At 53.2% G+C, this 88,849-nt stretch carries 89 protein-coding genes, 1 tRNA gene and 1 riboswitch; of the genes, 27 read left to right on the top strand and 63 right to left on the bottom strand.

Features of this window, described 5'->3' with window-relative positions; genetic code table 11:
• Positions 1–56 precede the first annotated feature (56 nt).
• The gene (mnmA, locus tag ABF287_RS01745; protein WP_347183302.1) at positions 57–1,211 is read left to right on the top strand and encodes a tRNA 2-thiouridine(34) synthase MnmA; all 1,155 of its coding nucleotides are present in this window, start codon (positions 57–59) and stop codon (positions 1,209–1,211) included.
• Here mnmA and lpxB read toward each other — a convergent pair.
• From lpxB to pyrH, 12 genes are all read right to left on the bottom strand, one after another.
• Positions 1,208–2,356: a lipid-A-disaccharide synthase gene (gene lpxB, locus ABF287_RS01740; protein WP_347183301.1), complete on the bottom strand. Its 1,149-nt coding sequence runs from the start codon at positions 2,354–2,356 to the stop codon at positions 1,208–1,210. The genes mnmA and lpxB overlap by 4 nt on opposite strands.
• On the bottom strand, positions 2,353–3,135 hold the full coding sequence (gene lpxI, locus ABF287_RS01735) for a UDP-2,3-diacylglucosamine diphosphatase LpxI (RefSeq protein WP_347183300.1): 783 nt from the start codon (positions 3,133–3,135) through the stop codon (positions 2,353–2,355). Before lpxI ends, lpxB begins: the two co-directional genes overlap by 4 nt.
• 12 nt (positions 3,136–3,147) lie before the next feature.
• The gene (lpxA, locus tag ABF287_RS01730; RefSeq protein ID WP_347183299.1) at positions 3,148–3,945 is read right to left on the bottom strand and encodes an acyl-ACP--UDP-N-acetylglucosamine O-acyltransferase; all 798 of its coding nucleotides are present in this window, start codon (positions 3,943–3,945) and stop codon (positions 3,148–3,150) included.
• A gap of 42 nt (positions 3,946–3,987) precedes the next feature.
• Entirely contained in the window at positions 3,988–4,446 is a 459-nt protein-coding gene (gene fabZ / locus ABF287_RS01725; RefSeq protein ID WP_347183298.1) for a 3-hydroxyacyl-ACP dehydratase FabZ, read from the bottom strand.
• A gap of 225 nt (positions 4,447–4,671) precedes the next feature.
• Positions 4,672–5,322 (bottom strand): OmpH family outer membrane protein, encoded by a 651-nt coding sequence (locus tag ABF287_RS01720; protein ID WP_347183297.1) that lies wholly within the window; start codon positions 5,320–5,322, stop codon positions 4,672–4,674.
• On the bottom strand, positions 5,322–7,658 hold the full coding sequence (bamA, locus tag ABF287_RS01715) for an outer membrane protein assembly factor BamA (RefSeq protein WP_347183296.1): 2,337 nt from the start codon (positions 7,656–7,658) through the stop codon (positions 5,322–5,324). Before bamA ends, ABF287_RS01720 begins: the two co-directional genes overlap by 1 nt.
• Positions 7,659–7,862: 204 nt before the next feature.
• Positions 7,863–9,185 (bottom strand): RIP metalloprotease RseP, encoded by a 1,323-nt coding sequence (gene rseP / locus ABF287_RS01710; protein WP_347183295.1) that lies wholly within the window; start codon positions 9,183–9,185, stop codon positions 7,863–7,865.
• Positions 9,186–9,249: 64 nt separating this feature from the next.
• Positions 9,250–10,413: a 1-deoxy-D-xylulose-5-phosphate reductoisomerase gene (gene dxr, locus ABF287_RS01705; protein WP_347183294.1), complete on the bottom strand. Its 1,164-nt coding sequence runs from the start codon at positions 10,411–10,413 to the stop codon at positions 9,250–9,252.
• Positions 10,410–11,126 (bottom strand): phosphatidate cytidylyltransferase, encoded by a 717-nt coding sequence (locus ABF287_RS01700; RefSeq protein ID WP_347183293.1) that lies wholly within the window; start codon positions 11,124–11,126, stop codon positions 10,410–10,412. The genes dxr and ABF287_RS01700 overlap by 4 nt, the downstream gene beginning before the upstream one ends.
• Complete coding sequence (locus tag ABF287_RS01695) at positions 11,123–11,839, bottom strand: isoprenyl transferase (protein ID WP_347183292.1); 717 nt, start codon at positions 11,837–11,839, stop codon at positions 11,123–11,125. The genes ABF287_RS01700 and ABF287_RS01695 overlap by 4 nt, the downstream gene beginning before the upstream one ends.
• A gap of 122 nt (positions 11,840–11,961) precedes the next feature.
• Positions 11,962–12,525, bottom strand: a complete 564-nt coding sequence (gene frr / locus ABF287_RS01690) for a ribosome recycling factor (protein ID WP_347183291.1) — start codon at positions 12,523–12,525, stop codon at positions 11,962–11,964.
• Between the two features lie 150 nt (positions 12,526–12,675).
• Positions 12,676–13,410: a UMP kinase gene (pyrH, locus tag ABF287_RS01685; RefSeq protein WP_347183290.1), complete on the bottom strand. Its 735-nt coding sequence runs from the start codon at positions 13,408–13,410 to the stop codon at positions 12,676–12,678.
• A gap of 152 nt (positions 13,411–13,562) precedes the next feature.
• Between pyrH and miaA the strand changes: the two genes are divergently transcribed.
• A complete protein-coding gene (gene miaA / locus ABF287_RS01680) occupies positions 13,563–14,471 on the top strand; it encodes a tRNA (adenosine(37)-N6)-dimethylallyltransferase MiaA (RefSeq protein ID WP_347183289.1) in 909 nt (302 codons plus the stop codon).
• Between the two features lie 120 nt (positions 14,472–14,591).
• Positions 14,592–15,485, top strand: a complete 894-nt coding sequence (locus ABF287_RS01675) for an AraC family transcriptional regulator (RefSeq protein WP_347183288.1) — start codon at positions 14,592–14,594, stop codon at positions 15,483–15,485.
• On the opposite strand, the gene ABF287_RS01670 is transcribed toward ABF287_RS01675, so the two are convergent.
• On the bottom strand, positions 15,482–16,060 hold the full coding sequence (locus ABF287_RS01670) for a lytic transglycosylase domain-containing protein (protein WP_347183305.1): 579 nt from the start codon (positions 16,058–16,060) through the stop codon (positions 15,482–15,484). The genes ABF287_RS01675 and ABF287_RS01670 overlap by 4 nt on opposite strands.
• Positions 16,061–16,251: 191 nt before the next feature.
• Between ABF287_RS01670 and ssb the strand changes: the two genes are divergently transcribed.
• Both ssb and ABF287_RS01660 read left to right on the top strand, forming a co-directional pair.
• Positions 16,252–16,746 carry a single-stranded DNA-binding protein gene (gene ssb, locus ABF287_RS01665; protein WP_347183287.1) on the top strand — a complete coding sequence of 165 codons (495 nt, stop codon included), beginning with the start codon at positions 16,252–16,254 and terminating at the stop codon, positions 16,744–16,746.
• 224 nt (positions 16,747–16,970) lie between these two features.
• Entirely contained in the window at positions 16,971–17,252 is a 282-nt protein-coding gene (locus ABF287_RS01660; RefSeq protein WP_347183286.1) for a glutaredoxin, read from the top strand.
• A 103-nt stretch (positions 17,253–17,355) separates the two neighbouring features.
• Here ABF287_RS01660 and ABF287_RS01655 read toward each other — a convergent pair whose 3' ends face one another.
• The gene (locus ABF287_RS01655) at positions 17,356–17,892 is read right to left on the bottom strand and encodes a peroxiredoxin-like family protein (RefSeq protein WP_347183285.1); all 537 of its coding nucleotides are present in this window, start codon (positions 17,890–17,892) and stop codon (positions 17,356–17,358) included.
• A 127-nt stretch (positions 17,893–18,019) separates the two neighbouring features.
• Between ABF287_RS01655 and ABF287_RS01650 the strand changes: the two genes are divergently transcribed.
• A complete protein-coding gene (locus ABF287_RS01650; protein WP_347183284.1) occupies positions 18,020–18,778 on the top strand; it encodes an AraC family transcriptional regulator in 759 nt (252 codons plus the stop codon).
• A gap of 27 nt (positions 18,779–18,805) precedes the next feature.
• Here ABF287_RS01650 and aroB read toward each other — a convergent pair whose 3' ends face one another.
• Together aroB and ABF287_RS01640 are read right to left on the bottom strand one after the other, a co-directional pair.
• On the bottom strand, positions 18,806–19,960 hold the full coding sequence (gene aroB / locus ABF287_RS01645) for a 3-dehydroquinate synthase (RefSeq protein WP_347183283.1): 1,155 nt from the start codon (positions 19,958–19,960) through the stop codon (positions 18,806–18,808).
• Positions 19,960–20,505, bottom strand: a complete 546-nt coding sequence (locus ABF287_RS01640) for a shikimate kinase (protein WP_347183282.1) — start codon at positions 20,503–20,505, stop codon at positions 19,960–19,962. Before ABF287_RS01640 ends, aroB begins: the two co-directional genes overlap by 1 nt.
• Positions 20,506–20,678: 173 nt before the next feature.
• Between ABF287_RS01640 and ABF287_RS01635 the strand changes: the two genes are divergently transcribed.
• From ABF287_RS01635 to rlmJ, 5 genes are all read left to right on the top strand, one after another.
• Positions 20,679–20,816, top strand: a complete 138-nt coding sequence (locus ABF287_RS01635) for a hypothetical protein (protein ID WP_347183281.1) — start codon at positions 20,679–20,681, stop codon at positions 20,814–20,816.
• Between the two features lie 34 nt (positions 20,817–20,850).
• A complete protein-coding gene (locus tag ABF287_RS01630) occupies positions 20,851–22,473 on the top strand; it encodes a hypothetical protein (protein WP_347183280.1) in 1,623 nt (540 codons plus the stop codon).
• Positions 22,470–23,402: a site-specific tyrosine recombinase XerD gene (locus ABF287_RS01625; protein WP_347183279.1), complete on the top strand. Its 933-nt coding sequence runs from the start codon at positions 22,470–22,472 to the stop codon at positions 23,400–23,402. The genes ABF287_RS01630 and ABF287_RS01625 overlap by 4 nt, the downstream gene beginning before the upstream one ends.
• Positions 23,403–23,541: 139 nt before the next feature.
• Positions 23,542–24,849: an HlyC/CorC family transporter gene (locus tag ABF287_RS01620; protein ID WP_347183278.1), complete on the top strand. Its 1,308-nt coding sequence runs from the start codon at positions 23,542–23,544 to the stop codon at positions 24,847–24,849.
• Positions 24,849–25,640 (top strand): 23S rRNA (adenine(2030)-N(6))-methyltransferase RlmJ, encoded by a 792-nt coding sequence (rlmJ, locus tag ABF287_RS01615; RefSeq protein WP_347183277.1) that lies wholly within the window; start codon positions 24,849–24,851, stop codon positions 25,638–25,640. Before ABF287_RS01620 ends, rlmJ begins: the two co-directional genes overlap by 1 nt.
• 78 nt (positions 25,641–25,718) lie before the next feature.
• On the opposite strand, the gene ABF287_RS01610 is transcribed toward rlmJ, so the two are convergent.
• Positions 25,719–27,302 (bottom strand): helicase HerA-like domain-containing protein, encoded by a 1,584-nt coding sequence (locus tag ABF287_RS01610; protein WP_347183276.1) that lies wholly within the window; start codon positions 27,300–27,302, stop codon positions 25,719–25,721.
• Between the two features lie 511 nt (positions 27,303–27,813).
• Between ABF287_RS01610 and ABF287_RS01605 the strand changes: the two genes are divergently transcribed.
• Positions 27,814–28,449 (top strand): invasion associated locus B family protein, encoded by a 636-nt coding sequence (locus ABF287_RS01605; protein ID WP_347183275.1) that lies wholly within the window; start codon positions 27,814–27,816, stop codon positions 28,447–28,449.
• Positions 28,450–28,514: 65 nt separating this feature from the next.
• On the opposite strand, the gene ABF287_RS01600 is transcribed toward ABF287_RS01605, so the two are convergent.
• The 4 genes from ABF287_RS01600 to ABF287_RS01585 form a co-directional block, all read right to left on the bottom strand.
• A complete protein-coding gene (locus ABF287_RS01600; protein ID WP_347183274.1) occupies positions 28,515–29,726 on the bottom strand; it encodes a beta-ketoacyl-[acyl-carrier-protein] synthase family protein in 1,212 nt (403 codons plus the stop codon).
• Positions 29,723–29,989, bottom strand: a complete 267-nt coding sequence (locus ABF287_RS01595; RefSeq protein ID WP_347183273.1) for an acyl carrier protein — start codon at positions 29,987–29,989, stop codon at positions 29,723–29,725. The genes ABF287_RS01600 and ABF287_RS01595 overlap by 4 nt, the downstream gene beginning before the upstream one ends.
• 104 nt (positions 29,990–30,093) lie before the next feature.
• A complete protein-coding gene (locus tag ABF287_RS01590) occupies positions 30,094–31,158 on the bottom strand; it encodes a UDP-3-O-(3-hydroxymyristoyl)glucosamine N-acyltransferase (protein WP_347183272.1) in 1,065 nt (354 codons plus the stop codon).
• A 143-nt stretch (positions 31,159–31,301) separates the two neighbouring features.
• Positions 31,302–32,951, bottom strand: a complete 1,650-nt coding sequence (locus ABF287_RS01585) for a L,D-transpeptidase family protein (protein ID WP_347183271.1) — start codon at positions 32,949–32,951, stop codon at positions 31,302–31,304.
• Between the two features lie 557 nt (positions 32,952–33,508).
• Between ABF287_RS01585 and ABF287_RS01580 the strand changes: the two genes are divergently transcribed.
• On the top strand, positions 33,509–34,078 hold the full coding sequence (locus ABF287_RS01580; protein ID WP_347183270.1) for a DUF882 domain-containing protein: 570 nt from the start codon (positions 33,509–33,511) through the stop codon (positions 34,076–34,078).
• A gap of 75 nt (positions 34,079–34,153) precedes the next feature.
• Here ABF287_RS01580 and ABF287_RS01575 read toward each other — a convergent pair whose 3' ends face one another.
• On the bottom strand, positions 34,154–34,624 hold the full coding sequence (locus ABF287_RS01575) for a 6,7-dimethyl-8-ribityllumazine synthase (protein ID WP_347183304.1): 471 nt from the start codon (positions 34,622–34,624) through the stop codon (positions 34,154–34,156).
• 88 nt (positions 34,625–34,712) lie between these two features.
• Positions 34,713–34,849: riboswitch (FMN riboswitch) on the bottom strand.
• A 337-nt stretch (positions 34,850–35,186) separates the two neighbouring features.
• Here ABF287_RS01575 and ABF287_RS01570 point away from each other — a divergent pair.
• Positions 35,187–36,005: a MipA/OmpV family protein gene (locus ABF287_RS01570; protein WP_347183269.1), complete on the top strand. Its 819-nt coding sequence runs from the start codon at positions 35,187–35,189 to the stop codon at positions 36,003–36,005.
• A 132-nt stretch (positions 36,006–36,137) separates the two neighbouring features.
• Here the strand turns inward: ABF287_RS01570 and ABF287_RS01565 are convergent.
• The 12 genes from ABF287_RS01565 to ABF287_RS01510 form a co-directional block, all read right to left on the bottom strand.
• A tRNA-Arg gene (locus ABF287_RS01565) sits at positions 36,138–36,214 on the bottom strand.
• Positions 36,215–36,283: 69 nt separating this feature from the next.
• Complete coding sequence (locus ABF287_RS01560; protein ID WP_347183268.1) at positions 36,284–37,501, bottom strand: cysteine desulfurase; 1,218 nt, start codon at positions 37,499–37,501, stop codon at positions 36,284–36,286.
• A complete protein-coding gene (locus ABF287_RS01555; RefSeq protein ID WP_347183267.1) occupies positions 37,494–37,991 on the bottom strand; it encodes a YIP1 family protein in 498 nt (165 codons plus the stop codon). Before ABF287_RS01555 ends, ABF287_RS01560 begins: the two co-directional genes overlap by 8 nt.
• A gap of 5 nt (positions 37,992–37,996) precedes the next feature.
• Positions 37,997–39,292, bottom strand: coding sequence for a Fe-S cluster assembly protein SufD (sufD, locus tag ABF287_RS01550; protein ID WP_347183266.1), 1,296 nt, complete (start codon positions 39,290–39,292; stop codon positions 37,997–37,999).
• Positions 39,292–40,053: a Fe-S cluster assembly ATPase SufC gene (gene sufC, locus ABF287_RS01545; protein ID WP_347183265.1), complete on the bottom strand. Its 762-nt coding sequence runs from the start codon at positions 40,051–40,053 to the stop codon at positions 39,292–39,294. The genes sufD and sufC overlap by 1 nt, the downstream gene beginning before the upstream one ends.
• A gap of 175 nt (positions 40,054–40,228) precedes the next feature.
• Positions 40,229–40,435 carry a hypothetical protein gene (locus ABF287_RS01540; RefSeq protein WP_347183264.1) on the bottom strand — a complete coding sequence of 69 codons (207 nt, stop codon included), beginning with the start codon at positions 40,433–40,435 and terminating at the stop codon, positions 40,229–40,231.
• Between the two features lie 14 nt (positions 40,436–40,449).
• Positions 40,450–41,070: a hypothetical protein gene (locus ABF287_RS01535; RefSeq protein ID WP_347183263.1), complete on the bottom strand. Its 621-nt coding sequence runs from the start codon at positions 41,068–41,070 to the stop codon at positions 40,450–40,452.
• Positions 41,071–41,074: 4 nt separating this feature from the next.
• Entirely contained in the window at positions 41,075–41,386 is a 312-nt protein-coding gene (locus ABF287_RS01530) for a heavy metal-binding domain-containing protein (RefSeq protein ID WP_347183262.1), read from the bottom strand.
• On the bottom strand, positions 41,383–41,634 hold the full coding sequence (locus tag ABF287_RS01525) for a hypothetical protein (RefSeq protein ID WP_347183261.1): 252 nt from the start codon (positions 41,632–41,634) through the stop codon (positions 41,383–41,385). Before ABF287_RS01525 ends, ABF287_RS01530 begins: the two co-directional genes overlap by 4 nt.
• Positions 41,635–43,170, bottom strand: coding sequence for a Fe-S cluster assembly protein SufB (sufB, locus tag ABF287_RS01520; RefSeq protein WP_347183260.1), 1,536 nt, complete (start codon positions 43,168–43,170; stop codon positions 41,635–41,637).
• 84 nt (positions 43,171–43,254) lie between these two features.
• On the bottom strand, positions 43,255–44,307 hold the full coding sequence (locus tag ABF287_RS01515) for a cysteine desulfurase family protein (RefSeq protein WP_347183259.1): 1,053 nt from the start codon (positions 44,305–44,307) through the stop codon (positions 43,255–43,257).
• A gap of 3 nt (positions 44,308–44,310) precedes the next feature.
• Positions 44,311–44,802 carry an Rrf2 family transcriptional regulator gene (locus tag ABF287_RS01510; protein ID WP_347183258.1) on the bottom strand — a complete coding sequence of 164 codons (492 nt, stop codon included), beginning with the start codon at positions 44,800–44,802 and terminating at the stop codon, positions 44,311–44,313.
• A gap of 335 nt (positions 44,803–45,137) precedes the next feature.
• Here ABF287_RS01510 and ABF287_RS01505 point away from each other — a divergent pair, with 335 nt between their 5' ends.
• On the top strand, positions 45,138–45,791 hold the full coding sequence (locus ABF287_RS01505; protein ID WP_347183257.1) for an alpha/beta hydrolase: 654 nt from the start codon (positions 45,138–45,140) through the stop codon (positions 45,789–45,791).
• Positions 45,792–45,890: 99 nt separating this feature from the next.
• On the top strand, positions 45,891–47,090 hold the full coding sequence (locus ABF287_RS01500; RefSeq protein ID WP_347183256.1) for an HD domain-containing protein: 1,200 nt from the start codon (positions 45,891–45,893) through the stop codon (positions 47,088–47,090).
• Positions 47,091–47,118: 28 nt separating this feature from the next.
• On the opposite strand, the gene ABF287_RS01495 is transcribed toward ABF287_RS01500, so the two are convergent.
• The 4 genes from ABF287_RS01495 to ABF287_RS01480 form a co-directional block, all read right to left on the bottom strand.
• Positions 47,119–47,544, bottom strand: coding sequence for a PaaI family thioesterase (locus tag ABF287_RS01495; protein ID WP_347183255.1), 426 nt, complete (start codon positions 47,542–47,544; stop codon positions 47,119–47,121).
• Between the two features lie 3 nt (positions 47,545–47,547).
• Entirely contained in the window at positions 47,548–49,023 is a 1,476-nt protein-coding gene (locus ABF287_RS01490) for a carboxypeptidase M32 (RefSeq protein WP_347183254.1), read from the bottom strand.
• 1 nt (position 49,024) lies between these two features.
• Positions 49,025–50,182: a heme A synthase gene (gene ctaA / locus ABF287_RS01485; protein WP_347183253.1), complete on the bottom strand. Its 1,158-nt coding sequence runs from the start codon at positions 50,180–50,182 to the stop codon at positions 49,025–49,027.
• Positions 50,183–50,315: 133 nt separating this feature from the next.
• The gene (locus tag ABF287_RS01480) at positions 50,316–51,089 is read right to left on the bottom strand and encodes an RNA methyltransferase (RefSeq protein ID WP_347183252.1); all 774 of its coding nucleotides are present in this window, start codon (positions 51,087–51,089) and stop codon (positions 50,316–50,318) included.
• A 170-nt stretch (positions 51,090–51,259) separates the two neighbouring features.
• Between ABF287_RS01480 and ABF287_RS01475 the strand changes: the two genes are divergently transcribed.
• The gene (locus tag ABF287_RS01475; RefSeq protein ID WP_347183251.1) at positions 51,260–51,892 is read left to right on the top strand and encodes a thiamine phosphate synthase; all 633 of its coding nucleotides are present in this window, start codon (positions 51,260–51,262) and stop codon (positions 51,890–51,892) included.
• A gap of 36 nt (positions 51,893–51,928) precedes the next feature.
• Here ABF287_RS01475 and ABF287_RS01470 read toward each other — a convergent pair whose 3' ends face one another.
• From ABF287_RS01470 to ABF287_RS01460, 3 genes are all read right to left on the bottom strand, one after another.
• Positions 51,929–52,774 carry a lysophospholipid acyltransferase family protein gene (locus ABF287_RS01470; protein ID WP_347183250.1) on the bottom strand — a complete coding sequence of 282 codons (846 nt, stop codon included), beginning with the start codon at positions 52,772–52,774 and terminating at the stop codon, positions 51,929–51,931.
• A complete protein-coding gene (locus ABF287_RS01465; RefSeq protein WP_347183249.1) occupies positions 52,771–53,550 on the bottom strand; it encodes a GNAT family N-acyltransferase in 780 nt (259 codons plus the stop codon). The genes ABF287_RS01470 and ABF287_RS01465 overlap by 4 nt, the downstream gene beginning before the upstream one ends.
• A gap of 162 nt (positions 53,551–53,712) precedes the next feature.
• Positions 53,713–53,901: a DUF3553 domain-containing protein gene (locus tag ABF287_RS01460; RefSeq protein ID WP_347183248.1), complete on the bottom strand. Its 189-nt coding sequence runs from the start codon at positions 53,899–53,901 to the stop codon at positions 53,713–53,715.
• 39 nt (positions 53,902–53,940) lie between these two features.
• Here ABF287_RS01460 and ABF287_RS01455 point away from each other — a divergent pair, with 39 nt between their 5' ends.
• The gene (locus tag ABF287_RS01455; RefSeq protein WP_347183247.1) at positions 53,941–54,540 is read left to right on the top strand and encodes a histidine phosphotransferase family protein; all 600 of its coding nucleotides are present in this window, start codon (positions 53,941–53,943) and stop codon (positions 54,538–54,540) included.
• A gap of 93 nt (positions 54,541–54,633) precedes the next feature.
• Here the strand turns inward: ABF287_RS01455 and ABF287_RS01450 are convergent, their stop codons facing one another.
• The 9 genes from ABF287_RS01450 to ABF287_RS01410 form a co-directional block, all read right to left on the bottom strand.
• Positions 54,634–55,899, bottom strand: coding sequence for a glutamate-5-semialdehyde dehydrogenase (locus tag ABF287_RS01450; RefSeq protein WP_347183246.1), 1,266 nt, complete (start codon positions 55,897–55,899; stop codon positions 54,634–54,636).
• Positions 55,896–56,996 (bottom strand): glutamate 5-kinase, encoded by a 1,101-nt coding sequence (proB, locus tag ABF287_RS01445; protein ID WP_347183245.1) that lies wholly within the window; start codon positions 56,994–56,996, stop codon positions 55,896–55,898. Before proB ends, ABF287_RS01450 begins: the two co-directional genes overlap by 4 nt.
• A complete protein-coding gene (gene obgE, locus ABF287_RS01440; RefSeq protein WP_347183244.1) occupies positions 56,984–58,030 on the bottom strand; it encodes a GTPase ObgE in 1,047 nt (348 codons plus the stop codon). The genes proB and obgE overlap by 13 nt, the downstream gene beginning before the upstream one ends.
• Positions 58,031–58,276: 246 nt before the next feature.
• Positions 58,277–58,834, bottom strand: a complete 558-nt coding sequence (locus ABF287_RS01435; RefSeq protein WP_347183243.1) for a GNAT family protein — start codon at positions 58,832–58,834, stop codon at positions 58,277–58,279.
• Between the two features lie 198 nt (positions 58,835–59,032).
• Complete coding sequence (rpmA, locus tag ABF287_RS01430; RefSeq protein ID WP_347183242.1) at positions 59,033–59,302, bottom strand: 50S ribosomal protein L27; 270 nt, start codon at positions 59,300–59,302, stop codon at positions 59,033–59,035.
• A 22-nt stretch (positions 59,303–59,324) separates the two neighbouring features.
• Positions 59,325–59,936 carry a 50S ribosomal protein L21 gene (locus ABF287_RS01425; RefSeq protein WP_347183241.1) on the bottom strand — a complete coding sequence of 204 codons (612 nt, stop codon included), beginning with the start codon at positions 59,934–59,936 and terminating at the stop codon, positions 59,325–59,327.
• A 288-nt stretch (positions 59,937–60,224) separates the two neighbouring features.
• Positions 60,225–61,076, bottom strand: coding sequence for a hypothetical protein (locus ABF287_RS01420; protein WP_347183240.1), 852 nt, complete (start codon positions 61,074–61,076; stop codon positions 60,225–60,227).
• Between the two features lie 340 nt (positions 61,077–61,416).
• Positions 61,417–63,867 carry an ATP-binding protein gene (locus ABF287_RS01415; protein WP_347183239.1) on the bottom strand — a complete coding sequence of 817 codons (2,451 nt, stop codon included), beginning with the start codon at positions 63,865–63,867 and terminating at the stop codon, positions 61,417–61,419.
• Positions 63,868–64,055: 188 nt separating this feature from the next.
• The gene (locus tag ABF287_RS01410) at positions 64,056–64,490 is read right to left on the bottom strand and encodes a MarR family transcriptional regulator (RefSeq protein WP_347183238.1); all 435 of its coding nucleotides are present in this window, start codon (positions 64,488–64,490) and stop codon (positions 64,056–64,058) included.
• A gap of 101 nt (positions 64,491–64,591) precedes the next feature.
• On the opposite strand from ABF287_RS01410, the gene hmgA reads away from it, so the two are divergent.
• The 6 genes from hmgA to maiA are packed head-to-tail and all read left to right on the top strand — an operon-like array spanning position 64,592 to position 70,671.
• Positions 64,592–65,926 (top strand): homogentisate 1,2-dioxygenase, encoded by a 1,335-nt coding sequence (hmgA, locus tag ABF287_RS01405; RefSeq protein ID WP_347183303.1) that lies wholly within the window; start codon positions 64,592–64,594, stop codon positions 65,924–65,926.
• Between the two features lie 57 nt (positions 65,927–65,983).
• Complete coding sequence (gene fahA / locus ABF287_RS01400) at positions 65,984–67,234, top strand: fumarylacetoacetase (protein WP_347183237.1); 1,251 nt, start codon at positions 65,984–65,986, stop codon at positions 67,232–67,234.
• Positions 67,235–67,245: 11 nt separating this feature from the next.
• Positions 67,246–68,196 carry an MBL fold metallo-hydrolase gene (locus ABF287_RS01395; protein ID WP_347183236.1) on the top strand — a complete coding sequence of 317 codons (951 nt, stop codon included), beginning with the start codon at positions 67,246–67,248 and terminating at the stop codon, positions 68,194–68,196.
• A 41-nt stretch (positions 68,197–68,237) separates the two neighbouring features.
• Positions 68,238–69,866, top strand: coding sequence for an FAD-dependent oxidoreductase (locus tag ABF287_RS01390; protein ID WP_347183235.1), 1,629 nt, complete (start codon positions 68,238–68,240; stop codon positions 69,864–69,866).
• Positions 69,863–70,048 (top strand): DUF2783 domain-containing protein, encoded by a 186-nt coding sequence (locus ABF287_RS01385; protein WP_347183234.1) that lies wholly within the window; start codon positions 69,863–69,865, stop codon positions 70,046–70,048. The genes ABF287_RS01390 and ABF287_RS01385 overlap by 4 nt, the downstream gene beginning before the upstream one ends.
• Entirely contained in the window at positions 70,045–70,671 is a 627-nt protein-coding gene (gene maiA / locus ABF287_RS01380; RefSeq protein WP_347183233.1) for a maleylacetoacetate isomerase, read from the top strand. The genes ABF287_RS01385 and maiA overlap by 4 nt, the downstream gene beginning before the upstream one ends.
• 6 nt (positions 70,672–70,677) lie before the next feature.
• On the opposite strand, the gene ABF287_RS01375 is transcribed toward maiA, so the two are convergent.
• Entirely contained in the window at positions 70,678–71,169 is a 492-nt protein-coding gene (locus ABF287_RS01375; protein WP_347183232.1) for an Lrp/AsnC family transcriptional regulator, read from the bottom strand.
• 104 nt (positions 71,170–71,273) lie between these two features.
• On the opposite strand from ABF287_RS01375, the gene hppD reads away from it, so the two are divergent.
• On the top strand, positions 71,274–72,395 hold the full coding sequence (gene hppD, locus ABF287_RS01370; RefSeq protein ID WP_347183231.1) for a 4-hydroxyphenylpyruvate dioxygenase: 1,122 nt from the start codon (positions 71,274–71,276) through the stop codon (positions 72,393–72,395).
• A gap of 87 nt (positions 72,396–72,482) precedes the next feature.
• On the opposite strand, the gene ABF287_RS01365 is transcribed toward hppD, so the two are convergent.
• The 6 genes from ABF287_RS01365 to ABF287_RS01340 all read right to left on the bottom strand — a co-directional run bounded on the left by ABF287_RS01365 (position 72,483) and on the right by ABF287_RS01340 (position 77,555).
• Positions 72,483–73,322, bottom strand: coding sequence for a fumarylacetoacetate hydrolase family protein (locus tag ABF287_RS01365; RefSeq protein WP_347183230.1), 840 nt, complete (start codon positions 73,320–73,322; stop codon positions 72,483–72,485).
• A 25-nt stretch (positions 73,323–73,347) separates the two neighbouring features.
• Entirely contained in the window at positions 73,348–74,094 is a 747-nt protein-coding gene (locus tag ABF287_RS01360) for an SDR family oxidoreductase (protein WP_347183229.1), read from the bottom strand.
• A gap of 154 nt (positions 74,095–74,248) precedes the next feature.
• The gene (locus tag ABF287_RS01355) at positions 74,249–75,316 is read right to left on the bottom strand and encodes a hypothetical protein (protein ID WP_347183228.1); all 1,068 of its coding nucleotides are present in this window, start codon (positions 75,314–75,316) and stop codon (positions 74,249–74,251) included.
• A 4-nt stretch (positions 75,317–75,320) separates the two neighbouring features.
• The gene (locus ABF287_RS01350) at positions 75,321–76,025 is read right to left on the bottom strand and encodes an RlmE family RNA methyltransferase (RefSeq protein ID WP_347183227.1); all 705 of its coding nucleotides are present in this window, start codon (positions 76,023–76,025) and stop codon (positions 75,321–75,323) included.
• Between the two features lie 111 nt (positions 76,026–76,136).
• The gene (locus tag ABF287_RS01345; RefSeq protein ID WP_347183226.1) at positions 76,137–76,577 is read right to left on the bottom strand and encodes a TerB family tellurite resistance protein; all 441 of its coding nucleotides are present in this window, start codon (positions 76,575–76,577) and stop codon (positions 76,137–76,139) included.
• Positions 76,578–76,682: 105 nt separating this feature from the next.
• Positions 76,683–77,555, bottom strand: a complete 873-nt coding sequence (locus tag ABF287_RS01340) for an NAD(P)-dependent oxidoreductase (protein WP_347183225.1) — start codon at positions 77,553–77,555, stop codon at positions 76,683–76,685.
• A 92-nt stretch (positions 77,556–77,647) separates the two neighbouring features.
• Here ABF287_RS01340 and ABF287_RS01335 point away from each other — a divergent pair, with 92 nt between their 5' ends.
• Together ABF287_RS01335 and ABF287_RS01330 are read left to right on the top strand one after the other, a co-directional pair.
• Entirely contained in the window at positions 77,648–80,110 is a 2,463-nt protein-coding gene (locus ABF287_RS01335; RefSeq protein ID WP_347183224.1) for a penicillin acylase family protein, read from the top strand.
• A gap of 101 nt (positions 80,111–80,211) precedes the next feature.
• Complete coding sequence (locus ABF287_RS01330; RefSeq protein ID WP_347183223.1) at positions 80,212–80,640, top strand: RbsD/FucU domain-containing protein; 429 nt, start codon at positions 80,212–80,214, stop codon at positions 80,638–80,640.
• A 9-nt stretch (positions 80,641–80,649) separates the two neighbouring features.
• Here ABF287_RS01330 and hflX read toward each other — a convergent pair whose 3' ends face one another.
• From hflX to ABF287_RS01300, 6 genes are all read right to left on the bottom strand, one after another.
• Positions 80,650–81,939, bottom strand: coding sequence for a GTPase HflX (hflX, locus tag ABF287_RS01325; RefSeq protein ID WP_347183222.1), 1,290 nt, complete (start codon positions 81,937–81,939; stop codon positions 80,650–80,652).
• A gap of 3 nt (positions 81,940–81,942) precedes the next feature.
• Complete coding sequence (hfq, locus tag ABF287_RS01320) at positions 81,943–82,176, bottom strand: RNA chaperone Hfq (protein WP_085849467.1); 234 nt, start codon at positions 82,174–82,176, stop codon at positions 81,943–81,945.
• Between the two features lie 181 nt (positions 82,177–82,357).
• A complete protein-coding gene (locus tag ABF287_RS01315) occupies positions 82,358–83,914 on the bottom strand; it encodes a potassium transporter TrkG (protein ID WP_347183221.1) in 1,557 nt (518 codons plus the stop codon).
• Positions 83,914–85,290: a Trk system potassium transporter TrkA gene (gene trkA / locus ABF287_RS01310; RefSeq protein ID WP_347183220.1), complete on the bottom strand. Its 1,377-nt coding sequence runs from the start codon at positions 85,288–85,290 to the stop codon at positions 83,914–83,916. Before trkA ends, ABF287_RS01315 begins: the two co-directional genes overlap by 1 nt.
• 101 nt (positions 85,291–85,391) lie before the next feature.
• Positions 85,392–86,795: a sigma-54 dependent transcriptional regulator gene (locus tag ABF287_RS01305; protein WP_347183219.1), complete on the bottom strand. Its 1,404-nt coding sequence runs from the start codon at positions 86,793–86,795 to the stop codon at positions 85,392–85,394.
• A gap of 20 nt (positions 86,796–86,815) precedes the next feature.
• Positions 86,816–88,849 (bottom strand): PAS domain-containing sensor histidine kinase (locus tag ABF287_RS01300; RefSeq protein ID WP_347183218.1); only part of this gene is annotated, 2,034 nt, incomplete at its 5' end.

Genomic DNA, 88,849 nt, shown 5'->3' with positions numbered 1-88,849 from the left:
TAGAGAATATATAGGATTTTCATAACTTTTGAGCTAGTTCTGGAAAGGTCTCGGTCATGACCACTGCTTCAGGTGCCGTAACGCATCCCATCAATTCTCTTGGTTTCGCCAAGCCCCCGTCTGAAACACGGGTTGTCGTCGCCATGTCTGGCGGCGTTGACAGCTCTGTCGTAGCGGCGCAGCTGGCCGAAGAAGGCTATGATGTGGTTGGCGTGACTTTGCAGCTTTATGACCACGGGGCCGCTTTGTCAAAAAAGGGTGCTTGTTGTGCGGGTCGTGACATTCACGATGCGCGGCGCGTGGCCGAAGAGATGGGTTTCCCGCATTACGTCTTGGACTACGAGAATGTGTTCAAAGACGCGGTGATTGATGAATTTGCTGACAGCTACTTGGCGGGGGCTACTCCTGTGCCCTGCATTCGTTGCAATGAGCGGGTGAAGTTTAAGGATCTGTTGGAAACGGCGAAGGATCTGGATGCAGATTGTATGGCCACGGGGCATTACATTCAGCGCAAAATGGGCGAGAACGGCGCAGAGTTGCATTCGGCCGCCGACGGCAATCGTGATCAGAGCTATTTCTTGTTTTCAACGACAGAACAACAGCTGGATTACTTGCGGTTTCCTTTGGGGCATTTGAAATCAAAAGACGAAACCCGCGCTTTGGCGTCGAAATACGGATTGGCCGTGGCGGATAAGCCCGACAGCCAAGACATTTGCTTTGTGCCGAACGGTAACTATGCGTCCGTGATTGAAAAGCTGCGTCCAGGTGCGGCTGAACCGGGCGATATTGTGGACACTGAGGGTACTGTGCTGGGCCAGCACAACGGGGTGTTGCATTATACTGTCGGACAACGCCGCGGGCTTGGCATCGGCGGCTTGGCCGATCCATTGTATGTGGTGAAACTGGATGTGGAGCAAAAGCAGGTCATCGTTGGCCCGAAAGAAATGCTTGCCACTCGCAAAATCCCAGTGCGTGAAATCAATTGGCTGGGTGATGAGCCTTTGTCATCACGCGAAGAATGGCATGTTTTGGTGCGAGTGCGTTCGACTCGTCCTCCACGCGAGGCAATCATTCGGCCTATTTCTGATACAGAAGCAGAGGTTGAGTTGATTGTGGCCGAAGAAGGTGTTTCAGCGGGGCAGGCTTGTGTGTTCTACGACGACAACAGCACACGTATCTTTGGTGGTGGATGGATTTGGCGCGGGTATTAAGCCCGCGATATCCCATCCAAAATTGCCTTTGCGGCCAGCAAACCAGGCGCTTCGCCGCCCTGCCCTAAACGCTGCATGGTGAGATCAAGTGCTGCGCTTTGAGCGTCGGGGTTTTGCAGAACATCGCTGAGAGATTTGGCAATTGGGTCGGGTTGACAGTTTTGCGCCAAAAACTCCGGCACCACACGGGTTTCGGACACCAGATTGACCAAAGTCACGGTGTCGATCAGCAATTTGCGCTCGACGATTTTTTGCGTCAGCCATTGCATTTTATAAGCGATCACCATCGGCGTTTGATTGGCAGCAAGTTCCAGTGACACCGTGCCAGAGGCCGCCAGAGCGATGTCCGCAGCTTTAAAGGCTGCGCTCTTAGATTCTTTATCGGAGGCAGAAATCAAAATGGGCTTCACAGGCCAAGACGCGGTTTTTTCACGCACCAAAGCCTCAACTGGGCCAGCCATAGGCAAGACATAGCGCGCGTCGGGGTGTGATTTCGCGAAAATGCCAAGGGTCTTGCCAAAATCATCCGACAGCCTTGCCACTTCGCCTTTGCGCGATCCGGGTAGGACCAAAACCAAGGGCGCATCGCCGATTTGGAAGGCACTGCGAAACTCGGTGACGTCTTCGCCCTTGGCGATTGCTTCGGTGGACACAGGGTGGCCGACAAAATCACAGCGCAGCCCTTCTGCCTCAAAATACGGCGGCTCAAACGGAAACAGAGCCAGAACCTGATCGACTTTGGTGGCCATTTTGGCAGCGCGCTCAGGCCGCCACGCCCAGACCGTGGGGGCAACATAGTGGCAGACGCGCAGATCAGACTGAGCCTTGACGATATCGGCCACACGCAGACAGAAATCAGGGCTATCGATGGTCAAGATCACATCCGGTTGCCACGCGATGGCGGCTTCGGCGGTCTCTTTAATGCGGCGTTTGAGGTGAAAATATTTGGGCAGGATTTCTAGGATGCCCATCAAGGACAGCTCATCCATGGGGAACAGGCTTTGCAGGCCCTGCTCAGCCATCAAAGGTCCACCGACGCCTTGGAACTCAACCTCTTGCAAGGACGCCAGCCCAGCCATCGCAGCAGCACCCAGTTTGTCGCCAGATTGCTCGCCTGCGATGATAAAGACCTTGAGCTTGCTCATAGTGCTTTCAGGAAAATACCTGCCTCTTCAACGCGGGATTTGACACTGGCACGGTCCAGAACAATGACTTTCTCGGCCGGGATGACAAGCCCCGCAAGCCCTGCTTTGATCACGGCATCAATCGTGTCAGGGCCAATGGTTGGCATATCAATGCGCATGTCTTGGGTGTGCTTGGGCGCTTTCACAAACACGCCTTTGGCGCGGCGTAAATGATCTGGTGTCGCAGCCACGTAAGCCAGCATAGAATCCGTGCCTTGCAGCGTCTCGATCCCAAGCATCATGCCGCCTGCGCAAACCGCCCCTTGGCCAACATCCAATGGCGACAAGGCAGACAAGACCTCTTGCGCGCGTGCGGCGTCTTTGTCGTCTTGTTTGCTGGGTTTGGCACCCCAGACTGTACCTTGGGACAGGACCAATTTGGGGCAAATATCCACAGCACTTTTGATAGAAAAGCCTTGATCGGTAAAGATTTCAAGAACCTCACGCAGCAACGCATCATCACCCTTGGTCAAAGACACGGCCAGACGCATGGCATGGCGGTCCATCAACACGGGGTTCACTTTCGGGCGCGCCATGGCACCGGCAAAGGCAACAGAGGTAACGTCCAGCGCTTTGAGGTCTTTGAAAAGTCGCCCAAGTTTTTCGATCCGTGCAGAAACATGTGCGATGCCCTCAGGCACAGGCGTGGCGTCCAAAGTCACATAGACAGGCGCATCCAATTGGGCAGCCAAAAGCTGTGGCAACGCACCTGATCCTGCAATAATGGCCGTTCTGGTCACGCGTGGATCACCTTATTTAGGGGTTAAAAAACCACGGTCGCTTTCGCCAGTGACAAAGGCGATCATCTTAGCGACGTATTCGCTATCGAAGTCTTCTGATAGGCGCATGGCGCGTTCTTTAAACGACCCTTCGCCCTGTTTGAGCATCTGAAAGGCTGCGCGCAATTGATTGATATCATCACGTGCAACGCCACTGCGCTTAAGGCCGACCAAATTGAGCCCGTCCAACTCAGCACGGGGCCCTTGGACAAGTGCATGCGGCAAGACATCTGCTGTCACCATCGAGAGCGCGCCAATGATGGCGCCCTGCCCGATACGCACAAACTGGTGGATGCCAGATAGCCCGCCGATGATCACGTTGTCTTCGATGAAGCAATGGCCTGCGACAGCCACCGAATTGACCAAAATGACACGATTGCCAATCTGAACATCATGGGCAACGTGCGCGCTGGCCATGAACAAATTGTCGTCGCCCACACGGGTCACGCCGCCGCCTTGGGCCGTACCGAGGTTCAAGGTGACATATTCGCGAATACGGTTGCGCTTGCCAACAATCAGCTTGGTGGGCTCGCCATCGTACTTCAAATCCTGCGGAATCGCGCCAATTGAAGCGAATTGGAAAATGACGGTATCATCACCTATGAATGTGTCACCTGACACAACCACATGGCTTTTCAACTCCACGCCTGCGCCCAAAACCACCTGAGGTCCAACAAGGCAAAACGGTCCGATAACACAGTTTTCACCCACGATCGCACCGTCCTCGATCACGCTCGATGGGTGGATGTTCGCACTTGGATGGATGCTCATAGAGGGCTCCGAATTTGAAAAGTGACCCGACCGCAAAAAGGATCAGTCTTTTGGAAGATCCATCATCGCTGTGAATGAGGCTGTGCAGGCGACTTCGCCGTCAACTTCTGCGCGACCTTCGAATTTCCACACTTTACCACCACCACGTTTGGTTGTGATGTGCATTTTCAATACGTCACCTGGGACAACCTTGCGGCGGAATTTGCAGGATTCGATCGACATGAAGTAAACAAGAAAATCTTTGTCAGCGAGACCCTTTTCAACGCCAACCATTACGGCTGCGGTTTGCGCCATGGCTTCGACGATTGTCACGCCCGGCATGATCGGCGCACCTGGGAAGTGGCCTTGGAAATGCGGTTCGTTGAAAGTGACGTTTTTGAGCCCCGTGCAGGTGTCTACCCCATCGATGTCAACCACGCGATCAACCAACAAAAATGGATAGCGATGTGGAATAATGCGTTGAATGAGATCGATGTCTGCTGTTTTGAAGCTCTCGGTCATATCCGTCCCTTGTCTTTCGTAACTCTTCCGGCGCAACAGTTATCGCGCGGTTTTTCAATCATGATGAGCCAACGTGCCGTTGTCCAGCACCTCGCGTGAATTGTTCGCCCGCCTTTGGCATTTTGTGAACCAAAATGTGTTGAGTGAAGTCAGTATCAATGCGGTCGCGCGAAAACAAGACGGCATGCCCCACAATTGGTTTTGAATGTGGTTTGTATGGGTTACTTACTTTGGGGAAGTATCCGCATTGTCGACATCAGCCCCTTGGTCGATCACGATCTCATCCGTAACAATGTTTTCAGCTGCCGCAGCACGGGCATTCATCCTCGCAACCACACCTCGTGAAATGTCTATCGAAGCAGACATCAGATAAATCTGCTTGCGTTCAAAAACGGCGATTGCACCGACTTCTTGTGCAATTTCAGTGAGAACGAGGTTGAGAGACGCGTCGAACTCACGCAGGCCTTCATCGTACACGGTTTGCACAGTTTCAGACTTTGATTTCTGGGCGGCCCGAATAGATGTCACTTTCTCGTCAAAGGCTTCTGCACGCGCCGCGAACTCTTCAGGTGTCAGGGTCTTCTTGAGAATGGAAAGCTCTTTTTCCTCTGCTTCGAGCGCCGCATAAATCGCGTCATTTTCACTAACGAGATTATTGCGAAGTTCTTCAATCTTGGCGTCAAGGTTTTGACCAAGCGTTGATGCCGCAAAGATTGCATCACGATCAAATGCAATAACGGGAATCTGAAACCCACTGCGTTGTGGTGCCTGCTCTGATGGCGTCGTTGCACCTGAATTTGAGGTACCTTGAGCCACGACTGGGCCAGACAGCACAGCCGAAACAGCCACACAATATGCCCAGCCCAGACGTTTCATTAAAACTGCGTCGCGATCGTCAAATCAAACGTTTGTTCGATATCGTAATCTTCTTTGGCCAGTGCACGCGTGAAGTTAAACCGCAATGGACCAATAGGTGTTTGCAAGAAGATTGACGTCCCAACAACAGTCCGCCACGCGAGGTTTTCACTACCACCTGCGCCGGTTGCGTCATCAAGCCCCCAAATGGCGCCGTGATCCAAGAATACCCCACCTTTGATGCCGTACTCTTCGGGCAGGCCCAGCGGAAACACCGTTTCCAATCGCGCGGCCGCAAAGAAGTTACCACCCAATGCAAGGTCGGTCGCCGTATCGCGCGGGCCAATGCCACCTGGCTCAAACCCGCGGAGTCTTGAAGTGCTTGAGAAATACCGATCAGACACGCGTGTGTTCATGCCAAGGCCATCAATCATTCCGCCTTCAAGCGTGGCGCGCACAGTAACTTCTTCGTTCAAAACCTGTGCTTCTGCGGTCAATTCAATAGCATTTTTCAAATACTCAACGTCCCCACCAAGACCGGCGTAGTCTTGGCTAAACTTGAACAAAATGCCTGCGTTTGGGTTCACACCATTGCGCCGCGTATCAAAAGAATACGAATACCCAACGGACTGCTCAAAGACCTCTCCGACCGCGATATCGTCTTCAATCATCGCAGGAAGCACGGCATCATTTGGATTCGTCAAAGTAGACAATCCGGCCCTGTAGCGTAGCGACAAGCGACCACGTTCGGATACGGGGAAAGTCAAGCTCGGAGACACAGACAACTGCTCTTCGGAGTGCAACGCATAAATTGGACGAATGACGCCGTAGTTTGCCGCAAGCCCGAAGGCCACGTCACGGCCCAAGAATGCGGGCTCTACAAAATTGAAGCTGAGGCTGCCGTCATCAAGTTTGGTGGTCAAATTGAACGAAAGCGTTTGCCCACGTCCCAAAAAGTTGCGCTCGCTGAAGGACGCAACCAGATTGACTCCTGATGATACAGAATAGTTCGCTCCGAAAGAAAAGCTGCCGGTCGGGCTCTCAACGACATCGACATCAACCACAACCTGTTGCGGGCTTGACCCCGCGCGCGCATTCACGCGCGCATCGCTGAAGAAGCCCAAAGCACGAATGCGGCTCGCAGTTTCCCGAATTTGGCGTGGGTTAAAGGGATCGCCTTCTACAACGTCAAACTTTTGACGAATGACACGGTCAAGGGTCGTGGCGTTTCCTTCAATATCGATGCGTTCGACAAACACGCGTGGACCGCGTACCAAAACGAATTCAATATCAAGTGTTTGGGCACGGTCGTTGCGGGTGACGCGCGGCTCGACGCGCAAGAAATCAATACCCTTCTTGATCGCCAGCCGCTCCATCCGTTCAACGACGTTGTCTACAGCAACAGGCGAATAGGTTTGACCGGCCCGAATGTTCAAGACCTGTTGAAAGTCTGCGGCATCCGCTTCGGGAATGTTGGAAACCGTTGTCATCGCGCCGAAATCAAAGCTTTGGCCTTCGCGCACGTTGAAGGTCAAGAAATAGGCATTGCGTTCACGCGAAAACTCAGCTGCAACGTTGAGAATTTCAAAATCAACATATCCGCGAGACGTATAAAAATCGGTCAACACGCGTTTATCGAACTCTACGCGGTCTTCTGCGAAGGTATCGCGCCCGACAATTGCGCGGAAAATGCCGGCTTGTTTTGTTTCCAAAACGCGGCGCAAACGCGCGTCTGAGAAGTTTCGGTTGCCCACGAAGGTCAAACGTTCAACTTCAACGCCACGACCTTCGGTGACTTCAAACACCACGTCGACACGGTTGTCAGACCGGCGAATAATCCGAGGCGTAACCGTCGCGGCCAGTTGCCCCTTGGTCTCATAGGCTTCTGTGAGTGCTGCGGCATCAAATTCAACCGTAGCCGGCGAATAGACGCGACGCACCTGGGTCTGCAACACCGGCAATAACTGATCGTCGGAAATCTTTGAGTTGCCCTCGATGTTGATACGAGACACCGTCGGGAACTCAGAGACTTTAATTACAAGCTTTGAACCTTGAGGCAAAAACTCGACGGATTCGAAAAGACCGGACCCCAAAACGCGTTGATACGCATCGTTTACGGCGCCTGCCGATACGGCTTCACCGCGCGCAATCCCTGCATAGGACAAAATTGTTTCTGCCGATACGCGGCCATTGCCTTCAATGGCAACGGAGGAAAATCGAAACTCTTGCGCATACGCGGCAGATGGCACCACGACAGCAGCGGTCGTCCCCATCGCGAAAGTTGCACAAGACAGTGCCAAAGCGCGCGGAAAACTGCTGCGCATGACGTTGTTATTTCCACGTTTTTGAAACCGCATGAAAGCTCATCCATTTACCCAAGTTATTGCTTGAGTAACGGGATTAATTGCCCTTGTCAAAAGCATGCTGACCCTTCACTGGCACACAGGCATACAGTTGCGCAAACCCAAGTCCGTTTGCATGCAAAATATAATGCGCGGCCCCAACGAAGCACGCTCAAAAATGGGTTAGAAATCTATCCGCAAGACTAGCAGTCAGACCCGCTATTTACAAAACAGGTCGCTGCTTAGTCCAAGCACCATCAAGGACAAGATAACAGCCATACCCACAGCCATCATTACATTCACGGCACGGTCTGGCAGAGGTTTGCCGCGTACTGCTTCATAAATGTAGAACACCATATGCCCACCATCCAAAACTGGAATTGGCAGCAGGTTGAGAAGACCAATGGCCGTCGAGATCAAAGCAATATTGCCAATATAATCCGCCAAGGTCGGTGCGCTTGCGATGAACTGCGCCATGCCAATAGCACCGGACATATTACAAGTTGAAATCGCGCCCGTGATCATATGACCGATCCCTGAAAGGGACATCGTGATGATCCCCCAGACTTGGCGCAAAGACGACGTCAAAGCATCTGTGAGTGGAAGTTTTTCCGTTGCAGGCGAAAAGAAATACCCGCCCCCAACACCGATCAGCCAGCGGCGTTCAAAACCGCCGTCAGGCAGCGGTAAATCCCGCGGCAGTGCCGCCAATTGAACGTCAAAGGTTTCGCCAGCGCGCCAGATGCTCATAGTCATTTCAGCGCCATCTTTGGCTTTAACAACTTCTTGTAGGTCAAAAAACGTAGGGACCGCCACGCCGTCAATCGCGGTGATCACATCACCGATTTCCACCCCTGCGCGTTTGGCTGCGGATTTGACTGTAACGCTTGAGACCAATGCTGGGTGCGGATGCGGCGCGGTGATCGTGGTTTCAAAACCATCACGCAAAACCGTGTAAGTCAGCATCTCTTCACGTGGCAAAGACGTGATAAACGTCCCAATGCTTGCCATTTCGGGCACATCCTGACCATCAATGGACAGGATGACATCGCCAGCCTGCAAACCAATTTCAGCAGGCAAAGGCGTCACCTCATCCACAATCAAGCGGTCTTGAATTTGGCCATAAAACGTCAGCAATCCCACAAACAAAACGAAGGAGAAAATGAAATTGAAGAAAGGGCCGGCCAAAACAGTTGCCATGCGTGCCCAAAGCGGCGCGCCAGTCATTGTGTGGCGACGTGCGTCTGCAGGCATGTCTTGGACCAAAGCCGTATCAGGACCAGACGCAGCGTTTGCGTCACCTGCAAATTTTACATAGCCACCTAGTGGCAAGGCTGCGATTTGCCAAACAGTGCCGTGCTTGTCAGTCCGCTGAATAAGCGGTTTCCCAAAGCCAACAGAAAACACATCCGCTTTGATGCCGGACCAGCGGCCAACAATGTAGTGACCGTATTCGTGAATCGTGACCACAATCGACAAGGCAATGATAAACAGCACAACAGTAAAGGCACCGCCGCCGAAAAGAGAAAGAAGACTACTCATACTGTTTTTGCGTCCTGTGTATCATCTGCGCGTCGATTGTTCTGACACGGATATTAATCATTTATTACGATTGACCTAAGGCCATTGTGCGTTTGCGGGCTTCGCTGTCTGCTTCATAGACGTCCGACAATCGGATGTGATCTGATAAAACGCCCAAGTCCGATGACATTTGTGCGAGCACTTGCTCAACATAGACTGCCATATCGGTAAAACCGATGTCACCTGCGATGAACATATCCAACGCAGCCTCTTTTGCAGCATTAAACGTAGCTCCTGCCAAACCGCCAATCTCCATCACCTCGCGTGCAAGACGCAAAGCGGGAAACCGAACCTCATCTGGCGCTTCAAAGTGGAAGGCACCGAGTTTGGCCAAATCCAACCGCTCAACTGGCAAAGCGCGGCGCTGAGGCCAATGGAGCGCATATCCAATAGCGTGGCGCATATCCGGCGCACCCACGTGAGCCATCAAAGCCCCATCCCGAAACCCGACCAGCGCATGAATGTATGACCCAGGGTGAACGATGGTTTCAATTTGATCAGCGTTAAGGCCAAAGAACTCTTTTGTCTCAATGAGTTCCATTGCCTTGTTAAACATGGATGCGCTGTCAATAGTGATCCGCTGCCCCATGTCCCATGACGGGTGCGCGCTGGCTTGCGCCAAAGTTGCGCCTTTCAGTTGTTCAGACGTCCAAGTGCGAAACGGACCACCGGAGGCAGTAATGATCACCCGCTCAACCTCGGAAATCTCTTCGCCAACCAGTGCTTGAAAGACTGCGGAATGCTCCGAATCCACCGGCAAAATGCGCGCACCGTGCTTTGCGGCTTCGGCCAGCAAAAGCGGTCCAGCTGTCACAAGGCTTTCCTTGTTAGCAAGCGCCAAAGTCGTACCGTGCTTGAGGGCTTCAAATCCGGGAGCCAGACCAGCCGCCCCGACAATCGCAGACATGATCCAATCCGCTGGGCGCGCTGCCGCTTCAACCAAGGCCGCCTGCCCCGCGGCGCATTCAATATCTGTGTCTGCCAATGCTTTGCGCAATTCCGGCAGACGGTCTTCATAGGCCGTCACCGCGATATCTGCGGACAAATCTCGCGCATCTTGTGCAAGCTGCGCAATATTGCCGCCGCCCGTAAGGGCAACCACATCATAGGCGCTTTGATCACGCTTAATCAGATCGATCGTGGATTGGCCAATGGAACCCGTCGCACCAAAAATGGATATGCGTTTCAAGATGCGCCCCACATCGACCATGTCACCAAGCGCAAGAAGAACAAAACGGCGCCAACAGCCAAGAGCGCGTCGAACCGATCTAACACACCGCCATGGCCGGGAATGATGTTTGAGCTGTCCTTAATTCCCATGCGACGCTTCACGGAGCTTTGCGCGATGTCACCCAATTGCGATGCAAAGGACAATAGGACTGCGAAAAACACAATCATAAGGCTTTCAAATAGATCAAGACGTACGATCAGAACGGCCGTCATTGCGATCAAAGCTGCACCAAACCAGCCGCCGATGACACCAGACCATGTCTTTTTCGGACTGACACTTGGCCAAAACTTTTTGCCGCCAACCGTTCGGCCCACGAAATAACCCATCGAATCCGTGGCAACCACGATCGAAACGACGAAAAACAGCCCTGCAGGACCCGCCAAAAGCGACAGTCCCCACAGCCCAGCAAGCCCAATTACGAATAAGACGAAATACGCACCCAGTGCATAAAAATCTTCGGTGATAAGCCCGCCGCCCTGATGCGACTTAAACCGCGCCATATTGTAAAATTCCCAGACGCCGATAATGGCTGCGATCGACAAAAGCGCCTCAAACGCTTTGTGACCTGAGACAATCACCAAAATGCCGACAACAATCATAACAGCAGCCGAAGCCACACGCGGTCCAAGATCGCGCCAGTTGCGTGGTGTTTTTACAGGACGCTCAGTCATACTTTCACCGCTCCAAATCGACGATCACGCGTGGCGTAACGCGCGGTGCATTCCGCAAAGACGTCTTTCGTGAAATCTGGCCACAAGGTGTCGATAAATTCGTACTCGGAATACGCTGATTGCCAAAGCAAGAAGTTCGAAATACGCGCCTCGCCTGAGGTACGGATCACAAGATCTGGATCGGGCAAAACGCGGGTGTCAAGATACCGCGTCAGCGTGGTTTCATCGACAGTTTCAGGATCAAGCGTCCCCAAAGCGGCGTCGCGCGCCATTTCTTTCACCGCGCGCGATACTTCGTCACGGCCGCCGTAATTCAACGCAATGGTCAAATGGACCTTTTCGTTTTGCGCCGTTACCTTTTCAAGATCATCCATCATCTTGATCAGTTTGTCGTCCAGACGTGGGCGATCCCCGATAAACCGCACACGCACACCTTCTTGGATCAGATCCTTCATCTCGCCTTTGATATAACGCCGAAAAAGCGACATCAGCCCAGAAACTTCTGCCTGTGTTCTTTTCCAATTTTCAGTCGAAAACGCGAAAATGGTTAGGTATTTGACGCCAAGATCAGGACAGGCCCGCACGATTTCTTTGACACGCTTTGCACCAGCGTGATGTCCAAATAGTCGGGGTTTTCCCTTCATCTGGGCCCAGCGACCATTGCCGTCCATAATAATGGCGACGTGGTTTGGGCCAGTTTCGGTGTCGGGCATGAACCTAGGGCTCCTTAGAAGATCGCATCACGTGACAAACTGTGCGCATAGAGACATAAGATCAAAGCCTTGCCCGACGTGCCAGAAAAATCGCTTAGACAAGCGATAAAACGCCGTTGATCTTAAACTTGCATAATTTCGGCTTGTTTGTTGTCCAAAGTCTCGTCGACTTTCTTGATGAAGGCGTTGGTCATGTCTTGCACTTCACTTTCCCAGATTTTCTGGTCGTCTTCAGACATGCCGTCGTTTTTGGCTTTCTTGATCTGATCCATGCCATCGCGACGAATGTTGCGGATAGACACGCGTGCACTTTCGGCATAGCCGGCGGCCACTTTGGTCAATTCACGACGACGTTCTTCGTTCAGCTCTGGAATCGGAAGCATGATGATAGTGCCGTTGAGCTGTGGGTTGATGCCCAAACCACTTTCACGGATGGCCTTTTCAACTTTGCCAACGAGACCTTTGTCCCACACGTTGATCGTTACCATGCGTGGTTCTGGAACGTTCACAGTGCCCACTTGGTTGATAGGCGTCATAGACCCGTAAGCATCAACCATGATCGGCTCAAGCATCGTCCCAGAGCCGCGCCCTGTCCGCAATGACGCAAGTTCAGTGCGCAGATTGGCGATCGCACCATCCATACGTTTGGTTAGGTCATCGGTATCGAGCATGAAATCTTCGGACATGGTATTCGCGGCCTCGGTTTTAAACTATCTATATTGTGGTGTTACGCGGTCTGCTGGCATTTGTATAGTCGCAGCGCGATCTGAGCAAGGCGCGCCAGCGCAGCGGCTTCAACCAAAAGGCTGAACGCGCGCTACGCGTCGCGCAACGATTTAGTTGACGATTGTATAGGTGCCTTCGCCCGCCAAGATGCCTTTAAACCCACCCGGTTCGTCCAGTGAGAACACGATGATTGGCAAGTCATTGTCGCGCGCAAGCGCAATAGCGGAGGCATCCATAACGTTTAGGTGCTGGGCCAAAACGTCGTCGTAGGACACGTTGTCGTAACGCGTCGCATCGGCGTGCTTGGCAGGATCTTTGTCGTATACGCCGTCCACTTTGGTGCCTTTAAAGATCGCCTCACAAGCCATTTCATTGGCGCGCAACGTGGCGGCTGTGTCTGTGGTGAAATATGGATTGCCTGTCCCGGCGGCAAAGATGCAAACGCGGCCTTTTTCCAAGTGACGTACAGCGCGACGACGAATGTAGGGTTCAGCCACTTCATTCATTGTGATCGCAGAAATCACACGCGTGTGGATGCCGAGATCTTCCATCGCAGCCTGCATGCCCAAGGCGTTCATCACGGTAGCCAACATGCCCATGTAATCCGCCGTGGTGCGTTCCATTCCCTGCGCAGAGCCTTGAAGCCCGCGGAAAATATTGCCGCCACCGATAACCATGCAAATCTCAACGCCCATGTCGTGAACCGTTTTCACTTCGCGCGCAATGCGTTCAACGGTTGGTGGGTGCAGGCCAAAGCCCTGATCTCCCATCAGCGCCTCTCCAGAAATTTTAAGCATCACCCGCTTATATTTAATGCTGGATTGGCCTTGATCCTGATCGCTCATGAGGTATCCCCTAATGTAACCGCTATTTCGCGCAAAATGCGCCAATTCGCGCCAATATTCAATGAGGTCATGACAAAAAACATGGCCTCTGCGCATAAAAATAAAACAGCGATCCTTTGTCGCTGCCTCCGCCCCTTTGCCAAAGGTCTACAATGTCGTTGTCTGTTCAAATCTCTCATCATCTCGCGGCGCTCAGTCCCGAACAGCCCGTTTTAATCGCAGGGCCAACAGCTTCAGGAAAATCTGCGCTGGCGCTTGAGATCGCAGAACGTCAGGGCGGTGTGATTGTCAACGCGGATGCTTTGCAGGTGTTTGACAACTGGCGTGTCTTGACTGCACGCCCCCCTGCGCAAGACGAAGCTCGCGCGCCACATGCGCTTTACGGGCATGTTTCCGGAACATCTGCCTACTCCGTCGGGCATTGGCTCAGAGACGCGACACCCTTTTTGACAAGCGGCCAACGGCCGATTTTCGTCGGTGGTACGGGCTTGTATTTTTCCGCTCTGACAGAAGGCTTGGTTGAAATTCCACCAACCCCCGACAGCATTCGCGCCGAAGGGAACGCACGCCGCGCGCAAGACGGTGACCATTTGGGGCTTTTGGCAGACCTTGACGCCGAAGACCCGCAAACAGCGCAAAAAGTCGACCGTCTCAACCCAATGCGAGTCCAACGCGCGTGGGAAGTCCTGCGCGCAACAGGGCAAGGTCTTGCGGCTTGGCAGGCCATGACACCGCCGCCTGCCTTGCCCCTTGAAACCGCCTATCCCATCGTTATGGATGCAGACAAAGACTGGCTGAATGACCGCATTGCCCAGCGATTTCAGATAATGTTAGACAGTGGTGCATTGGAAGAAACCCAAGCCAATTTACCAAACTGGGACCCGACGCTGCCCTCATCAAAGGCCATCGGCGCGCCGGAATTGATTGCATATTTGCAAGGTGACATGACATTAGCGCGCGCCAAAGAGGCCGCAACTGTCGCAACACGCCAATTTGCAAAGCGACAACGCACTTGGTTTAGGGCGCGGATGAAAAGCTACCACCACATATCGCTGCCTTAACTAATTGTAGCGGATCTTGCACTGCCTCATACCTAATTGTTTTTAAAAGGTAAATTTATTGACCTGTCGGTCTAACAGGTTAAAATGCTGGGATACAAAAAGTTAGGTACGTAGTATCCCATGACCAACCCCATTTTCAGCACAGTGCCTCTTGGTCAATTGTCAGCGGAGTCCAAAGAATCCGAACGCGCCACCGCGCGAAAGGATACGATTGCGCCGACCATTCCTGTGCAACCAGCCTACCGCGTAGATCCACTGGCGCGCATGGCGAAAGGCAATGCAAAATGGCGGACAGCAGCGATGCGCAGCCACAGAACGCCTACGTTGCTATGGTTCACACGCGGTCAGGGTCGGCTCACCATTTCTGGGGTCACACGTGGGTTTGGCGGTCACAACCTCATCTTTTTGCCCAAGCACACCATGTATGGCTTTGAGGCGATCGGACAGGCTTATGGCTCTATCGTGCACTTGGCCGATGATCCAAATCTGTCGTTGCCTCAAACTCCGCTGCATTTGCGGTTCTCTGATTTGGCGCAGCAAAACGAAGTCAGCACAATGATTGACAACCTTGCGCGCGAAATCGACAGCGACCTTCCTGGTAAAGACCGCGCTTTGGCGCTGCAAGCCGGTTTGTTTTCGGTGTGGTTGGAGCGCCAAATTGACAATGGGCCGGACTACGACATGACGCCTGATGCTGCACGCAAACTCGCGGCGGCCTTCACACAACTCGTCGAACGGGATTTTCGCCAGACCCACAGCGTCAGTGACTATGCGGCCGCACTTGGCGTGACGACAACGCATCTGACGCGCTCTTGCAATATTGCCTGTGGTCGGCCGGCCTCAGTCATTTTGGCGGATCGCGTGCATTTTGAGGCGCGTCGATTGTTGAAAGAAACAAAATACCCTGTGAAAGCGATCAGTAAGACCCTCGGGTTTCACTCGCCCGCTTATTTCACGCGGTCTTTTCACAAACAAACAGGCCAATCCCCCACTGCATTCCGCAAGGCTGATTAACTGCCCATAATCACGCGAACATAGTGCTTAGTCTCTTTGTAGGGCGGCACACCGCCGTACTTTTCAACTGCCCCTGGACCTGCATTATACGCAGCCAACGCCAACCGCCACGACCCAAACTTATTGTACATCTGGCGCAAATACCGCGCCCCGCCTTCAAGGTTTTGCCGCGGGTCTTTCGGATTTACACCCAAAGTGCGCGCTGTTTGCGGCATCAACTGCGCCAACCCCAACGCGCCCTTGCTGGACCGCGCCTTATGATTCCAACCGCTTTCTTGTTGAATGAGACGCAAAAACAGGTCCGTTGGAACATTGTGTCGTTTGGCTGTCGCGCGTGCGAGCACCAAAAACTCACCATTATAAGACCCTGTGTAAGGCAGCACTGTTGCGCCATCTGCGTTTGGAGACACACCGCTTTGCGGACGCAAGGAAACAGACCCCGAATATTGCTCGGCCGCGCGCCCATCTAGGACGTCCAATTGCGAACGATAGATCGAGCTGCGTGACTTGGATGAGAACAACGCATCAGCTTGAACTGCCCCTACTAAAAACGAGGCAACGCAAAGTCCGGCAATCGCGACTGCTGTTTTTTTAAAAAGGGTCAATTTGTTTCCAACTTTAGTTCTTACGGCGAAATATAAGCGCCACTTTACCCCAATCCAAGCCCCACGGTTCCCAAACAGCATTGATCCGCCGATTTTAGGCTTTCAAAGCGCGTCCCAGAGTGGTGTAACAGATCAAACAAGAATCTAACGGGAGACGCGATATGGCGGGTTCGGTCAACAAAGTGATCATCATTGGCAACTTGGGGCGTGACCCCGAAGTGCGCACATTCCAAAACGGCGGCAAAGTGTGCAACCTGCGCATCGCCACATCTGAAACATGGAAAGACCGCACAACCGGCGAACGCAAAGAGCGCACCGAATGGCACTCTGTCGCTATTTTCCAAGAGGGCCTCGTGCGCATCGCGGAACAGTACCTGCGCAAAGGCTCCAAAGTTTACATCGAAGGCAAACTGCAAACCCGCAAATGGCAAGACCAATCCGGCAATGACCGCTACTCAACCGAAGTTGTTTTGCAAGGCTTTGACGGCGTCTTGACAATGCTCGACGGTCGCGGCGAGAATTCTGGCGGCGGCGGTGGCTACGACAACGGTGGTTCACAAGGCGGTGGATACAACGACGGTGGCAACAGCGGCGGATCTCAAGGCGGATCGGGCGGCGGTCGCTCTTCAATGGATGACGACGAAATCCCGTTCTAGGCTGGAATGTCTCAGTTTTGAGATGTCTACCTTAAGACGTTTAAGGGGTTGGCCGCGCGCCAGCCCTTTTTCTTTGCGGCCGCACAGCCCAATGCAGACCTTTGCTTTCGAGCATTTATGCTCAAACCCGCTCGCGCAAATGTGACCACAGCGCGACTTGTCGTCAGCCCAGACAGCGCCTTTATCCTCAAGACAGGAATAAGAAGACGCAAAGGAGAACGCACATGAGCACACCGCCACGCAAAGCCATCATTCACCGCATGGATCTGCCCAATTACACCTGCGGTTACGGGACTGCAGCGCTTGAGCTGCTGACCGCCAACGGTTTTGAGGTTGAAGATCACGTGCTGCGCACCCGCCATGAGACCGACGCTTTCAAAGACAAGCATCACATCAGCACCACACCGCTCATATTTATCGAAGGCGTGAAGATCGGAGGCTACACTGATCTCAAAGCGCATTTAAAATCGCTCAAGCCAAAAGCCAAACGGCTTTGGCAAAGTTAAGCTGATTTTTGATACGAAAAAGCCCCCGCAGTGATGCTGCGAGGGCCACAAAGTGGCATCTCAGCGGTCTGGGAGGACCGCGCCGGTGCCGTTTTTAAGGACTTTATACGTCGCCAGTGTATTCGCCGCGTGCTGGGTAGTTGTTTTTGATGACAAAATCGAGTGCACCAGACAGCTCGCCAAACGATGGGCGGCAGAACGGCATAGTTTGCACGATGCCGTAGTAGAGTGATTGCTCTGGCGTCACCATAAAGATACCCGGCTCAGAGAAAAGATCAGGCTCCATGATGTCGATGGAGGTTTTGCCGCGTGACGTGGAAATGTAGAGTCCCCATTCACGTGCTTTTTCCAACGGCAAATCATATGCAAAACGCAAGCCAGGCACGTTCACTTTCGTCGCCATCTCGCGAGCGCGCTCTTCGCCGTCTGAGCTGATCGCAATCACATTCACGCCGCGCTCTTCGAATGCGGCAATGTATTTGCCAAGATCTTGGAGGTGGTTTGCACAAGCTGGGCAGTGAAGGCCGCGAAAGAACACAACGAGCGTGCCGCGTGTGCCAGTTTCAGTGGAAAGATCGAATGTACCGTGATCCAATGTTGGAAGGGAAAGATCTGGAGTTTTTTTACGTGGCGTGAGCATGATGCATCCTTTTGAAGTAAACGTTATGCTTTCAATATATAGAGTTTTCAGATATAAAAATCTCAATTAGATGATCAAAACACCTAAATGTAGTTCAAAACACTGATCAACACGTGAGAGACCCAAGATGAACCGCATTGATCGACTGACCACATTGATGAAGCATTTTCCAGTATATGTGCGGCCCGCGCCGCTCAGCAAGGCGTCTCTCGTCGTCACCGGAACGCAAAGCGATTCTCTAAGTCTTTCGCCGGAGAATATTCACTTTAAACCCAAGAACTCTGGTTTTGAGCACCTCAAAAGCGATACGATTTTTGCGGCGAAAGTCGACTGGGAGGGCACCAACAGTCCCCTTTTTCCGGCCCTGCCTGAAAAAATTGAACTCGATGTGTCTAAAGATCCTGAGATGCATATCCTCATCAGCCTCATTCGCACGGAGTTGACCGAGCAGCGTTGCGGCTCTGACACCGTGGTTAACCGCCTCGGTGAAGTGCTGATGGTGCGTTTGCTGCGCGGTGAGATCAGCTCAAAGAGCTCCGAGCCGGGTCTTCTCGCGGGTCTTGCCGATCAACGCTTGAGCAAAGCCATCGTCGCCATTCACGACAATCCCGGTCGCGCTTGGCGCAATGAGGACTTCGCAGATTTGGCAGGCCTATCGCTCAGCCGGTTCTCGCAGATGTTTCATGATATCGTCGGCATGCCGCCTGCGGTCTATTTGCGGCGCTGGCGTTTGTCGCTGGCACGCCAAGAACTCATTCAAGGGGAACGTGTGGAGCGCATCGCGCATCGCTATGGCTATACATCGCCTGAGGGCTTTACGCGCGCCTTTAAGAAGCATTTTGGTGTTGCTCCGATTTCAATGCGCTCCCAAAAAGACCCTGTCTGATCTCAGTATTTACTTTAAACTCAAAACCTAAAGCTTATCTCTTAAAGCGTCTTCGATGATTTTAAGAACGGCGTCTTTTGGCACATCAGAGGTCACAAAACTGTCGCCGATGGAGCGATTGAGGATAAAGCGCAACTGCCCGTCGAGAACCTTTTTATCCTGCGCCATCATATCGACCAGCTCTTGAGCTGATGGCAAATTGCCCTCAATATCCTTCAAGTCGCATTTCATACCCATCGCTTTAATTTGCGCCCGCACCCGGCTCGGCGCTTCTTGCGAGCAAAGCCCCAAACGCGCAGACAATTCAAAAGCCAAGGCACAGCCAATCGCGACACCTTCACCGTGTAGCAAACGATCTGAATAGCCCGTCGCCGATTCCAAGACATGGCAAAACGTATGGCCAAGGTTGAGCAGCGCACGATCACCCTGCTCCGTCTCATCGCGCACAACGATTTCGGCCTTCATTTCCACCGACCGCTTCACCGCATAGGTGCGCGCAGCGACGTCGCCAGCGGCCATCAACGGGCCGTTTTCCTCGAGCCATTCAAAGAACGATTCATCCCCGAGCATCCCGTATTTCACAACTTCGCCACAGCCAGACAAAAAGTCCCGTGGTGTCATGGTGCCAAGCACAGAGATGTCTGCGAGCACCAAGGAAGGCTGATGAAAAGCGCCGATCAAGTTCTTGCCTGCGTCTGGTGAATTGATGCCAGTTTTACCACCGACAGAGCTATCGACTTGCGCCAAGAGTGATGTTGGAATTTGAACAAACCGAACCCCACGGCGCAAAATGGACGCAGCAAAACCTGCCAAATCGCCAATAACACCGCCTCCAAAGGCAACCACAACGTCGTTGCGTTCCACCTTTTGCGCGAGCAGCCATTCGACCGTTTTGGTCAATTCAGGCCAACATTTGGTGCTTTCACCCGCAGGTAAGACCAAGGCCTCCATTTCAATGCCAGCAGCCGCCAACCCATCGCGCAAAGTCGCCAGATGAAGCGGCGCGACGTTTTCTTCGGTGACCACGCAAACACGCTTCTTCTTTCCCAAAAGCGGTGCAATATGCGCGCCCGAAGCGGCAATAAGCCCCTCGCCGATCCGCACATCATAAGCACGATCACCAAGCGGAACATGAACGGTTTGAAAGGTGCCAAGCGCAGTTTGTGGGTCAGCTTGTGTCATCAGGTATCCTTTACAATTCCGCCGTGTGCGACCAAGGCATCCACAACCTTTTGCGCCATTTGTTCCACGCTCAGGCCAGGTTCTGCTTCAACCACAATTTCAGCTTTGGCATACATCGGCTCACGCGTCTGGGCGAGATCTCGCAACGTTTCATATGGGTTGGCTGTTTGCAACAACGGCCGCGTGTTGCGGTGGCGTACACGCTGCCACAGAATGTTCAAGTCAACCTTGAGCCAGACGGCCACGCCTTTTTCCAATATCATCTCGCGGTTATCAGCACGCATATACGCACCGCCACCGGTCGAAAGAATACAGCGTTCGTCGTTGAGCAACCGTTCGATGACTTGCGATTCCTTAGTGCGGAAAAACGGCTCGCCATCGCGTTCAAAAATCTCGGCAATAGTGCGGTCTGCGGCCAATTCAATCTCAGCGTCGGAATCAAGAAATGGAACATTCAAAATCTGCGCGATGGCCTTGCCAACCGCGGTTTTCCCCGCGCCCATCATACCGACAAGCACAACAGTTTTTTTCAGTCCCTTGGCCATCTTGTCCCCACGCACGTGCAGATTTACGCACGGCGATATCTTGCTCACATTAAGTTGTGGTCCTCAATGGCGTGATATTGAGGGAATTTCCATATATAAAAGTAAGAAAACATGTCATATCTGCTGAAAACCTGTCAAACGATCATAAGACATGTGGAACGAAAGGCCTATCGATGCGGAAATTCTTTGGACGACTCTTGATGATGGTGATTGCGCTTGGCGCGATCGGATTTGTCGCGTTTGCCTATGTCGGGGATTTGTCGCCGAAGCGCGCAAACGTCAGCATTCCCGTGACGTTGACCTTAAACTAGAAATCGCAACGATCAGTTCGAGAGTTTGGTAAGCGTGAACACAGCCCGAAAGTTGCCCTGGAACAGCCGTAAGTCTTTGCTTGGCACCGTCCTAGTTGCCGCATTTGCCTGCGCGGGCGTGCTGGACAGCGCGGCGCAAGATCTTTCAGACGGTAAACCTTTGTCTGCGATTGATTGGCTGTCTGATTCACTTGATGCCCCGCGCATAAGCCGGACACCTGCAGAACCGCAGCGTCGACCAGATGTGGCTTTGACCGATGACATTGCCACCAATGCCCTGCCAGAAAGCGTGTCAACCGGCCCGATTGGCACACCGCGCGTGGATGCTGTAGGTCTTTTGAGTGCCGCACAAACGGGATTGCCACGGAATTTGTGGGGCGCATCGCGTGCGCTTGATTTGAGCCGCAGAATGACGTCGATTGCGCAGGAAACCGACCTGCTGCCCGCTTCGCGCCGTCTTTTGAACACGCTCATCTTGGCCGAGCTTGATCCCCCGATCAGCGATATTCACGACGGGCGTCTGTTTGTGGCCCGTTTGGACGCGCTTTTGGCGCAAGGCCTCGTGGAAGAAACTGACGCGTTGATCCGCCGCGCGGGAATAAAGACCCCCGATATTTTCAAGCGCGCCTTTGATGCAAAGCTGTTGATGGGCACTGAGGACGAAGCCTGCGCCCAACTCAAGGCCACACGCGACCTGTCCCCCACATTGCCAACACGTATCTTTTGCTTGGCACGAGACGGCGATTGGTCTGCTGCGGCTTTGACATTAGACACCAGCACAACGCTCGGCTTGATTTCGACCGAAGACGCCGATTTGTTGGCGCGCTTTTTGGACCCTGAATTGTTTGAGGGCGAACCGCCCTTGCGCAGACCCAGCGTTCTGACCCCTTTAACGTTTCGGATGATGGACGCCATTGGAGAACCGATCGCGACGCAAACCCTGCCTTTGGCGTTTGCACAGTCAGATTTGCAGCCCACGGCAGGATGGAAAGCCCGCGCAACTGCTGCTGAACGCTTAGCACGGGTTGGTGCCCTGACGCCCAATCGGTGGCTCGGCATTTGGTCTGAACATTTGCCTGCTGCATCAGGTGGCATTTGGGACCGCATTGGCGCGCTGCAACATTTTGAGTCGGCCTTGGCCTCGGGCAATCCAGATGACGTGACCAGCCGACTTCAACGCGTTTGGGATGAGATGGGCGTCACCGGTCTGGAAATCGTATTTGCGGATCTGTTTGCGCGCAAACTTGATACGATGGATCTGACAGGTCCCGCCGCGAACACCGCTTTTGATATTGGTATGCTCTCCCCGTCCTACGAACTGATTGCAGCGAAATGGGACAAGCCGCTGTCGCAAGATGCAGCGTTTTTATCATCTGTGGCCTTGGGCGACATGCCTGACACGCCACCTGCAACCCCAACCAAACGCGCAATCTATGATGGATTTCAGGCCACCGAAATTCCTGTAAGACTACTGGGATTGGTGCAAAATCAACGCCTTGGCGAGGCAATTTTGCGCGCCATTCAATTGTTGGAAGGCGGCGCGACAGGTGATCTGGACGAGCTTACAGATGCCATCGCATTTTTCCGCACCGTCGGACTTGAGGCCACAGCACGCCGTGCGTCGCTTGAAATTCTGTTGTTGGAACGACGCGGATGAGCCACGATCACAATTGGATTTCGCGCTACGCCGAAGCACAGGCCGCCGAATTGGGCGCAGCCGAAAACACGCGGCTATCATATGGCCGCGATCTTTTGGGGTTTTCAGAATGGCTTGCCAAACGTGGCAGCGCGTTTGAACAAGCGCAACGCGCGGATGTGGAAGGCTATTTGATCGATTGTGAAGCCGAAGGTTTGGCACAATCCACACGGGCGCGTCGGTTGTCATCTATCAAACAACTGTTCCGATTTGCCTTTGAGGAAGGCTGGCGATCCGACAATCCTACGCTGCAAATTCGCGGCCCTGGTCGTACAAAACGTTTACCCAAGACCTTGTCAGAAGAAGAGGTCTCGCAATTGTTGGAGGCTGCCCGCGGATTGGGTCGCAACGCGTTTGAGCGCGTACGCAACACATGTTTGATCGAAGTGCTCTACGCCACAGGCATGCGGGCGTCTGAGTTGGTTGAGCTGCCGATATCCGCAGTGCGCGGCGATCCGCGTATGCTTTTGGTGCGCGGCAAAGGCAACAAAGAACGGATGGTGCCACTGTCACCGCCCGCGCGTGATGCGTTGAAAAACTGGCTGACTTTGCGCGACGAGGTCGAAGAAGAAGCCCGCATCGCGAAGGGTCAAAAACCATCACGGTTCGTCTTTCCGTCTCGTGGAAAATCTGGGCATTTGACCCGCGTTGGCTTTTATCAGCTGATCAAAGAGATTGCGGTACAAGCAGGCATTTCCCCTGACAAAGTCACGCCACACGTCATGCGGCACGCTTTTGCGACGCATCTGTTGGCCCATGGTGCAGACTTGCGCGCCATTCAAACGCTTCTGGGGCACGCGGACCTGTCGACAACGGAAATCTACACACATGTGTTGGATGAACGGCTTAAAGAATTGGTGCTGACCCATCATCCCTTGGCTGAGAAATAACGAAATTCGCGCCTAAACCCCTTAAACTTGGCGCCAAACTTGCACGCTCTCTTGCGTGTTATGCTGCGCACCCCCATAACAAACGCACACAATGCGCCCTGTGGCGCGACCACGAATGACCGCTTTTGGAGCCCGCCCTATGGATCTCACGATGCTTGATGCTGCCTTTTGGATGACTTGCGTTGCAATTGCTGCTTTGCTGATTTTGTCTGGTTTCTTTTCAGGATCAGAGACTGCGCTTACGGCCGCTTCACGTGGAAAACTGCGCGCGCAGGCCGACAAAGGCACCAAGGGCGCGCAAAAGGCTTTGGATATCACCGAAGATAACGAGCGGCTTATTGGTTCTGTATTGCTGGGCAACAACCTTGTGAATATCTTGGGCACGTCATTGGCAACAGCCTTGTTTACACGGGTTTTGGGCGAAAGTGGCGTGGCATGGGCGACTTTGGTGATGACCGGTCTTGTGCTTGTTTTTGCAGAAGTTTTGCCCAAAACCTATGCGATCACCAACCCTGAAACCGCTGCAGCCCGTGTGGCACGCCCGATTTCGGCGGTCGTGTTGATCTTCTCACCGATCGTGAGTTTTGTGCGCATGCTGGTGCGTGGCATGCTGAGCTTGTTTGGCGTGCAAACGGATCCAGACAGTCATATCTTGGCGCTGAAAGACGAAATCGCGGGTGCGATTGCCTTGGGCCACGTTGAGGGCGCCGTGGAAAAGGAAGACCGTGATAGATTGCTGGGCGCGCTTGATTTAGGCGAACGCACGGTCGAAGAAATCATGCTCCACCGCTCCAAAATCGAAATGATTGATGCCGAAATTTCGCCTGGTGATGTGCTTGAGGCCTGTTTGAACTCACCACACACCCGATTGCCGCTCTACCGTGATGATCCCGAAAACATCGTTGGCGTGATCCACGCGAAAGATCTGTTGCGCGGCATGTATGCTGAGCGCGAGGCCTCTCGGGGCGACGAGGAATTTGCCAATTTCGACGTTATGGGCGTGGCGATGAAGCCGTACTTTGTGCCTGAAACAACGACGCTAGACGATCAAATGCGTCAGTTTTTGCGCCGCCAAACGCACTTTGCCCTCGTGGTCGATGAATATGGCGCGCTGCAAGGTTTGATCACGTTGGAGGACATCTTAGAGGAAATCGTCGGTGAGATTACCGATGAATTCGATCAATCCGAAGACGCGCCTGTGAAATCGAAAGACGGTGGCTGGGTTGTTGATGGCAGCATGACCATCCGCGATTTCAACCGCTCTACTGAATGTAATCTGCCAGACGAAGAGGCCAACACCATGGCCGGTCTGGTCATCCACGAGGCCCAAATGATCCCAACTGCCGGACAAGTGTTCTCGTTCCATGGTCACAGATTTGAAGTGGTCGCGCGCAAAGACAACCGCCTTTCAACCTTGAAAGTGCGTCCTTTGCGCAGGTCATCCTAATGCTGTCATACCAACACGGGTTTCACGCAGGCAATTTGGCGGATGTGCAAAAGCACGCTCTTATGGCCGTGATGATCGACTATCTGACGCGCAAAGATAAACCGCTGTCGTATATCGAAACCCATGCGGGACGCGGACTTTATGACTTGCAAGGCTCGCAGGCGCAAAAAACCGGTGAAGCCGATGCGGGCATTCTAAAGGTCGCCAAGTGGTTTAAGCCGGATCACCCCTATAGTCGCGCGCGCAAGACCATCGCAGAAACCCACGGCAAGAATATATATCCGGGATCGCCCGCATTGGCGCAGGCTTTGCTACGCGATTTTGACAATATGCATTTGGCGGAATTGCATCCCGCTGAGTTTGAGCTTTTGCAGACTTCCATGCGCAGTTCCAATTCATACGTCGGCTTGCACATGTTGAAACAAGACGGTTTGGCCTTTGCGCAAAGCGTTTGTCCGCCGACGCCGCGCCGTGGACTGTGCTTGATTGATCCGCCCTATGAGATGAAAACGGATTATTCGACGATCCCAACATTTATCGAAAAACTGCACCGCAAATGGAACGTCGGTGTGATCGCTCTGTGGTATCCGATTTTGGAAGGTGGCGCGCATGTGCCAATGATCAATGCACTGCTGCAATTGAACCTACCAAATGTGCTGCGCCACGAAGTGCGGTTTCCGCCAGCACGAGAAGGTCATGGCATGATTGGATCTGGCATGTTCGTTGTGAACACCCCTTGGGGGCTTAGTGACGAAGCTGACCGGCTGAGCAAATTGTTTAAAGCACTCTAAGGCGCGTGGCTGTTTCACTTACGTAAAAAGGCGCGTTCTGAAACGCGCCTTATTGTGTTCTACGTTTTGAACCGCACCTTAGCGACCCTTGAACAAGCCGCCCAAAAGACCGCGCACAATACGGCGACCCGTCGTGCCTTTGAGTTCTTTAATCACCAAATTGGTCACAGATTCACCAAGCGTTTCTTTGCTCGACCGGCGGCGTGACGTCGACCGACCATATTCTTTGGTCTCATACCGCCGCCCCTTTTTGTACTCTTTTTCCAATTCTGAACGCAGCTTCGCCTCAGCCTTGGCGGCTTTTTCCGCTTGCTCAGCCGCCTCTTCCGCTGCCTCGGCTTCCTCTGCGGCCTTGGATGCATCTTCGGAGCGTTTGGTGAGCACTTCAAAAGCGCTCTCACGGTCCAGCGTGGCCTCGTATTTTCCTGCGATTGGCGATGCTGCGATCACCTCAGCGCGTTCAGGTTTGCTGAGCGGGCCAAGTTGCGAAGACGGTGGGCGGATCAAGGTTTGTTCAGCAATTGATGGAATGCCCTTCGCTTCAAGCATCGACACAACCGCTTCGCCCGTACCGACGGATTTGATCGCCTCTTCAATGTCAAACCGCGGATTTACGCGGTAAGTTTCGGCCGCCCGCGCCAGATTTTTTTGATCACGCGCAGTGAATGCACGCAAAGCATGCTGCACACGGTTGCCAAGCTGCCCCAAGATATCATCAGGGACGTCAGCTGGATTTTGCGTGACAAAGTAAACGCCAACGCCCTTCGAGCGGATCAAACGTGCCACTTGTTCAACCTTGTCGACTAAGGCTTTGGGTGCGTCTTCAAACAGCAAATGCGCTTCGTCAAAGAAGAACACGAGCTTGGGTTTGTCGGGGTTGCCCACTTCGGGCAGCTCTTCGAACAGTTCCGAAAGAAGCCACAATAGAAACGTTGCATATAGACCTGGCGAGGACATCAATTTGTCAGCCGCCAAGACCGAAATACGACCGCGACCATCAGGATCGGTTCGAATGATGTCGGACAATTCAAGCGCGGGTTCGCCGAACAATTTGTCGCCGCCTTGGTTTTCCAACACCAAAAGCGCGCGTTGGATCGCGCCGATGGACGCCGCAGACACATTGCCATAGCGCAACGTCAGTTGGTCGGCATTCTGACCACACCACACCAACAAGGACTGAAGGTCTTTGAGGTCCAACAGTGGCAACCCCTGCTCATCCGAGACCCGAAACGCGATGTTGATAACACCTTCTTGCGCGTCGGTGAGTTGCAACATCCGTGACAGCAACAACGGCCCCATTTCGGCGACAGTTGTGCGAATTGGGTGCCCTTGTTCGCCGAAAAGATCCCAAAACGTGACTGGGAAATGCTCATACACAAAGGTGGTGAAATTGATCGTGGCATTGCGGCTCATGAACGGTTCATGCAGCTTGCCATCAGGTGATCCAGCCTTGGCCAACCCTGACAAATCGCCTTTCACATCCGACAAAAACACCGGCACGCCTGCGTTGGAAAACCCTTCGGCAAGGATTTGCAGTGTCACGGTTTTACCAGTGCCAGTGGCCCCTGCAATCATGCCATGACGATTGCCATATTTGAGCAAGAGATGCTGCGGGTCATTGTACCCTTCACCGCCGCCACCAATAAAAATACCGTCACTCATATTCTGTCTCTCTCCTGATGATTCCGCGCGTCTTATATCTAGCGTTCTGTCCTACAATACAAATTTAACCAAATGCTGCCAGTCTACATGTGTTCAAGCCTTTTTCTCCTAGGCTTGAATTGATTTCCTCCCTGTCAGACTGGCCGCATGTGATCCTTTCACTGCGGCCTCTTTTTTGGCACCTAAATCCGATGTCGAAACTGTGAAAATTTGTGTTGACGGGCACAAATTTCTCTCTTAGCGTTTTGTCCAATTCGTCGGCCCGTCCGACAGGGAGAAAAATAGATCTTGCATCAGAGTTGAGATCACCAAAGGGGTATCCGGAAACGGGTACCCCTTTGGCATTTATGGGGCCTTGCAGGAGGCGTTCGACCTTTTACCAGCAAAAATCTGCTGGTTTTTTCCAAACTGCGCATGAATTACACCTATGTCGCGCAAATGTTGCCTGACACCTGTTAAGGGTCATGTTAGAAATTTGCTCGAAATAGACCTAAAAATTGATGGACCTAATATGAATTCTACGTCTCACTTCGCGACAACGGCTGCAAAAGCATTTTGTTTTGGAACCGTGATCACCATGGGCCTATCCGGTGCAGCGTTTGCTCAAGAGGCAGCAACAACGCCAGAAATCACGGGGCTGTCTACGGGGACACCTGTTGAGGCATCATCTGACATCGGTCAACCGTATGTGCTTGAAACGCATGGTGATTGGAGCATTACGTGTCTCAAAGCGCCTGAGGGCGCAGCAGACCCGTGTTCCATGTTCCAACTGTTGAAGGATGACCAAGAAAACCCAGTTGCGGAGATTTCATTGTTCCACCTCGGCAATGGCGAGGTGGATGCAGGCGCCACTGTGACTGTTCCGCTTGATACGCTGCTCACACAGCCGCTGACGCTGACAGTGGATGGCGCCAATGGGCGTCGCTACCCTTACACAGTGTGCATGCCCGCAGGCTGCCAAGCGCGCCTTGGCTTTACCAAAGCTGACGTTGACCTGTTCAGAAAGGGACAAAATGCAACTTTGGAGATTGTTCCATATGCAGCCCCTGACGTGAAAGTGCCTGTAACGGTTTCATTGACTGGCTTTACAGCAGCTTACAAGCGCGTCACCGAAGTGAATCTCGCTGCGCGTGGCGTAGCGCAATAAGCCAGTTTCAAACAGTTATGATCAGACCGGTGCAGACTGCACCGGTCTTTTTTGTATCCGAAGGCCTAGCTCGCTTTACGCAGCGCGATCACAGCATTCAGACCGCCAAAGGCAAAGGCGTTTGAAAGGGCAACATCGACCTTCGCATCACGTGCCTCATTAGGGACCACATCCAAAGCACATTCCGGATCAGGTTCTTCGTAGTTGATCGTCGGCGCGATCACACCGTCTTTCAGTGCGAGAATACAAGCCAAGAGCTCAACTGCCCCTGTCCCGCCAATCAAATGCCCATGCATCGACTTGGTAGACGAAATCATCACATTATCAGCGTGATGTCCCAACACATCAGACACCGCAGCACATTCCGTTTTGTCATTCGCAGCCGTACCGGTGCCGTGGGCGTTGATATAGCCGACTTGATCCGTATTAAGCTTGGCATCCGCAATCGCGCCGGAAATCGCGCGCGCGGCCCCTTGTTTCGAAGGCATCACAATATCGGCCGCGTCAGACGTCATAGCAAAGCCAATCACTTCGCACAGGATCTCGGCACCACGGGCTTTCGCATGTTCATATTCTTCAAAGACAAACACCGCAGCGCCCTCGCCTTGAACCATGCCATTGCGGTTCAAACTAAAGGGACGACACGCGTCTTTGGACATGACACGCAGCCCTTCCCAGGCCTTCACACCACCAAAACACAACATCGATTCAGACCCACCGGTCACCATCGCCGTCGCCATGCCGCAACGCACCATGTTAAAGGCTTGGCCCATAGCGTGATTGCTTGACGCACAGGCCGTGGCGACCGTGAAACACGGGCCTTTGAGGTTGTATTCCATCGACACATGCGAACATGAGGCGTTGTTCATCAGCTTTGGCACAACAAACGGATGGACGCGGTTTTTACCTTCCTCGTACACCATGCGGTAGTTGTCATCTTGGGTCGTCAGTCCACCACCAGAGGTGCCCAAAATAACACCTGATTTGGCCGCAAGTTCGCCGTGGAATTCCAAACCGGATTGCGTGATGGCCTCTTTCGCAGCCGTCAATGCAAATTGGGTAAATCGGTCATACAGCGCGATTTGTTGGCGGTTAAATCGATTGTCTGTAGACCAATCATGGATCTGCCCGCCGATCTTGATCGAGAGACGATCCACATCGCGAAAATTAAGTTGCGAAATTCCGCTTTGGCCTTCTTTCATCGCCGCCAGTGTCGACGGCACATCAAGACCCAACGCGTTCACAGTGCCCGCGCCCGTAATTACGACACGCTTCACGAGGATTGCTCTGCAATGAGCCCTTGAACGGCTTTCACAATTGAAGCGACAGACGAAATATCGAAATCGGACTGATCGGGCTCATTCGCATTGAAGGGCACTGAAATATCAAAGCTCTCTTCAATCGCAAAGATGCACTCTACAAGCCCAAGGCTGTCGATGCCAAGATCATCCAAACTTTGGTCATCCGTGACATCGCTTGGATCCAAAACCGCCTGTTCGGCGATGATTTCAATGATCTTAGATTTGATATCGTTTGACATAAATGGGTCTCCAACTTTCACGACCATATATAGAATTAGATCGAAACTTTCGGACGTAAAACAGAAAATTGTGACACTCTGGTGTCAACACTGTCTTGGCAAAGTCATTTCTTGTCTGTCAAACCTTTTAGAATACGTGGCAACCGACGCAGCGATTTGTACATATCGATATGGCTTTGCATTGCGACGGCGGGATAGCCCATCATCGCTTTGCCTTTCGGCACGTTTGACAACACGCCAGAGCCTGCGCCAATGATGGCCCCCGAACCAATGGTAATATTGTCCGCAGCCCCTGCTTGTCCGCCCATTACGCAGTAATCGCCCAACACCGTCGAGCCAGCGATACCAACCTGACCGCAGAGCAGACAATGCGCGCCCACGATCACGTTGTGTCCAATGTGAACTTGGTTGTCGAGCTTACTGCCAGAACCAATCTGCGTGGCACGAATGGTCCCCTGATCAATGGTGACATTAGCGCCAATCTCTACATCATTGCCAATAACAACACCGCCGATGGATGCGATGCGCATCCAGCTTTGGCCTTTGGCTTCAACCGAAGCACCTAGGCTTTCACGGGTTTCTTCGACAGCGGATTTTTCCTGTGTCACAAAGGAAAACCCATCAGCGCCAATCACGGCACCAGGCTGAATGAAAATACGCGCGCCCAAGCGGGCCGCAGCCCCAATGCGCACGCCAGAATGAATGACCGCGTCTTCGCCAATGGACACACCTGCGCCAATGGTCGCTTGTGGCGCGATCTGACACCGGTCCCCGATGACTGCATTCGCGCCAATCACCACCAACGGGCCGACTTTGACGTCCGCTCCAAGCGTCGCTGTTGGGTCAATTACTGCACTGGGGTGAATACCATCTTGCAGGCCTAGACCTGCATCAAACGTTGCTGTGATCCCTGCCATGGCCAAACGACCCCGACGGACCAAAATCGCCGCATCCAATCCAAAGGACTGCCAATCAGCCCCGTCCCAAAGGACAGCGGCACGTGCGCTTCCAGCGCTGACATCCGGTGCGAACTTGGGATCCATCGCCAACGCGAGATCATTATCACCCGCGGTCGCCGGCTCACTTGCACTGGTGACTACCAAATTGCCATTGCCTTCAAAGGGCGCGCCGATGCGCTGAGCCAAATCTGCAATTGTGATGCCTGTCATCGTCATTCCTTTCGGGACTTGCTGCGTTAGACATAATGCCAAGCTCTGCGCAATGAAAGGCCCTCGTCACGACAATACGCTGTCGATCCCCAACAAAAAAGGCGCCCCGAAGGACGCCTTTCGATACTTAACCAAACGATGGCCTACCCACCAACAGCGCGCAACTGAACGCCCTGTTTTTGCAGCGCGGCCCAGATTTTTGCATCACGGCCATAGACGTCACGGCGGTATTCCATGCCACCTTTTGGCAATGAAATCGCAGTGCGGTAAATCAGGTGAACCGGCACATGCGCTTCGAGATCTACGACAGATTCCTGACGCGTGTTCAAATGAGATTTAAACAATCCCACAGGGTCATTTGTTTGTTTTGCCAACAAAGCATAAGCGAAATCAAACGGATCTTTTAGGCGAATACACCCGTGCGAATATGCGCGTCTTTCTTTGGCAAACAGGCTTTTCGCAGGCGTGTCGTGCAAGTAGATGTTGTATTTGTTCGGAAAAATGAACTTTACCAAACCAAGCGCATTGCCGTCAGACGGAGGCTGTTTGAGGTTGAAAGGAAAGGTTTTATCCGTAAATTCGGTGAAGTCAACATTTGCGCGATCTACCACTTGGCCGCGCGAGTCTACAAGACGCAGGTGACTTACGGCGCCCGCATCACGCTGCATCAAAGGTAGATATTCTTTGACAGCAATAGAACGCGGCACATTCCATGTTGGATTGATCACCAAGTATTCCATCACATCAGAAAATTCCGGTGTCCGACGATCGGAGTCATTCGCACCGACGACAGACCGCGTTGCAAATGTAACCTTGCCGCTATCGATAATTTTCGCCGTGAAATCAGTAATATTGACCAAAACATGACGTTTGCCACGTTCAAAGTTGGTCCAGCGTTCACGCTCCAACGCGACGTGAATGGCTGCAAGACGTGTTGCGGGTTCCACGTTAACTTCCGCCAAGGTGCCTTTCCCGACAACACCATCAGGTGTCATACCATGCGCGGCCTGAAAGCGTTGAACAGCGCCTTTAATGCTCTCATCGAACACTGTCGTGGCGCTACGCTTCATGTATCCCATCGCGATCAAACGATTGCGCAATGCAACCACGTTCGCGTTCGACTGTCCTTCGGTCAACTTACCGCCAGACACCTTTGGCCCCCAACCGCCTGCGCCAATTGTGCGCTCCAGAACAGCTTTCTCTTTCAGCAGACGTGCATATTCTGGGGAGTTCGGAGCAAGCTGATTGATGTACCCACGCGGTGAGGACTGCGCAAAATTCGTCAAAAGAGCCACACCATCACGGTACGGAATTGAGCGAACGATGCCTTTATCAATGCGAGATGGGATCAACTGACCTGTCTGCATGTCACGCGCATATTCAAGAAACAGCTTGGCCATTTCGACTTCTGCACGACCTAGATCACGTTCAGAACCTATGGAACGAATTTTGCTTTCCAACAACGTCGTGTCATAGGGCGCAAGGCCGTGATCTGGCGCTGCTTTCAACGCGTTTAGCAACGCGGCACGGCGGCTCCGCGCCCGTCCTGCATTTGTCGCAAAAATCGGTTTGTATCCCGTTGCACGGTAAAATTCGCTGAGGGCCTTGTGGTCTGAGGAAGCTTCAGCAATCGACTGCATCAAGCCTGTCACTTGTTGAGCGGTCGCCTTTTCAGGGGCCCCGACAACCAAAGCTGTGGACAGGACGGAAACAACTGCAAAACGGACGCCTTTGGTAACAACAGACGCAAATCGACCGGTTTGATGCGCCTTAGAGACCTTAGAAAAAAACATAATTACCCTCGAAAAAGACAGCGAATTGACTAGGAAATTAACTCATTTCTGGCTGAATGTGAGGGGAATTATTGCATGAAGTTGGCCTTGTGGTCGACAAAGCACACAATTTTACGTGAGGTATATCCACGCTATTCGGCTTGTCGTTTCGCGCGCACTCCCGCGAAGGTTGCGAAATTACAGCCAAAATGCATAGATTTGCCGCCAATGCGCTGATTTCTGCCGAATTTACGTTGATTTAACCTTTTCAACAAACGGAACGCTTGGACGGTGATTCACTTTGTGCAATAAAACAGTTGCAAGCACCTCAGGGAATTGAGGCGAAGCCACGCTTGACAGATGGAAACGGTTTTCAATCAGTCAAACATTGCATCGTTCTGAAGTGCTTACAGTTGTTTTGGCAAAGTCCGAAACAGGTAAATATGCTGCTGACTTCCCTAAACATGGGGACGATTTAGTTCAGAGTGAGTGGTAGTCGATCAGTTAGAATGCCGAAAAATCGGCACACCAAGCCATCCGCGTTGAGGCGGGAATTTAAAAATGGGACGCTTGAGATCATGACGACAGAAAAGTCTAGCGTAATTACGCGGCGCACGCTTTTGCGCAGTTTTGCAGCAGCAAGTCTTTCAGCAGCACCAGTCTATGCCAATGCAGCAGGGTTTCTTCGGGGATCTGGCGATATTCGTCGTTTGCGCATGTATTCTGGCCGCACTGGGGAAAGCATCGACACAATCTATTGGGTCGAGGGCGAGTACATTAAAGATGCTTTGAAAGAAGTGACATATTTCATGCGCGACTGGCGCAACAGCAAAATGAAATCCATTGACGCCCGCACCGTCGACATTATGGCTGCGGCTCATGGATTGATGGATGTCAACGAACCCTACATGTTGCTGTCCGGCTACCGCTCACCAGAAACCAACAACTTGTTGCGTTCACGGTCGCGTGGTGTGGCTAAGAACTCCCTCCACATGAAGGGTGAAGCCGCTGATTTACGCCTCAAGTCCCGCTCCGTTGGCCAAATGGCCGCAGCTGCGCAAAATTGCTCAGCTGGCGGCGTTGGCAGCTACCGTGGAGCGAACTTTGTTCACATGGATTGTGGTCCTGTACGGACATGGAAAGGCTGATTTCGCCCTATTTCATCACACCATTTTAAAAGCCGCCCCTTTGGGCGGCTTCTTTGTTTTGCGATACAAGAACCGTTACGCCGCAACGGGCGCCGGAATTTCCAAAGCCAACACATCCCGAACGGCATTCGCTGCCTCAGCACCCTTTTTCAAGAAATGGTCGGTGTAGAACTTGATGTGATCTTCGGTGGAATGAAAATGATGCGGCGTCAAAGACACGGAGAACATCGGCACTTCAGTTTCCAGCTGCGCGCTCATCAAGCCAGAGACCACGGCGTCTGCCACAAAGTCATGACGGTAAATGCCGCCATCGACGACCAAAGCCGCAACAACGATCGCATCGTACTTGCCGGTTTTTGCAAGGCGCTTGGCCAAAAGAGGTGCTTCAAATGCACCAGGAACATTGTAGACGTCTGTGGACGACGCAGGCGCGTGTTTTGAAATTTGTGCGCAAAATCCGTCGTAAGCTTGATCGACAATGTCAGCATGCCAACGGGCGCGAATAAACGCGATGCGCGGAGAAGATGTTTCGAAGTTTGAAGTCATGTTAGTCATTTTGGAACCCTTGAGTTTACACTGTTAGGTCCCAGAGCACGAAGGAGCACTCACAGCGAGCCAAAGCCCCCTGTTCACACCCCATTCTCTACCATCCGGACTTTAACCGTCGGTTCTGGAATTTCACCAGATCTGCTGACCCTTACGTTTTTACGCGTAAGGCGCTCGCGGACTATAACCGCCGGTGGGGAATTACACCCCGCCCTGAGAACTGTCCTAAATTTAGGCAGTACCGCAAATAAGGTCAAGACCTGTGCGCCTCCAAATGAATGCACCAAAGCACAGAACATTGGCACAAAATGCACATAAACAACGCGACTCACCGCAAACCATTCCGGACATTTACCTCACCATCACACTGATTGAACGGCGGTTCGGAAGGAGAATTTGCAGCGCTGCATAGATAATGAGAGCTGCACGCGGGACATATCATTCCCTCACACTATATGTAGCATCAAGCAACCGCACGATGAAGCCTGAGATCACAGTGCATATATCTAATGTCTTGAACAGAAACATGACGACCTGAGGTCGATATCAAAGGTGAAAGTACATGAATTTACTGCCAACTCTTTCCGTAATCGTAAGCATCGCATTGCCAACAGCCGCACTGGCGCAGGATCACCGCGGTCACAATGAAGGCCTGCAAATCACCATCAGTGGCGGTATTGTCAGCGCACCGTCCTATTTGGGTGATGATGACTATCAGACAACTGTGTTTCCTAATATCTCGCTGAGCTACGGAGAGCGTCTAAAGGCATCGTTGCGCGGCATTGAATACACCGCAATCATTCGAGACAACTGGAGTGCCGGTGGTATTCTGGCTTACGACTTTGGCCGTGAAGAAGACCCTGGCAAAAGCGATTTGACGATTTCTGGCGACGCCTCAACTGACTTGATTGGATTGGGCGATGTTGACGGCACTATTGAGATCGGCGGCTTTGTGGAATATGGCGCGGGCCCGATCGCGTCTAGACTAGAACTACGCCAAGGTGTCGACGGCGGTCACGACGGCTTGCACGGGGAAGCCAGTGTCAGTTACCGCGGTCTGTTCGACGTGTTTGCCGCCCCTGCATTCTTCTCAGTCGGACCGAAAGTGACGTTTGCCGACGATGCCTACAACAGTGCCTACTTTGACGTCTCAGAAACGCAATCCATTGCCTCAGGCATCAGTGAGTATGACGCAGGCGGTGGGATCAATTCCTACGGCCTAAGCGCCTCTGTCATGATGCCACTGTCTGAACATACATCTTTGGTTGGATTTGTAGACTACGACCAATTGACCGGTGATGTTGGGGACTCCTCCATCGTACAAGAACGCGGATCGCAGGATCAGGTTCGCACGGGCATCTTTATCAACTACACATTCTAAGAGCGCTGAAAGCTTTCGCTGTTGCGCCATGCCCTGCAAGGACGGTCATGGCGAAAGCTTCTTCTTTCATCCATCAACTTAAAAGAGCGACAGATGCACATCTGGCATACTGCTCGTAATATCAAGGGATTGTGGCGCACCTAAGAGGATTCGAACCTCTGGCCTCTGCCTTCGGAGGGCAGCGCTCTATCCAGCTGAGCTATAGGTGCATTGAGGCTCGGTATAGGCCATGGGTTTGAGGGGTGCAAATGGTTTTCGCGCCCCTCAGGCATTGTCTTTTAAGCAAACAGATCGTGACACAACTCAAGCGCTGAGACCAATGTGTCGACGTCCTCTTTGGTGTTGTACATCGCGAAAGATGCGCGGCAGGTGGCAGTCACGCCCAAGTGCTCCATCAATGGCATTGCGCAATGCGCACCAGCCCGTACAGCAACGCCGCGCTTGTCCAGCACCGTCGACAAATCATGCGCATGGGCACCAGCCATCGTGAACGAGAAAATCGCGCCCTTATCTGGCGCTGTGCCTTGAACCTGCAACCAATTGAGGCTTTGCAGCTTCTCGCTCGCGTATGTGGCAATCTCGGCTTCATGCTTTGCGACATTGTCCATGCCAACGTTCATCAACCAGTCCAAAGCCACGCCCATTCCGATGGTTTGCACGATGCCAGGCGTGCCGGCCTCGAACTTCATCGGTGGTTTGTTGTAAGTCACAGTGTCCCGTCCAACAACGTCGATCATATCGCCACCGCCCATGAAAGGGCGCATCTCGGCTTGGCGATCAGGGTGCACGTAAATCGCCCCTGAACCCGAGGGACCATAAAGTTTATGACCGGTGATAGGATAGAAATCACAGCCCAAATCTTGGACATCAACAGGACCGTGTACAGCCCCCTGAGATCCGTCGATCAAGCTGGCAATGCCGCGTTCGCGTGCGGCGTGGCAAATGGCTTTCACATCAACGCGTGTGCCGGTGACGTTTGACATCTGCGTCACAGAAACCAGCTTGGTTTTTGGCCCCATCGCGTCAATCACGGCTTGCGCATCTAAGCTGCCATCAGGGGCACATTCGACCCACTTGATCACAACCCCCATACGCTCGCGCAGAAAATGCCATGGAACGATGTTGGCGTGATGCTCCAAAACGGAAATCAGAATTTCGTCACCAGCCTGAAGGCGTGGCATGGCCCAACTGTAAGCGATCAAATTGATGCCTTCGGTCGTGCCAGAGGTAAAGATGATGTCATCTTCATGAGGCGCGTTCAAAAACGTCTTTACGATATCGCGCACGCCTTCGTATTTGTCCGTCGCAAGGTTGGACAAAAAGTGCAAACCACGGTGAACATTAGAATATTCTTCTGAATAGGCCTGTGTGACCGCATCAATTACAACCTGTGGCTTTTGCGCGGACGCCCCGCTGTCGAGATAGGTCAAAGGCTTGCCATTGACCTGCCGCGACAGAATGGGGAACTGCGCGCGAATGGCGTTTACATCATACATCAGAGACCTCTTTGGGAAAGGCGACTTCGATCAGCCCCAAACTCCAGAACACCACAAAAGTTGCGAAAGCGATAAGGCCGATGATGGTCACGCCAGCCCCTGCCCCCAAAAATCCCACCATCATGCCGTACAACAGCCACAGTGGGGATGCCGCCAAAAGCGGCCAGAACGTCGCCATGCGCGTCTCATATGCAGACTGTTTGCCGCCCACCAGACGCAACACGAAATGTAGGAACATTGCCAAAGCGTAAAGCACAAGCGGCATGATAAAGACCCATGCCAAAAGTGCGCCTCCGACCATCATTTCCAACTCTTTGCCCTGCTCAAAAGCTTCGCGAGACAAACGCGGCCACTGCGCCACAAAGATCAAACTGCACGCCAACACAACCGTGATCAGCGCGCTGCCTTCGTTGACCACAGGCCCAATGCGATGGCGCAACACCGCACGCGGGGCGCGGTAGTTGCGTAAGATATCAGAGACGACGCCCATAGCGCTTATCCTTTACGGCGCGCAAGCCACGCTTCGAGACGTTCCAAAACGTCACCCGCAATGTCTTCGCGTTCGATTTCTTCGATGGCTTCCGCCAAAAACGCCAACGTTAGCAAATCGGTGGCCTCAACTGTCGGAACACCGCGAGACTTAAGATAGAACAAGGCTTCTTCGTCGATCGCACCCGTGGTGGACCCATGTGAACAGGCAACGTCATCGGCGTAAATCTCAAGCTCAGGCTTGGCCAAGAACTGACTGTCATCATCCAGCAAAAGTGCTTGCGAAATCTGATAGCCATCGGTTTTCTGCGCGCCGTCTTTGACCAAGATTTTGCCTTGGAAAACGCCTGTCGCGCCATTGCGCAAAACCTTTTTAAAGACCTGACGGGATTCACAACGTTCGGCATCATGCGTGATAAAGACGGTGTCATCATGCAGGAACTCACCGTCGCCCATGCAAACACCGCCAACATGCGCTTGTGAATCGTCGCCCAAAAGTTCGATCACGACTTCGTTGCGCGTCAAAATGCCGTTTGCAGTCATTGTGAACGACTTGAACAAGCTTTCGCTGCCAAGACGGGCAAAAATATGCGTGGCCGCACGGCGTTCGTGGTCACGACCTTGCGCGCGAATGTGGTGGAACGACGCGCCATCAGCGACGTCTACTTCCAAGACTTTGTTGAACCGCGCCGCTGCTGGACCATTTTCCAACAACGTCACTTCGCCACCTGTTTCGATCTTAACGAGGTGGTGCAAGATAGCGTCGGAAGTTTCATTTTCATGGATGTAGACCAAGGAAACAGGCTTTTCGACTTTGCCCGTCACATGGATCACGACACCATCGGTTGCAAAGGCTGTGTTCAGCGCCGCCAAAGGCCGCTCTACTGGGGACTGTCCGGCCTGCTCCAAAACGCCGTATGCATCTTTGGCCCAGTGAATATCTGAGTTCAGCGCGTCGGAAAGCATTGAAATTTCAAGGCCTTCACCTGCGAAATCATCAGATGCGTCTGCGTCAAAAACACCATCCACAAAGACGATCTTCAAGCGGTCGATGCCGTCGAAAAATGGTTTTTCTTGCGGATCAAACACTTCAGCTTTGGTTGGCGCGAGCGCCGTCAAAGTGCTTGGATCTGTCCATTTCCAATATTCGTCGCGTTTGGTTGGCAGGCCCATTTCAAGGCTGCGCGCCAATGCATTTTCACGCAACTGGGTCGCCCAAGCGGCCCCTGTTGGGATCGCAACTCCGCTCAGACGCGTGGCCGCATCGTCGCGTTTGCGTTGTTTCAATTGTGCGCGTGTCATTATGCCTCTCCCTGCTCCGCAAGAAGATCAGTGTAGCCGTTGTGCTCGACTTCCAAGGCCAACTCAGGACCACCGGTTTTGATGATACGGCCGTTGGACATGATGTGCACAACGTCAGGTTTGATGTGGTCCAAAAGGCGTTGGTAGTGCGTGATCACGACGAATGACCGTTTGCCATCGCGCAGCGCATTCACGCCTTCCGCAACAAGTTTCATCGCATCAACATCAAGACCAGAGTCGGTTTCATCCAAGATGCAAACCTTTGGCTCAAGCATCGCCATTTGCAAAATCTCGTTACGCTTTTTCTCACCACCAGAAAAGCCAACGTTAACCGGACGTTTCAGCATGTCCGCGTCGATTTTGAGTGTCTTTGCTTTCGCGCGAACGATCTTCAGGAACTCACCCGCAGTCAATTCAGGTTCGCCGCGCAGTTTACGCTGTGAATTCACCGCAGTGCGCAAGAATGTCATGTTGCCCACCCCTGGGATTTCAACAGGGTATTGGAACGCCAAGAAAAGGCCCGCAGCCGCGCGCTCTTCTGGTTCCATTTCGAACAGATCTTCGCCGTCCAAAGTTGCAGAGCCTTCGGTCACTTCGTAACCATCGCGGCCAGACAAAACGTAAGATGTCGTGGACTTACCAGAGCCGTTCGGGCCCATGATCGCGTGGACTTTTCCAGGTTCGACAACCAGATCCACACCTTTGAGGATTTGCTTCTCTTCTTCTTCAAGTTTGACGTGTAGGTTTTTGATTTCTAACATTTTATTATCCTTGGTCTGGAATGGTCGGCGCGCATGATGTCCATTCGACAGACGCCTGTGTGCGGTTTAGAGGAATGCGAACTTTGGTGCGACTTATGTCGTTCACCGCCGCTGCGGAAGACGAAAGGCGACAGCAATGCTCCGCCTCAATTGGTGTATGGTTTAGAGGTGTCATTTAGCCCGTCACCACTTTCAATATGACGGCGATGGCCCATGCAAGCATCGAGGCCAGAAACGCCGTCGCGAAAACTGAATTGCGGAAAAGGCCGTCACGGTTGCCTTTGTTGGCGCGAATGCTCAGGCCAATGACCACACCGATGAAAACACCGATGGCGATGCCAGAAGATTTCAAAGCTAGAACAGACAACAGTTCAGGAGTCATGTGGAGCACTCACTTCAATTAGGTCTGCTAAATGCGGTCACCACATCAAGCAAACGAGCTGGGTCGATCTGGGTCGGATCGAGTTGAAATTTCACCATGCGCCCTTGGGTTTCGACAATGGGGGCAAAGCTTTCGCAAATCTGGTATTTGTCTTCGCGCCCAACATAGTCGTCAAACAACACAGTTGTGGGCTTGGATATAGAAAACAAAGTGGCAAGAAAACAGCCAACACGGAAGCGGCCGTCAATCAAAACAAGGTCCGGCGCAACAAAGTCCTCACGTTGCCAAACAGCCAATGAGTAACGTGGAAAACGGTGCCACTGACGATGCGAAACTGGATGTCCCCAGTCCTTCGTCTTACCTATATATTCGTGATGGATGCGTACGTCTGCCACAGGGGGATGATCCACGAACCAAGCTTGAATTGCATCAACCCAAGACTTCGAACTTTCGACAGAGAACACTGTTTTGCCGGCCATTTCTGATGCCATGGCAGTCGATCCCCCGACGCCATACTCCAAAATATTGGTGGCTAGATCATAATGATCACGCACCCACAGAGCGACCTCATGCGGAAAGGTCACCTCTGGTCCCTCAGGCGGGAAAGTATGTTGGGAATGAAGGGCGTGGGTCATCAGACTATCCGAGCTTCACGGCCGTGCCAGACGCGGACACCATCAACATGTTATTGATGACTTCGTAATCCAGATCGACGCCAACAATTGCATCTGCGCCAAGACTGTACGCACGAGACTGCATCTCTGACAGAGCCGTTTCGCGCGCATCGCCGAGTTTTTTCTCGTAGGAGCCCGACCGACCACCGATGATGTCTGTCACCTGCGCAAAGATATCACGCACCAAGTTTGCCCCCATGATGGCTTCGCCAGTGACGATACCGAGGTAGGATACGATGTTTTGACCCTCAACAGATGGTGTGGTGGTGATAATCATTTTGTCACGTCCTCAACAAATTTCTCATCACGGCGGTATTGCAAAAAGGCGAAAGCAAACTGGATAACAAAGAACATCGCAGCAAAGCTGAGCGCTTTTTGCAAGAATGCGTCGTTGGCGCGTTCAAGATACCCCAATTCAGATACAGGGTTCACCGCAGGCTCGACAAAAGCAAAGATCAGCCCCGCGAAAAGCGAGACCATCCAAGCCAGCCGAAATCGTCTGCTTTTGATGAACCCAGCCATCATTTAGCCCACGGAGCCTTCAAGGGAAATGGCAACTAAAGCCTGAGCTTCCATCGCAAATTCCATCGGCAGAGCTTGCAACACGTCCTTACAGAACCCGTTCACAACCAAGGCCACGGCCTCTTCTTCGCCCATGCCACGTGCACGGCAGTAGAACAGTTGATCGTCGTCCACTTTTGATGTGGTCGCTTCGTGTTCAACGCGGGATGAGTTGTTGCGCACCTCGATGTAAGGCACTGTGTGGGCGCCACAATTTGAACCGATCAGCAAGCTGTCACACTGTGTGTAGTTGCGGCTGTCTTTGGCTCGTGGGTGCATCGTCACCTGACCGCGATAGGTGTTTTGCGCCTTGCCTGCAGAGATACCTTTGGACACGATCCGCGACTTGGTGTTTTTGCCAAGGTGGATCATTTTCGTGCCAGTGTCAGCCTGCTGCATGTTGTTCGCGATCGCGATAGAATAGAACTCGCCCTGAGAGTCATCACCGCGCAAAATGCAGGACGGGTATTTCCACGTCACAGCAGAGCCCGTTTCAACTTGGGTCCACATCACTTTGGAACGCGCGCCACGACAATCGGCACGTTTGGTCACAAAGTTGTAGATGCCGCCCTTGCCGTTTTCATCGCCAGGGAACCAGTTTTGCACGGTCGAGTATTTGACCTCAGAATCTTCGAGCAAAACGATCTCAACCACAGCCGCGTGCAATTGCGCGATATCACGTTGTGGCGCAGTACAGCCTTCGAGGTATGACACGTAGGATTTTTCATCCGCGATGATCAACGTGCGTTCGAACTGACCCGTGTTTTCCGCGTTGATGCGGAAATATGTGGACAGCTCCATTGGGCAGCGTGTGTTTGGCGGAATGTAGACAAAAGACCCGTCCGAAAACACAGCTGAGTTGAGCGTCGCGTAGTAGTTGTCAGACACAGGCACAACGGTGCCCAAGTACTTTTTGACCAGCTCAGGGTGATTTTTGATCGCCTCAGAGATGGAACAGAAAATCACGCCCGCTTCCGCAAGCTCTTTTTGGAATGTTGTGCCAACAGAAACAGAGTCAAACACCGCATCCACAGCAACCTTGCGTTCGCCGTCGGCTGGAGTTTCACCCGCACCTTCAACACCGGCCAAAATCGCCTGCTCTTTCAAAGAAATGCCGAGCTTTTCGTAGGTTGCCAAAAGCTTTGGATCCACATCGTCCAATGACTTTGGTTTCTCTTCCATCGATTTAGGACGCGCATAGTAGTACTGGTCCTGAAAATCGATCTCGGGGTACTCAACCATCGCCCAATCAGGCTCTTCCAAGGTCAACCAACGGCGGTATGCCTCAAGACGCCAGTCCAGCATCCACTGAGGTTCCTCGTTCTTTTCAGAAATCAAGCGCACGATATCTTCGGACAGGCCCTTGGGCGCATATTCCATTTCAATATCAGTGTCCCAGCCGTATTTGTAGGTGCCAGCAAGAGCCTGCACCGCATCGACGGTGTCCTGTTCAACGCCGTCTTTAACTTGGACTTTGTCTTTTACCGATGTGTCATCCATGCGGATCATTCCTTTGTGTGCGTCTTTTCGAGCTCTTGCGGCCCATATGTCTTTGTTCAAACCCTGTGCTGGGCTCATGTATCACTAAGCTGCGCGCTGTTTCCAGCGGGCATAAGCGGAAAGCCACGCTTTGGCAAACCGTTCGATGTCTTCTGTCGTCGTCTCGGGGCCCAAAGACACCCGCATCGCGCAGGATGCTTCCAAATCGGAGTACCCCATCGCGCGCAGAACGCGACTTGATTTCACTTTTCCACTGGAACAGGCCGATCCCGCGGAGACCGCAAAGCCAGCCAAATCCATCTGCATCACTTGCGTCTCACCCTTCCACTGCGGCGTGATCACACTCAGCGTATTGGGCAAACGTTTGACGCCTTTCCCAACTGATATGATGCCAGCGGCGCCATCTTCAAGGCGCATTTGCAACAGATCACGGCGTTCCGCAATTTGATCCCAAATACCGTCAGAAATCAGTTTAGCACTGGCCTCGGCGGCAGCACCAAATCCAACGATCCCAAGCAGGTTTTCAGTCCCTGAGCGGCGTCCCATCTCTTGACCGCCCCCCAAAATCTGCGCGTTCACATCCAGACCTTGTTTCAGCACCAAAGCGCCAACACCTTTTGGACCGCCAATCTTATGCGCAGAAATCAGCGCCATGTCGCAGCCCATCCAATTGAAAGCGACAGGCAGCTTTCCAAAGCCTTGCGTCGCATCAACCACCGCCAAACGTTCGGGCAAGGTCTGCACAATGCCGGTCTCAGAATTGGCAAGTTGAAGCGCCGTTGTCGCAGGATCTGAACAGGTGACAGCGCCCTGCGCATCAACTGCCAAATCCGTATCACACCACGATGACACCGCCTCGTGTTCCACATCTGCGCAATGCATATCGCGCCCCGCCAAAGCCAATGCGGCGGCTTCGGTGGCACCTGACGTAAACACAATATCAGCAGAGCTCGCGCCAAACGCATCAGACACCTGCGCGCGGGCCTTTTCGATCAAGCCCTTCGCAATCCGCCCTTCGCCATGCACAGACGACGGATTGCCGACCACATCCATTGCCGCAATCATCGCAGCGCGTGCGGCGTCAGACAGCGGGGCTGTTGCGTTGTAATCCAAATAAGTGCGAGACGCGCGGGCCATACTCTATGCAGATCCCACTTCAGCTTCTTCCAACTTGCTGTCGTCAACAACTTCCACAAAGTTGGGCACAGCCGGACAAGGACGCAAACCGTTATCTGTGATGTCGGACAGGCGTGTTTGGTGCAAGAACACGTAAACATGCGCAGACAGACCTTCCCACAAACGGTTGGTCACAGATTGCGCACGACTGCCAGAGACACCACCAGAGGCCCCTGCCCCTGTATGCATCGCAGACACGGTTTCATCGACCGCTTCCAAAATGTCAGACACGCGAATGTCAGATGGCGACTTGGCCAACTTATAACCACCACCAGGACCACGCACAGAAATCACCAATTCAGCGCGTCGCAATTTGACAAACAGCTGCTCAAGGTATGGCAATGAAATGTCTTGGCGTTTGGAAATCTCGGACAAAGACAGCAAAGCACCTTCGTTTTGAAGCGCGAGATCAGCCAAAGCGACCATTGCGTAACGGCCTTTTGTCGATAACTTCATCTGTCGATCTCCTGTTCAAGGGCGCCGCGAGTCACTTCTGAGACGTTGCAGCCCCGCGTGTTGCCCGATGTTTCGGTTGTTTCCCGCATGAAACGGGCAATTTATATGCAAAAACATTGACGTTAGCGCTTCGGAGCCTTAACTCCAATGCAACTCGAACGCCCTGTTGAGCAGTTAATTTAGAACGGTTCTAAAGTTCCTGATCTAATTCGTCAACTATAGACGGACATGTGGCGTAAAACGAGCGCAAATCGACACCCCAAAACGGGAGTTCGGCCAGCGCCACACATGTGGCATCCAAAGCTGTCAGGACCCCTCAGGAGACAGGGACCTCAATGCCCGAAGTGATTTTTCCCGGCCCAGAAGGCCGCCTCGAAGGCCGCTACCACCCACAACGCGCCAAAGACGCCCCTATTGCGATCATCTTGCACCCGCACCCTCAGTTCGGCGGCACGATGAACAACAAAGTCGTCTACAACATGCACTACGCCTTCCACAAAATGGGCTTCACTGTGTTGCGGTTTAACTTTCGCGGTGTTGGGCGTTCTCAAGGCGAATACGATCAAGGTATTGGTGAGCTGTCTGATGCGGCATGTGCGCTGGATTACTTGCAGTCTTTGAACCCGAACGCGAAACATTGCTGGGTCGCTGGCTTTAGCTTTGGCGCGTGGATCGGCATGCAGCTTTTGATGCGTCGCCCAGAAATCTCTGGCTTTATTTCTGCGTCACCGCCCGCAAACATGTATGATTTTTCATTCTTGGCCCCATGCCCATCGTCCGGTTTGATCATCAACGGCACCGCCGACCGCGTGGCACCACCAAAAGACACCCATGCGCTTGTGAACAAATTGCACGAGCAAAAAGGCATCACCATCACGCACACAGAGCTTGAAGGTGCTGGCCACTTCTTTGAAGACCACCACATGGATGACATGATCGGCCACGTCGACACCTACGTGCGTCGTCGTTTGACAGAGAACACGCGCTAGAGGCCACGGCCGTTTTGTGCCACACGACATTCCAAAGGCGGCGGGTCAAATCGCCGCCTTTGCGCATTTTATCTCAGCCTTTGCTAAAGGACCCATCCGTTGAACATTTCCGCACCTGACTTGGCTCCGACACAAGACAACACACGTTTGAATGCGCAATTCGCCTTTTTGCTCGAGGCGGACAAGCTCAAAACCGTGGAGCGCGCCAATCAAGTCATGGACCGTGCACGATTTGAAAATTCAGCGGAACATTCATGGCACGCGGCCCTATTGGCCGTACTCTGTGCACCGATGGCGAGCGTAGATGTCGATATGGCCCGCGTGGTTGAAATGCTGATCCTGCACGACATTGTCGAAATTGATGCAGGCGATCATCCAATCCATATCATGCATAATCCGCAAGACATCGCAGATGTCGAAGCCGCCGCTGCCACGCGTATCTATGGGCTTTTGCCTGACGATTTGCGCGTGAAATATCTTGAGACGTGGCAAGAGTTCGAAGCCATGCAAACCCCAACAGCACGCTTTGCCAAATCGATCGATTTCTTGGCGCCCGCGCTGCAATGCCTTGGCGCGCCCGTGCAGTTGGCAGAAGAACGCGACATCGTTGAACGCAATCTGTTTGAGGGCCGCGCGTCCAAAATCAAAGACCTGCTGCCAGACCTCTATGAATTCGCACTGGCCCTGTTTGAAGGCCGCGAGACAGATCCTGTGATGGATCAACGCTATGCCTTTTGGTGCGAGGCGGACCGCCTGAAAGCCGTGTTGCGTGCCACACCGATCTTGGATGGGACGCGGCCTGAAAATTCCGGCGAACATTCGTGGCATGTGATGCTCTACGCCTTGACCCTGACCGATCAGGCAAAAGACCCCATCGATATGTCCCGCGCCATTACAATGATGATGCTACACGATATTGTTGAAGTGGATGCGGGCGACAACCCGATCCACGGCACGGTGACACCTGAAGCGCAAAAGGCGCAGGAACTGGCCGAGATCAAAGCCGCTGACAGATTGTTCGGACTTTTGCCTACCGATCAAGGCGTTTCGCTGCGCAGCATTTGGGAAGAATTCGAAGCCGCAACAACGCCAACTGCGCTCTACGCCAAATCAATCGACCGCGCGCAACCCGTGCTGCACAACTTGGCCAATGATGGCGGATCGTGGCGCACCTATGATGTCAAACTGCATCAGCTGGACAGTCGTGTGGGCGACAAAATCACCCGCGGCTGCCCTGCCCTTTGGCCGTTCATTCGCGCACGTTTGGAACATTGGTTTGTGGCAGCTGATGCGCTGTAATCAATCGCGATTTCGTCAGCCGCGCCTATCAGTCGCGTTTTGGCGGGATCGCATAGGTCATTGACGCCTGCGCCAAAACTTTGTCGCTGCCAGGATTACGCATCAACACCTGCCCAACGGCCAAAGTCCGCCCCAATTTGTGAACAGTGCATTCGCCCAAAACGGGCTTCGCCCCATCAGGTTTGCGCATAAAATCAATCGACGCATTGGTTGTCACAGCCATTGCCACAGGGCCAAGCCGCGCGAGAATCGCAAAAAAGAACCCAACATCGGCCAACATAAACAAGCTCGGGCCAGACACAGTCCCGCCCAAACGTATGTGGTGCTGCTCTGGGGTCAGTCGCAAGGTGACACTTTGCTCTGTCACCTCTTCGATGCTCAAAGCGGCCCCCACCGGACCAAACTCCTTGCTCAGATAGTCCTGAAGCGCAGCTTTATCCATCACGTTTGTCATGGATTAAAGCCCGTAAATATCGCTGAACTTTTCTTCGAGATAGTCGAGCAAAGGCACTTCGTTCGGCGCGAATCCGCAGGCATGCACGATGGTGTCATGTGGTGTGCGCAAGCCGCCGTATTGCTGCAAGTTCTCGCGCAGCCATGTGGTGGCAGGCGATGTGTCGCCCTGCGCCAATGCAGCATCTATCCCTGACACATCTTTGCGCATCGCTTTGTTCAAACAACCCGCATAGACATTGCCCAACGAATAAGTCGGGAAATAGCCAAACAGGCCCACAGGCCAATGCACGTCTTGCAAACAGCCGTTAGACACCTTGTCGACCTTGACGCCAAAATCAGCCTCAAACCTCGCATTCCACGCTTCAGGCAGGTCTTTGATCTCTAGGGCGCCGGATATGATTTGCTGTTCCAAATCAAAACGCAAAAGCACATGTAAGTTGTACTGAATTTCATCGCTCTCGGTGCGAATATACCCTTGGGTGACGCGGTTCACGGCCGCATAGAACCCTTCGGCGCTGTCGATGCCGAAATCGCCAAAGCTTTCGCGCATCTTGCCGTAAAGGTATTCGGTATAAGCGCGTGAACGACCCAATTGGTTCTCGTAAATTCGCGATTGGCTTTCATGCACGCCCATGGAAACACCCGCGCCAAGCGGCGTGAACAGATGCGCATCATCGATGCCAAGTTCGTAGCAGGCATGGCCAACTTCGTGAATCGTGGAATATAGGCAATTGAACGGATCATCTTCAGAGGTGCGCGTCGTGATCCGCGAATCCGTGCCTGAGCCACTTGAAAACGGGTGCACAGCCTTGTCGATACGGCCCCGATTGAAATCATAGCCAAAGCTTTTCGCGACCTCATGGGTCAGCGCCATTTGCGCCGCTTCGTCGAATGTGCCGCTGACGCCCTTGGGCTGATCCGCGCCCAAAACTTTGTCGCGCAATACTGTCAAGCGCGGGCGCAATGCGCCAAACATTGCCGACAGCTCTGCAGCAGATGAGCCAGGTTCATAGTCTTGCAACATCGCATCATAAAGTTCGCCACCATCCGCCAGCGCGGACGCTTCTTCGCGCTTCAAGGCCACGACCTGTTCGAATGTGGGGGCAAAATGCGCGAAATCATCATTGGCGCGCGCCTCAGCCCAAATGCCTTGCGACATAGACGTGACCTTGGCAACTTCCGCAGCCAGTGCAGCAGGCACTTTGGTGTTGCGCGCATACGACCGCTTTATGTGACGCAGGTTGGCCGCTTGCACAGCGTCCAGTCCGCCCTCATCAATCGCCGCAAGCCAGTCCCCGACGCGCGGATCCGTGCGACGTGCGTGCAAAACGGTTTCCATCGCAGAAAGCTCTTCGCCGCGCTGTGCAGCCGCCCCTTCTGGCATAATTGTCTCTTGGTCCCATCCCAATCGACCCGCCACAGACGACAACGCTTCGGTGTTTTTTTGAAACACCATCAGATCCGAATAAGCGCTCATATTATGTGTCTCCGCGTACAGATTGTTGTTTAGGGTACTGCGACATGAACCGTGCGCGCATGATCGCAACGAACAGTGCAACTGCGCCAATCTGGTGCGCCAACCCAAGATGCATCGGCGCGCCGTTCAAAACCGTCACGATGCCCAGAGCGACCTGCAAAAACATTATTGCAGCCATCATGTTAAAGCTGGCCTGCGTGCTGCGGACCGCCGATTTGCGGCCGCGTGACCAGACAAACAGCCCATAGACGAACAAGACATAGCCCGCGACCCGGTGCATGAATTGAACCAGACCTGCGTCTTCAAAGAAATTGCGCCACAGTGGCGTGATTGAAAAAGGATCAGGCGGAAACACTTGCCCGCCCATCAGCGGCCAATCCGTAAATCCGCGCCCTGCATCAATGCCCGCCACCAAAGCGCCAAGCAGAATTTGCAAGAACGCCAGATGAAGCAAGCTGGTCGACAGACCAAACAATTTGCCGTCACGCGACCGACGCGCTTGCATCAATTCCGCCTCGGTGCGGCTCAACTCAAACACATACCACGCGATGAATCCAAGAATGACAAACGCGAGCCCAAGATGCGTGGCCAGTCGGTAAGACGCAACATCAAGACGATCACCAGACAAGCCAGAGGACACCATCCACCAACCAATTGCGCCCTGAAGCCCGCCAAGAGCACCAATGAACAATAGCTTCTTTGTCCAACCCGTTGGAATCTTACGCGCAACAGCAAAGCCCAAAAAGCCCAAAGCCCAAATCAGACCAATGGTGCGGCCCAATTGGCGGTGGCCCCATTCCCACCAATAAATCGCTTTGAACTCAGACAAAGACATCCCTTCGTTTTGCAATTTATATTCTGGAATCTGTTTGTATTTTTCGAACTCCGTGGCCCAATGTTCGGCGCTCATCGGCGGCATTGCCCCAGTCACAGGCTTCCATTCGGTGATCGACAGGCCTGAATCTGTCAAACGCGTCATGCCTCCCACGGCGATCATCAGCATGACCATCGCAAAGAGCACCAAGAGCCAAAGACGGATACCCTTGCGGGCGCCAGCTTTGCCAGTGTCGATCAACCCGCCTTTGGGGATGCTCACGGGTTTGGCGTCGGTGCCAACCTCTTCAAAAATGCTACGTTTCGATGTTGGTTTTTGAGCCATGGGATATATGCCCCTTAGAGTGCGATGGTTGCGTGAGAACCTAGGCAGCGCATGGCACAAGAGCAAGCGGTCACGCGCCGCAAAAGACGCTTTGCCGCGCCGAATTGATGAAAAAGACGCGCCAAGACGCTGACTAGCGGTCTGATCCGCGCTCTTTCCAGCGCTTCATCTGCCGCATCATACCGTGCATCATCTGCACATCCATTTTGGTCATTGGCATGCGGGACCACAGATTGCGCAAGTTGAGTTTCATACTTGCGGCTTTGGCCTCGGGGAAAAAGAACCCCGCTTGATCCAGCGTGTCCTCGTAATGATCACCCAGCTTTTCCATCTCAACATGGCCTGCCCATTCGGTGCCGGCCATTTCAACCACTTCGGGTACGATTTCGGCGGTCTGACGGCGCCATTCATACGCCGTGAGCAACACACATTGCGCGAGGTTCAAGGAAGGAAACTCAGGGTTGATCGGCACGGTGATCAACGCATTGGCATGGACCACATCTTCGTTTTCAAGCCCTGCTCGTTCAGGCCCAAACATCACGCCAACTTTGCCGCCTTTGGCAATGATCGCGCGGGCATGTTCCATCGCGCGTTCAGGTGACATCACAGGTTTGGTGATGTCGCGCATCCGCGCAGTCGTGGCAAAAACAAAATCGCAATCGGCCAAAGCATCAGGAACAGTGTCAAACATCCCCGCCTCGTCCAGCAAACGGCCAGCGCCAGACGCCATGGCGACCGCTTTTTGATTGGGCCAGCCATCGCGCGGATCCACAATGCGCATCCGATCAAGACCGAAATTCCACATGGCCCGCGCAGCACCGCCGATGTTTTCGCCCATCTGAGGACGCACCAACACAAATGCAGGCGTTGGGCCGGACAGCTCGAATTCTTGAGGATCATCGGACATGATTGGACACCTTTATTCTGTGCACGCGCAGGCTGCGCGATTGGTCTGATCCGCGTCATAGGCCGAGATCGGAAAAATCGCAAGCAAAGCCCTGCATCGGCTGCCACTGCAAACCCTTTTATCCGCATAAAAAAACCGTTATCACGAGCCAAACGCCAAAGGAGTCGCCCATGTCTGATCACAACGCTCAATCTGAAGTGCCACAAATCTATCTTTTGACGCCTTCAGCTTTTGATCTTGAGACCTTCTCACCGCTTTTGGCGCAGGTTTTGGAAGATCACGAAATTGGCTGCGTTCGTTTGGCCTTGGCCAGCAAAGACGAAGTGGAATTGGGCCGCGCAGCCGATGCACTGCGCGAGATTTGCCATGCGAAAGACGTGGCCATTGTGATCGATTCACATGTCGCTTTGGCGGAAAAACACGGGCTGGATGGGGTGCACTTGCTTGATGGCGCACGTTCCTTGCGCGATGTGCGCAAAACCCTTGGCGCAGATGCAATCGTCGGTTCCTTTTGCGGCACAACGCGTCATGACGGCATGACTGCAGGCGAAATTGGCGCAGACTACGTTTCCTTTGGCCCCGCAGGGTCAAGTGCCTTGGGCACAGGCGCACAAGCTGAAAAAGAACTGTTCGAATGGTGGTCCGCCATGATCGAAGTGCCCGTCGTCGCCGAAGGCGCGCTCGACATCGACACCATCAAGTCGCTGACACCACACACTGATTTCTTTGCCATTGGCGACGAAATTTGGGGCCAAGACGACCCAAGCGCTGCACTCGGCACGCTCATTGCAGCTATGGAATAAGGCAATAGCGGCAGCGTAGAACGCGGGCCTGTCACATCAAACGTTAATGTATTCGTTTGGGATGTCCGGCAAACCTGAACGCACCGCCTCTTCACAAAGACGCGCCATGTCTTTGCGGTTTGGCACGTCTTTCACCGCAATTGGGTCATGAAAAACGACAGTGATCGCACCTTGTTTGCGGGTCTTTAGATACTTGATCAGCGACGGCGCAAACTCCATATCGCCCCACCAGCCATAAAACCGTGGCTCTGCTCCTTTGGGGGCGGTGTAGCGTACCGATACAGGCTGGATGTACACTTCTTCGATCAATTCAGGTGCGAAAAATGCTGCAAACAAAGTGGGCTTAAAGGGTAAAACCCGCAAACTGTCCGTCGACGTTCCCTCGGGGAAAAACAAAAGTTTGTGCCCCATGTGCAAACGCTCTTCGAACAAAATCTTTTGGCGCGCCGCATCTTTGCGATCACGCGCGATAAACACGGTCCCAGAAGCCCGCGCAAGCGGTCCGATGCCCGGCCACTTGGCCACCTCTGCCTTAGACACGAAAAACACGCGCTGACAGGCATTGAGCGAAAAAATATCGAGCCAAGTCGAATGATTGGCAACCACAGCGCCGTGGTGTTTCATCGGTGTGCCTATCGTGTGCAAAGGGATCCCCATCACCCGCAAAGACATTCGTGACACAAAGCGTGGAAAGACCGATGACCAAGGGCGACGCGCCCCAACAATCAGGCTTTCAACACCTCGCGTCAGCATCATCAAAGGCAAGCACACAAGGATCAGTGCAAAAATCGGTACGCCGCGCACAACAACCCGCAGCCAATCAAATCGCTCCGTCTCCGGTTCCGTCGCCGGAATTTTGCTGTCCCAAAGCGGGGCGCTCATCTGATCCGCTCTCGCGTATACATTTCTTTTTGTCGCGGAGACACTTGCGCAATATCCAAGATCAAACACACATCAATGGTGTTGAAGGCATGATCGACAAACGCGCCCTCACCCACGGTGCCACCAAGCCGCAAATAGGCCTTGATCAAGGCCGGCACAGACAGCATCGCAGAGCGTCGGTCGATTGCGTCTTCAGCAATCAAATCCATGTTTTGAAACTGATCTTCGATCGCGCGCACGCGCAAATTTTCTGGGGCAAGATGGCGGTGGTGCAATAACGATAAAGGTTCTGCCAATTTGCAGATATCCGTGCCGTGAAAAGACGCCACACCAAAAAGCACATCAAATCCGCCCTCGAAAACGTATTTCGCCAGCCCTGCCCACATATGGTAAAGCGCTGTTCCACCACGATATTCTGCAGCAACACATGATCGTCCAAGTTCAAGCAACCGTTTACCAGAGGCCTTTAGAACACTTAGATCATATTCGCTTTCGGTATAGAAACCGCCGATTTCCTCGGCCTTTTCCCCCGTCAAAAGTCTGTAGACGCCAACGCATTGCTCAAGCGGATCACTTGAGCGCGCCTTGTCGATCAACATCAGATGATCATAGGCGGGATCAAACCTATCGGCTTCCAATTGTGCGACGTGATCAACCAAATCACCGCTGGAGCCGAGCTCTTCTACAAAGACCCGATAGCGAAGACGCTGTGCTGCGCGCATGTCTTGTACGCTGGTCGCGAAGCGCAATTCGAACTTGTGGTCGGATTCACTCATTGGGGGTCTTTTTAAAAAGGGTGCGGTGCGCGGGTTCTACGTGCTTCACGGCATCAATGCAACACAGCAGGTTGAAACAACTCAAGATGCACACTTTTAAGTTGCAACAAAAATTCAATCATCCACCATAGATAGCATCAAGCCAACTAGCGCAACACTGGATTAGTCCAGTGCATCAAACACAGGAAGGAGTGCCACACGACGACTATCAATGACGATTTTGCCAACCTGTTCAAACATCACGGTCAACTTGCCGTTGATATTGGATTGAACCTGCCCCTTGCCCCAATCGTCTTGGGCTGGATGGCGCACGATCTGACCAGGTTCCAACATCGCATTTAAATCGTCCATCGTCGCACATTCCTAATTCGGCCTCACGCAGGAGACACTATGACAAAAGATATGACCCGAGACATCGCCGCCATGATTGGCTCTCGCATTTGCCATGACCTTATCAGCCCTGTCGGCGCGATTTCAAACGGCGTTGAATTGCTCGGCATGTCCAGCCAAGACACTGGACCTGAGCTCAGCCTTATCGCGGATAGTGTCGACAATGCAAATGCACGTGTGAAATTTTTCCGCATTGCGTTCGGCATGGCTTCACCGGGGCAAATGACAGGCCGCCAAGAAATGGTGTCCATTCTCAATGCGCTCAGCACCAAACGTCTGACCTATGTGTGGCAACCTGAAGCCGACATGCTGCGCACAGAGGTCAAACTCGCCTGTTTGATGATGATGTGTGTGGAAACGGCTTTGCCGCGCGGCGGTGTGATCAACATTCAAAATGAAGAAGGACAATGGAGCATTTGCGCACGCGCGGATAGGCTTGAGCCCTCACCCGATCTTTGGGCGCGCTTGGGCGCACCAGCAACCTCTGACGGGCTGAAACCCTCTGAGGTGCAATTCATCCTCGCGCCCTTGCAAGCCGAGCTTCTTGAGCGGCGCATCGCCATCCAAACAGACGATGGCTCACTGCGCCTGACCGCTTAGGCGGGTTTGATCCTCCGGCGAGAAGTCGTCCTTTGGCAATAATAAAGGCGCGCCCATGATGGACGCGCCTTTCGCATTTCAACACTGTGTCGCTTATCCGCGGGTCGCACCGTTTGACGTGACAAGATACTTGAATGACGTCAGTTGTTCCGCCCCAACAGGCCCACGAGCATGCATTTTGCCCGTCGCGATACCAATCTCACCGCCCATGCCAAATTCGCCACCATCGGCAAATTGCGTCGATGAATTGTGCATCAAAATCGCACTGTCGATCCGCTCAAAGAACTTGGCAACATTGTCTGGTGTCTCCGAAATAATGCAATCCGTGTGTGACGAAGAATACTGATGAATATGCGCAATGGCACCATCAATATCGTCAACAACTTTGGCCGCGATGATGCTATCCGCATATTCACAGCCCCAGTCGTCCTCAGATGCAGGCACCACGCCTTCGATAGATTGCAAGGTCTCATCACCACGCACTTCGATTCCAGCCTCCATCAACGCCTTGATCACATCAACACCAAGAGTGCACGCTAAGTCCTTGTGAACAAGCAAACATTCTGCGGCACCACAAATGCCAGTGCGGCGCGTTTTGGCGTTGATCACCACATCCATCGCCTTTTTAGGGTCGCTGGACGCGTCCATAAACACATGCACAATGCCCTCAAGGTGCGCAAACACAGGCACACGTGCTTCGCGTTGCACAAGGCCAACAAGCCCTTTACCACCACGTGGCACGATCACGTCCACATAGTCTGTCATGGCCAACATTTCGCTGACGGCCGCACGATCACGTGTTGGCACGCGTTGAATGGCATCGGCAGGCAGGCCAGCTTTCACAAGGCCATCGACCAAACACTCATGGATCAAACCAGAGGAATGAAAGCTCTCAGAGCCGCCGCGCAAAATCACCGCATTGCCCGCTTTCAAACACAAAGCGCCAGCATCGGCTGTCACATTGGGCCGCGATTCATAGATCACGCCAATGACACCCAAAGGCGTGCGCGTGCGTTTGATGTGCAACCCTGAAGGCATATCCCATTCCGCGATCACATCGCCGACAGGGTCCTTTTGCTCTGCAATCGTGCGCAAGGCATCCATGATTCCACGAATGCGGTCTTCGTCTAACATCAACCGGTCAAGCATCGCGTTGTTCAGACCTTTGTCGCGGCCAAATTCCATGTCTTTTTCGTTGGCAGCAATAATCTCAGCACGCCGTGCCCAAATCGCTTCGGCGGCCCCAATCAACGCTGCGTGTTTGCGCTCAGCAGAGGCGTATGCCAATTCAGCAGCAGCTGCTTTTGCGCGCTTACCAATGTCTTGCATCAGCTCGGTTATGTTCAAATCTTTGGTCATAGTACCATATCATCCCTATGGATCATCGCGGCTCGGCCTGCGTAGCCAAGGATCGCTTGAATATCTTTTGTCTGCGCGCCTTGGATCTGCGCCGCTTCATCCGCCGTATACCGAATAAGCCCCACACCAACCCGCACGCTCTCAGGTCCCAAAATCTCGACTGGGTCGCCACGGCCGAATTGGCCTGACACCTCCGTGATTCCTGCGGGCAGCAATGATTTACCAGCTTTCAACGCAATGACTGCACCTGCATCCACCATGACAGCCCCTTTGGGTTTCATCGCGCCTATCCAATTCTTGCGCGCGCCCTTTGGGTCAACTGTCGGTAAAAACCACGTCGCCAAAGCGCCATCTGATAAGGCTTTGAGCGGGCGCTCAACTGCGCCTTGAGTGATCACCATCGCACAGCCCCCCGCCATCGCGGTTTTTGCTGCCATGACCTTGGTTTTCATCCCACCTTTGGACAATCCAGAGACGGGATCCCCTGCCATATCTTCGATATCAGATGTGATTTCAGTGACGCGTGGAATGTGCTTGGCAGAGGCATCTGTATTGGGATTGGCCGTGTACAGCCCATCAATATCAGACAACAGAACCAACTGGTCTGCCCCCACAGTCACAGCAATTTGCGCCGCCAAACGGTCATTGTCGCCATAACGAATTTCGTCAGTGGCCACGGTGTCGTTTTCATTCACAATCGGCACAACGCCAAGCGCCAATAGCGCCTCAAGCGTGGCACGTGAATTCAAATACCGGCGGCGATCTGCGGTGTCTTCCAATGTCAAAAGAACTTGCGCTGTGGTGATCCCGTGGGGCTCTAACCCCTCTTGATACGCGCGCGCCAAGCGAATTTGCCCAACAGATGCACAGGCCTGAGACTGTTCAAGTGACAATTCCGTGGCTGGCAAATTTAAAAGGCCGCGCCCCAAGGCAATCGACCCCGACGACACCAAAATTACATCCGCACCGCGTGCTTTCAGCATCGCTACATCTTGAGCCAATGCGGCAAGCCACGTCGCACGCAAGGCGCCGTTTTCAACCAACAGCGCCGAGCCGATCTTTATTACAATCCGTTTTGCGTCGTTTAAGGTCGCCACGATGTTTCTTCCTCATCGCCTCCGTCGGCTTTTTTGGTCCGCAAGCGATCCATAGAAATTTCAGCTTTCAGCGCGCGCAAGACGGTGTCAACACCATCGCGGCTTACGCCGGACATCGTGTAAACACGCCCACCACTTGCAGCTTCCAATGCGGCTTTTTTCTCAACGATTTCGTCTTCGGTCAGGCTGTCCACTTTGTTAAGCACTGTGATCCGAGGCTTATCGCCGAGCTCTTCGGTGTAGTTTGAAATCTCGCCAATGATCACATTGTAATCATGTGCCACATCTTCGGACGTTCCATCCACAAGGTGCAACAACACCGCACAGCGTTCAACGTGCCCAAGGAACAAATCGCCAAGACCACGCCCTTCGGACGCGCCAGCAATCAGGCCAGGGATGTCAGCAACCACAAATTCCGTATTGTCGATGCCAACAACCCCGAGGTTTGGGTGCATCGTGGTAAACGGGTAATCCGCCACTTTGGGGCGCGCATTTGATGTCACGGACAAGAAGGTTGATTTGCCAGCATTTGGCATGCCCAAAAGACCCGCATCCGCGATCAATTTCAGGCGCATCCAAATGGTACGATCAATCCCTTCCTGACCAGGGTTCGCAGTGCGCGGCGCTTGGTTGGTGGACGACTTAAAGTGCAAGTTGCCCCAACCACCGTTGCCGCCCTTGGCCAGCACGATTTTTTGTCCAACTTCAGTCACATCGTACAAAACTGTTTCTTGGTCTTCGTCCAAGATCTCAGTCCCAGCAGGCACGCGCAGATAGATGTCTTTGCCATCTTTACCCGTACGATTGCTGCCCATGCCGCTTTGGCCGTTTTGGGCAAAAAAGTGCTGCTGGTAACGGAAATCGATCAGCGTGTTGAGACCATCGACAGCTTCGATAATCACGTTGCCGCCTTTACCACCGTCACCGCCGTTTGGACCACCGTACTCGATGTATTTCTCACGCCGAAACGAGACACAGCCGTTACCGCCTGAGCCTGATCGAATGTAAACTTTGCAAAGATCGAGAAATTTCATGTGGTGATCCTTTCAGACCCGAGACTTAACGCGCCCAACGGGCAAATTCAATGCGCCTTATGCGCGTGATTGCACGCGGGCGTAAGAGCAAAACGATGTGTTTTCCCCTCTTTTCCATCAGCTTTGGTAAGTTTTTAGAGATTCCCTAGCATTCAAAGCGCTAACTCTTAGAAATGCTCGGAGCTTTGCTCATTTAGATCATCACGGGGGCCTTGTTTAAATGGACGCCCCGATCACACCACAGGCTTAATCAAGCTTACAAACATAGGTCCATGTCGGAACAATAGCAGCGCGTGCAACACTATAGGTTTCCGCATCGCCCAAATACTCAAAACCCGCATTGGTCACGACGCGTGCAGAGGCTTGGTTGTCTTGGAAAATTTCCGCAAACATTGTTTTATCACCAAGCGGGTTGGCAGCCACCAATGCATTCAACGCCGAGGATGCAATGCCAGTGCCCCAAAACGACGGCGCCACCCAAAAGCTAACTTCAGACTGACCCCGTTCGATCGGCTTCATTTGCATAACGCCCAACACTTCGGAAAGCCCAGCGGCAGCCCCATCAATGATGTAGGTGTAGAGCGGCACTTTTGGATCCAAAGAGCGCTCAATAAACGCTTCCGTTGACCCTGGAGGCAACGGATGAGGTAAGGACCGAGATGCCTCAGCCACGCGTTTATCGCTGGCATACATCGACAACAGCCCCACATCAGATTGACGTGGCGCACGCAGAGTAAAACGCTCTGTCTCAATTGACGTTTGCGTTACTTTAAGTCCGCGCTCGATCGTTTGATCCAATTTCATGTCTCTCCTCCTCGAAGAGTGCTTACATCAGCACCGCCCCTCCCAAGGGGTGCTGTGGCAGATTTTATACTCGGCTAATGGCTTAGCCATACAATCTTAATAAACACATAGTGTGACGGCGCTATTTCGCAATGACCGCATAGAAAAAGGGACCGACCCGAAGGCCGATCCCTTGAATTTTATACCATCAAGGTCGGCTTATTCAGCGGCCTCTGCCACTGGAAGCACAGAGATGAAAGTACGTTTTTTAAGGCCTTTGTGAAATTTCACATTGCCGTCAACAGTTGCGAAGATCGTGTGATCTTTGCCAAGGCCAACGCCTTCACCTGGGTAAAACTTCGTACCGCGCTGACGCACGATGATGTTGCCTGCAATAGCAGCCTCACCACCGTAGAGTTTAACGCCGAGACGACGACCAGCTGAGTCGCGACCGTTGCGGGATGAACCGCCTGCTTTTTTATGTGCCATGGTGTGCTCTCCTAAACTCTACTTACTTCGCCAAAGCTTTGGCTTGATCAACCCAGTCCGCTTTCACTTTGACTGCGTCAAATGTGTCAACGTCTACAGCTGCGAGTGCTGCGAAAGTTGTGATACCTGCGTCTGCCAATTTCTTAGCAGCAGCTGGACCAACACCTGTGATCGCAGTCAAATCGTCTGAACCAGCGGCTGCAGGCGCAGCTTTCGGAGCAGATTGTTTAGCAGCAGCTTTAGGAGCGGCAGCGCCAGCACCTTTGCCGTGGGCTTCTTTACGTGCAAGGCTTGCACCAACAGCGGCTTTTACGCCCGTTGCATCAGCACCTGTTTCAAGGATGTCCGTGATGCGCAGCAAAGTGAGCTGCTGACGGTGACCCTTGGTACGCTTGGAAGAGTGCTTACGACGACGCTTAACGAAGTTGATGAGCTTTTCGCCTTTGATCTGGTCGATCACTTCAGCTTGAACGCCTGCGCCTTCAACCAAAGGTGCGCCCACTGTGGAGCCAACCATGAGAATCTCGTTGAACTGGATTGTTTCACCAGCTGCGACAGCAAGCTTTTCTACGCGCAAAACGTCACCGCTTTGTACTTTGTATTGCTTACCGCCAGTTTTCAGAACTGCGAACATGCAGTCGTCCTTTCAATATACCCGCGTTCTTTGGTCCTTTTGCTGCTAAGTTGCCTTAACCGCGCCAGAGTTTGGTACCTCGAACAGCGCGTCCCTCCGTGGGGACGAGATTATCTAAACCTATTGCTTGGGGCCTAAGTACATATAGGATTTTTCCAAAACAATAGCGCTCGGTCGCACCAAAAGCACGCCGAGTGGCGCGTATATCGAGAATCCAAAGGGATAAGTCAAGCAAAGATCACAGCAAACAGCGTGAATTTGCGCGCAAAACCGCAAAAGTCTGTCACGCTACAAATCTTGGCCCTCATGCGTTTGAAACAGCAAAGCCGTTCCTGCCCCAAGGCCACGCGCCAAATCAGCATAAACCTTGTCGAACGCAGCAAATAACGCAGTGTTTAAAACCTGTCCTGCCTCGGTCTTGCCAAATTCGATATAGGCATCAAATTCGGCGAACTCAAGCGGTTCATAGGCCAAGGTCGAAAACCCGTAGACCCACTCCGTGATGTGCGCGCGCGCATCAGGCTCTGAAGCCCAGACCTCGCGCATAATGTCTGAATCACTAGGGCCAACGCCGTTGCCTGCAACTTCGCTGAGCCCACGATAGTATGCCATATCCGAGTTCAACGACCCAACAACGTTCATTTCGATAAGATCGTTGGTGACAACATATTCTTCAATAAGCATTGCCCGTTCGCTGTCCGGCGCGAGGTCAGCCCAAAGATCGCCTGCGGCCGACAAAACCGCTTCATCTGACACAGCTTTGCGCGCATCCAGTTCCAGTTGCGCAATTTCCTGTCCCAAATCGCTGTCATAAAACGCGATGACTGGCGATAGATCAAAGGTTCCGAACGCAGCCGACAGCTCTTGCTTAAACGCTGCTGTCATAACTTCTTCGTCGTAAAGGGAATTGATCATGTTTTGCCACAAGAACCGAGGCACCCCCAGTTCATCGTCGGACATATCATCCCCAATACCGCGACCTTCATCGACCAGTACCTCAATCACTTCAGGGAACTTCATTAAGTCCATCAAGTCATCAACTGGGGCTGCATGCGCAGGCAGCGTGCCCGCAAAGACTGCAAAAACACCAATGGCCCCGCGGATCGCTGGACGTCCACTGAAACTTTCATGATTGAGCATTGCAGCGCCTCACTTTTGTTCGCATTTACACCTAACACCTAGGACTTTCGGCACCGTTTTCCAAGAGGCGCAGCACACCAGGTCCTGCCACGCGCCAATTCGTGCCCAAAACAACCAATATCTTCCTAAGATAAGGTTACCATGCCTGCGTGACAAACACCCTGCACGCCCCAAGCGCGTCAACAATTCATCGCCACTACGCATTGATACAAAATTTGTCGAACGGGGCGCTATGTCTCTCTGCCAAAAGGCCTTGCATGAACATCTTTGTGAAACTGGTGCGCCGCTGTTGCGCAAAGGTCTGAGCAGATCAAAAACGGGCACATTGATGTTCCACACGTCAAGCTCCCAAACTGGAAATGATCCCCGCGATGAGATCTTGTTTTTTGACTGGCTTCGCCAAAAAATCATCCATTCCTGCGTCCAAACATGCCTTGCGGTCACTCGAAAAAGCATTGGCCGTGATCGCGATAATAGACGGTCGCGGTATGGGCAGCTCTCGTATGGCTTTTGCAGCACTTAGGCCATCCATTTCAGGCATCGACATGTCCATCAAAATAACGTGCGGACGGAACCCAAGGCATTTATCAAGGGCAACCTGTCCATTTTCGGCCTCAACGATTTCCACATCAAATTCTGAAAGATATTTCTGAATCAACAATCGATTTGTGCGGTTGTCATCAGCGACAAGAACACGACATCCTTGAAGCATACTGAAATCGAGTTCTTGCGCGGTCGAACTGTCTTCAATGGGTGCAGTGGGCGGCCGACATTGAATGGTTAAGGTAAAGCAACTGCCCTGCCCCGAACGCGAGGTCACATCGACCCCTCCGCCCATGAGTTCGGCCAGATGGCGAGAAATTGCCAATCCCAGCCCTGCGCCACCGAAGGCACGCGTTCGCGCGCCGTCTGCTTGCGAGAAACGATCAAAAATGCTCGCCACTTCCGTTTCATCGAGCCCGATCCCTGTGTCTTGCACAGCAAAGGTCAAACGGTGGCGATCGTCTCGCGCATGTCCAACACGAATATTCAAGTGACCGACGTCGGTAAACTTCACCGCATTGCCGAGCAAATTTAGTAAAATTTGGCGAAGACGACCGGAATCCGCACGGACACTTGTTGGCACATCGTCTTGGTATTCAACCGAAATCGAAAGACCCTTGTCGCGTGCAGCTGGAGTGACAACGTCAACGACTGCATCAACACATGATCTAAGATCAAAGTTGACGTCGGCGAGCGACAGCTTGCCAGCTTCAAGGCGCGACATATCCAAAATGTCATTGATGATCGCGAGCAAAGCCTGAGACGACTGTCGAATACTGTCCACGCATTGCTTGTCCGCGTCAGTTAGTTTTGTCTCAGCAAGAATGTCTGCCATCCCGACAATGCCGTTCATTGGTGTGCGGATTTCGTGGCTCATATTGGCCAGAAATTCTGACTTAGCTTTTTCTGACTGTTCGGCCGCAAGCTTTGCGGCCGCCAGTTCCAGTTCGTAGGTTTTGGCCTGCGTAATATCGCGTTCGATTCCCACGACCATTGTCACGTTTCCTGCTTCATCGCGCACAGGAACCAAATGTGTATCGACCCAGATTTCTTCTTTGGCTTGCGTATAGTTCAGAATTTGCGTTCGAAAGGTTTCGCCGCGCGCTTGATGGTCAATGATGTCGTTGATCGTATTCGGATCCGTCTTGGGGCCATTTAGCAATTCCCCCGGATTTTTGCCTAACGCATGCTCTGCCGTGTATCCCGTCATCATCGTGAATGCGTCATTGGTCCAAATGATGTTACTGTGCGGATCGGTCAGTATAATGCTGTCAGACGCATTTTTTGCGACCGTCGACAGTTGAACGAGCTCAAGTTGTTTGGCTTTAAGCTCAGCCTCTCGTATGCGCAGCATTGTGATGGTATTTTGCCGTCTCTGCGACAGATCACACGCCAAAAAGGTTGGAACAATGATCAATGCGGCAGCAATGAACATCACCAGCCTGAGCCACACCACAATATGCGGGTGATGTGGCCAGCCTCCGACAGGAACGGCTGCGAGTTGCCATGTACCCACAGGGAGAACCACATCGAGCAGCACGGGATCGTTCTCAAAAAAGGCCGCGTCACCGTAAAACAAGTCGCCATCCGCGCCGGTGCCGTCCGCGCCCTTTAGCGCAATATCTATTTCTGCATCTGGGCGGGTTAGACCTGATGCTTCGTAGAGCGCATTGATATCCAAAACGGCTGATGTGATGCCCCAAAATTTCTGTTCAACGCCGTCAGGGACAAAAATTGGAAACCGACCAATAAATCCCTGCCCGCCTTGCACAAGATCCACGGGGCCCGCCATAACAAACTGGCCGCTGTCTTTGACGCGTTGCACAGCGCCACGCTGTGCCTCGTGTTGGGCATAATCCAACCCTAGAACATACTTATTGGCCTCATACGGGTAGACCATTTTGACGACCAAATCCGGCGCGACAGCGATGTTGATGAATTCCTTTTTGTCACCAACAACATTTTCCGCCAGTGCGCTAAATTGCTTTTGACTCATGTTTGGCGACAACTGCAGAATTGCAATCAGCCCTTGAACCAGTTGGATATCGGCGTTGAGTTGCCCCTCAAGCTGCGAGCGCAGCAAGGCCGCCTCGTCATAGGCGTGTGCACGCGCATTCTGCATATAGGCCGTTCGAACCTGATATTCGCCGAAGAAAAATGAAACGATAACACCGATGGTCGCCATCCATGCGGGAAAATAGCCACGCGACCGAAGCCTTAAGAATATATCGGTAAACCTACTGGGCAACGCAGTGACCTTATGAATCAAAGTTATTGCGCTGAGCGCTTACCCAATCAGTATGTTCTGCAAACCTTCAAAAACATTTAATGCAAATTCAAAGCAGTATACGCGCCTTGCAGAGCTCAACACTCTGGCCGTTCACACGGACCTGGCTTTCGTTTCTCCGATCGAGGACGCCCCCATCACAATGGGCGTTAAAGGCGCGCCAAGCGTTTGAGATAATCTTTGAGCAAAGTCTGTTCTTGAGGGGAAAAGCCTTCCAGCAACTTCCGATCATACAGTTTGGCTGCGTCGCAAAGATCTTCGAATGCCTTTGTGCCTTGTGGTGTCAGGCTCAGCAATTCATGCCTGCGATCCGTCGGGACTTCTGTGCGTTTGACGAACCGTTTTTGTTCAAGGGCGGTGACTGCACGGGAGACCTTTGTTTTGTGCAAGCGTGCACGGGCGCAGACGTCTTTTGCAGTAAGATCGCCGTATCGCCCCAAATGAAACAGTAAGCGCCATTCGGTGCGCAGCATGCCGTAGCGGTCCTTATATAACTGTTGGAACCCGAGGCTGGCCTCCTCGGCGGAGAGGGCCAAAATGTAAGGTAGAAAATCGCGAATATCGAAATCAGAATTATGTGTCATTTTTTGAAAGTAACGCTTGTTAGTTACATTTTCAACTAATATTCAATCCTCAACACACTAGACGAGGACACAGCATGACATCGCCAGAATTTCCGATCACGATGACGCAAGCCCCAAGCTTGGAAGGCCCCAACGCGGGCTACATGCCCGGGTTTGGAAATGACTTCGAAACAGAAGCCCTGCCCGACGCTTTGCCTCAAGGCATGAACAGCCCGCAAAAATGCAACTACGGGCTCTACGGCGAGCAGTTGTCTGGCACAGCGTTCACAGCCCCAAGCCACCAAAACGAGCGCACATGGTGTTACCGTATTCGGCCTTCTGTGAAGCACACGCATCGGTTTGAAAAAATCGACATGCCCTATTGGATTTCTGCGCCACATGTGGACCCTGATGTGATCAGCTTGGGTCAATATCGTTGGGATCCTGTGCCCCACACAGATCAGCCCCTCAACTGGATCACAGGCATGCGCACCATGACCACGGCGGGGGATGTAAACACGCAAGTCGGCATGGCGACACATGTGTATCTGGTCACAGAATCGATGGTGGATCAGTATTTCTTCAGCGCGGATTCTGAGCTTTTGGTCGTCCCGCAAGAAGGCCGCCTGCGCTTTTGCACAGAGCTTGGTATCATCGACATCGAACCACAAGAAATCGCCATTTTGCCGCGCGGTCTTGTGTATCGTGTTGAAGTGCTGGACGGCTCTGCGCGCGGGTTTGTCTGTGAAAACTACGGTCAAAAATTTGAATTGCCGGGACGCGGTCCGATCGGTGCCAACTGTATGGCCAACCGCCGCGATTTCAAAACGCCTGTGGCGGCCTTTGAAGACCGCGAAGTCCCCAGCACTGTAACTGTGAAATGGTGCGGGCAGTTCCACGAGACAAAAATCGGTCACAGCCCGCTGGATGTGGTCGCATGGCACGGCAATTACGCACCGGTGAAATACGACCTGCGCACTTATTGCCCTGTGGGTTCGATCCTGTTTGATCACCCTGATCCGTCTATCTTTACGGTTCTGACCGCAGCCTCGGGCCAACCAGGTACCGCGAACATCGATTTCGTTTTGTTCCGCGAACGCTGGATGGTGGCAGAAGACACCTTCCGTCCACCGTGGTACCATAAGAACGTGATGTCCGAGTTGATGGGCAATATCTATGGTATCTATGACGCAAAACCCAAAGGCTTCATCCCCGGAGGCATCAGCCTGCACAATATGATGTTGCCGCACGGTCCTGACAAAAACGCCTTTGAAGGCGCCTCTAACGCCGACCTTGGACCTGAGAAGCTCGACAACACTATGTCGTTCATGTTCGAGACCCGTTTCCCGCAACACCTGACCGCCTTCGCCGCCAATGAAGCGCCATTGCAAGATGATTACATCGATTGCTGGAGCGACATTGAAAAGAAATTCGACGGCACACCGGGCAAGAAATAACACTGACACCAGACGATGGGGGACGCCCCACATGATTGATCAATAGAAAGAACGCACATGACACTTTTGAAAAGCTGGGTGAGCTCCGCCAATACAGCCAACCACCCGTTCCCACTCAATAACCTGCCTTACGGCGTGTTTTCCGTGGGCGACGATGATCCGCGTTGCGGCGTGGCCATTGGCGATATGATTTTGGATGTGCAAGCTGCGCAAGAGGCTGGGATCATCGGCTTTGGTGACATTTTTGATGTGCCATACTGGAATGACCTGATGGAAATGGGGCCCACCGCATGGACCACATTCCGCGCGCGTCTGACCGAGATTTTGGCGGAAGGCTCAAAAGACCAAGCCGACGCAGAACCGTTTTTGGTAGCCCAAGCTGACGCCACATTGCACATGCCCCTTGCGGTGTCAGAATACACCGATTTCTACGCCGGTGCGCAGCATGCGCGCAATATGGGCGCGATCCTGCGCGGTTCACCTGATCTGCCTGCCAACTGGCTGCATATCCCTGTAGGCTACAATGGCCGTGCCTCTAGTGTTGTGATCTCAGGCACAGACATTCGCCGCCCCAATGGCCAGATGAAAGCACCAGATGCCGAAGTGCCAAGCTTTGGCCCTTCCAAGCGTTTGGATATTGAGCTGGAAATGGGCGCTATCGTGGGTACAGGTTGCGATATGGGCCAGCCGATCACCGTTGATCAAGCGGATGAGATGATCTTTGGCTATGTGCTGCTTAATGACTGGTCCGCGCGGGATATCCAAGGCTGGGAATACCAACCTCTAGGCCCGTTCCAAGGCAAAGCCTTTGGCACCTCGATCAGCCCTTGGATTGTCACAGCTGAGGCGCTTGAGCCCTTTCGCGCACCGACACCTGAGCGCGAAAAAGAGCTTTTGCCATACTTAGATGGCACCAAAGACGGCTTGTACGACATCGAGTTGGAAGTGTTGATGCAGCCTGAGGGCGCAGACAAACCGACGTCATTGGCCAAAACCAACTACAGCCGCATGTATTATTCCGCCGCTGAACAACTGTGCCACCACGCTGTGGGCGGTTGCGGCATGTCATCAGGCGATTTGCTGGGGTCTGGGACAATCTCTGGCCCGACACCGGATGAATACGGGTCTTTGATGGAAAAAAGCTGGGCGGGCCGCGAGCCCTTCACTTTGGACACAGGCGAGACCCGTGGATTTATCGAAGATGGCGACACGCTGACCCTGCGCGGCGCAGCACGTGGCGACGGCTACACCATCGGGTTTGGTGATTGCACCGGCACCATTCTTCCTGCTCTCAAATTCCCTGTTTAAGGACACACAACATGGCAAAAGCATTCGCATCCCAAGGGGACATGACAGAAAAGAAAATCACCTTTGATAAGGTTGGTGAAGGCTTATACGCCTTTACCGCAGAAGGCGATCCAAACTCAGGCGTGATCATCGGCGACGACTCTGTGATGATCGTCGAAGCGCAAGCCACACCACGTTTGGCCGCAAAGGTTATCGAATGTGTACGTACAGTGACCGACAAGCCGATCAGTCACGTTGTTTTGACACATTACCATGCCGTACGCGTGCTGGGCGCGTCGGCATATGGCGCGGATCAAATCATCATGGGCGAAACAGCACGCGCGATGGTGGTGGAACGCGGTCAAGAAGACTGGGATTCCGAGTTCCAACGCTTCCCGCGCCTGTTTGAAGGGCACGAGTCCATTCCGGGTCTGACATATCCAACCACCACATTTTCTGACGACATGACCGTGTATTTGGGCAAACGTCGCGTGGACCTGATGCACCTTGGTCGTGCACACACGGCAGGCGATATCGTCGTGCATGTGCCCGATGAAAACGTGATGTTCACGGGTGATATCGTGGAAGACCACTCTGCGTGCTACTGCGGCGATGGCCACTTTGCGGATTGGGGCCTGACCCTTGATAACATTGCCAGCTTTGATCTCGATGCCATTGCGCCTGGCCGAGGTGGTGCGCTGATCGGCAAGGAAGCCGTGGCCCGCGCCATCAACAGCACGCGCGATTTCGTCGACAGCACATATGCACCAGCGGCACGTGTGGCGGCCCGTGGTGGCAGCTTGAAAGAAGCGTGGGATGCGGTGCGCGAAGCCTGTGATCCAAAGTTCAAAGACTACGCCATCTATGAACACTGTCTGCCGTTCAACGTGGCCCGCGCCTATGACGAAGCGCGTGGCATAGACACCCCGCGCGTGTGGACAGCGGAACGCGATTTGGCGATGTGGGCTGACCTGCAAGGTTAACCCAACGTTTCAAAACGACACTCAGGGAGGAGGCGTCTGTTATGGTTGATGTCAGATATGACTTAGCATTCAAACTGTACCCTTACGAAAAGGTACCAGCCCAAGATTTACCCCCTGCCCGTCACCCTGTTGTGGTGGTTGGCGGTGGGCCGATCGGTTTGGCTATGGCGCTTGACTTGGGGCGTTTGGGCACGCCGGTTTTGGTGCTTGATGACCATGAGGGCGTCGGCCAAGGCTCGCGCGCGATCTGCTTTTCCAAACGGACGTTGGAAATCTCGGACCGGCTTGGGTTTGGCGATGCTGTTGCCGATAAAGGTGTGGTTTGGAACGTGGGCCGCGTGTTCCACGGGGATGCGCCCGTGTTCAATTTTGACCTGCAACCAGAAGATGGCGACAAGTTTCCTGCCTTTGTGAATATGCAGCAGCCATACTTTGAAAAATTCGCGGTCGAAGCCGTGCGCCGCGCCCAAAAAGATGGCGCGCCCATTGAAATTCGTGGGCGCAATCGGGTCACTGGCATCAATTCGCACGGTGAAGTTTCGATCCTTGATGTGGATACGCCAGACGGGCCGTACCAAATTGAGGCCGATTATGTCATCGCCTGTGACGGGGCGCGATCGCCTATGCGCGAAATGATGGGACTTGGATTTGACGGACGCATCTTCGAAGATAACTTTCTGATTGCAGACGTTAAAATGACCGCCGAATTCCCTGCGGAACGCTGGTTTTGGTTTGAGCCACCCTTTGAAGGCGCTGGGCAATCTGCGCTGTTGCACAAGCAGCCAGACGACATTTGGCGCATTGATTTTCAGCTCGGCTGGGACATTGATCGTGCCAAAGAATTGGACCCTGCTAATATTCGCCGCCGCGTGGATGCTATGCTCGAAAAGCACTCTGGAACGGTGCCCGAGTATGAACTGGAATGGACGTCGATCTATACATTCCAGTGCAAACGCATGGATAAATTCCGTCATGGCAACGTGTTCTTTGCCGGTGATGCGGCGCATCAGGTGTCGCCCTTTGGCGCACGCGGGGCCAACTCTGGCGTGCAAGACACAGACAATCTAGCGTGGAAATTGGATCTCGTTCTCAAAGGCTTCGCGGGCGATGCGTTGCTCGACAGCTATAATGAGGAACGCTCTTATGGGGCGGATGAAAACATCCTGAATTCCACACGGTCCACAGATTTCATGACCCCAAAGTCGGACATGAGCAAAATCTTCCGCAATGCTGTTTTGACCCTTGCGCAAACACATGATTTTGCCCGCCCAATGGTCAACTCTGGACGCCTGTCAGTGCCTTGTGTGTATGATGGCCTAAGCTTGAACGGTCATGACGCCCTTGGCGGGCCAGACGGAACGCGCGTAGGTGCGAGCTGTCCTGATGCGCCTTACAAGGACGGGTATCTGCTTGAAAATTTGGGCAATCATTTCACAGTTTTGGCCCTCAATACCGAGGCCCCTGTTGGCATCTCCGTTGACGGCATCGAAATTGAAACCCTGATCATTGATACGCCGTCAGACGCATTGAAATCACGCTATTTGGGCGCATGTGACGCGGGCGTCTATCTGATCCGCCCCGATCAACATGTTGCAGCGCGTTGGGAAAAATTTGATGCGGCACATTTGACAGCGGCTATGAACACGGTCCTCGCAAAGGAAACGCTATGACCCTGAACTTAAAACCAAACATCTCCGATACGGACGCGTTTTATGATGAACTGTTGGGCGCGCATGCTGATCTAAGCAAAGATGAAAGTGACGCGTTCAATGCGCGGCTCATCTTGATTTTGGCAAATCACATCGGCGACCGCGACACATTGCGCGCCGCACTAAAGGCTGCACAGAAATGACCACCGTGACCCTCTATGATTACTGGCGCTCATCCGCCAGCTACCGCGTCCGCATTGCACTGAATTTAGCGGGGATCCCTTACACTGCCGTTTCGGTCAATTTGATCGAGCGGGATCACAAGTCACCCGAACATCTGGATCGCAATCCGCAAGGCTTGGTTCCAGTGCTCGACATAGACGGGCAAAGGTTCACGCAATCTTTGGCGATCCTTGAATATTTGAATGATAACCGTTACTTAGAGTTGCTTCCTCATGCGCCAATTGAAAAAGCCAAACACCGCGCTTTGGCCCAGTCCATTGCCGTGGACGTGCACCCTGTGTGCAACTTGTCGGTGATGCAATACGCTACAGACAACGGCGCGCACACCCGCGAAGGCTGGATAAAACGGTTTATGGGCCCAGGGCTTGAGGCGTTTGAGGCTTTGTTGGCTTCATTTCCCACCACATCGTTTTGTGATGGCGATCAACCGAAGCTGGCAGATATCTGTTTGATGCCACAGCTGTATAACGCGGATCGTTGGGGCGTAAGCTACGCCCACTGCCCACGCATTGTCGCGATCAAAGCCGCCTGTGACGCGCATCCAGCCTTTCAAGCGGCCCACCCAGACGCCGTGAAACCCTAACGCCGTTTAAGCACGATCAAGCGGCAAAACCGTTGAGGATTTGATCGTCCCCAACGCAATAGACGTGCGCACATTTTGCACCGCCTCGTGGCGCAACAGCACGGTGTTCACAAAGTCGGACAGGTCTTCCAAGTCCGCGCTGACCACTTTGATATGGTAATCCATTTCGCCGGTCAGCGCGTAAGCATCCAACACCTTTGGATTTGATTTCAGCAACTTACGCAAGTCTTCGGCGTTGGCTTCATTGTGGTTGGACAGTGTGACAGAAATCATACTGGTGAAGGAGATGCCGATCTTTTGCGGATCGACGCGCGCAGAATACCCCGAGATCACGCCCGATTGTTCCAATTGCGTTCTACGACGCGAACATTGCGACGAAGACAGCCCCACCACATCCGCCAATTCAGCATTTGTCAGCCGGCCATCTAGCTGCAAAGCATCCAATATTTTTCGATCAAAGACATCCATCGGCACAATCCGTTCATTATTTGACGTCATTATGCACATATCATGCAAACTTTCGCAATACTTCACACAGTTTGCACCCTTCTTGCAGGCCTCATGCGCTATATTTCTGAAAACAATGCACAAAGGATAGCACCATGGGACCTTTTCCACACGACACGCCCCGCGCACAAATCACTGCTGAAAACCCCGCTGGTACGGATGGATTCGAATTCGTAGAATTCGCACACCCAGAACCCGAAAAGCTTGAAGCGTTGTTTGCGCAGATGGGCTACACAGCCGTTGCAAAACACAAGACCAAGAACATCACCGTTTGGCGCCAAGGCGACATCAACTACATCGTGAACGCTGAGCGCGGCACCCACGCTGCTCACTTCATCGCAGATCACGGCCCATGCGCCCCTTCCATGGGATGGCGCGTTGTTGATGCGCAACACGCCTTTGATCACGCCGTGAAACTAGGCGCGACACCTTACGAGGGTGACGGCAAACTTATGGATGTGCCAGCGATCGTTGGCATCGGCGGGTCTCTTTTGTACTTCATTGATAAATATGGTGAAACTGGATCCGCTTACGCGGCAGAATTCGATTGGATTGGCGAAGTAGATCCAAAACCTGAGGGCCTTGGGTTCTACTACCTTGACCACCTCACACACAACGTGTTCCGCGGTAACATGGACACTTGGTGGGACTTTTACCGCGAACTTTTTGGCTTCACGCAAATCCACTTCTTCGACATCGAAGGCAAATTGACAGGCCTCATCAGCCGCGCGATCACGTCACCTTGTGGCAAAATCCGTATTCCTTTGAATGAAAGCACGGATGACAAAAGCCAGATCGAAGCCTATTTGCACAAATACAAAGGCGAAGGCATCCAGCACATCGCCGTTGGTACAGATGGTATTTACGATTCCACCGACAAACTGGCCGAGAACGGTCTTAAATTCATGCCAGGTCCGCCAGACGCCTACTACGACTTGTCACAAACACGCGTCAACGGCCACTCTGAGCCCATCGAGCGCATGAAGCCGCACGGTATTTTGATCGACGGCGAAGGCGTGTTCGACGACACCCACGGCGACCGGATGACCAAGATTTTGCTGCAGATCTTCTCAAAAACCGTGATCGGTCCGATTTTCTTCGAATTCATTCAGCGCAAAGGCGACGAGGGCTTTGGCGAAGGCAACTTCCGTGCCCTGTTTGAAAGCATCGAGGAAGAGCAAATTCGGTCCGGTGAACTGACAACACCAGCGGCTTAAGACCGCGCGCTGACACAACGAAAACGCCGCCCCCTAATAGAGGGCGGCGTTTTCATTTTCTAAGTCAGTCGATTCAATGTGATCGGCTTAAGCGTCGTTCACACAGGTTTGCTTTTGTACGCCGAGACCTTCGATACCCAGCTCAACCACATCGCCAGCCTTAAGATAACGTGGCGGTGTGAAGCCCATACCAACACCAGGAGGCGTACCGGTTGAGATGATATCGCCTGGATGCAGCGTGAAAAACTGCGACAGATACGACAACAAGAATGGAACTTTGTAGACCATTGTGGCCGATGACCCGTCTTGAACGCGTTCACCATTTACATCAAGCCACATGTGCAAGTCATTGAAATCGCCGACTTCATCTGGCGTGACCAACCATGGACCGGTCGGGCCGAAGTTGTCAGAAGACTTGCCCTTAGACCACTGACCAGACCGTTCCGTCTGATACGCACGCTCGGACACATCGTTGATCAAGCAAAAGCCTGCAATGTGATCCATGGCGTCTTCTTCAGACACATATTTGGCGGTTTTACCGATCACAAACCCAAGCTCAACTTCCCAATCGGTCTTCTCAGACCCGCGCGGAATGATGATGTCATCGTTGGGGCCACAAATCGCGGAGGTGTATTTGGCAAAGATCACAGGCTCTGGCGGAACAGCCATGCCAGATTCAGCCGCGTGATCTGCATAGTTGAGCCCGATACAGATGAATTTGCCCGTGCCGCCAACACATGCGCCATAACGTGGGTTGCCCTCAACCAACGGCAGCGACGCAGGATCGATATCTTTCAGAGAACTGAGGTTCACCAGAACCTCACCCGCAATGTCAGCCACGTGACCAGACAGATCGCGCAAGGCGCCATCCGCGTCGATCATACCGGGTTTTTCAGCACCACGCGCGCCGTACCGTACAAGTTTCATAGTTTTTCTCCTAAATTTCAGTCAATTATGCGGTCCAACCGCCATCAATGATATGTTCTTGCCCTGTGGTGAAACTTGAATCATCTGATGCAAGATAGGCCACGAGAGCTGCAATTTCTTCAGGTTTGCCAATACGTCCCATAGGCTGGCGACCGATAAAGGCGGCAAGCGCCCCCTCGTAATCGCCGGTCTCTTTCAGGCGCTGATGCAGTGACGGACTGTCGACAGTGCCGGGGCAAATCGAATTGCAGCGAATGCCTTGGGTGACGTAATCGGTGGCAATCGCCCGCGTCATGCCCGCAACAGCCGCTTTCGAGGCGCTATAGGCCAAACGATTGGCAGGCCCTGTGATGGGCCCTGCGACAGACGACATGTTGATGATAGAGCCGCCGCCGTTTTCCAGCATCGCAGGCAAAAAGGCTTTGATCATGCGGAACTGCGCTTTAGCATTCAGATTGAACGCAAGGTCCCAATCGTCCTCAGGCGTGCTCAAAAGATCGCCCGAATGCACGATTCCAGCGCAGTTGAACAGCACGTCCACAGCGCCAAGATCTTGCGCCAAAGCTGTCACGGCATCGCCGTCGAGCACATTGAGAACACGCGCATCAATGCCATCAACCTTGGACAGATCAGCCACAGCATCAGCGTTGATATCGGTGGCAATCACCCGCGCGCCTTCTGCGGCCATGCGTTCGGCAGAGGCGCGTCCGATCCCCTGACCTGCCGCCGTCATCACAACAGTCTTGCCGTTCAGGCGTTGTTCTAAGTTCATGGTTCCTCCCTTTCGAAAAGGGCATATCAAGTTTTGCTCTCAAAGGCGCATATTTGGTATACCATTTCGAAAGAGAGATAATCAGATCAATGCAACCTTGTCCAATGCAAACCTAAATTTTGTCGGGAAAAATATGATAAATGCCGTCGGCAATTCAATTGCCAAAGAAAACGAGGTCAAACGGCACTTCAATCTGAGCACCAGCCAAGGACGTCAACGTCAATCCAGCCTTAGAGGGCGCTATATCCTGAATACCGGCCCATCCCTCGGGGCGCGGCACCACAGCAATGGCGTGGCGCACTTGGGTGGTTTGCTCTGGGTGCAACGTCAAAGTGGTCGTAACACCTTCATCCGCAATTGGATTGCCTGACGCAGCCTGCGCAATCGTTGCAGCCCCTGCCCCACAGCCATCTTCGACCCCGAGCACACCAACATGACGCCCATTCCATGGTGCATAACCGCGCCCGCCGTTGGACTGCCACAGCATCGTGATCGGCGCTGTGCGTGGGTCCTTGAGAATCAAAACAATGTCATCTTCGGCAAAGCGCGTAACGGCCGTCCAGCCAAAGTCATTGTCCTCGGCCTCAACCAGCGTCACAAAGTCTTCGTGGCCTGTTTCGACAGGATAGCTGTGCAAATCAACACTCCCACCATCTGCAGCAGGAAACTTGGACAGATCAGTCGCACGTGCAGGATAGGCAAAGCGATGTGCAAGTTCGAGTGGTTCGCCGGGTGTTATTGCGGCCTTTTTGGCGGAAAACCCCACATGGCCACCGGCTGACATTCGCAGCATCGGATGATGCGCAAAGGTCAAATCGCCCTGCCCGCCAGAAATTGTGTGGATCTGATAGAGAACGGATTGACCCGCAACCAAACGCAATTCCTTGGTGATCCGCGCGCCAAACACATCGCGGTCCAACGCGAGCTTAAGAACCGCCATATCTTCGTTTTCTGCACGCAAAACGGCGGACCAATTGGAATTGGCGGTCCAGCCATGCGGGGGAACACCGTCGACGCCTGCCCCGCCAAACGGCGCGCAGAAAAAATCACCTGCAAGATGTTCATCGACTTGGGCATCCGCATGCACTGCTGCGTCTGTTCCGACCCAATGTGCCGTGTGCAGAATGTCTCGGCCAGAAACCGTCAACGCACGAATGTTGCCAATGGAGGGATCCAAGGCAACGCCGATGTCACCCACACCAATACGCGCCCAACCGTCCATCGCTTTAGCCTTTAAAGCCCGTCGCCACGACGAATTTTTCAGAACTGTCAGACCGCGATGCTGGCGGTTTTACATTCATCACTTTGGTGAAACGTTGCTTAAGCAACTTTTGCAAATCGCCCTCTGCACCACCAGCCAGAACCTTGGCCACAAAAGTGCCGCCCTCGTCCAACACGTCAAACGCAAAATACGCCGCCGCTTCACACAGCGCGATGATGCGCAAGTGATCGGTCTGTTTATGCCCAGAGGCCGACGCCGCCATGTCAGACATCACAACATCTGCACGCCCGCCGAGCCATTTCTTGGTTTTGACGTCAGCGTCATCTTCCATAAAATCAAGTTGGTGCACTTCGGCGCCTGCAATCGGTTCGACTTCTTGCAAATCGACACCCAGAACATAACCAATGCGCTTGCCGGATTTCTCACCCAATGCATTCACGCGTTTGACCGCAACCTGACACCAACCACCTGGGGCACAGCCCAAATCCACCACCCGCGCACCCGGCACAAGAAAGCGGAATTTGTCGTCAAGTTCCAAAATCTTATAAGCCGCACGTCCGCGATAGCCGTCAGATTGCGCCCGTTTTACATAGGGGTCATTCAGCTGGCGTTCGAGCCAGAGCGTCGACGACAACTTGCGCCCGCGTGCGGATTTCACTTTCACCCGCAGATCGCGTGCACCGCGACCTGATGATTTCTTTTCGGCCATGTCAAAAAATTCCTGTATTTGAACGCATCATAACAGGTGCGCGAACAGATTGGAATGCGCAGCGGTGGTTCAATGTTAAGCAACGAAAGGTGTATCGGCTGCGGTCTTGTCCTAGCTTTGTGCCGCAGCCTGCAGCTCGATGGCACGTTCAGGCGAAACGCCAAGCAAGGCTTCGATTTGATGCAGCAGCGCGTCTTCGTGCGCATGTTTGACACCATCGGCGTAAACGACACTCCAAAGCGCAATCAATGTGGCTTCTTTCTCTTCCACACTGATTGTGTCCTTCATCAGTTCCGTCATTTCTTCAGTGTCCGGCATTTCGCTTTCCAGCAACTGGCAGGACGCACGCATTTTAGAGGCCTCGACTGGGTTCAAGCCGTAGCGCTTGCTCAGAACTTGATCGATCACTTTGATTTCTTCGAAAAGCACGGTCTTATCGGCCTTGGCCACGCGCACCAAAAGCGCCCCCATTGCATGTTGTGCATCGGCCTCTGGCAAGGGCGTCTTATAGGGTTCAGGCTTCTTAAAGAGTGCGCGAAGACTTTCAAACATACCAATTTCCATACTTAAACATGTGAAACAACGTAATCGCAGCCCAGCCAAAACACTATAAGAAAGTCGCTGCCCCGTCGGCGTCGGGGCAGCCGACACGTGACGTTATTCAAAAGCTTTGAGGCGTTTCATCAAGCTAGAAGTGTCCCAACGGCCACCGCCCATTTGTTGCACATCTTTGTAGAATTGATCGACCAAAGCAGTGACAGGCAAGCTTGCGCCAACATCATCGCCCGCTTCCAAACAAATGGCCAAATCTTTGCGCATCCAATCCACGGCAAACCCGTGTTCATATTCGCCCGCCAGCATGGTTTTGTGACGGTTGACCATTTGCCAACTGCCAGCCGCACCGCCAGAAATCACATCCACCAACGCTTCGCCATCCAGACCTGATTTTTCCGCCAAATGCAGCGCCTCTGACAGACCTTGGACCAGTCCCGCGATCGCAATCTGATTGCACATTTTGGCGGTTTGGCCTGCGCCCACCTCGCCCAAGCGTTTGACGATTTTGCCGTAGGCCTGCATCACAGGTTCGGCAGTGGCGTAATCGGCCTCAGAGCCGCCACACATCACAGACAGCACACCATTTTCGGCCCCTGCTTGCCCACCAGACACAGGCGCGTCGACATAGCCGACGCCGTGTTCTGCAGCAATCGCTGCCAATTCGCGGGTCACTTTCGCAGAGACCGTGGTGTGATCGACAAAGATCGACCCCTTCGCCATGCCCGCAAACGCGCCGTCTTCGCCCAAACACACAGAGCGCAAATCATCGTCGTTGCCGACACAAGCCATGACAAAGTCACATCCCTCAGCCGCCTCACGCGGTGTCGCTTGCGCAGCACCCCCATGGGTTTCGGCCCAGTTTTGAGCTTTGGCAGATGTGCGGTTAAAAACGGTTACGCCGTGGCCTGCAGACGCCAAGTGTCCAGCCATAGGAAACCCCATAACCCCAAGTCCCAAAAATGCTACTGTCGCCATGGCTTTTGTCCTCTGTATAAATGTGGTTTAACCCGTCCCGAGTCCTAAAGCACAGGACCGCCAAATTCACAATAAGCAGGTCTGCACAGCCCATGGCACTTTTCTTCAAATGGCTCTTTCGCATTGTCACGGGTCTGATCGCCTTGGCCGTCCTGTCTATCTATATGGCCTACTATTTGGGCTCCAGATCTCTGCCAGATTACAATGCAACGTTTCAAGTCGACGGTATTTCCAGCCCGCTTGAAATCGCCCGAGACACCGCCGATGTGCCGCATATCTTCGGCGAAACCGACGCAGACGTCTTTTACGGCTTGGGATTCGCCCATGCGCAAGACCGCCTTTATCAGATGATGCTGCTCAGACGCACCGCGCAAGGCAAGCTGTCCGAGGTGTTTGGCCTGCGCACCAAAGCCACGGATGAGCTGATGCGCCGCTTGGGCGTCTACGAGGCTGCCGTCGCCTCGACGTCTCGTCAAACACCCGAAACTTTGGCCGCTTTGCAAGCCTATGCCCGTGGCGTGAACGCTTGGATTGGCGAGGTCAACAAGGGTGCTATGGGACGCGGAGCACCAGAGTTTTTCTTGTTCCCTGCCGAAATCGCCTATTGGCAACCGCAAGATTCCATTGCGCTTTTAAAACTGGCGTCACTGCATTTGTCAGACCATATTTCGACGGAAGTGTTGCGCGCGCGCACCTCTTTGATGCTGCCGCCCGAACGTGTCGTTGACATTTTGCCTGATGCCCCAGGAACACCAACAGCTGTGTTGCCAGAGTTCGCAGCGTTGTTTCCTGATGCGCAAAAATTTGTCCCTGAGCTTGACGTGGATTACGCCATGGCGGGGTTCAATCCAGCCCCCCTTGGCGGCGCTTCCAACGTATGGGCAGCCACCTCTGCGCGCGCCGCATCTGGCGCGTCGCTTATGGCCAATGATCCGCATTTGGGATTCAGCGCCCCCGGGGCATGGTATTTGGCGCGTATCGAATTGCAGACAGGCGGCGTGATCGGCGCAACGATTCCCGGCATTCCTTTTATAATTGCGGGCCGCAAAGAAACGCTGTCTTGGGGCATCACATCGGCCTACACCGATGATGCCGACCTGTTTATCGAACAGGTCAATCCTCAAGCCCCTGACGAAGTTCTAACAGCCAACGGCTACAAAAAGATGCGCAGCAGGCCGTCTATTTTGCGGATCAAAGACCAAGCGCCTGAAACACTGAAACTGCAATGGACGGACAATGGCCCCGTGTTGCCCCAGTCAGCATTTGACCTGAACACAATTACTCCAAACGGGTATGTTGTGTCGGTCTTTTGGACGCCACTGGCGACCGACGACACATCTATGTCTGCGCTTATGAACCTGATGAAAGCCAATACGGTGACCCAAGGGCTTGCGGCGGGTAAAGACTTCGTCGCGCCTGCGCTCAATTTGGTTTTGGCCGACCGCGATGGCGTTGCGCAAAAAACCATTGGCCGCGCCCCGCTTCGTGATGTTGCGCATCAAAGCCAAGGCCGCATTCCATCTCAGGGCTGGGTGACAACCAACCAGTGGCAAGGCTGGCGTGCCTATGAAAGCCTGCCCTTGTTCATGCCGCAGTCGGGCGAAATCATCGGCAATACCAACAATAAAACCACTGACGAAGCCTTCCCCAATCATCTGACGTTCCACTGGGGCGACACACAACGTGTGGAACGGTGGAAGCACCTGATGCAAAGCCGCAAGGTGCACACGCGTGAAAGCTTTATCGAGGCTCAAAACGACATCGTGTCTTTCTCGGCGCGCTCATTGCTGCCACTTGTCGCGGCGGATCTGTGGTTCAAAGATGAAGCCGCCCCAGAAGGCACGCCCGAACGTCAGCGTCAACGCGCGTTGAATCTGTTGGCGGAATGGAACGGCGAAATGAACGAACATTTGCCCGAGCCGCTGATTTACTCCGCGTGGATGCGCGCCCTGCAAGACCGTCTTATTCGCGACGAACTTGGGCCTTTGGCACGCGCCTATACCCACGTGGAACCCTTGTTCATCGAACGCGTTTACCGCGACCTCGACGGGGCATCTGTATGGTGTGACGTCTTGCAATCCGCAGCGGTCGAGACCTGTTCGGACATCGCCCGATTGGCTTTGGACGATGCATTGCTCTGGGTCGGTGAAACCTATGGCACGGCCTTGGAATCGCTGCGTTGGGGCGATGCTCACACGGCCGACCACAAGCACCCTGTGTTGGGCAACGTGCCCTTCGTCAAATGGGTCGTCAACATTCGCCAATCCACGTCTGGCGGCGACAACACATTGATGCGCGGTGTGACATCTGGGAAAGGCGATCAGCCCTTTACCAACGTGCACGGTGCAGCTTTCCGCGGCGTGTATGATTTTGCCGATCCTGACAGCTCTGTATTCATCATTCCGACTGGTCAGTCCGGACATCCGCTGTCGCGCCATTACGATGATTTGGGCGAATTGTGGCGTCGTGGTGAATATGTGCCGATGAGCCTCGATCCTGATCTGGCCCGCGCGGCTGGTGTGGGGATCACCCGCATTTTGCCAAACGCAAACTAGAAGCGACGGCAAGTCTTTGGCGTGATATGAAATATTTCTTGCCGCGTGGATCGTGCCGTTGCACTGTCTACCTCCCACAGATCAAGTTTAGGAAGCTTCACATGCTGCGCTCAATTTCTCCACTCCTGTCCCCTGACCTTCTGCATGCCTTGGCATCCATGGGGCACGGCGACACGATCGTCATCGCGGATGCGAACTTTCCGGCGGACGCTATGGGACAACGTTCTGTACGCCTTGACGGGATTTCTGCGACGGACACCTTAAGCGCCGTCCTAAGCCTGCTGCCGCTTGATACCTTCATCACAGACCCCGCCATCACCATGCAAGTGGTCGGCGACGCGAATGCCACGCCGCCGGTTGTGCAGGAATTTCAAAATCTGATTGACACCAAAGCCGACGCGCCCGCCAAGATTGCAACCCTTGAGCGTTTCGATTTTTACGACCGTGCCAAAGATGCGTTTATCATCGTTCAAACCGGTGAAACACGTCTTTACGGCAATATCATCTTGACCAAAGGCGTGATTGGCTAACGTGCCAAATCACATCTCGCGGTATTCTTTTTCCTGACGCGGCGTCCACAGAACAACGACCTCATAGCCGTTTTCGGTCGCCTCTTCAGATTCCAAGATTTGCTGTTCAAACAACCACGCGCGTTTTTTGCCGTCCGCATACGGGATGGTAAATTCGCGGCGGATTTTCTCTTCTTCGAAAAAGCTGGAAATCGCCTCCAACAATTGCGGCACACCCTCACCCGTAGTGGCAGAGATCGCGAACTTATCGTCCTCGGCTTCTGCTCGGGCCAAACGGGCCTCATGCGCATCAGAATCGAGCAAGTCGATCTTGTTCCAAACCTCAAACATCGGTGCATCATCTTTGATGCCCAGATCGCTCAGAATTTGACGCACGTCTTGCGCTTGCTCGTGAGATTTTTCGTGAGCAATGTCACGCACATGGACAATCAGATCCGCATCGAGCACCTCTTCAAGGGTCGCGCGGAATGACGCCACAAGCTGCGTGGGCAAGGACGAAATAAAGCCCACAGTGTCGGACAAAATGATCTCGCGATCTGTGCCACCTTGCGGGGCTTCCAAAACGACGGAGCGCATGGTCGGATCAAGTGTCGCGAACAACATGTCTTTGACGAACACATCTGCGCCCGTCACCTTGTTAAAGAACGTCGATTTCCCAGCGTTGGTATAGCCAACAAGCGCCACAATCGGAAACGGCACTTTCGCACGCGAGGCACGGTGCAATTCACGCGTTTTCACAACCTTTTCAAGCTGTTTGCGCAATCTGTTCATGTGGTCATCAATGGCGCGTCTGTCGGCTTCGATCTGGGTTTCACCCGGACCACCAACAAACCCAAGACCGCCACGTTGACGTTCCAAGTGGGTCCAAGCCCGTACAAGACGGGTGCGCTGATACGCCAATGCTGCCAATTCGACCTGCAAAACACCCTCGCGGGTCCGCGCACGATCCGAGAAAATCTCGAGGATCAAGCCCGTCCGGTCGAGCAGTTTAACGCCCCACTCTTTTTCAAGATTGCGCTGCTGCGCGGGGCTCACAGGGCCGTCGATCAGCACGAGATCAATCTCGTTTTCTTTCAGACGTACCCGCAGTTCTTCGATCTTACCTTTGCCGAACAACCAACCGGGTTGCAGCTTGGGCAAGCGAACGACCTCGCTGCCGATCGTATCAAGCGACGGCAAAGCGATAGCCAAAGAAACCGCCTCGGCCAAACCCGATGCGGGGTCACGCCGATTGCGATCAGACTGAATGTCAGGGTGGATAACCCAAGCGCGCGTGAGCGGCTTATCATGTTCTTGCAAAGTTTACTCTTCGCCGTCGTACAGGCTGATGGGCGTGGACGGCATAATTGTTGAAATCGCGTGCTTATAAACCAATTGCGATTGTCCGTCACGGCGCAAAAGAACACAAAAATTATCAAACCACGTGATCACCCCTTGGAGTTTCACACCGTTGATTAGAAAAATTGTCACTGGAACTTTTGCTTTACGAACATTGTTTAGAAATGCGTCTTGCAGGTTTTGCTTATCGGCGGCCATATCTTTTTTGCCTTTTTTATTGCGCTTTTGTTGCGAACTGCCTCTCTGACGGCAGCACTTCGCGGTAGGTTCGCAACATGTTGACCGGAATGTCAAGATTTCAGACCGCCTAAAACACGAACTTGTTCCTCAATGGCCGCAAAAATCGTGACCACGCTTGATGCAATTCATAGCTTGCAGATTATTTGCGCCAAAATTCTGGGTTCAACAGTGCAACAATCGCCAACATTTCCAATCGTCCCAAGACCATAGTGGCCATCAAAATCACCTTGGGGCCTGTTGAAAGATCCGCGTAATGCAATGGGGCTTCGGCGGCAAAATACACCAACGGGCCTGTTGTGGTCAGCGCAGAAACAGTAAACACTGCCGCCTCTTCGAAGTGAATGCCGAACAATGACAAGGCCATCATCACCACCGCAATCGTCAGCGCGAACAGCATAAAATACACCCATGCGACGTAAGCGCCTTGGCGACGCAACCGCCGTGCACGCGCGCCAGCGCCTCCGACAGAATTGGGCGAAATCAGCTTTTCAATCTCGCGCTCTCCATGGCGCACCAACGCATAAAGGCGCAGCAGTTTAACGCCACCAGCAGTGGTCGCCACGCCGCCGCCAAAGACCGCAAGCCCAAACAACAACACGCCAGGCGCTTGTAGTCCAGACCAATTGCGCGCCGCTTCCCAACTGCCGCTTTCAAAGCCAGTGGTGGTCAAAAACGACATCACCATAAACATGCTGCCCCAAAACGACTGCAGTGCCGCGATAAAGTTGTTTTCGTTGGCCACCTCAAGCGCCCCACCCCAGTGACGCAAAAACAAAATGATTGGCAGGCCGATCAACAAGGCCATGGCGATCTTCATCTCAGAATCTTTGTGGAGCGGTTTTACGTCTGGACCAGTTTGATCAATCGCGAAGGTTTTGCGTGACAGGGCCAGAAACATAAACGCGAAAATCAGCATCTCTGCGCCCAAACTTGACTGCGCCCCGACAAGCCCGCCCACAGGTGAAATGCCGGAGGTCGCCATCGTCGACATCGCGTGACACAGGGCAACAAAGGGAGAAGAGCCTGTCATCGCCAAGGCAAACCAAAGCACGACTGTGAGCCCAAAATAGACAGGAAACAGACGTTGCGTGTAACGTGACAGCCGCTCAGGTCCCGCAGCCACGCGAACGATTTGCGACGCACGTGATGCCGTTGCATTGCCCGTGGGGGCTGCTCGCGCCGAGATCACTTCAAACCCACCCAAATTCAACGGTGCCAACACCGCAATGGCCGTTACCCATGCAAACAACCCACCGAGCCAGCCCACAAGAGCGATCCACAAATGCACGGTGCGTGGCAAACGATCTGGGTCTTCAAACACAGTCGCGCCCGTTGTGGTCAGCGCCGACACCATTTCAAAATATGCATTGAAAAAGGATGTGTTTGGAATTGCTTCGGAAAACGGAACAGCCAAGACAATTGGTAAAACAGTATAGGCAGCGAGCAGAACCAAAAGCTGGTTGCGACCTTCGCGATCTCGGTCCGTTCTGCCCTCGCGGTCAACATCCGTCTGACCGCGAAATCGCGAAATGGCGATCATGCTGGCAAACGTGGCCAACATGATGCTTGAGTAAAAGAACGACCGCGCTGCCAGATGCTGTTCAACCAAGCTGCCGTAAATTGCGGGCAGCAGCATGGCTGCGGCACAGATCAACATCAGTTGAACTAAGAATGGCATGCGCGAAAAGCGGTTCATTAGAAGTAATCAATCGAAACTTGCAACAGGCGTTCAACTTCGGGCACGTCATCGGCCAAAGAGAACAGCGTGATCACATCGCCCTCTTCGATCCGTGTTTCACCTGCCGGTTTCATATAGTCTGTGCCGCGCATAATGGCGCCAATCAACACGCCCTCAGGGATTTCGATATCGCGGATACGTCGCCCCGACAGCGGTGACGTGGACAAGACCTGTGCCTCGATGACTTCTGCCTCACCATCGCCAACAGAGTAAACGTTGCGCACCCGCCCGTGGCGAATGTGGCGCAAGATCGAAGACACCGTTGTGGCGCGCGGGTTGATGTGGGCGTCAATATCCAAGGCATCCAAAACAGGCACCAGTGAGGGATCATTCACCAAACAAATCGCCATGGCACAGCCAGCTTGCTTGGCACGCACGGCGGACAACATGTTGACCTTATCGTCGTCCGTCACACAAAGTACCGCATCGGCGCGTGCAATGCCCGCTTCGGTCAGAACCTCATTGTCCAAGGCGTCGCCATGCAAGACAATCGTGCGCTCCAATGAGTCCGCGGCATGTTCCGCAATCGTCCGGTTCTTTTCGATAATCTTTGCTCGCACACGGTCCGTACGCGCCTCTAGGGCTTGGGCAACCGCAAGGCCGACGTTACCGCCGCCCAAGATCACCACGCGCTCTTGCTTGCGATTGGTTTTGCCGAAAATCTCAAGCGTGCGCGCCACATCTTCGGACTTACAGAACAAATAAACATCATCGCCCGCATAAAGCTGGTCATCAGCATCTGGCGAAAACAGAGTTCTGTCGCGCCGAACACCGACCACAATCGCGCGCAATGTTGAAAACAGATCGGTCAATTGCCGCAAAGATGTGTTTAGAACTGGGCAATCGTCATCCAGTGAAATCCCAAGCAACTGTGCACTGCCCCCCAAAAAGGCTTGCGTGTCAAAGGCAGCAGGAGCCGCCAAACGCCGCATGGCAGCCTCGGCCACCTCTTTTTCGGGTGAAATCACAACATCGATGGGCATGTGATCGCGGCGGTAAAGATCAGAATAGATCGCGGTCAAATAGGATTGCGCCCGCAAACGTGCAATCTTGCGCGGCACATCAAACACCGAGTGGGCCACCTGACAGGTCACCATATTCACTTCGTCTGAATGGGTCGCAGCAATGATCATATCCGCATCACGTGCACCCGCTTTTTGCAAAACGTCAGGATATGAAGCAAACCCTTCAATCCCTTGCACATCAAGCGTATCCGTCGCGCGACGCACCAAATCTGGATTGTTGTCGACCACGGTCACGTCGTTTTTTTCGCCAGACAACTGACGTGCAATCTGCCAGCCAACCTGACCAGCGCCGCAAATGATGACTTTCATCGCATCATCCCTTGTTTTTCAAACCCTTGGTTTGCACGTTCACCAAGGCGCGTCAACGCCTTGCCGGTCCCCGTAACACCTGCCCTTGCCCCAGTTTCAGGTCAATCAACCTGTTCTGGCACATAGGCCACACGGCCACCCGACTTGTTTCCAGTGACAACCCCCAAGGATTTAAGCTTGCGGTGCAAGGCGGACCGCTCCATGCCGACAAAGGTCGCCGTACGTGAAATATTACCACCGAAGCGATTGATTTGCGTCAACAAATACTCACGCTCAAACAGCTCACGCGCCTCGCGCAGCGGCAAAGTTGCGATGCTTGGTGACAAAATGGAATGCCCATCGTCTTCACCTTGTGCGGATTGCTCAGGCAATTCGTCCGCTGAAATTTCAGCTGTGCCGTCGCCCAGAATAAGCACCCGCTCGATCACATTTTTAAGCTGACGCACATTGCCAGGCCATGCCAGCGTTTGTAGCATCGCAGTGGCATCTTCAGACAATTTGCGCAGGGGCAGCCCCTGCACTTTGTTAAACTGCTCGATAAACGCCTCAGCCAAAAGTGGAATGTCTTCGCGGCGTTTCTCCAAAGCGGGCACGTCAATCGGCACAACATTCAGACGGTGAAACAGCTCTTCCCTGAAAGTACCCGCGGCAATTTCCGCTTCAAGATCACGGCTCGAAGACGAAATAACCCGTAAATCGACAGAAATCTTTTCGGACCCGCCGACACGTGTGAACGTTTGGTCGACCAAAACACGCAAAATTTTCGATTGCGTGCCAGAAGGCATATCCGCGACTTCGTCGAAATAGATAATGCCGCCATTGGCCTCTTCCAACAGACCCTTTTCGATGCCGTTTTCCGGAGTTTCGCTGCCAAACAGAACGTTTTCCATCCGATCAGGTTCGATCGTGGCCGAGCTGACGGTAACAAAAGGATATGCACCGCGATCCGAATGGGTGTGAATAAAGCGCGCAGCGACTTCTTTACCAACACCAGCTGGTCCTTTGAGCATCACGCGACCATTGGATTTTGTGACCTTTTCAAGGTTCAACTTCAGCTGTTTGAACGCGGCGGAGCCACCGATCATTTCAACGTCTGCACCGTCTTTGCGTTTGAGTGCCGTGTTTTCTCTGCGCAGGCGCGAGGTTTCCATTGCACGCCCAATCACGACCATCAGCTGGTCGATGTTAAACGGCTTTTCGATAAAGTCGTAAGCGCCCTGCTTGATCGCTGCGACAGCAATTTCGATATTGCCATGGCCCGAGATGATAATAATTGGCACATCGGGATGCTCGCGTTTGACATGCTTGAGAATATCGATCCCATCCATGTCACTGTCCTTGAGCCAAATGTCCAAGATCATCAGTGACGGCACTGCGTCATTGATCTCAGCCATGCAAGCGTCAGAACTGCCGGCCAGTCGGGTTTCAAACCCTTCATCTCGCAAAATATCACCGATCAGTTCACGAATATCACGCTCATCGTCGACAATCAGAATATCAGACATGACTTACTCCCACTCCACGCTCACACTGCAAGTTTTTCTTTTATATAGCTAATTTCGGGATCCAAAAGATCCAAACGCACAGTTGCACTCGCCCCTATGCGCCCCGACGGATCCAGAGGCACGCCATCACCAAGCGTCAAGGTGCCCCCATGTTCGTCGATAATTTTCTTCACGATCGGCAAGCCCAATCCTGTCCCTTTGTCACGCGTGGTGACATAGGGCTCAAACAACCGCGACCGGTCTTCAGGCAAGCCAATCCCATTGTCTGTTATCACAATCACCGCTTGCCCATCCTGTTCGGACATGGCGACGCGAATGCGTGGCTGATACCCAAACGGAACTTCTTTTTCCTGCAAACTTTCGATCGCTTCACCAGCGTTCTTAATCAAGTTTGTCAGCGCTTGCCCGATCATCGTTGCATCAACTTCTGCCACGGCGGTGGCCAGATCAATCTGGGTTTCAATTTGAACCCCGACCTGCGCGTTGCGTTGCAACAAAACGGCACCGTTGACCAGCTCAACCAAATCTTGCTCACGCCGCTCAGGGCTTGGCATTCGGGCGAACTTTGAAAACTCATCAACGATGCGACGCAAATCGCCCGTCTGACGCACAATCACTGAAGTGTATTGCTCCAAAGACGACCGCTCTTCCTCTTCCATGCCGTTGCCAAATTTTCGCAAAATACGCTCGGCAGACAACTGAATTGGCGTCAGCGGGTTCTTAATTTCATGAGCAATCCGCCGCGCAACATCACCCCACGCAGCCATACGCTGCGCGCTCACAAGATCGGTCACATCATCAAAGGCCACAACGTAGCCTTCCAAGACACCATGAACGTCACGCCGCAATGCGATGCGCACCAACAGGCTTTCTTGCGCTTCTGAGCGGATCAATCGAATCTCGTCCTGCACGACCTCGCGGCCTTGCGTTCTCAACGCTTCAAACAATGGCCCGAACTCTGGCACTGCAACACTGAGCGGCGCGTCCGTCACATCCTCGCTTTTGATCGACAACAAGCCTTCAGCCGATCGATTGAGCAACGACACACGCCCTTCAGAATCCAAGGCGATCACCCCAGCGGTGACAGATCCCAACACGGAATCGAACAGACGGCGACGACGCTCAATTTGAGCATTGCGATCCAACAAGGTGTCGCGCTGAACTTTCAATTCGCTGGTCATTTGGTTGAACACGCGCCCCAAGGTGGCGATTTCATCGTCGCCGCTGCCCTCTGAGACACGCGCCGTTAGATCACCGTCTTTCACGCGATTTGATGCATCCACCAAGCGCCCGACAGGACGCGCAAGACTTTCAGCAAACCACAACCCAACCCATGTGGCCGCAAAGATAAGCACCAAAGCGAACGCCAAATAGATCAGGCCGAATTCAAACAACATTCGCCCACGCTCGCTTTCGAGCTGATTGTACAGGGCAACGGTTTCTTGAGTTTCGTCCAACAGGCTGAGGATTTCACCGTCCACATCACGGGTCACATACAGGTACCGATCCGCAAAGCCAGACAAGCGCAACAAAGCGCGGCTTTCATTGGCATTCCAATCTTTGATCAACACCAACTCGCCCACTTCAGCGCGGGACAATTCCTCGTCGGAGGGCAATTCATAGTCAAAGAGATACGATCGTTCACCACGCGCTGTGATGTCGCCAGCGCGGTTGATGACATAGGCCTCGCGCAAACCGCGCTGGATCAGCCCCTGCCCTTGGTTCAACACTTCACGCAGCGCTCCATCGGGCAAAATCGTCACCGACCGGCGCCGCTCTGTGATGAATGTGGCCAAGCTGCGCGTATCGGTGGCAAGACCATTGCTGTGCTCTGCCTCATAGGCCTCAGCAGCAGACAGAGATGAGCCAACCACATTGCGCACCCGATCCGAGAACCAGCCCTCAAGACCGAAATTCAGCGTCACAACGGCAAAGACCGCAACGGTGACTGTGGGAATAAGCGCCAAAGCAACGAAAACGCCGGTCAGTCGCAGGTGAAGTCGCGAGCCCGCGGATTGCGCGCGCCGTGCGCCAATCATTTTGACGACGCGCTG

Source organism: Pacificibacter sp. (assembly GCF_039769035.1).
Lineage (GTDB): Bacteria > Pseudomonadota > Alphaproteobacteria > Rhodobacterales > Rhodobacteraceae > Celeribacter.
This window is presented reverse-complemented; position numbering and strand designations above follow the sequence as displayed.

Bases quoted from the DNA above. Each gene is read 5' to 3' on its own strand.
- mnmA (WP_347183302.1), top strand. From the start codon at position 57: ATGACCACTGCTTCAGGTGCCGTAACGCATCCCATCAATTCTCTTGGT.
- lpxB (WP_347183301.1), bottom strand. From the start codon at position 2,356: ATGAGCAAGCTCAAGGTCTTTATCATCGCAGGCGAGCAATCTGGCGAC.
- lpxA (WP_347183299.1), bottom strand. From the start codon at position 3,945: ATGAGCATCCATCCAAGTGCGAACATCCACCCATCGAGCGTGATCGAG.
- fabZ (WP_347183298.1), bottom strand. From the start codon at position 4,446: ATGACCGAGAGCTTCAAAACAGCAGACATCGATCTCATTCAACGCATT.
- ABF287_RS01720 (WP_347183297.1), bottom strand. From the start codon at position 5,322: ATGAAACGTCTGGGCTGGGCATATTGTGTGGCTGTTTCGGCTGTGCTG.
- bamA (WP_347183296.1), bottom strand. From the start codon at position 7,658: ATGCGGTTTCAAAAACGTGGAAATAACAACGTCATGCGCAGCAGTTTT.
- rseP (WP_347183295.1), bottom strand. From the start codon at position 9,185: ATGAGTAGTCTTCTTTCTCTTTTCGGCGGCGGTGCCTTTACTGTTGTG.
- ABF287_RS01700 (WP_347183293.1), bottom strand. From the start codon at position 11,126: ATGACTGAGCGTCCTGTAAAAACACCACGCAACTGGCGCGATCTTGGA.
- ABF287_RS01695 (WP_347183292.1), bottom strand. From the start codon at position 11,839: ATGCCCGACACCGAAACTGGCCCAAACCACGTCGCCATTATTATGGAC.
- frr (WP_347183291.1), bottom strand. From the start codon at position 12,525: ATGTCCGAAGATTTCATGCTCGATACCGATGACCTAACCAAACGTATG.
- pyrH (WP_347183290.1), bottom strand. From the start codon at position 13,410: ATGAGCGATCAGGATCAAGGCCAATCCAGCATTAAATATAAGCGGGTG.
- miaA (WP_347183289.1), top strand. From the start codon at position 13,563: ATGTCGTTGTCTGTTCAAATCTCTCATCATCTCGCGGCGCTCAGTCCC.
- ABF287_RS01675 (WP_347183288.1), top strand. From the start codon at position 14,592: ATGACCAACCCCATTTTCAGCACAGTGCCTCTTGGTCAATTGTCAGCG.
- ssb (WP_347183287.1), top strand. From the start codon at position 16,252: ATGGCGGGTTCGGTCAACAAAGTGATCATCATTGGCAACTTGGGGCGT.
- ABF287_RS01660 (WP_347183286.1), top strand. From the start codon at position 16,971: ATGAGCACACCGCCACGCAAAGCCATCATTCACCGCATGGATCTGCCC.
- ABF287_RS01655 (WP_347183285.1), bottom strand. From the start codon at position 17,892: ATGCTCACGCCACGTAAAAAAACTCCAGATCTTTCCCTTCCAACATTG.
- ABF287_RS01650 (WP_347183284.1), top strand. From the start codon at position 18,020: ATGAACCGCATTGATCGACTGACCACATTGATGAAGCATTTTCCAGTA.
- aroB (WP_347183283.1), bottom strand. From the start codon at position 19,960: ATGACACAAGCTGACCCACAAACTGCGCTTGGCACCTTTCAAACCGTT.
- ABF287_RS01640 (WP_347183282.1), bottom strand. From the start codon at position 20,505: ATGGCCAAGGGACTGAAAAAAACTGTTGTGCTTGTCGGTATGATGGGC.
- ABF287_RS01635 (WP_347183281.1), top strand. From the start codon at position 20,679: ATGCGGAAATTCTTTGGACGACTCTTGATGATGGTGATTGCGCTTGGC.
- ABF287_RS01625 (WP_347183279.1), top strand. From the start codon at position 22,470: ATGAGCCACGATCACAATTGGATTTCGCGCTACGCCGAAGCACAGGCC.
- ABF287_RS01620 (WP_347183278.1), top strand. From the start codon at position 23,542: ATGGATCTCACGATGCTTGATGCTGCCTTTTGGATGACTTGCGTTGCA.
- rlmJ (WP_347183277.1), top strand. From the start codon at position 24,849: ATGCTGTCATACCAACACGGGTTTCACGCAGGCAATTTGGCGGATGTG.
- ABF287_RS01610 (WP_347183276.1), bottom strand. From the start codon at position 27,302: ATGAGTGACGGTATTTTTATTGGTGGCGGCGGTGAAGGGTACAATGAC.
- ABF287_RS01605 (WP_347183275.1), top strand. From the start codon at position 27,814: ATGAATTCTACGTCTCACTTCGCGACAACGGCTGCAAAAGCATTTTGT.
- ABF287_RS01595 (WP_347183273.1), bottom strand. From the start codon at position 29,989: ATGTCAAACGATATCAAATCTAAGATCATTGAAATCATCGCCGAACAG.
- ABF287_RS01590 (WP_347183272.1), bottom strand. From the start codon at position 31,158: ATGACAGGCATCACAATTGCAGATTTGGCTCAGCGCATCGGCGCGCCC.
- ABF287_RS01585 (WP_347183271.1), bottom strand. From the start codon at position 32,951: ATGTTTTTTTCTAAGGTCTCTAAGGCGCATCAAACCGGTCGATTTGCG.
- ABF287_RS01580 (WP_347183270.1), top strand. From the start codon at position 33,509: ATGACGACAGAAAAGTCTAGCGTAATTACGCGGCGCACGCTTTTGCGC.
- ABF287_RS01575 (WP_347183304.1), bottom strand. From the start codon at position 34,624: ATGACTTCAAACTTCGAAACATCTTCTCCGCGCATCGCGTTTATTCGC.
- ABF287_RS01570 (WP_347183269.1), top strand. From the start codon at position 35,187: ATGAATTTACTGCCAACTCTTTCCGTAATCGTAAGCATCGCATTGCCA.
- ABF287_RS01560 (WP_347183268.1), bottom strand. From the start codon at position 37,501: ATGTATGATGTAAACGCCATTCGCGCGCAGTTCCCCATTCTGTCGCGG.
- ABF287_RS01555 (WP_347183267.1), bottom strand. From the start codon at position 37,991: ATGGGCGTCGTCTCTGATATCTTACGCAACTACCGCGCCCCGCGTGCG.
- sufD (WP_347183266.1), bottom strand. From the start codon at position 39,292: ATGACACGCGCACAATTGAAACAACGCAAACGCGACGATGCGGCCACG.
- sufC (WP_347183265.1), bottom strand. From the start codon at position 40,053: ATGTTAGAAATCAAAAACCTACACGTCAAACTTGAAGAAGAAGAGAAG.
- ABF287_RS01540 (WP_347183264.1), bottom strand. From the start codon at position 40,435: ATGACTCCTGAACTGTTGTCTGTTCTAGCTTTGAAATCTTCTGGCATC.
- ABF287_RS01535 (WP_347183263.1), bottom strand. From the start codon at position 41,070: ATGACCCACGCCCTTCATTCCCAACATACTTTCCCGCCTGAGGGACCA.
- ABF287_RS01530 (WP_347183262.1), bottom strand. From the start codon at position 41,386: ATGATTATCACCACCACACCATCTGTTGAGGGTCAAAACATCGTATCC.
- ABF287_RS01525 (WP_347183261.1), bottom strand. From the start codon at position 41,634: ATGATGGCTGGGTTCATCAAAAGCAGACGATTTCGGCTGGCTTGGATG.
- sufB (WP_347183260.1), bottom strand. From the start codon at position 43,170: ATGGATGACACATCGGTAAAAGACAAAGTCCAAGTTAAAGACGGCGTT.
- ABF287_RS01515 (WP_347183259.1), bottom strand. From the start codon at position 44,307: ATGGCCCGCGCGTCTCGCACTTATTTGGATTACAACGCAACAGCCCCG.
- ABF287_RS01510 (WP_347183258.1), bottom strand. From the start codon at position 44,802: ATGAAGTTATCGACAAAAGGCCGTTACGCAATGGTCGCTTTGGCTGAT.
- ABF287_RS01505 (WP_347183257.1), top strand. From the start codon at position 45,138: ATGCCCGAAGTGATTTTTCCCGGCCCAGAAGGCCGCCTCGAAGGCCGC.
- ABF287_RS01495 (WP_347183255.1), bottom strand. From the start codon at position 47,544: ATGACAAACGTGATGGATAAAGCTGCGCTTCAGGACTATCTGAGCAAG.
- ABF287_RS01490 (WP_347183254.1), bottom strand. From the start codon at position 49,023: ATGAGCGCTTATTCGGATCTGATGGTGTTTCAAAAAAACACCGAAGCG.
- ctaA (WP_347183253.1), bottom strand. From the start codon at position 50,182: ATGGCTCAAAAACCAACATCGAAACGTAGCATTTTTGAAGAGGTTGGC.
- ABF287_RS01480 (WP_347183252.1), bottom strand. From the start codon at position 51,089: ATGTCCGATGATCCTCAAGAATTCGAGCTGTCCGGCCCAACGCCTGCA.
- ABF287_RS01475 (WP_347183251.1), top strand. From the start codon at position 51,260: ATGTCTGATCACAACGCTCAATCTGAAGTGCCACAAATCTATCTTTTG.
- ABF287_RS01470 (WP_347183250.1), bottom strand. From the start codon at position 52,774: ATGAGCGCCCCGCTTTGGGACAGCAAAATTCCGGCGACGGAACCGGAG.
- ABF287_RS01465 (WP_347183249.1), bottom strand. From the start codon at position 53,550: ATGAGTGAATCCGACCACAAGTTCGAATTGCGCTTCGCGACCAGCGTA.
- ABF287_RS01460 (WP_347183248.1), bottom strand. From the start codon at position 53,901: ATGGACGATTTAAATGCGATGTTGGAACCTGGTCAGATCGTGCGCCAT.
- ABF287_RS01455 (WP_347183247.1), top strand. From the start codon at position 53,941: ATGACAAAAGATATGACCCGAGACATCGCCGCCATGATTGGCTCTCGC.
- ABF287_RS01450 (WP_347183246.1), bottom strand. From the start codon at position 55,899: ATGACCAAAGATTTGAACATAACCGAGCTGATGCAAGACATTGGTAAG.
- obgE (WP_347183244.1), bottom strand. From the start codon at position 58,030: ATGAAATTTCTCGATCTTTGCAAAGTTTACATTCGATCAGGCTCAGGC.
- ABF287_RS01435 (WP_347183243.1), bottom strand. From the start codon at position 58,834: ATGAAATTGGATCAAACGATCGAGCGCGGACTTAAAGTAACGCAAACG.
- rpmA (WP_347183242.1), bottom strand. From the start codon at position 59,302: ATGGCACATAAAAAAGCAGGCGGTTCATCCCGCAACGGTCGCGACTCA.
- ABF287_RS01425 (WP_347183241.1), bottom strand. From the start codon at position 59,936: ATGTTCGCAGTTCTGAAAACTGGCGGTAAGCAATACAAAGTACAAAGC.
- ABF287_RS01420 (WP_347183240.1), bottom strand. From the start codon at position 61,076: ATGCTCAATCATGAAAGTTTCAGTGGACGTCCAGCGATCCGCGGGGCC.
- ABF287_RS01410 (WP_347183238.1), bottom strand. From the start codon at position 64,490: ATGACACATAATTCTGATTTCGATATTCGCGATTTTCTACCTTACATT.
- hmgA (WP_347183303.1), top strand. From the start codon at position 64,592: ATGACGCAAGCCCCAAGCTTGGAAGGCCCCAACGCGGGCTACATGCCC.
- fahA (WP_347183237.1), top strand. From the start codon at position 65,984: ATGACACTTTTGAAAAGCTGGGTGAGCTCCGCCAATACAGCCAACCAC.
- ABF287_RS01395 (WP_347183236.1), top strand. From the start codon at position 67,246: ATGGCAAAAGCATTCGCATCCCAAGGGGACATGACAGAAAAGAAAATC.
- ABF287_RS01390 (WP_347183235.1), top strand. From the start codon at position 68,238: ATGGTTGATGTCAGATATGACTTAGCATTCAAACTGTACCCTTACGAA.
- ABF287_RS01385 (WP_347183234.1), top strand. From the start codon at position 69,863: ATGACCCTGAACTTAAAACCAAACATCTCCGATACGGACGCGTTTTAT.
- maiA (WP_347183233.1), top strand. From the start codon at position 70,045: ATGACCACCGTGACCCTCTATGATTACTGGCGCTCATCCGCCAGCTAC.
- ABF287_RS01375 (WP_347183232.1), bottom strand. From the start codon at position 71,169: ATGACGTCAAATAATGAACGGATTGTGCCGATGGATGTCTTTGATCGA.
- hppD (WP_347183231.1), top strand. From the start codon at position 71,274: ATGGGACCTTTTCCACACGACACGCCCCGCGCACAAATCACTGCTGAA.
- ABF287_RS01365 (WP_347183230.1), bottom strand. From the start codon at position 73,322: ATGAAACTTGTACGGTACGGCGCGCGTGGTGCTGAAAAACCCGGTATG.
- ABF287_RS01360 (WP_347183229.1), bottom strand. From the start codon at position 74,094: ATGAACTTAGAACAACGCCTGAACGGCAAGACTGTTGTGATGACGGCG.
- ABF287_RS01355 (WP_347183228.1), bottom strand. From the start codon at position 75,316: ATGGACGGTTGGGCGCGTATTGGTGTGGGTGACATCGGCGTTGCCTTG.
- ABF287_RS01350 (WP_347183227.1), bottom strand. From the start codon at position 76,025: ATGGCCGAAAAGAAATCATCAGGTCGCGGTGCACGCGATCTGCGGGTG.
- ABF287_RS01345 (WP_347183226.1), bottom strand. From the start codon at position 76,577: ATGTTTGAAAGTCTTCGCGCACTCTTTAAGAAGCCTGAACCCTATAAG.
- ABF287_RS01340 (WP_347183225.1), bottom strand. From the start codon at position 77,555: ATGGCGACAGTAGCATTTTTGGGACTTGGGGTTATGGGGTTTCCTATG.
- ABF287_RS01335 (WP_347183224.1), top strand. From the start codon at position 77,648: ATGGCACTTTTCTTCAAATGGCTCTTTCGCATTGTCACGGGTCTGATC.
- ABF287_RS01330 (WP_347183223.1), top strand. From the start codon at position 80,212: ATGCTGCGCTCAATTTCTCCACTCCTGTCCCCTGACCTTCTGCATGCC.
- hfq (WP_085849467.1), bottom strand. From the start codon at position 82,176: ATGGCCGCCGATAAGCAAAACCTGCAAGACGCATTTCTAAACAATGTT.
- ABF287_RS01315 (WP_347183221.1), bottom strand. From the start codon at position 83,914: ATGAACCGCTTTTCGCGCATGCCATTCTTAGTTCAACTGATGTTGATC.
- trkA (WP_347183220.1), bottom strand. From the start codon at position 85,290: ATGAAAGTCATCATTTGCGGCGCTGGTCAGGTTGGCTGGCAGATTGCA.
- ABF287_RS01305 (WP_347183219.1), bottom strand. From the start codon at position 86,795: ATGTCTGATATTCTGATTGTCGACGATGAGCGTGATATTCGTGAACTG.